Source organism: Mesorhizobium australicum, assembly GCF_900177325.1.
Taxonomy (GTDB): domain Bacteria; phylum Pseudomonadota; class Alphaproteobacteria; order Rhizobiales; family Rhizobiaceae; genus Mesorhizobium_A; species Mesorhizobium_A australicum_A.
Map to the genome: position 1 here is coordinate 1,845,636 of NZ_FXBL01000004.1, position 111,199 is coordinate 1,956,834.

Genomic DNA, 111,199 nt, shown 5'->3' on the forward strand with positions numbered 1-111,199 from the left:
GATATCGCGCGATCCAGGCATGCTCGAAATAGGTTTCGTTGAGGGGGCCGGGCGACAGGATGCCGGCGCGGCCGGTCCGGTCGTCGCCGAGCGAGAGCAGCGTGTCGCGGAACTGGCGAAAGAAGCCGGCGAGCCGGTGCACGTTCATGTCGCCGAACACGTCGGACAGCGCGCGCGTCGTCGCGACCCGGTTCTCCAGCGCGAAGCCGGCGCCGGATGGCGCCTGGGTGCGGTCGCCCAGCACCCACCAGCGCCCGTCCGGTCCCCGCCCCAGTTCGAAGGCGCAGAAATGCAGGAAATGGCCGCCGACCGGCTCAATGCCGACCAGCGGGCGCAGGAATTCCGGGTTGCCGGCGACCAGCGCCGGCGGGATCAGCCCGCGCCCCACCAGCAGGTTCGCACCGTAGATGTCGGCGACGATGCGTTCGAGCAGTTCGGCGCGCTCCTCCAGCCCGGCGGAGATCTCGTCCCATTCGGTCTGCGAGATGATGAGCGGCAGGTGAGCGAGCGGCCATTCGCGCTCCCGCGCGCCTTGGCCCTCGTAGACCCGGTAGTAGACGCCGGCGTCGCGCAGATACTGGTCGGCGCGGGCGAAGCGTTCCGAGCGTTCCTTGTAGGGGATGTCGGACAGCGCCGAGATCAGCATATCCCAGCCGGGCCTGACCTCGCCGGATGCGTCGAGCATCTCGTCGGTCACGCCGGGGATCGGCCTGTATCCCGACAGGAGGCTGCGGCCGGGTTTGGCCGCAGCATCCCGTTTCTGTTCGCTGGCGATCACCTGAGCACCGGACGCCGCAGGTCGAGCGTCATCGGGAAGTCGAGATTGGGCAGCTCCGCCGGCGGCACGAAGACCGAGGGCGTATGCCCGCGCGGCTCGAAGCGGGCAAGCCGCCTCGCCTCGGCCTCGTTGGCGTTGACCGGGAAGGTCTCGTAATTGCGGCCGCCTGGATGCGCGACATGGTAGACGCAGCCGCCGATCGAGCGGTTCGACCACGTGTCATAAATGTCGAAGACGAGCGGCGTGTTGACCGGCAGTACCGGATGCAGGCCCGACGCCGGCTGCCAAGCCTTGTAGCGAACGCCGGCGACCGCGGTCTCGCGGCTGTCGGTCTGCGTCATCGGCACGACGCGGCCGTTGCACAGCACCTTGTGGCGCTCGGGATTGAGCCCGTCGGTGCGCACCTGCAGCCGCTCGACCGAGGAATCGACGAAGCGGACGGTTCCGCCGATCGCGCCTTGTTCGCCCATGACGTGCCAGGGTTCAAGCGCCTGCCTGAGCTCCAGCTTGACGCCCTCGTACTGGACCTCGCCGCAGAACGGGAAGCGGAACTCGAGCTGCGCCTCGAACCATTCCGGCGCGAAGTCGAAGCCGTGGGTGCGCAGGTCCTGCAGCACGTCCTGGAAATCCTGCCAGACATGCCAAGGCAGCATGAAGCGGTCGTGCAACGAGGTGCCCCAGCGCACGAAGCGGCCATCGGCGGGGCCGGCCCAGAAGCGTGCGATCAGCGCTCGGATCAGCAGTTGCTGCGCGAGGCTCATGCGAGCATTGGGTGGCATCTCGAAGCCGCGGAACTCGACCAGGCCGAGCCGGCCGGTCGGGCCGTCCGGCGAGAACAGCTTGTCGATGCAGATCTCGGAACGGTGCGTGTTGCCGGTGACGTCGACCAGAAGATTGCGGAACAGCCGGTCGACCAGCCAGGGCAGGGGAGGTGGGCCGTTCGCCGGATGCGGCACCTGCGCCATCGCGATTTCCAGCTCATAGAGCGAATCGTGGCGCGCCTCGTCGACGCGCGGCGCCTGGCTGGTCGGCCCGATGAACAGGCCGGAGAACAGGTAGGAAAGCGAGGGATGCCGCTGCCAGTGCAGCACGAGGCTTTTCAGCAGGTCCGGCCGGCGCAGGAAGGGGCTGTCGGTCGGCGTCGCGCCGCCGACCACGACATGGTTGCCGCCGCCGGTGCCGGTGTGGCGGCCGTCGATCATGAACTTGTCGGCGCCGAGCCGGCTCTGGCGGGCCTCCTCATAGACCGCCTCAGTTGTCGTGACGCAGTCTTTCCAGCTCGCGGCGGGATGGATGTTGACTTCGACGACGCCGGGGTCGGGCGCGACGCGGATGACGTTGAGGCGCGGGTCGTGCGGCGGGGCGTAGCCCTCGATATGGATCGGAAGACCGATCCGCTTCGCCGCCTCCTCGGCCGCCGCGACGAGCTCCAGATAGTCTTCCAGAGCCTCGGTGGGCGGCATGAACACGCAGAGCCGGCCGTCGCGTAGCTCGGTCGAGAGCGCCGTGCGGACGGCTCCGCCGATCTCGGTCAGTGTCTGCTCGACACGGTCCTGCTGCTCGGTCGCCGCCGTGAAGGAAGCTGCCGTCTGGCGCTGCGCCATCTCGTCGGCGCCGTCCGCGGCGGGGGAGGCGGGCAGGATTTCCGCACGCGGCGGCAGCGCGCCGCGCGGCACGGTCGGATCGACCGGCACGATATAGGGAAACTGCGCCGGCGGCACGTAGGGCAGCGAGCCGAGCGGCAGGCGGTAGCCGACGGGCGAGTCGCCCGGCACCAGGAACAGCCTGCCCCGCCGCGTCTTCCACTTCTCGCTGCGCCAGCGCGGGCCGGTCGCCGTCGCGGCCGCGTTCCATCGCTGCACCGGCAGCACATAGCCGCTCGGATTGGTCAGCCCGCGCTCGAACACGCGGGCCATGCGGCTGCGTTCCTCCGGGTCGGCGAGCTTCGAGTTGGACGGATCGACATTGTCGGGCAGCTTGCCTTCCTTGAGCACCCATTCGCCGGGGTCCTCATAGGCTTCCGCCACCATGCCCCGCTCGACGCCGAGTTCGGAGGCGATCTCGCCGAGCAGGCGGCCGGCATCTTCCGGCTTCGCAGCGGTCTTTTCGCCTTCCTTCGCGATCAGCTTCTCGTCGGCCCAGACCGGCTCGCCGTCATGGCGCCAGTAGAGCGAGAAGGTCCAGCGCGGCAGCGTCTCGCCCGGATACCACTTGCCCTGGCCGTAATGCAGGAAGCCGGTCGGCGCGAAGCGCTCGCGCAGCCGGCGGATCAGCGCGTCGGCCTTCTCCCGCTTGGTGGGGCCGACGGCCGCGGTGTTCCACTCGGCCGATTCGAAGTCGTCGATCGACACGAAGGTCGGCTCGCCGCCCATGGTAAGCCTTGCGTCCTGCTCCTTCAGGATCGCGTCGACCTTGTCGCCCAGCGCATCGAGCCGGGCCCAGGATTCATCTGAGAACGGCTTGGTGATGCGCGGATGCTCCGACACGCGGTCAACGCGCATGGCGAAGTCGAAACCCACCTTGGCATCGCCGAAATAGCCGCCAGAGATGGGTGCCGCATTGCGGTAGTGCGGCGTGGCCGCCAGCGGCACGTGGCTCTCGCCGGTGAGCAGGCCGGATGTCGGGTCGAAGCCGATCCAGCCCGCACCGGGCAGGTAGACCTCGCACCATGCATGCAGGTCGGTAAAGTCGACCGAGGTGCCGGCCGGGCCGTCGAGCGCGACGAGGTCGGGCTTGAGCTGGATCAGATAACCGGAGACGAAACGGGCGGCGAAACCGAGGTTGCGCAGGATCTGGACCAGCAGCCAGCTCGAATCGCGGCAGGAGCCCGTGCGGAATCCAAGCGTCTCTTCCGGCGTCAGTACGCCCGTCTCCATGCGGATGATGTAGCCGATCTGCTGCTGCACCTTCGCGTTGAGCGCGACGAGGAAGTTGACCGTGTTCGTTTCAGAACGATCGATTCCCGTTAGGAACTCCTGCAGCAACGGCCCGACCGGTTCGGGCTTGCGGTAAATTGCCAAGTCCTCGCGGATCTCTTCCGGATAGTCGAACGGCCAGGTCTCCGCGCTCTCCTCGACGAAGAAGTCGAACGGATTGTAGACCGTCATGTCCGCGACGAGGTCGACCTCTATCTTGAATTCGGTGACCGGCTCCGGAAAGACGAAACGCGCCAGGAAGTTGCCGTAGGGGTCCTGCTGGACGTTGACGAAGTGGTTGGACGGGCTGACCTTCAGCGAGTGGCTCAGCACCTTGGTCCGCGAATGCGGCGCCGGCTGGAGGCGGATCACCTGGGGCCCGAGCACGACCGGCTTGTCATATGTGTAGTGCGTCAGGTGGTAGATCGCCGCGTGGATCGCCATGGTGCCTCTTTTGGGTGCCCGTTACCCACTCTATCCACAATTTCGCGGCTGCCGCCACCTCCATATTGCACTGCGGAACGGCGCGCGCTGCCCCCCGTTGGCCTTTTGCCGGCGTCCGCTATATGACGCCTCGCAAGAAAGGGGTGTGCGATGCGACTGGGCGGGAGGCTGGCGGCGGCCATCGAGGTTCTGGAAGACATGGAGCGGCGGCATCGTCCCTCGGCCGACGCGCTGAAGGACTGGGGCCTGTCGCACCGATTCGCGGGCGCGGGCGACCGCGCGGCGATCGGCAACATAGTCTATGACGCGCTGCGCCGCCGGCGCTCCGCCGGATGGCTGCTGGGCGATGCCGCGCCGCGCGCCTGGGCGTTCGGCGGATTGATTCTCGAAACGGGCCGGACAGCTGCCGGGATAAACGCGTCGCTCGACGGAGATCGCTTCGCGCCGTCGCCGCTGACGGAGGCCGAGATGGCCGCCATCGCCGCGCGCGACCTGGCGGACGCGCCCGAAGTCGTCCGCGCCGACGTGCCCGACTGGTGCGTGCCGCTGCTGGAGACAGCTTTTGGCGAGGACTGGGTCGAGGAGGCGCGGGCGCTTGCCGCCCGCCCGCCGCTCGACATGCGCGCCAACACGCTGCTTGCCACGCGCGACAAGGTGATCGGCGAGCTCGCAGGCGCCGCGCCCGCGGCGATCGCGCCCGACGGCATCCGCATTCCGCCGATCGAGGGCGACGGCCGGCACCCGAACGTCCAGGTCGAGCCTGCGTTCCAGAAGGGCTGGTTCGAGATCCAGGACGAAGGCTCGCAGATCGCCGCCCGGCTCACTGGTGCGGCGCCCGGCATGCAGGTGCTGGACCTGTGCGCCGGGGCCGGCGGCAAGACGCTGGCGCTGGCGGCGATGATGGACAATCGCGGCCAGATTTTCGCGCATGATTCGGAGAAGGCGCGGCTGGCGCCGATCTTCGACCGCCTGAAGCGCGCGGAATGCCGCAACGTGCAGGTGATCGCCAATTCGACCGGCCTCGCGGATCTCGAAGGCCGCATGGACCTGGTGCTGATCGACGCGCCCTGCACCGGCTCAGGCACCTGGCGCCGCCGGCCCGACGCCAAATGGCGGCTGACCGAGCGCCAGCTCGACGTGCGCATCGCGGAGCAGCGGTCGATCCTCGACAATGCCGCCCGCTACGTGAAACCGGGCGGATCGATCGCCTATGTCACCTGCTCGGTCTTTCCGTCCGAAAACCAGGATCAGGTGACGGCTTTCCTCGACCGGCATCCAGGCTTCGAGGCCGCCGATCATGCCGCCCTCTGGGCGGGCATGTTTCCGAAGCATGCCGACAAGACGCGGACGGGCGAGCACGGCGTGGTGCTTACCCCCTTGCGCAGCGGCACCGACGGCTTCTTCTTCGCCTCGATGCGGCGGGCCTGACGCCGGGATCGCCTTCGCCTCGCACGGCGATGATCTGCTTCGCTGGCTCAACCGATCGCTGCTGCGCTGCAGCATTGAGCAATTGCGGTGCGGGCCGGCCTTTGCGATAAGGCAGGCTCGCGGAGGACAGAGCGTGAAGGCGAACACACAGATCGATGCCGACTACGAGGAGCGCGTGCGCTCGAGCTTTGCGCGCCAGGTCGTGATGTCGACCATCGGCGCCGAGCTGACCAGCGTGACGCCCGGTACGGTCGAGATCGAGATGCCCTATTCCACGGCGCTGACCCAGCAGCACGGCTTCCTGCATGCCGGCATCATCTCGACGGCGCTGGATTCGGCCTGCGGCTATGCGGCCTATTCGCTGATGCCACCGGAGGCGGCGGTGCTGACCATCGAGTTCAAGCTCAACATGCTCTCACCCGGCAAGGGAGAGCGCTTCCTGTTCCGCGGCTCGGTCACCAAGCCCGGCCGCACGATCATCGTCGCCGACGGCCAGGCCTATGCCTATGCAACGGATGGCGAGGCGCGGCTGATCGCAACCATGACCGCGACGATGATGACCATCACCGGCCGCGAGGGCCTGGCGGGGTGAGGCGCAGTCCGCGTAGCGGACCAGAAGGCCCCTGACGGGCTTTTCGAGCGGCGAACGCCCGAGGTGGGGCCGAGGATAGGGACAAGGAATCTCGTGACCGTTTCTCTTGCCGACATAGCGGGACGACAAGTCCTGTTTGTGATGGCGGCGGAGGCCGAATACGGCCCGCATCTGAAGGCACGCTTCACGCCGCTGATGACCGGCGTCGGCCCGGTCGAGGCGGCGATCGTGCTCACCGCGACCTTGGCGAGCCACGCCTCGCAAGGCGCGCTGCCAGACCTCGTCGTTTCCCTCGGCTCCGCCGGCAGCCGGTCGCTGGAACAGACGGGAATCTACCAGGCCACCGCTGTATCCTATCGCGACATGGACGCCTCGCCGCTCGGCTTCGAGAAGGGCGCCACGCCCTTCCTCGATCTCCCCGCGGTCGTGCCCTTGCCGCTGCGCATTCCCGGCATCGCCGGGGCGACGCTGTCGACAGGCGCGAATATCGTCTCCGGCGCTGCCTATGACGGCATCGGCGCCGACATGGTCGACATGGAGACCTTCGCGGTGCTGCGCGCCTGCCACCGCTTCGGCGTGCCGCTCGTGGCGCTGCGTGGCATTTCCGACGGCGCGGCCGACCTGCGCCATGTCGGCGACTGGACCGAATATCTGCATGTCATCGACGAGAAGCTGGCGGCGGCGGTGGATCGGCTCGCGGAGGCGATCGCGGCGGGGCTTCTGCCGCGCGTCGCCTCAGTCTAGTCCCAGGCGTTCGACCAACCTGTTGATCGGCAGCATCAGGACATAGGCCAGCGAAGCGTATTCGGGGTCAACGAGATAGGCGAAGGCGACGCTCGCGCATGCGGCGACTATCACGGAAATGGCGCTCGACATGTCCAGCTTGGCTTTGCTGGTGTCGGCATTGTCGAACAGGGCGGCATGCCGCTTAAGGTAAAGATTGCGCAGGATCACGACCGTCTCCACCGCGATCAGGTTCACCGCATAGATGACATGCGACTGCGGATTCTCGTTGTGCTCGCCGATCAGCGACGAGGTAAAGGGAATCACGCTGGTCAGGAGCAGCCATGCGATCATGATGTGGAACAGGCTTAAGTTCATCGATTCCAGGCCCTTGGTGGCCTGCATCTGGCCTCGCCAGAATTGTGCGAGCAGCAGGAAACTTACGACCCAGGAGATGATCTTTGGCGTTAGCTCGCCGATAGCCGCAAACAGATCCCCGGTCGTGTCCTCCGGCAACCTGAGCTCGAGCACAAGCAGCGTCATAGTGATCGCGATGACGGCATCGACGAGTGCGTCGAGCCGATGCTTCGACATGAGATGATCGACCATCGACTCCCTCCTGGCAGCCGAGCTTCATCCTTTGGCGCTTGCGGTCAAGCGCCTCGTTTGCGCGTTCCGGCGCTTTCGACCGTTGCTCCTTGCGCCCGACTCGGCTAAGGGCCCGCGATGACAGCCCATACCGACTCCATTCTCATTATCGACTTCGGCAGCCAGGTCACGCAGCTGATCGCGAGGCGGGTGCGCGAGGCGGGTGTCTACTGCGAGATACACCCTTTCCAGAACGCTGAGGCTGCGTTCGAGAAGCTGCAGCCGAAGGGCGTCATCTTCTCCGGCGGCCCGGCCTCGGTGACCACCGAGGGCAGCCCGCGCGCGCCACAGGCCGTGTTTGACGCCGGCGTGCCGATCCTCGGCATCTGCTACGGCCAGCAGACGCTTGCGACACAGCTCGGCGGCACGGTGGAGGGCGGGCATGCCGCCGAGTTCGGCCGGGCGGACGTCGAGATCAAGAAGGCGAGCCCGCTGTTCGACGGCTTCTGGCAGGTCGGCGGCCGCTATCCGGTGTGGATGAGCCACGGCGACCGGGTCACCAAGCTGCCCGACGGCTTCGAGGTGATCGCCACGTCCGAGAACGCGCCCTTCGCCATCGCGGCGGACGAGAAGCGGCATTACTATTCCACCATGTTCCACCCCGAAGTGGTCCACACGCCCGACGGCGCGAAGCTGCTGTCGAACTTCGTGCATAAGATCGTCGGGCTGAAGTCGGACTGGACGATGTCGGCCTACCGCGCCGAGATGATCCGCAAGATCCGCGACCAGGTCGGCACCGAGCGCGTGATCTGCGGCCTGTCCGGCGGTGTCGATTCCTCGGTCGCCGCGGTGCTGATCCACGAGGCGATCGGCGACCAGCTGACCTGCATCTATGTCGACCACGGTCTGATGCGCCTGGGAGAGAGCGAGCAGGTAGTCGGCATGTTCCGCGACCACTACAACATCCCGCTCGTCCATGTGGACGCGTCCGACCTCTTCCTTACCCAGCTCGCCGGCGTCAGCGACCCTGAGGTGAAGCGCAAGACGATCGGCCGCCTGTTCATCGAGGTGTTCGAGGCCGAGGCCGGCAAGATCGCCGCAGACGGCAAGGGCGCGCCGAAGTTCCTCGCACAGGGCACCCTCTATCCCGACGTGATCGAGAGCGTCTCGTTCTCCGGCGGCCCCTCGGTGACGATCAAGAGCCATCACAATGTCGGCGGCCTGCCCGAGCGGATGAACATGCAGCTCGTGGAGCCCTTGCGCGAACTGTTCAAGGACGAGGTACGGGCGCTCGGCCGCGAACTCGGCTTGCCGGAGAGCTTCATCGGCCGTCATCCCTTCCCGGGCCCCGGCCTCGCCATCCGCTGCCCCGGCGGCGTGACGCGCGAAAAGCTCGACATCCTGCGCAAGGCCGACGCGATCTACCTGGAGGAAATCCGCAAGGCCGGCCTCTACGACACGATCTGGCAGGCCTTCGCGGTGCTGCTGCCGGTGCAGACCGTCGGCGTGATGGGCGACTACCGCACCTACGATTTCGTCTGCGCACTCCGCGCCGTCACCTCCGTCGACGGCATGACGGCCGATTTCTATCCCTACGACATGAATTTCCTCGGCCGCACGGCGACGCGCATCATCAACGAGGTGCGAGGGATCAACCGCGTCGTCTACGACGTGACGAGCAAGCCGCCCGGGACGATCGAGTGGGAATGATTTTAGTCCATCCGGGCGTATCCGACGGTATCCGATAATACGACATAACTCTCTGAAATAAAAATAGAATTATTCAGCTTCGTTCGAGGACTATCGGCTGGGAGGGATCGCAGCTGACGGACTCCCTGACGGTGCGTCTCCCCATTGCCAAATCCAGTTTCGTTCGATACCGTCAGGGTCTGAGCACCATCTGACGGTCTTTTTTTCTGTCTAACTTGCTGTAATAAAAAGAGATAGCGGCTCGATGGTGCCCGAAAATGGCCTGACGGTCTTTTTTGGAGGCGACAGTCCCGATGTTGACCGATGCAGCCCTTAAGCACCTGAAACCAAAAGACAAAATCTATAAGGTCACGGACCGGGACGGGATGTATGTGCTCGTGACGCCGTCGGGGACCCTCACTTTTCGCCTGGATTACCGTATGAATGGACGGCGCGAGACCGTCACCTTCGGCAAGTACGGGCCGGCTGGACTGTCGCTCGCTCGGGCGCGAGAGCTGTGCATCGACGCCAAGCGGGCAATTAGCGAGGGACGATCGCCCGCGATTGAAAAGCAGCGGGAGAAACGCCGTCTCCTGGAAGCGAAGAGCTTTGGCGAGTTCGGCGAGAAATGGCTGACCACAGCGCAGATGGCGGACAGCACACGCGCAATGCGCCGATCGATCTTCGAACGCGAGCTGCTCCCGCGGTGGCGCAACAGGCTCCTGACCGAGATCACGCCGGACGACCTGCGGGCACATTGCGGTGCCATCGTTGACCGCGGCGCACCGGCGACAGCGATCCACGTTCGCGACATCCTCAAACAGATCTACGGCTTCGCGATTCTGCACGGGGAGAAGGTCGCCAATCCGGCCGACGACGTGGGGCCGGCATCGATCGCGACATTCGTACCAAAAGATCGATCGCTCTCGCCGACCGAGATCAGGGTCATGCTCAAGCTGCTGGAAAAGGTGGCGACTTTGCCGACCATCAGGCTCGGCATGCGCCTCTATCTCCAGACCATGGTGCGCAAAAGCGAACTCCAGGATGCGACTTGGGACGAGATTGATTTTCAAAACGCGGTCTGGACGATTCCGAAGGAGCGGATGAAGCGCTCCAAGGCACACAATGTCTATCTGTCGCGCCAGGTACTGGACATCATGATCGCGTTGAAGACCTGCGCTGGCAATTCCAAGTACCTGCTCCCGTCACGCTATGACGCGGATGCGCCAATGTCGCGGGCGACGTTCAATCGCGTCACCTACGCGGTCGTCGAGCAAGCAAAGAAGGAGGGGCTGCCGCTGGAGCCGTTCACAGTGCACGACCTGCGAAGGACGGGCTCCACGCTGCTCAACGAACTGGGCTTCAACAGCGACTGGATAGAGAAGTGCTTGGCGCACGAGGATGGCCGATCCTCACGCGGCATTTACAACAAGGCGGAGTACGAAGTGCAGCGCCGCCATATGATGCAGGAATGGTCGGACATCGTCGAAGCCTGGGTCGAAGGAAAGAAGCGCATGCCGGTACTCATCCCGCCTTCGATGCCGCTGTTCGCGCCTGACCCGGCTCTCGAACAGGGCGAGTCCGCCGTTGCCTGACGTCGGGCGACTGCGCTCGGGCGATGGGCGCCGATCTGCGCGTGGCCAACCAGGTTTCGACCTCCGCCAGATCCCAGACGACGCAGCGGGGTGAAAGAGCGAAGCGTCGGGGAAACTCTCCGCGCTGCTCCATTTCGTAGATTGTGCTGTCGGCAAGGGGCACGATTTCACGAAGTTGCTGTCGACGTATGGTCCGCTTGATTGGAGTGTCATTTCGGTGAGCCATCATCGTCTCCTCAACTCGTCTACTTGCGGAAATGAACGCGATAGGCCCCGAAAGGGAAGTGAGGAAATTTAGATGTCGGACAGCAGGATACTGTGGCGTACAAGCACCAAGCTGCGAAGCTGCCACTGTGGATCGACCGCGCCGCCAATAGTCTCGTCGGCTCATTCGCCAACGGCATCCGCAAGGACATAGCCGCCGTTCACACCGCCATCTCCTCGCCGTGGTCGAACAGTCCAACCGAAGGTCAGGACGCGGCTCAAGCTGGTCAGACGACAGATGTACGGACGCGCCAAGCTCGATTTGCTCGAGGTCCGACTTATCGGCGCCGCCTGATCCCAACAGCACACCAGAAATGCGACAGGCCCCTTATTCCACGCCGGAACACAGTCACCAAGCCAGCCAGCAATAGCCAGCGTTGCTTCAACGACACGGTTTCGAGCTTCAGCGCGTACTGGGCGATCGCAACGCTTGTGAAGCACCCAAGCGCACAGACAATAGCCAAGGACCGCATCGAAGGTCGTACCGGCGGAGAGGGTAAAGTGCCTCATACTGCACCAGTTCCAACCTGCTCACGAACTTCCCCTCTTCAAGCTTCCCTAAATAGAAGCGTTTGGCAGTGGGTTCTCAGCCGATGGCTCCCTTACGTAATAAGCGGGCCGCTCAAGATTGGGTTGAACGTAAACCTGAGTTCCCTTCTGCAGGCATGTTGGAAAAGCAAGCTTGTTGTGTATAAACCACTCGTCCTTTCGGATATCAAATACAGCAATATTGGTTTCCAGGTCGAAAACCTTATCCTCTCTGAGCATGAATACGGGGAGGTGTGACACCGCGTCATAGACATACAGGATCATCTCGCAATCGCCCGCTCTTGAGAAGTGCGCTTGAGTTGCGAAACCTGAGCGGTTTGGCCGCAGGCAAGGCCCTCAGCTCTCTTTGCGAGCAGAAGCGCCAATAGATCGAGCAACTTCAAGATTGAGGGATTCTCGTTCGCTCCGACATCGGCCTGTTTGAGAGTCTGGGTGGCCCGCTGCACCCACAGCCGCGCCGCCCGGACATTTTCCGGTGACTGCATGTGATCTAATGAACGCAGCGAATTGATAAGCATGTACAATGCGGTAACGCAGGCGTTCTGTCGAATGACTGGACCTATCATCAGTATCGATCCCGAGTACATAGATGATTACTACACTTCTTACTTAGAAAGGAACAGACTCGCGACCTCGCCAACAGAAGCGCGATCCCAAAAGAATTAACAATCGCTTAACGAGCTTCAGTGCAGCGTTCTGCGGCGACACCGATTCTTACGAATTGATCTTCACAAAATGGGCTTCACCCAGTCACAGTCGTGGATGTAGCAACGTCGTTCGACCCTGGGCTTTGAACGGGCGTGAAGCAGGCAATGAGATTGAGCGCGATAGCGAAGTCGCGCGTCTCCTAGGCAGTGTAGACGCTGCCATTGTCTGTCAGCCATTCGAACGGCGCCGTAGCCTGGGCGGTGCAACGCGGGGGCGTATCCGCCAGACCCCGTGGCTTTGATGTTCGAAGTCTGTCGCTGCTGACCTAAGGCTTAAGCATCATGAAGGATTTCCGAATGGGTCCATCTTAAGCGCAAGTCGCACGAGCTCCCGCAGCTTTTCCGTCAGTATCAATGCAGACCGCGGCTTGAGGTCGCCTTGAACGTCCGAGACCACGTATCGCGCCCGCACATAGTCATTGCGCTCGGCGAGCTCGGCCAACCGCCTCAGGGTATCAGGTTTGACAGCGAGGCCGCCCGCCTGTGCGGCGATCGCCATTTCATGGAGGTCGTGCCCCATGTCGCGCAGCACGACGATCGTCGCGCCGTTCGACCGCAGGAAGCACTTCAGATACAGCTCACAGGCGTGGAAACATAGCAGCCGGACCGGTCCGCCGATCCTGATCCTGGGCACTGCCGCCACCGCTTGCGCAGAATGCAGATAGGCATCTGCCAGAAGGAAGATGCCGAAGGGTGTTGCCCCTCGGATTCCGGGATCATATGCGGGAACGACGCCAGCCTGCCGCCCTGGCATCCGCTTCGCTGCAAAACCAGCGCTCGCCGCGCATTGGGCTCACCCGTGTATCGGAATAGTAGGATTGGCCGGGCACATGATAAATGCGTTCGCCGCCGATCGCGATGTTGCCCTTGATGTTGCATCCCGCAGCTAGGCCAAACCGGCCCGCCAGTTGGACGGGCCCGACGAACATCGCCGCGGCGCCCAGGCCCGCCACGGCGGCGGCTATAGCAACCCGTGGCAGCCACGCGGGGTTCTCGTGGTGTCGGTGGACAGCCTTGGGCTGCGTGCCGCCTCGATGTCGCCGGAAGTCGATTACGTTGCCCATGCCGCGCTCCTGGAGGGCATTGGGAACAGACCGATGCCCAACCGTCAATCGGAGGGAATAAAAGGGGGTAAACAAGCTCTGAGTTACCACCGGATCAAAATCTGGGCCGGCGCAACAGCAGCCCGACGAGGCAACCGGCCAACAGGATGGGATTAACCCTTCTGCTTGGATACTGAACCCGAAGAGGTCGATGGCTATCTTGTCCATGCTGAGCCTCCTTGAATGGAATGTGGCATTTTAAGGCGGTCACGAGGGGTGTAGCGTTTTCCGGGGATGGAGCGGGCGAGAAGGCGCCTGCTGCGACCAGCAAGAATGGCGGAAAGCTCGGCTCGGATCACGGAATTGCATGCGTTATGGCTGGCTCGAACTCAGATTCTATTCGCGTGATCCCGCCGCTTCGCCATTGCTGGCGTTGTCTTGTTGATGGCAAGGGGTGCCCTGTACATCTGCCACGTGGCGAGCGTGGGGAGAAAGGGCAAAGGAAGAAGCGGCGAACGCGGGCCGTTTCGCCGCCCGGGAGCCCTTCCGTTGGCCGGGCGAAAGGCACGCCCTAACGTTAGCAATGCGAATTGACCGCCATCTGTTTATGGTCCGCGTGATCTTCACCGTACCGACCGCGGCTAGGCTGGCCAGACTTTCATCGCCAACCGTTTGAAATCCGACACCGCCATGGCACCGCGCTCATTGCGGGAGATCGAGCCGGGTTCGGCAAGCCGAGCAATCACCGCAAGGAAGGGAGCTTCCCATATCTCGACCGGATCGAGTGTGCTGCTGTCGAGCAAGACCAACGTCACCGTATCGCAAGGTCCTTCGGGCTTGATCTGCCCCATGCGCTGCGATTTGCGGCTGAGGGGCCATAGGCGCGGCCCTTGATCTGGATGCGCACGTCGCTGGCCGGTATCCGTCGGATGCCATCGTATCCCTTGGTGCGCGGCGGGGTGAGTTCCAGCCCCATGGTCGTCGCGGCGACGTACTCTGCGACCTCGCCGGTCACGCCCAGCGGCTTGCCGGCAGCGGGTAGTATTCCGCAGCGAGTGGCTTCACAGCTCCCAGGATCTCGCGCACGCGTACCGCTTCGTTCGACATTTCCATGGTCGGAGCATGGGACGCCGCCGTGCAGATCGCAAGCATTCCTACCCGGTGGCCTCGGGGCCTTCATCGTGCCGGGCGGCATCCCCTTCGCGGCTACTCACCGGCAAACGAGCGTGTCGATTGCGGGCAGGTCTCTCCTTTGCGCGATAAGGGGCACGATCTGCGGACCTTCGGGGCAGTCCTGTCGGGGAGGCGCGAGGCCTTGCAACGGCATTCACCGTCTTTGTGCTTCAACCTCGGGATAGAACCCCCAAGCTGTCCGATTAGGCGTTCGAGGCCGACGGCTTGTTATCGCGTCGAGCGTCCATCGGCACCGCTTCCTTATTGCCCTCAAGTCCTAGTCGCTTGAGGAAAAGGTGGCTCGGGAAATCTGCACAGTCAGGACAAATGGATTTATGCGCGAGATCGGCATGATGCCGTGAACAGGAGACCATGAGCAGACGGCCACGCTGGAACCACAGACCGGCCTTCAAGGCGAAAGTGGCGCTTGCCGCGATTAGGGGCGAGAAGATGTTCGCCGAACTGGCCGGGCAGTTTGACGTCCACGCCAATTAGATCATGTCCTGGCCCACGCAGCTTCTGGAAAGGGCAGCCGAAGTCTTCGGTGGCCGCCGCGGCTTTGCGCTCGGCGCCGAGCGCTGGAAAGCCGTCGTCTCGGTGCTCGACGCGTCGGTTTGCGACATGCCGCATATGAGGAAGCTGCTCAACGAGCCCGGCATATTCTCCGTCTACGAGCCAACGTGAGCGTCTGCAGTTTCGAGAATGTGTCGACGCGACATGCGGTCGAGAGTTTCGACTGCGGGGAAGAGGCGCTCGACCGGCTTCTGACTCGTTTCGCCTTCGCCAACAGCTAAGACAACGCTTCACAGACGATTTCGCGCTGGCCGATGACGCGATCGTACGCCGGCCGTCGGCGAGGTGCGGGACGACGAAGCCCCGGAGCGTCTGCCCAAGGGTCTCGCCGTCATTCCGTGCCGATCAGATTGCTTGCCCGCCTTGCCGCTCATCGCCAATGGCAGGGGTGTCGGTGCTGGCCTGCCGCGCGATGCCGTCCTGCGCACGCATCAGGCCGCCTAGTTTGCCGGCATCCGGGGCTCGCAGTTCATGCCAAGGGCGATGCGGGGCGCGTCTTCTATAGCCGCCTCGATACGTGGAATCGCTTACCGATCCGCTGCATTTCTTCAAGCTGATCAAGGATGTGCGCGGCTAGTAGCCTCCCTTTCCGAACATCACTGGTTTGTGATCGAGTCCGCGACGATGTGCGGCGACGGATTGAATCCGAAAAGGGGCTGCCGCGCTAACCGACGGCACCCGGCCACCGGATACCCGACAGGCCGGAGATATTCCAGTTTCTCGCAATTGCCTGAACGGCGATATTGCGTCCCGACAGATAGCCGTCTATCGGAACGACGCCCTACCGACTGTATCTTTATCTCAAGGGACGACGGGAGTTCTTGCTGTGAACGAGCACATGGAGCGTGACCAGATAACTTCGCTCACCGCCGACATCGTGTCGGCTTACGTTTCCAACAATCCCGTGCCTGCTGGAGAGCTGGCCAACCTTATTGGCAATGTCCACAAATCGCTGGTCGCCGTGTCCGCGGGCGCACAGGACGCACCCGCCGAACCGCAAAAGCCGGCCGTCCCGGTGAAGAAGTCCGTCCATGACGACTACATCGTCTGCCTGGAGGACGGGAAGAAATTCAAGTCGCTGAAGCGCCACCTCAACGTCCACTACGGCATGACCCCGGACGAGTATCGCGTCAAATGGGGCCTGCCGACCGACTACCCAATGGTGGCGCCCAACTATGCCGCGCAGCGCTCGGAACTGGCAAAGAAGCTCGGCCTCGGACGCAAGAAATCCGTGCCCGCGCCGACACCGGCGAAGCGCGGCCGCAAGAAGGCCATCGCAGGCGCCTGACCGAGATCTTCGCCCGCATTCCGTTCCGATCATGATCTTTGCCCGTCCTGCCGCTCTCCGCCAGCGACAGGACAAGGATCATCGGCGCCGGGCTCATCGTGCATAATGCTGTCCTGCGCATGCTCCAGGCCGCCAATATTCGGCACGTCCGCTCGCGGGCCACGCGAAGGAAGACACGGCGCGTTCGTTCTGTTGTCGTCGACGTCACCTAAGTCGCCCACCGACCCGCTACATCTTCTTCGCTCTGATCAAGGTTCCGTGTAGCCTTTGGCATTCGCCCGTCGATGCGGGTTCCTCCGGAAGCCGTCGCTCTGATCGCGCTGGTCATTCTCCTGTCGCCGTTCTGATCTGAGCCCCACCATCAGGGGCCTTCTTCGGGCTGTGCTGGCAGGGCGCTTTCGCCCTCGCAACGGCATACGCCGTCTTTCCGCGTTGCCCGCCCCTTCGGGGTGCAAGGGCGCTCTCCCCCTGCCTTTCCGGACGCCATCAGGCCGCGGTGGTCGCGGCCGACAAGCGAAAGGAGAACAATCATGGCCCGCGCCCAGCAGAAATTCGACGTCCATCAGGAGATCACGAACCGCATCGTAGCCGCGCTCGAAACCGCCGGCGAATTCCAGCTTCCCTGGATCCGCAACAAGGGCGGCTCGGTGAAGCGCCCCGTCAACATCGCCAGCGCAAAAGCCTACAACGGCGTCAACATCGTCTCGCTGTGGGTGAGCGCGCAGGCGAGCGACTACCCCTCAAATCTCTGGGGCACCTACCTCCAGTGGCAGGAGCGTGGCTGCCAGGTCCGCCGCGGCGAGAAATCGTCGCTGGTTGTCGTCTACAAGAAGCTGGAATTCGTCGAGACTAACGAGAAGACCGGCGAGAGCGTGAACGCCGAGCGGCTGATGGCGCGGGCGAGCTTCGTGTTCAACGCGGCGCAGATCGACGGTTTCAACACCGCCTCGACCGAGCCGCTTCCCGACGAACCCACCTTCGATCCGATCGCGCGGGCCGAAGCCTTCGCCAGGGCCACGGGCGCGAAGATCGAGGAGGGCGGCGACCGCGCCTGTTATATCCCCTCACTTGACATCATCCGCATGCCGGCCCGGAAGCGCTTCACCGGCACTGAGACCACGACACCTGCGGAAGGGTACTACTCGACCCTCTGTCACGAACTGGTTCACTATTCGGGCGCGAAGCACCGGCTCGACCGCGATCTGACCGGCCGCTTTGGCACCGAGAGCTATGCCGTCGAGGAGCTCGTCGCCGAACTCGGCGCGGCGTTCCTGTGTGGCGACCTCGGCATCACGCCCGAACCCCGCGTCGACCATGCCCAATACATCGCGAGCTGGCTCAAAACCCTCAAGGACGACAAGAAGGCCGTGTTCACCGCGGCGTCGAAGGCGTCGGAAGCCGCGAACTGGCTCCTTGCCCAGGGTGGATGATACCAGCGGGAAAGATCATTCGCCGTCTATTACGTTCGCGCGCAGAATTGTTCGCGCCGGATGGGATTTCATATTGCCAACCCGTTTCTGCCGCTTCAGGATTTGCGCTGAGAAAGCCCGCCACTTTCGGCTACCGCAACCGTTGGCCCAAAAGCGCGCCGGTCGCCTGCATTCTGAAAGAGCATGTCGTTGTGAATAACGGCGAATTCCTGAGCGAGGTCGCCCGGACCATCCGCTGGATCGAAACCCTCCCAAGCCAGGACCAGACCTATTCCCTGGCGTATAAGCTCGTCGCGGAACGTCCTGGCGCGTTCGCCGAAGCCGTCTTGCAGGGGCTTTCCGAACGCCGGCGCCGCAATCTTCGCCTGGCCGTCACGCTCGCCGGCGTTCCGCGCCTTCGGTTGACGGTGGCATCGGCAGGAAGTCGCTGAACCAGCCGGCGATCCCGGAACTACGGATCATCTTTTCAAGCGCTGCCGGTTTGACCGACTGCTCGCCGAACCAGGGATATTTGTCGGCGTCGAAGCAGTCGCCGAGCCAGCCCAGCAGCCGCCGGTGGCGGGCCGACTTCTGCAGTTCCGGGTGTATCGCGATCCAGATCGGGACCTTGAGCGCGAACCCCACATCGACATGTTCAAGCCTCGCTCCGACGAGGCGGGCATAGTTGGGCAACGCGCCGATCCCGCCGCCACGCGCGACGGCCCAATAGTGCGCCGACGAGAAGTTGGTTTTCAGGAGCGCGATGCGCTCCTGTGAAGCTGGCCCGAAGATCTGGTCGAGCGGATATTGTCGGAGCTGTTCGGTCTCCTGTTCGATGATCCGGTGTGACGCCCGCATTCCCCGCTGAGGGCAGGTCGCATCAGGGAGTTTCTGCTCGCCACGAGCGTAACGTAAAATTCCCTGCCGAGCCGGTTAATTGATTTGAAATATAGATCTGACAGTTTGAAGACAACTCGCCGAGGGAAACAGCAATCGGCGAATCCTTTGAGCTCGACCGGTCCCTAAAACCGCGTCGGGCTTTTCTTTGCAGGACGCTGGATTTGGCTGATCGAGAGGTGAACAGAGGTAGGGCGCAAACAAGATTGCGCTGGATAGATGTTACGATCATCGCGTTTATGATCTGCGGCGCGGCGCTGCCTGTGATAGCTACGCTTTCCACCATATCTTCGATCGGGTCTGCGAGGAGAACGGCATCGAGAACAGGCTGACCAAGATCAAGCATCCCTGGACGAACGGACAGGTGGAACGGATGAACCGGACCATCAAGGAGGCCACCGTCAAACGCTTCCACTACGACGACCACGGCCAGTTGCGTCGGCATCCTCAGGACTTCATCGACGTGTACAACTTCGGCCGCAGGCTCAAGACCCTAAACGGCCTCACGCTATGCGAGCCCATCTGCAAACGATGGACTTCAGAGCCCGATCGATTCATCATCGATCCAATCCATCAAATGCCGGGACTGAACACTTAGAGCGCCTGATCGCGAGGGCATGACGCTGATTGAGCGACAGAACGCTTTCAAACTTGTGCGCGACCAGGCCGCAGATCACGAGGAGCGCCACGTTGGCAAGGCTTGGTTCCCGCGCAGCGGATTGAAGGTCAACCATCGCAATCTGACCTCGGCGATAATCGACAGCCGCGATTTCCCGATCGCGAAGAGGCGCGCCGACCAGGAGGTGCTCCTGCCGCCCGGACCGAAGATCGTCGTGACCGGCGGGCTCGACTTCGATGACCACCTGCTGATCTGGGCCAGACTCGACCAGGTCCATGCGAAGCACCCCGACATGGTGCTCATTCACGGTAGGTCGCCGAACGGCACCGAGAAGATCGCATCCCTTTGGGCGAGAAATCGCAATGTCCCGCAGATCGGCTTTGCGTCCAACTGGACCAAGTACAGCCGCGCCGCACCATTCAAGCGCAACGACCAGATGCTGGAAATCCTGCCAAAGGGCGTGACGCACTTCCCTGGTACCGGCATCAACGACAACCTCGCCGACAAGGCCAGGAAGCTCGGCATTCCGGTCTGGCGTGTCGGCTGTGTGTGAGCGCCGCCTATCTGCGCCAGTCAATGGCCATGAAGAAGCTTCATCAGGCGACCAGAAAGGAAGTGCGCTCCATTTCTTCACTCCTCGATCATCTCGCGTCGACATGCCGACCATCGAGGGACGCCCCCAGCCACCGCGTCTTGGCCGGCGCCGAGATCGGCCCGGTCGGGCTAGCGTGGTAGCGAGACGCGCGGCTGGTCTGGACCACTTCGTCGTGCAGAAGGCCTTCCAACGGCGTCTCGAAAATATTGCGAAACACAATATAATAGCAATATAGATTGACAAGACAGGAGGCTTGTGGTGTATGCCCTCGCCGGCTTCCAGCGCGCCAACGCCCGGCCGGCTGAAGTTCAAACGAGGGAGGAGTGATATGAGCGTCTCGATCGTGACAAGGATAGCGTTGCTCGGGATGGCGGCGGCCGCACTCATGGTTGGAAGCGGCGCTGGCGGCGCCTATGCCGAAACGACCAAAGAGCGCGTCCTGCGGGAAGGCAGGATCGTCATTGGTATTCACAACCGCTCGCCTTGGGGCTTTCGCGACGACAAGACCGGCGAACCAACGGGATGGCATCCTGATATCCTAAAAGCCGCATTCGCCGACCTGGGCGTCAAGAACCTCGAATTCCAGGTAACCGAGTTTGGAGCCCTGATCCCGGGCCTCCTCGCGGGCCGCTTCGACGCCGTGGCATCGGGTCTCGCGATCACACCTGAGCGCTGCAAGCAGGTGGCCTTCGGCGCGCCGGACCTGCAGGCCCCGGACGCGGCGATCGTGCTGGCCGGCAATCCGAAGGAGATTCACGGCTATGCTGACATCGCCGCCCATGAAGAGATCATCATGGGCGCCGGACGCGGCAGCGTTGTCACCACCAACGCCAAGGCGGCCGGTGTGCCCGAGAGCCGCATGCTTTTGTTTCCGGATATCGAGTCGAATCTCTCCGCCCTGCGTGCCGGCCGCATAGACACCGCCCTTATGGCGTCGCCGACGGTCATCGGCCTTTTGGCGGGGAAGGGCGCAGAGGGGCTCGAACGTGCAGCGCCGTTCGACGTCGGACAAGCGCATACCAACTTCGCGGCGATCGCCTTCCGAAAGGAAGATGTCGATCTGCGCGCCGTCTACGATGAACAGCTTGCCAAGCTGAAACCCACCGAGACGTTCGCCGCCATCATGAAAAAATACGGCTTCGGCGCTCCGGAAGCCGTTCCTCCCGGTGTCACCACCGCCGACCTCTGCAACAGACAGCCATAGGCATGCAGATGAGCCTGTTCGACATCTGGCTGGGCATCCTGGAAGGGCTTGGTACCACCGCCGCGGTCACTGCCTATGGCCTGGTCTTCGCCGTCCCATTTGCGCTGGCGTTTGGCGTCGCTCAATATCTTACGCGCGGCGTCGCCCGACTGCTGGTCACGGTCGTCATCGAGTTCTGGCGCAGCTCCGCCGTCATCATCCTGCTGTTCGTCTTCTACTACGCGCTGCCTGTCGTCGGCGTCACCTTGTCGGCCCTGACGGTCAGCGCCATGGTTCTTGGTCTCAACGCCGGCGGCTATGCCAGCCAGGCGGTGCGCGCCGGTCTCCAGGCGCTCCCGTCGGGCCAGAGGGAGGCCGGCGCAGCCCTTGGCCTGTCGCGTCCGGCAATCCTTCTACTGATAGAATTGCCGCAGGCTCTGGTCGCGATGAGTCCGACCTTCGTCAACACGCTGATCCAGCTGGTGAAGGCGACGGCTCTGGTATCGCTCGTGACGCTGACCGACATGACCTTCCGTGCCAAGGAAATCGCGCAGGTCGAGAACAATCCTGTTGCGATCTACACGGCACTGCTCCTCGCCTTCTTCGTCGTTTGCTATCCGATCACGCTTGCCGGACGCTGGCTGGAGGCGCGGATTGTTTCACCAGGGAGCCGCGCCAATGGGATTTGATCTGGCTTTCGCCGTGTCCAGCCTGCCACGGATTCTAAGCGCGGCCGGAACGACCCTTGGTGTCGCGCTCGTCAGTTGCGTAGGGGCCGCTGCAATCGGCTTCTTCTTTGAGATGGTGCGCCGCGCCGGTGGGATTGCCGGCATCGCGATCGGCTTCGTGATCGACTTCATCCGGTCGACGCCTGTGCTGGCCTGGCTCTACTTTCTCTATTTCGTTCTACCCTTCTACGGCGTCCGCCTCGGCTCGATGACAGTCGGTATCCTAGGCCTCAGCCTCTATTACAGCGGCTATCTGGCCGAGGTTTTCAAAGCGGGGATCGACGCCATCCCGAAGGGTCAGCAGGAAGCGGCCCGGGCGCTGTCCTTGGGCCGGCGCGATACCGTCATCTATGTGATTGCGCCCCAAATGCTGCGCAACATTGCCGCCCCACTGGGCAACTACTTCGTCTCGATCCTCAAGGCGACGCCGTATCTGGCGGTACTGGCTGTTCCCGAAATGCTCGGACGCGCTTTCGACATCGCTTCCGAAACCTATCGCTACGCTGAGCCGCTGAGCGTGGCCGCGCTGATCTTCCTGGCGCTCGCCCTGGTCATTTCCCATGGCGTCAAGCGGCTGGAGCGGCGGCTGCTTGCAGTCGGCACACGATAGATCACGAAAACTCAGGTCAAGCCATGCTCGCACATTCGGAAATCATCGTCGGCATCGAGGGCCTCAACAAATGGTTTGGCGCGCTCCACGTGCTGAACGACATCGATCTCGACGTGGCAAGCGGCGCGCGCGTCGTCGTGTGCGGCCCGTCAGGCTCGGGGAAATCGACCCTCATCCGCTGTATCAACGGTCTCGAGAGCTACCAGGAGGGGACACTTCGCCTCGCGGGAACGACGCTCGGCCTTAATGGCCGTGAGACGGCCGCCGCGCGCCGCCAGACCGGCATGGTGTTCCAGAGTTTCAACCTGTTTCCGCACCTGACCGTGCTGTCCAACTGCACGCTGGCCCTACGCCGTGTCACCGGCAGAAGCCGCAGCGAGGCCGAGGACATCGCCATGGCGCATCTGGAAAAGGTCAGGATTCCGGAGAAAGCCATGTCATATCCCGCGCAACTCTCGGGAGGTCAGCAGCAGCGTGTGGCGATCGCGCGCGCGCTCTGCCTCAATCCCCGCATCATGCTCTTTGACGAACCGACATCGGCGCTCGATCCGGAAATGATCAAGGAGGTGCTGGACGTCATTGTCGCACTTGCCCGCGACGGCATGACGATGGTCTGCGTCACCCATGAGATGGGCTTCGCCCGTGAAGTGGCCGACCAGGTCGTCTTCATGGACGGCGGGCGTATCCTCGACCGCGCGCCGGCGCGCGACTTCTTCGGCGCATCCGGGCATCCCCGCTCGCGCCTGTTCCTGGAAACGATCCTGAAGCATTGAGGAAGCGTCGATGACGGGGTACACACAGGTTTGGTCGCCGCTCGACTTCGAGGCGGATGGAAAACAATGTGATTGGCTGCGCGCACCCTATTCGACGGACCTGTCGGGCTATGGCGTGGTGCCGATCCCCATCGTGTGCATCAGGAACGGCAAGGGTCCCACGGCCCTTCTCATGGCTGGCAGCCATGGCGACGAATATGAAGGACAGGTCGCGCTTGCCGCCCTGGCTCGTGAAGTCGACCCGGCCGATGTGAGGGGCCGGATCATCATCCTGCCCGCACTCAACGCGCCCGCCGTCGAGGCCGGTCGGCGCGTCTCGCCGCTTGACGAGGGCAACCTCAACAGATCCTTCCCGGGAGATTCGGTTGGTGGACCGACTGCGATGATTGCGCATTACGTCACCACGGTTCTCCTCCCCATGGCGGACCTTGCCATCGACCTCCACGCAGGCGGACGATCATGTGACTACCTGCCATGCGCCCTGATCAGAAGCGGAGGAACCGAGAAGGAGCAACGCGAGCTTGCCGACCTCGCGGCCGCATTCGGCGCCCCGGTCACTTCCATCAGCGACGGTTCCGGAGGCGGCGGCAGGACCACGTTCTCGGCAGTCGGCCAAGGTCGTGGGGTGCCTGTCCTCACTGCCGAGCTCGGCGGCCGCGCAGCCCTGTCGCGCGAGGGGCTGGCCATCGCCGAACGGGGACTGCGGCGGGTCCTGAAGCGGTATGGTATACTGCCTGACATCGAGACCGACGCTGCTACGCCGACTCGTTTCATGCGGGTCCGGGGTCGCGGGGCTTTCGTCTACGCCGTGCGCAAGGGTTTGTTTGAACCGGCGGTCGATCTTGGCGCGGTCGTGCAAGCTTGTGAGCTTGCGGGTGTCATCCATGCCGTCGATCGGCCATGGCAGACGCCGGAGCCGGTCGCGTTCACCGAGCACGGGATGGTTGCCTGCCGCCGCGCGCCCACGCTCACCGTGCCGGGCGATTGCCTTTACAAGCTCCTCGTCGACGTCGATCCCTGCTGATCAATGCAAAGGCGCTGGATCGGAGCAATCATGATTCTTTGACGCCCAAACCGGCCCTCGACAATCTGTCCCGTGGGCGTCAGTCCGCAGGCAAGGTTCAGGTGGAGCGCCGCGAGATTGTCGACGTTCACGCTCGACATGACATGTGTGATGGCCGGCCGCTCTCGTGCGATCCATTGTGCGGCGAGGCGGATGGCGGCCTTTCCGTAGCCGCGGCCCTGGAGGTGCCTGTCGATCCGCAGGTTGTTCAACGTCATGCAGCCTTTTTCCGCCCAGGCGGGCAGGGCTGCCTCTTCGCGTGCGACGATGAATCCCACGACCCTGTCGCCATCGACAACCGCAAAGGCATGCTGGCGGGGCGGCGAGGCTCGCAGTTGATCGAAGACATCGCTGATGGGTCCGCCGGAATAGGACTCCGTGTCAGGATCAACGGTGATGCCGGCGACAAGAGTTTGATCATCGAGACTGATCGGGCGCAACGAGACTGCCATCTGACCCACCTCCAAGCGACAAGCCGATGCCAGTCTGGCATCCCCTCTTGCTGGCCGGATTGACGGAATCCCGGGATGGACTTGCCGGGCTACCAATCGGGCGCGAATGCGTAGCCAGCCGACCGGACAGTGCGGATGACATCATGGCCGATGACCGCGGTCAGGCGCTTCCGTAGTCTTGCGACGTGCACATCGACGCCGCGGATATCCGTTTCCCCGGCATGGTCCGGCCATGCGGCCTTGATCAGGCTTTCGCGACTGAGCACGGCTCCCGGTCTTGCCATCAGGCTGCGCAGCAGATTGAATTCTATCGGCGGCACAGCGATATCTTGACCCCTGTACAGGATGCGGTGGGAGCGCCGCTCCAGCACGAAGTCGCCGTGTACGAGATCGCCGGCCTCGCTTTCGACAGAGGTCTTTGCCGCAGCCGCTCTGCTCTGCAGCCAGGTAAGGAGCTTCTCGGGCGGGAAGGGGCGAGAGAAGATTTCGTCCGCACCGGCCTTAATAAGGTCGAGATGAAGGCCGCTGGCGCCGGGTGCGACGAGCCCGACGACTGCGGCTGTCCTTGTCTCCAAACTGCCTTTGAAACTGGCACAGAGTCTGGCCACCGTACGGTCGCCAGGCTGGCAGTCCATGACCACGGCAAGTGGAACAGCCTCGCCCCGCGGCAGCTCATTTTCGGCCGAAAGCAGTTGGCTGTCGAAGCCGGCGACGCCGAGTATATGGCCGAACACCAGGAAAAAATCCGGGTCCTTCGAATAGATCAGGACTCGTGGCCTCATGAGTGGATCGATCTGCAGCGTTGCCGTCTGCAAGCTGACTACCGTGCCAATAGCCGCAGTGACAATACGGTCACCTGCGATCACTACAATTTCAGGCGGTCAGGGCGAGGCCGCAGCGTCGGACAGGATCGGTCCGTGGATGTCGTAGGCGCGGCGTGTACTTGCGATCGCTTCCGGCGTGACGTCGATCAACAGTGCGACGATGTCTCCATCCTCGTGCTGCAGGACATCGCCCAGTTCGGCGACGCTCCATCCAAGGGCGCGCAGGCGCTTCGGCCAGAACGCTTCACATACGACGCTGATCTGCCGAATCCCGAGTCTGAGCGCAACCTCCAGCAAGCCGCACAATACGACGCCCGCGACGGGAGACGGTCCGCCGCGACCGCGCAGGGCGGGACTGATGAAAAAGCGCGTCCATTCAAAGATGTCCGGCGCCCGCGGTGGCCCGTCGGACGCGAGCCCCGGAAACACGTCGCCGAGCAGATGTGGCTGTAGCGTCGGAACCAGGCGCGACCCGCCAACGATCTTGCCGAGGCTATCGAGCGCCAGCAGGTAGATGGCATGCTCGGTGTCGAACGCATCCATTTCGATATTGATGGGTCGTGCCACCGCGCGCCATTGCCGCCGTTTCACGTAGATGTCGTAGCGAATCCGAAAATAGCGCTCCAGCACAACCCTGTACTGTTTTCTGTTGGCCCAAGTGACAACCGCAATTCGAACCATGACGCCTCCAGGCGTCGGGAGTAGGTCACCGTCCCCTGGATTCCTTATGCCGGAATTCCGGTATTGCTAAATCTGAATTTCGTGCCTGCGCAATGCCTTCACGATGGCATGGGCGACGTTGATGGCATCGAGCTTGTCGCGAATGTTGCGATGGTGGCTCTCCACCGTGTTTGTCGTCACCCCGAGGATGCAGGAAATGTCCTCAGTCGATTTGCCTTGGGCGCTCCATTGCAGAAGTTCGCGCTCCCGCGGCGTCAACGGCGCTGTACCCTCCTCGCCGCGTTTTGTCTCCAGGCCGCTCAGCTTGCGAAACGTGTGGACGCAGAGCGCCTCGATCAGAGGCATGGCTTCCGGCGGGACCTCGAGGCGATCGCTTGCCGCCGTCACCACGGCTGGGCCGGCAAGCGGGACATGGATGGGAACGCAGAGCCCGTCCTTCATGCCGAATTCGGCCGCTTCGTTCATGACAAGGCGCCCGCGGGCCTTTAGGCTGTCCGGTTGCAATTGATGCCAAAGGAAGGGCTCCGCAGTGAGGCGGCTGCGCGCTGCGCACGGATCGTTGAGGAAGTGACTTTCGGATTCGTAGCGCAGGAACCATTCGCGTGGCCATCCGTCACATAGGATCGCGCGATGCCATTCGCTGTCGTGCGGAACTGGCAGTCCTGTTATGAGAAAGCTGTTCAGGCCGTAGGTTTCGAGAACAACGCGGAATACCTGGAGAACCCTGTCAGACGAGCGCGCGGAATCGATGTCCGAAATCGTCGCGAGAAGCTCCAAGACGGCCGCGTTGTTCATCGATAGACCTCATCGGGTCCTGCAATGTCGGCTTCAACTTAAGGGCGAGTAGTAAGCCGATTCAACGCCTAGGGCGTCGAATGTCTATCAAAGGAGTCAGAGTCGACTCCCTATTTGCAATTTGTCCTCTTTTGCGACGGCGCGTCTTGACTAGGCACGTTCATCGCTGGTCTGGCGTTTCGCTGAACGGCGCTCGCGACTGTCCGGACCGTTCGCCGTTATCAGTTCCTGTGGTTCGACGCCCAATGCGTCAGCGAGAATCTCCAGCGTGTCCAAGGTGGCGTTGCGCCGCCCCGCTTCCACGCTGCTGATATAGGCCCGCGTGCGCCCCGAGGCGAAAGACAACTGTTCCTGCGAGAGCTTTCTTTCCCTGCGGAGCCGCTGCACGTTCAGGCCAAACACAGCGCGGAGTTTCATCCCGCAAAAGTGCAAAGACGCGCACTATGGTGCGACACACTCTAGTGAACATTCGGCATTGACAGGGGCACCATCGCCTGTTTGAAACGGCTGGCGATCGAACGACGCTGCACAGAGGAAAAGCGATGCCTGGCCAGCTACTTGGCAAGCTTGCAGGAGAAGCGTCGCAAGCTCTTGAAGGTCGACCAACGCCGGGGAGCCATCAGCCCGACGGGCGCGTGGTGGCTGGTGCGTCCAACATTGTCGGGTTCACCTGCATCCGATGTGGCGCTGCCTATCCAGCTACCATCGAGATCGACTCCAGAGGCTGTCCGGTTTGCCATGAAACCGCTCCAGCCAATCTCAAGCCAGTCTATGTGAGGCCCGCCGACCTTGGGACAAGCGCAGCCAATGCGCCGCGATCCTTGTGGCGGTACGCCTATGCCCTGCCATGCGCGGTCGCGGATTCCGTCTCGCTTGGGGAAGGTCAGACGCCCTTGATTGACGCGACCCGGCTCGGCGATATGTTGGGTGTTCCGAACCTCGCCATCAAGGACGAGGGCCGAAACCCGACCTGGTCGCACAAAGACCGATTCTCGACTGTGGCGGTGTCGGTCGCGCGGGCACAGGGCGCAACCGTGGTGGCAACGGCCTCGTCCGGCAATGCCGGAGCGTCACTCGCCGCCTACGCCGCACGCGCTGGGCTGCACTGTGTCGTTACGACCTTTGCCGGGACGGCCGGTGCGATGCTGGCGCAGATCAGAAAATACGGCGCAACAGTTCTGCCGCTCGTCAACAAGAGGGATCGCTGGACCTTGCTTGCCGAAGCAGCGTCACGTCATGGCTGGTTCGTCGCATCGCCCTATCGCGCTCCTGTCGTCGGAAGCCACGCCCTTGGCATCGAGGGTTACAAGACCATCGCCTATGAAATCGTCGAGCAGTCGGGTGGCGTCGCCCCCGACTGGTGTGCGCTGCCTGTCTGCTACGGTGATGCACTGTCCGGCGTCTGGGCGGGCTTCCAGGAGCTGTTTACGCAGGGCGCAATCCCGCGACTGCCCAGGATGGTGGCAGCGGAGGTGCACGGATCTCTGGCTCGTGCGCTTGTCGCCGGTAGTGACAGGCTCGAAGAACGCAGCATGGCCTTTGAAAGCCTTGCCGTCTCGATCGGGGCGCCAGGCAGCACCTATCAGGCGCTGAAGGCACTGCGCGAGTCTTCCGGTCGCGCCGTTCCGGTAGACAATGTTGGGCTGGTTGCGATGCAGGAGCGCTTGGCGCGCAGCGAGGGGATCTTCGCCGAACTGGCGTCGGTCACGCCACTTCTTGCGATTGCAGGATTGCGCAGAGAGAGCGTTATTGCCCCCGAAGATCGAGTGGTGGCGGTCATTACCGCGAGCGGATTGAAGGATCTCGATCGATCGGTCGCCCAGCCCACGGATAACCCGATCTTTCAGTCGGCGGACGAAGCCTGGGAATGGCTTGGACGCAAAGACGGTAGGCTGATGGCTGAGCAGGCAGAGACAGTGCCCGGCCATCAGCGAGAAAGTCCTTCATCTGTGGATTGAGCAAGGAGGACCTGGTTGAGGCTGCGTCTCGCCCAAGGGAACCACGTCCAATCCGCCTCGGACGCGGGCTCGACGGCCCTGAGCAGTCTGGGTTCGGACGGCGGCTTGCATGGCCAGCCAGGCAAGGAGGCAAGCCAGGCATCATCATAGACCGTTTCAGTGTAACGGTGACCCTCGTCCGGCATGATGATCGCGACACGGGCGCCGGGTCGGCTGCTTGCGGCCCAACTGCCGACAAGGGCGGCAGCGGCGCTGGTTGGGCCTTGAAAGATGCCGTGCGCTCGCAGCAGGCGATGAGCCTCACAAAAGGCCGGATATGCGCCGACCCAGTGGATTTCGTCGACGAGGTCGTGGCGGAGATTGCCGGGGATCAGGCTGTTGCCGAGACCGCGCAATAGCCGCTTGCCGGCGGGCTGTCCGAACAGAATGCTGCGGTGGGTATCGACGGCTATAATGACGAGATGCGGAAAGACCGTGCGCAGAAACGTCCCCGTGCCGCACAGCGAACCACCGCTCCCGACGCAGCCGACGAGACAATCGATCTTGCCGAACGTCTGGACCAGAAGTTCGGCCAGCCGCGCATAGGCGAGCGCGTTTGCTGGATTGTCATATTGGCGTGGCCAGAAACAATCCGGTTCTTCGCGCCGAATACGCTCAAGCCGCTGCAGACGCCGAAGCTGATCGCCATTGCCGTCAGGATCTTCGGTAATGATCATCGTTGCGCCGATCCCTTCCAGGCGCGCCCGATACTTCGCGTCGATGAGGGTTGAAGCAGTGACCAGGGTGAGCCGGTATCCCCGGGCAGCCGCCAGCAGCGCGAGAGCCATGCCGAATGTGCCAGACGTCGTCTCGACGATCCGCGCTCCGGTCTGGAGCGCGCCGTCGGCTGCAGCACGATCCAGAATGTATCGCGCGGGCATGAGCTTCATCAGCGGGAAGGCTGCCGCGACCAGATTGGGAGACAGCACGGCCATGCGAGGGGTCTCGAGCGCGCGGAAATAGTCGGCTTCCAGATCTACCATCTTGCGCCGTCTTCGTTGATCTGGTGAATCTCGACGTCGCAAAAGCCGGACCGCTGTGCTGACGCCGCCGCGCGGCCTGCGCGATGCCGCAAATCCTTGCCGGCGCGGTCGAAGAGGATGCCGAGCAATGAGCCGCTATGCGCCACCTGGACGCCGCAGGCGCCGGCATCCTCGGCGATCTCGATGACCCGGTCGAAGTGCCGCTTTGGAAGGTGCCGCTGACTGATCCGCGCGCTGACGGTCGCCGCGCGCCCAAGGCAGTCCGGATCCTGATAGCGGACGGCTCTGGAAATCAGCGCGCGTAGGACACGGAATTGTTGGATCTCCGTACTGTCGTAACGTGCCGGCGGCAGCTTGAGCGTATCGATCGGCCGGCCGCCGCTTGCCTTGAAGCCGACGAGAAGCAGTGGCGGCAACGAGCCGCCGAAATGCTCCAAGACGACGCCCTCCCGCTGGGCGAAGAGGACGGCGTTTTCATCGAAGGCAATGGCGTCGCTGGCCTGTTCGGCAGCGACCGCGAGTTGGCCGATGCGGGAGGGCCGCAGTTTGGCGTTGTGGGCCGCCGCGACAGCGCGAATGGCGGCGACGACATCGGCGGTCGACGAACCGTATCCATGTCCGACCGGAATGCCGCTCTCGATGCGAAGGACACCTCCTTCGGCGATGTCGAGACGGTCGAGTGTCAGGCGGGCAGCCAGCCCCGCCTTGGTCTTATCATCCGGATGCGCGGTAATGGTGCTTGTACCCGTGAGCGTAAATGTCGCCTTCGATGTCAGCCTTGCGAGCGGGAGGGTGACCAGGCCACGATGGAGTTGCCCGTTCCGGTCCTCGAAGACCCCTTGCAGCAGTTCTCCATGATGACCGATTGCCGTCCCGACACCGCTCTGCAGCGACGGTTCATCAACACGCAACGATCTGCCGACTCCAGCCACGATCCAATCCCAGCGATCCAGGTCTGGGGCAATAGTGGCGTCAGCAACGCCGATCCGCCGTCCTCATATTCCGGGATTGACCCAAGTATCCGATGTCTCGGTCGGCATGTCGTGGCTCCCTCGTCTGGTTCTCTGACCGAGCTGTTACAGCGGGCTGTGGAGTTGCCGCCGGGCTGCGTGTCCGCTCGGCAGTGCCTGGCCGAACCGGTGGCCACGTCGGTATCCTTCGTGGGACTTTAGGACATGGAGCGCGGGTGAAATCGGCCCGGCGGATGATCATGTCGCTCTCGCCAATCTGGATGCCAAGACCGCAATTGCCTTTGGAGGGCCGCCGGATGATGGCGACCGAAGGGAGGGGAGGCTCGAGGATTGGGGTGCGCTTCTTCGAAGCATGCACAGAACGAAGTCGTGACGTCGGACGAAATTGTCGGCCCTTGGTCCGGCGATCGGTGCTGCTGACTAGGCCTGGTACGGGTCAGGGGTCATTCGTCTCCTGCGAGACCGTCATATGCCTCGAGCAGGGCATCGACGATCGCTTGACCAAGCGCCCGAGCAGTTTCGCCGATCTGAGCTTCGTCTCCGTTACGGGCGGCGGTGGCTAGGTCCGAACCCTGATCAGCTAGGATCGCATTGACCCGATCAATCGCCCATCGCGCGAAATCATCTCGGCCGTCGACAATCCTGGGTTCCATGAAAACATGCTCCCGCGTTTGCGATTCCTTTGATCGATCTCGGGCGCGCGGTAGGTATTGCGTCGCGCAAACATGCTCTCAGACCCTGCTGAACAGGCCGTTGCGTTTCACCCGATCGAGAAGACCTTCAACGTGAGGCAGCCATCGAGTCGCGCCACGTATCCGCTTTTCCAGCCTTTCCAACTGGCCCGACGTTCGAACCAGATTCATGCGGTCCACGGATCGAATAGTTCGTTTGCCAAGCCTTCGAAGTCCTTCGTGTTCCGCGTTGCCAGGGTGAGATTGTGTACGATCGCGGTGGCAGCGATCAATCCGTCCATCGACGACAGGCCGCGGCCGCTTCGCTTGGCGAGGCCCATCAGATCACCCCAGGCAAGCGCAACATGTTCATCGACTGGAAGAACGCGATGTTCGAAGCGTTGGGGCAAATCGTCTGCGTGCCATGCGGCCAGAGCCTCGCGTTTCCGACCAGGGTCCATGAGGGCGACGCCGCGGTGAATCTCGGCGATCGATACGACGCTTATGAACGAGCGATCCTCATCTAGTCTGTCCAGCCATTCCAGAACACTCGTATCCGGCGCCGGCCGCGTCACGTTGGACAGGACGTTGGTGTCGAGCAGGAGCCTCACCGGGGCAGATCGTGCGGTTCGTCTCGGAGCCGACCAAGATCCAACTCGGCGCCGCGCAGCGGCGATTCCAGCAGAAACTCCGCCAGAGTGCCTTTACGCGCCGTCTTACGCTGCCATTCCTCGGCCGATACGACGACGACGCTCGGCTTGCCGTTGCGCGTGATCGTCTGCGGCGCCGATTGCGCGCGTTCGATGACCTCCGAAAGGCGTGCCTTTGCGCGAGCGACGGTCCAACTCGGGTCGTCTCTGGATGCTGACAGCACGCTGGCCTCCAAGCCCATGTTGACTAACGTGCTATAGGGGCGAGCTGGCCGATTCAACAGGGCAAAGGGTGGGTGCTTTCAGGACTCTGGGCCTTGGAGAGGTAGACCCGGAATCGGTCGCGCCCGCGCTTATGTCCGCGCGTCATCTCTGCCGAGGCGTGACAGGCTGCTTCTGGACCCAGGCGGCAAACGCCGTGCTTGACAAGGCGCGCAACCTCCTGGTCACTCAGCCATTCGCCTTGCTCCTGCGGTTAGGGGGGCGAAACAACTTCCCATGCATGATCTGGCTAAGTCTCAGCCTGATCTCAAGCGCGACGACAGGGCAGGCGGTATCAGAGGAACCACTGCCGACCCCACTTCCCGCTAGCTGGTTTTGCCGCGCAGCGACAATGGCCTTTTCCGCAAACTCGAGCCCGCCATCGAAGGCCATCACCTTGCGAAGCCGCACCGGTGAGGGCTGGGAATAGCACGGAAGATGCGGATGGTGTCGCGACCGTGCGCGACGCTTCCTTTGGTGCACCCGGGCGCAGTCCGAATGTCGACTGGTTGACGTCATAGCTCCTGGATGCATCGACAAGCGCGAAACGAAGCGGCTTCCGATTGGCCTGATCTGGCAAAAGGCCGGCTGCGCCTCGATCGCCTATGACGCAACAGCGTCGTCCAAACTTTCATCCCCTGGCGGCCGGGCCGCCATTCCTCGCGAAGCAAGAAAGTTCCGTCTCAGCTGTCCAGCCCTTCGGGTGCGCCGTCGCTCGCCTTCCACCGGACGATGGCCATCGAAGCCGCATGGTGCGGCTCGAGAGCACCAAGGAGAAATGACATGGCAACCATCGGCATCTTTCGGAAGTCGGGCGAAGAATTCACCGGTGAAATCGTCACCCTGACGGTCCACGCCAAGAACGTCCGCATCACCCCTGAAACCCGCTCCACCGGCGACAACGCGCCGAGCCACCGGGTCTTCGTCGGGAAGGCGGAAATTGGCGCCGCCTGGGCAAAGCGCTCCAACGAGGGCCGCGACTATCTCGGCCTGAAACTCGACGATCCGAGCTTTACCGCTCCGCTCTTCGCCAATCTCCTCGATGACGAGAAGGGCGACGGCTACAGCCTCATCTGGTCCCGCCCCAGCCGCCGAAGCGGGGAGTAACGACCCAACCCGCTCTCGCCCGACCCCGTCGGGCGAGAGCCATCGACCGGACCTAGGTTCGATCGGATCGCCGAGCCAGGCGCACGCCGACACCGCCACCGTTTTCCGCGATGAACTCTATCCCGGCGGTCTCCAGCGACCGAATTAGCGCTTGCAGTGTTGTGGCGCGGGGAACCGTCTGTCCGCTTTCGATTCGCGCCAAAGTTCGAATCGTAACACCTGACGCAGCTGCCAAGTCGTCGCGGGTCCAATTGATAAGCGCACGGGCCGCTCGCAGCTGTTCGGGCATAATGTCCCTTTTCATGACATTTCTTCTTGATAAAGTCACAAAAAGTGACATAAGATCGTCAATGCAAATTCGGCTGCACAAAATGGCTTCAACATCCTGTGCAGCCTGACCACGTCTAAGCTGTCTGGAGCTCGGATCATGGCTGATTCCGACATTACCACGACTTTGCCTTTCGTCACGCGTGCGCGGACGCGAAGCCAATGACGGCCGACTCTGCGGATTTGCACGCCCGAGCGGAGAGCGCAGATCCCTCGTTACAGGCCGCGCTTGCCTGGACGGAAGCTCATTCCCAGACGATGCAGCATTGCATGAGGCAGCAGAGGCTCGAGGCCCGCCTGGGCCGATCGGGTCACCGCAGCGTGATTGCCCGCCGAGCCTATGACGAAGCGATAGCGGCCGAGCAGCTTGCAGCCGAAACAGAAGCGGCGCACTTGAACAATATTGCCCGAACACCTGCCAGCTCGCTTACCGGCATAGCCGCCAAGCTCGCCGTCATCGTGCGGGAGGCGGAAGACAATACGGACCTGTCGGAATTTCCCGTTGTGCATGTCCGGTCTGCACTGGACGACCTCCGGCGGTTGATGGATCAGGCGACATCGGATCAGTTGCCGGTTCTAGCCCCGGGTATGACGCCTGACGGTCGGCTTGTGCCGGCGTCGCCATCGCTCGCCGCATGGTGCGCGTTTCAAGCCTGGAGCCAAGCCGACGAGAAGCGCTATCGCATCTGGATGACGGCTTTCCGGGCTCTGATCGACCTTTAGGTTCCACACCGTTGGCCAGCCGTCCAGGCTTTGCCGCGTCCACCTATTTGCAGTCAATCGCGGTATTCCGGCATACCGCGCAGTCCGCTACCGACCTATCACTTCTTCAGAGATATGGGATCGGAAGCGATGAAGCCGGATACGTCGAAATGGGACAACCCGTCGGCCTACGACTTCATCAAGGATTCTGCTGCCGACAGCATCGCCTGGGAGTTTCTTCGGCGTAACAAGCGATATCAGAAGGATTACCGGGACATGCAGATGGCCGCCGCGAAGGATATGCCGTCAAATGCCCTGGATCGCTGGGGCCTCAGCTTTCGCGGCAAGACCTGATCAAGCCGCCAGCCAACAGCCGATCTTCTGGACGCCTGAGACGGATCCCGGCGTCATTAACCTCGTGCAAACCCCTAAACCGCTGACCGCTGCTGCGGCGAGTGGCATCGACGTCCCTTTCGTAGCGCTACGACGAAATGGGATGGGCTTGCATACGCGCGTTCCGTTGCCGGGCGGCAGCCAGCTGATGCTTGTCCACGGCACCCACCCTGATCGCCCGCTGGCCGTCATTATCCCGCTCGACAGCGCGGCGCGTGATCGGCTCTCCGCCGTCGAGCGCTTCGTCCGGTCACAAAGCGGCCACAGCGTCCGGGACACGCGGCTCACCGCCGCGCAGCGCCGCCGCCTCGCGCAGATGCTGCGCGCGCTGGACGGGCGCAGGGAAGGGGCCTCCTACCTGCAACTGGCCATCGCGCTTTTCGGCCGGCGGCTCATCGACCCGGCCAATTGGCAGGAATCGTCATTCCGTTACACGACGCTGCGCCTCGTCCGTGACGGTCTGATGATGGTCGACGGCGGCTATCGACAGCTGCTCCGGGCGCGTCGCTCCACTTGACCCGGATCAGGTGCAAAATCACCGGTCGCGATTTCGCACCTGATCAGGGGGCCTTCGCTCCTCCATCGTCGCCGCGTGTCGCCGTTGACTGGCGATCACACACTGGAGAAGCCGATGAAACCCGACGACGCCGTCCTGCCACCACGCTATCTGCGCACCCCCGAGGCGGCCCGTTTCCTTGGCCTGTCCGCTCGCACCCTGGAGAAGCACCGAAGTTACGGAACCGGTCCCGCCTACCGCAAACTCGGCGGACGCGTCGTCTACGCGCTGGAGGATATCCAGGCGTGGGCGGCGCGGGGCACCAAGACCTCGACCTCCGATCCGAACGGATCGGTCCTGCCGGCCAAACGCCATCCCCCCCGGCTCATCCCCTATGCCGGCCACGAAAAGCGCTGATAGGTGGCAGCGATGCAACACGATCCCTTGTCCGAGCGTGTGCAGCTCGAGCCCTTTCAAGCGCTTCCCGGCGGTTTCGTGCCGCGCGATGCGCAGGACCTGATGGCCTATCCATTTTTCTCACTGTCGAAATCACACCGTACGTCGCCGATCGACTTCTCCGCCGGCACCATCTCGATCCGTGTCGAAGCCGTTCCCGATCATGGCATGGCGACGATCTGGGACGCCGACATCCTGATCTGGGCCGCCAGCCAGATCGTAGAGGCGCGCGACCAGGGCCTGCGCACCTCGCGCCTGATGGCAGCAACACCCTACGAGATCCTCACCTTCATCGGCCGCGGCACGTCGCTTCGCGACTATCTTCGCCTCAAGGCGGCTCTTGACCGATTACAGTCGACGACTGTCGCGACGACGATCCGCCAGCCGGAAGGACGCCGCCATCGCTTCTCCTGGATCAACGAGTGGCAGGAGCGAACAGACCGGCTCAACAAGCCGGCGGGCATAGAACTGATCCTGCCGGACTGGTTCTACCGCGCCGTCATGGACGACGCGCTCGTACTGACCATCGATCGAGCCTATTTCGGCCTGACCGGCGGCATCGACCGATGGCTCTACCGTCTGGTCCGCAAGCATGGCGGACGCCAGCGTGCCGGCTGGCGCTTCGACTTCCGCCATCTCCATCTCAAGTCCGGCAGTCTGTCGCCGTTCAGACGCTTCGCGTTTGAGCTTCGGGACATCATCTGCCGCCAGCCGCTCCCCGGCTACACGCTGTTCACTGAAGTTGAAATCAGCGGCCGCGTTCTGCTCGCCTTCGAGCCAGTTGCACGGCCTGTGGACCGGCTCGTGCCATCGGGAACCCGCCCCATCGTGCCATCGGGAACGGCGGCCTCGTGCTATCGGGAACAGGCCAAGCCGCTAAGCCGTCGCGATCACACGAGAATCTCCGCGCCTAACTTGGAATCTAACACCGAGTCTAACCTCTTTTCGCGCGCTGGCGTCGGGCACAAGCAAAGCCAGTTCGATGTCCGCTTGCCTGCCTCGCCGAGGCAAGGACCGCGCAAGGCGGACCAGTCATGAGGGTTTTCGGTAAGGCAACAGGCCGGGTCGCCGATGGCGACCTCACCACCGTTGAGCTGACCTGGGTGGAGAAGCGGGTCGAACATCGCATCCGCTTCGGTCGACCTTTGCGCATCCACACCATCGACCGGCGACGGCGTGTCGTCAGCTTCGCGCCGGATCGCGTCTTTGCCTTTGTCCGCTGGTCAGCGAACGACTTCGGAACGATCGTCTCTCGTATCGACATCGTGCGAACTGTCACCGTTGGCGAAGCCTATCAGACGCTGCCCTTCGTGCGGCCGGGCGGCGAGGTTCTGCTCAAGGTCCATGGTTGGCCGAAGGTCGAGCGTGTTCTCCAGCTCATCGACGCCATCGAACGTATCGGCATCGATCCGGAAGCGGTGTCGCCCGATCACTGGCATCACGTCCACAACCGATTGACCGCCGGACAGGAACCGCGCGGCTACACGCTCGATCATCACCGCGCCTTCCTCGCGCGCCGGAGGGCCGAACCATGAGCCGCGCCAAACTGTTCCTCGCGACAGCACTCGCGGCTCTAGGCGTCGGCGTTCCAGGCCTCAGGCCAATGCCGACCAAGTGGATCTGGAATGCGTCGGCAAGCGCGCCGGTCGGCCTCTACACGATCGATCTCGACGGACCGTTCGAAATCACCGATCTTGTCGCCATCAACCCTTCCGAACCGCTTGCGAGCCTCTTCGCCGAGCGTGGCTATCTGCCGAGGGGCACGCTGCTGATAAAGCGCATCCTAGCCGTTTCAGGCCAGATCGTCTGCCGCGCGAACCTCACCATCACGGTGGATGGCATCGAGGTTGGTGCTGCGCTCGAACGCGACCGGGCCGGCCGCGATCTTCCCGCCTGGCAGGGCTGCCGCCGCGTCCAACGCGGGGAAGTCTTCGTCATGAACTGGCAGGTCCCAGACAGCCTCGACGGCCGCTACTTCGGCTTGACTTTGACCGACCAGATCATCGGCCGCGCCCTTCCGCTGTGGACCGACGAGGACGCAACCGGCCGCTTCCGATGGTGGGCGCCAACACGCTGACCGCTCTCCCGTCGGCGGGAGCGGTGCCCGTCAACGGTTTTGCCAACATCGCCGCTGAGGAGAAAGTCATGCCGCAGATTGGACAATTCACCCGTGAACAAACCGGCTTCGTCGGGCGCATCCAAACTCTGACGCTGTTCCGTGCCATCGCGGTCATTCCGGCCGATCCGTCCGAAGCAGAGAATGCGCCGGACTATCGTGTTCATGCGCGCGACGACGGCAGCGACGAAATCGGTCCGGCGATCGGCGCGGGTTGGAAACGTACCGGCGAACGCGCCGGGGAATATGTCGCGTTGCTAGTCGACGATCCGGCTTTATCGCAGCCGATCCGCGCATACCTGTTTCGCGACGACGAGGCCGGCCATGGCTGGTCGTTGCACTGGTCTCGCCCCCGCGATCGCGCCGAGAAGGATTGAGCGATGAGTGCCGGGCGCCACTCGACGTTCCGTCCGCCTGCGTTCGGGCTGCACAGAACCGTTCGCAGCACGGCTCTCCTTCTCCTTTCCGGCCTGTCCCTGGCGAGCGTCATGCCGGCGAGCATGATGGCACAGGACGCGCCGTTCGCCCGACCGTCGCAACGCGATCCTTATGCCGGTCACGTCGCCGAGGCATCGCGGCGCTTCGGCATTCCGATTGCTTGGATCAAGGCGGTAATGCGCGCCGAAAGCGCCGGTGACCGCCGCGCAATATCCTTTGCCGGGGCGATGGGCCTGATGCAGATCATGCCCGCGACGTGGACCGACCTGCGCACTCGCCATGGCCTCGGCCGTGATCCCTATGACCCGCGCGATAACATTCTCGCGGGTACGGCTTATCTGCGCGAGATGCTTGACCGGTACGGAACTGTCGGCGGCATGCTCGCCGCCTACAATGCCGGCCCGGCGCGCTATGACGAATACGTCATGACCGGCCGCCCGCTGCCGGCAGAGACGCGCGCCTACGTCGCTTCGTTCGCACCGCGCATCGACGGTTCCGGCGACACGAATTCAGCAGCCATGGTCGAGGTCTACCGATCGGACTGGACACGTTCGCCGCTGTTCTTCGCACAGTTCGCGCCCGTCTCCGCAACCGCTTTCGTGTCGGCCGATCGATCGCTCGATGGCCGCCCGGTTGCGACCACTGTGCGTACTGTCTCCGTGAGCGCGCCGCAACCGAACGGCCTGTTCGTGGCGCGCGCCGCAGCCGGAGAGCCGCGATGACGGCGCGCAACAGCTTTCGCATCCTGTCGCGCTCCAGCGTATCGGAGAGGGCGAAGAGGCGGGAGACAGGGAACACGACCGGGGGAGGGCAGGATAAAGGGGCGCGATGTGCGCTGCGGTTGGGGGATGGAATTTCAACGACTTGCAGGTCATTTGCGCGATGTGCGCTTGCAGCGCTTACATCGCGCAAGCTGCACTTGTGCACTGTTCTCAGCACCTTGGCGCGATGTGCGGGGTCTCGGCTATGAGCGACGAACGCGAGTTCCGCGCCCGCCCTGGCCGCATCCGATCGAGCAAGGCGCAGCGCGCGCGGCCCTTCATTGCCCAGGCACTCGCCGCCGCGCAGAAGGCCGGCGGCTCGGTGTCCCGTCAGGGCAGGATAGGTCCTGGCAACCGCTCGCGTTTCGGCCGCGGACAACGGGCTTCCGTTCAGGCCAACCGGCTACTCACGGCGCGCTCGCGCGGTGCGGTGATCAAGGCCCGCGTCGTGCGCATGAACCTGCGCGGCGGCAATCTGCCCAACCACCTGTCCTATCTCCGCCGCGAGGGCGTGACCCGGGATGGGGAGAAGGCGAGGCTCTTCGGTCCGGGCGTCGAGGATGCAGACGCCGAGGATTTCGCCGAGCGCTGCAAGGACGACCGTCATCATTTCCGCTTCATCGTCTCGCCCGACGACGCGCTGGAGATGGCCGACCTCAAATCCTTCACCCGCGATCTCGTCGGTCAAATGGAGAAGGACCTCGGCACCAGGCTGGACTGGGTTGCGGTCGATCACTGGAACACCGAGCATCCGCATGTCCACCTGATCGTACGCGGTGTGCGCGACGACGGCCAGAACCTGGTGATTTCGCGCGACTACATCAAGGAGGGTATGCGCGATCGTGCGCGCGACCTCATCACCCAGGAGCTCGGCCCGCGCACTGACAAGGACATCCGCCGCGCGCTCGAACGCCAGATCGAGGCCGAACGCTGGACCAGTCTCGACCGGCAGCTCAAACGCGACGGCCTGAAAAGCGGCATCATCGATCTTGCCCCCCGCGCCGGCGAACAGCCCGACGACTATCATGCGCTCAAGATCGGGCGGTTGCGCACCCTCGAGATCTTCGGTGTCGCCCATCAGGTCGGCCACAGCCAATGGTTCCTGTCTGATGATGCGGAAGCCACGATGCGACAGATGGGCGAGCGCGGCGACGTCATCAAGCGAATCCACCGTGCGCTCGCCGAGCGCGGCATCGAGCGCGGCGCCGCGAGCTTCGTGCTGGCGGGCGAGCGGATAAACCAGGCCGTCATCGGGCGCTTGGTCGATCGTGGGCTCGACGACGAGTTGGATGGAACGGCCTATGTGGTGATCGACGGTGTCGACGGCCGCACCCACCACATCAAGCTCCCAGACCTCGACGCGGCTGGCGACAGCGCGCCGGGCTCGATCGTCGAGCTGCGGAAGTTCGAAGACACGCAAGGCCGGCAAAGAGTAGCGATCGCCGTGCGCTCGGACCTACCGATCGAGAACCAGATCTCGGCAACCGGGGCGACATGGCTCGACCGTCAGGCCGTCTCCCGCGATCCGGCGGCGCTCGGCGAGGGCGGCTTCGGCCGGGAGGTGCGGGAGGCGCTCGACCGCCGCGCCGAGCATCTGGCCGAGAAAGGCCTCGCCCAGCGCCAGGGCAGCCGGGTCATCTTCGAACAACGGCTTCTCGACACGCTGCGCCGCCGTGAGATCGAGGCAGTCGGCGAGAAGCTGGCATCCGAACTCGGCCGGCCCTTCAATAAGGCGGCAACGGGAGACGTCGTTGCCGGCACATATCGCCAGCGCTTCGCTATGGCGTCGGGTCGCTTCGCCATGATCGACGATGGGCTCGGCTTCCAGCTCGTCCCATGGACGCCTTCGCTCGACAGGAAACTCGGGCAGCATATCTCGGGCGTCGCCCGCGGCGACACAGGTGTCGATTGGAGCTTCGGCCGGAAGCGAGGTCTCGGACGATAATAGTTATTCGCCGCAGGCCCAAAGCGGCCGGTTGGTGCGTGATGGATATGCGGCAGCTTGGCGCCTCCATGTCAACCATTCCGGATACCGTTGACGCCGCCTAGACGCAATCAATCCTAACCCTTGTGGTCCAGTCCAGGCGGCTACGTCACCAGGTCTCGTGATCGCGTGCGAAGACTTGAAACCGGGCGAAATCGACGGTTCCGCTGAACTTCGCATAGCTCATTTGACCGGCGAGCGCCTCTGCCCGCCCGATGTCGGAAAGTTGCGCCCGCGCTAGCTCAATCGCAATCCACGCGGCAAGCAGCATGGTCACCGCGTAGAGCACGACTGAAAATCCCAACTCGAACAATTCGGCACGGGTTGGCGCGGCTGCGTCCGTGCGGTCCACAAGCGAGACGACCTTCGGTTCCGCCAACCCGCTCGGCCCGGGTGCGAACGCCATCGACGAAGGCGAAATCGGCGCCCTCGTTGAGATTGCTTTTCGCGTGGTCTAGGGCGGCGGCCGGTCCCCTCGGGCTGGAGCGCGTCGGTGCGGCCGATGAAGACGTGGTCCGAGCCGATTTCTTGGTGCGCGGCGACGGCAGCGGCAATGAGATGTCTGGCCACGCGCCGGGACAACCCGGCCATCTGCCCGCACCGCTTCGGGCTTCGTCGTGTCGCGGCTGCCGACAAGAACGCGCAAGTCATCTTCGCGAAACTGACGGTGGGAACGTATTACCGGGCGGCCTGGCGGGCGTCCGGAGAGGTGTTGAACGATCGGAGAAGTGTTCCCGCCGACGTGATCCGGGCGTGAGGGACCTGGTTTTCATAATGCCTTATGTAGCCGCCCAGATGCTGAGGCTCACGCCGCGCGGATTACCCATTTGAGCGCGCCGACATTCTTGGCGATGCCGGATAGATATTGGCACCCAAGTCCGCCGGGAACTTGCTCGAATCGCTTGTCCCGGGAGAGCAGTCGATAGATGTAGAACGTCGCGTCCGAGATGCCCCCTGGCGGTGTATCTCCGCGACCGTCGTGCCTTCCTCGGCATGTCACAGGATTAAGGCGATCTGCGCCTCCGTAAACTTGGAACTCTTCACGGAATCCTCCTTCTCCTGATACCGGGATCATACGTGGAAAATTCCAGCTCAGAACGGTCCGAAAATCGGGGCAGGTCAAGATGGTGTTGTCGCTGATCGGCATGCCGAGCCGTTGCATCAAGCGCTCGCCAGGACGGCCGCCAGTGCTATGGCCGAGCAGGCCGACAATCTCTCGACCCTTTTCGTCCGGCGCACATAAGGAGTAGCGATCATCGGCAACTGGTCAGTAGACGTTTCTCGCCCACATTTTCGATATGAGCATCGCCAGCGGCTCAGCAGGAGCTTCATCGTCACTGGCCTGCCCTAGTCTCAAAGATACTGACCAGCCATACCGACCTCGCCTGTCGTCGACCGCAATCGGGACGAGGCTGTGTGAAAACCCCTGATTATGCTATGATTTGGCACTTCTTCGGAGGTGCCAGATGGGACGTTTTGTCGAGGCTGCCGACCGTCATCCACCGAGCTTTCTGCCGGCGTGTCTTGAGGACTATGTCGACCCAGACAACCCGGTCCGCGTGATCGACGCCTTCGTCGACGAGCTCGACCTGGCCGAACACGGCTTTGCCCGCGTCCAGCCGGCCTCGACTGAAAGGCCCGGCTACGGTCCGGGCACGATGCTCAAGCTCTATGTCTATGGATACCTGCATCAGCTGACCTCGAGCCGGAAGCTTAAACGCGAGGCGGGCCGCAACATCGAACTGATGTGGCTGACCGGAAGGCTGGCACCCGACTTCAAGACCATCGCCGACTTCCGCCATGACAATGCCAGTGCGATACAGATCGCGTGCCAGCGCTTCGTTACCATCTGCCGCGTCCTCGGCCTGGTCGGCGGCGGCGTGGTCGCCATCGACGGGTCACGCCTGCGCGCGGTGAACACGCACGAGAAGAACTACACCAAAGGCAAGCTGGCGCGCCGGAAGGCCCATATCGAGGAAAGCATCGCGCGCTATCTCGCCGAGCTTGAGGATGCCGACTGTGCAGAGACCGGTCCGGCTACGCCGCGGATCGAGCACCTGACCGAGCGACTGGCTTCGCTGCGCGGGCGCCTCGGGGAACTTGAGGAGATTGGCCGGCAATTGGAGGCCTCTCCCGACCAGCAGGTCTCGCTCACCGATCCGGATGCCCGACGCGATGGCGGTCCGCCGCTGCACCGTCGAGCACGTCTTCGGCACCATCAAGTGCTGGATGGGCGCCACCCACTTCCGAACGCGCGGCCTCAGGAACGTCTCCACCGAAGCCAGCCTGGCGATCCTGGCCTACAACATCAAGCGCACAATCGCCGTTGCCGGCGTTGCCTCGACCCTCAAAGCGATAACGGGCTGAGTGGAGCTAACACGCTCCATCGCAAGCCGTCCTCGGCCACGAGACGTAACGAGTTCTCACACAGCCCCGGGACAAATGCAGATCGCGATTCCGACAGCTGAATTACTCACCCGTCACCGACGGTGCGCGCGAAACCCAGAATCCTGACCCCTGGGCCAAGCGACTATTTCAATTTCGTTCGCATGCCTTCCCACAGCGACACCGTCGCTAAGAGCGCTTGAACTACACAATGTGAGGGAGAACGAATTTTTCTGCTCATTGCACAAGACTGGACCTATCGACTTGACAATGCTACTCAGCAATTTAGTCTAGACAAGACAATGGTTTGAAGGCGGATTCAATGACCTTAGCGGTTCTTGGCATTAGTGGATTCCGCATATGCGGCGACAGTTCGTCGCGCCACCGCAGCCGGTGTATGAACCTGGTCCATTCACACCCAGATCGCCATGGTATTATGAACGGGATGCGGCATCTGGTGAAGGTGATTTGACACATGCCACGTATCCGAAACACGTTGCTTTCTTTCTGCGCCAACCCTTTCGTTCCCTTCGATGACGCGTTCGGCATGGGGTCTTGGTCATGACAGGGCATCGGCCCGTGTCTCGCCGGGCGCGTGTCCTTGTAGGTCAGGGATCTGGTCGCTCACGCTGTCTGAAACAGTCATCTATGTGAAGAGCTTTTTCCGAGTTCGATCAGAGTTCGATTGAATTTCAGTCGCGGTTTTTTCGCAGTGACGATGTAGTACGAACTGCTCCCGGTTGTTCACCGGGAGTGCGGTAGCCGTCGCGAGCTATCGGATTGAATCTAACACTTGGTGCTCGCGCTTGACGGCGGTGAACAGCGTCGTGGAGCCGTTGCACTTGTAGTCATGAGTCATCGTGCCAGCATGGCCCTTCTTTAGCTGCAGCCCGGGTTGGGTATGATCGAGCGCCAGCATCTGGCTCCTGTCATCAACCGAAAGCACAATGGCGTGGGCAGGCGGATCTATGTAAAGCCCGACTACATCGCGCAGCTTGGCGACGAACTTGGGATCGGTGGAGAGCTTGAACTACTGCATCCGATGCGGCTAGAGTTCGTGCGCCCACCAGATGTGCTGGACCGAGCTGACGCGGATCCCCGACGCTTCGGCCATCATCGCACCGGTTCAGTGGGTCGCTTCGACCGGCGGATGCCCGAGACAGCTGTGTGTTGTCAAGCAACAGTCCGGCGAAGCCTTCCTCTATGAAGCGTTCCTGCCAGCGCCAGACGCAGGTCTTGGACTCTCCGGTCCGACGCATTGTCTCATTGGTGCCCACTCCCTTAGCGGTCAACAGGACAATCTCGGCCCGCCAGGCGTGCTTCCGGGCCACTTTGCGGTCCGCATCAAGGCTTGCAGCTGGCGTCGGTCGGCTAGCGAGAAGGTGACAGAAATCTAGTCAGCATCCGTCAAATTCGCACATGCCAAAGCCAACTGGAATTCCCACAGAGGTATAATCGTTCGGTTTTATCCACAAGTTCGTGAAAGCAATTGCCGACTAAGTTGGTACGTTTTGGAGCGTTATCGGAGTTTTGCATGGCTTTAGGAGTCTCGAGAGGCGCTAAATGGACTTTCCGCAGCCCAAGAGAGCGGCTTTTTTGTTGATGCAATGAAATCAATGACTTAGGTGATGGTAGATTTGCAGCTCTGGAAATCGCGACGGCCCCTCAAAAGGGTCTTGTGAAGTGCACTCGATCCGGCGGCTGCGGCGTATCGCAAAGACGCCGAACGATGCCGCAATCCACCGCAGCGCCACGGCACCTCACGCGGTCCCTGGCGCAGTCCCTTATAGGTACCTTCAGCATGGGGTGCGGTTCGAAATTAAGCTGGTGGCTCGGACGCCCAGGGCCAATTTCGCCAGCCGGTTATTTTGCAAACGACAGGCGCCGGCCAAAAACGTCAACGACCCAGTTCGCGAAAACCCGGGTGACAAATTGGAGCGAGGTGGCCGGCCTAAGGCTGGCTCTCCGTCCTGTGCCGGCGCTCGGCTCCGGCTTTCCACCACGAGATATAAAGGCGGCCGAACTTGAACACAGGTATCTTCCGGTCCCGTTCGAGCGTGCGCAGATGCTGTTCGGTTCTTAGTTTCAGTTTGCCATTTGGCAGTTGGATAGAAAAACGCATTGTCACAAAATCCCATACCCTGAATTCAGTGTAGCAGATTGAGTCATTGTTGTCGATTCAGGGGTGCTATCCGGAAATCAACTTCGCTAGAATTGGCAAGTTGGGACCGATTGGAAACGTGGCTATCGCTTTCATAATGAAACCGGAAATCCAGTACAGGAAGTTCTTTTGCAACGGGAATTACAGCGCGTTTTGAACACCATTCCGTATCCGAAACATCGCGTTCATTCACTGTTTCTCATGCCGCCAATCTCGTTTCTCAGGCCAGGGGATGAGAGCTGACCGGGTCGAGCGAAATGAGGCAGGGCGTCATCAGGACGGTGTTGATCGTCTTGTTCTGGGCGGAATTGGTGCTTGTGCTTTATGGCGTCACCATTGGTATCGAATTGCAGCGGGAGATCCTCAGCATCACGAATATCAACAGCGGCTGGCTTCATGTTGTGGCCTTTCTGGTAATGGCGCTGACCGCGTTCCTTATTTGGGATCGGACGTTTCTGATCGTGGCAGCGCTTGTGCTGCTCGCCGTTCTCATAGAGGCGGCACAACTGGTCATTCACGGCCGCACGGCATCCGTTCTGGATGGCGTGGCGTCGTCGGCGGGTATCGTCTTCGGCTCGGTCTACTGGCTCCTCTATCGGCGCTTATGGCCGAGCGCGGGTGACCCGAATGTGTATGGCGATGGCGGTGGTCAAACCCCCGCGATTACCAGTCCACGGGACACCGAGTGAAAGACTTTGGCAGATGGCGTGTCATGCGTGTGACCTACGCGTGCTGGGATCTTCTTTTATTCCCCGCGAAATGAAGCTTTTGCAGAAAAGTTGGGAACGATGAATTCCGAAGCCGCAATCAAAACCCACGTAAAATCTCCGAGCACCAAGGCGCGGACAAAGCCGGCGCCTTATTGGTTGAGCCAGCTGTTACGTCTGAGGTTCCAGTTGATCGGGCTTTTGACCGTGGCGGCGCTCCTGCCTGCGTTTGTCAGGGGAGGCTACACGTTTGCCGGAATGGCAGCTGGAAACAATCTGCAAACTTTGACTGGCGTAGCGGCGGCGTCCGTGCTCGGTTGGTTTCTGCACAGACGTCTCAGCGATTTTCCGGGCACGCTTTCCACAAGCTATATTGGCTCGGCTTTCGCTGGGTCTTTTGGCGTTACCGTACTGATCTATTTTCTGTTCCGGATCGACTATAGCCGCTCGATCTTCGTCGTCGGATTTGCGGTAAGCATTGTCTGGATGTATCTGGTCTGCATCCTTGAGAACAGGTACAAGAGATTCAAGCTTGGATTCATCCCCCTTGGCGCAACCGGCAATCTGGATGACCTTGACGGCGTGGTATGGCACCGAATTGAAAATCCGGCTGGAGCGCTCGACGGTCTGGACGGCATCGTGGTCGATCTCAGGGCAGACCTCGATGATGTGTGGGAGAGGTTCATTGCGGATGCCGCTCTACACGGAGTTCCGGTCCACCATGTCAAACAGATACGCGAATCCCTGACGGGCCGACTGGAAATCGAGCATCTGTCGGAAAACACTCTCGGTTCGCTGAACCCCAACCAGGTCTATCTGAAGGTGAAGCACGCTGCGGATTGGATTGCTTCCGCATTGGTACTGGTAGTGATTTGGCCGTTGCTGCTAATTGTCGCGGTTGCGATCCGTATCGACTCCCCAGGTCCGGCACTGTTTATTCAGGAAAGGCGTGGATATCGCGGCATAAACATCAAGGTGATTAAGTTCAGGACTATGCGCGTCGGTGAGATCGATCCTACCGACCGTGAGTCCGCCAAGACGGTCGTGGCCGATCCGCGCGTCACACGAATTGGCCGCTTTCTGCGCGTTGCACGCATCGACGAACTTCCACAACTGTTCAACATATTGCGTGGTGAGATGAGCCTTATTGGCCCGCGGCCCGAAGCTCTGCCGCTTTCGCAGTGGTATGAATCGGAGCTACCCTTCTATCGCTACCGCCATATCGTCAGACCCGGAATCAGCGGTTGGGCGCAGGTCAACCAAGGCCATGTCACGGAAGTCGACGAGGTTCTGGACAAGCTTCACTATGATTTTTACTATATAAAGAATTTCTCGCTTTGGCTCGATCTGCTCATTATACTGAAGACCGTGCGGACCGTGATTGGCGGTATTGGTGCCCGCTGAGACCATGTAGTTGCCCCATCCTATTCGTCATGGCGACTGGGACGAGCAAAATTACTGTGGACGTGATCGCGCCCGCCTATTGGGGTTCAACTGGCCATCACCGAAAGTAGCCGCCGGTCCTATACCAGCGCCAGGCATCAGCAATCATTTGTTGGAGTGTCGAGCGCTCGGGCGTCCAGCCCAGCTCCTCAGCCGCCCGCCGGCTGCCAGACACCAAAGCGGCGGCGTCGCCCGCGCGTCGCGGGCCGTAGTTATGAGGGACGTCATGTCCTGTTGCGGCTTTGCCCTCGGCGATGACCTCTTTGACAGAGAAGCCGGTGCCTGTTCCCAAGTTGAACGCCCGGCTGCCTTTGCCCTCTTGCAGCCATTCCAGACCTTTGATGTGGGCATCGACCAGATCCATCACATGCACATAGTCGCGCACGCATGTTCCATCCGGCGTGGGATAATCCGTGCCGTGGATGGTCAATGCCTCACGCGCACCAGCGGCGACCTCGATCATCACTGGGATCAGATGGGTTTCTGGCTGGTGGCATTCGCCGATTTCTGCGTCAACGTCCGCGCCGGCAACGTTGAAGTACCGAAACACCACCGTTCTCAGCGCATGGCTCACGCCAAAGTCGCGCAGGATTTCCTCCACAGCCCGCTTTGACGCCCCGTAGGCACTGAGTGGCATCTGCGCGCTCTGCTCATCCAGCACAACGCCGTCTTGGTCGCCATAGATCGCGCAAGTCGACGAAAACACCATTTGTTTGCAGCCGGACTCTACCATTGCCTCAACTAGGTTGAGCGATCCAAGCACGTTGTTGCGCCAGTAGCGCCCCGGCTCTCTCGTTGACTCGCCCACCTGGCTCAGCGCTGCGAAATGCATCACAGCAACGGGTTCATACTCTGCGAAGGCAGCGTCCAGTGTGCCACGATCCAATAGATCGCCCCGAATGAATGGACCGAATTTCACCGCACTGGTCCAGCCCGTCACAAGATTGTCGAAGCTCACCGGAACGTAGCCTTTCTGCAACAGAAGTTTGCAAGCATGTGAACCGATGTAGCCCGCACCGCCAGTGACCAAAACATGCTTCATGCATACCGCCCCTTCAAATGATAGACTAATACCTGCGGCTTGTTTCATATCGACCGCATTTAGTCCGCTCCTCCCGCAACGCGGGTCTGGCCGCCCCTGATTTCCACGAAGACCAAGACACCCCGGTCCAGCGCCATCTTATCCACGTCCGCCTCGAAAGTCGCAAACGGCCCCTTTGTCTGCATCACCTGATCGCCAGATATAAGAAGCTTCCGAGGCAAAGAGGCACTGCCGCCTGCTTCCTTGCCGAATTTCACCAGCCGCGCAATCTCTTTTGGTCGATTTTGACGTTACGCCCAAGGCCTCTCGCCACATCAAAGGCCACGAAAATGTAGTCCGGAAAAAGCGGGCGCATGGCGGTGACAACTTGAGGCTGCCCTGGCATGCTTCCCCATCGGCATAAAAGTCGTGAAGCCCTTCCGCCTGAGGTTCCGGTCGGCGATAGGGGTGCAGTTCGGCTTTGGCTGGCTGAGCCAGGAACTATCTTCTCTCGTGATCGTGGAATGCTATTTTGAACCTCTGAACAGCCTCGCGTGCCTCACATCGCTCAAGTCGAACGGATGCGAGCGAGGTTCCTCAAGAAGGCAAGTGACCTGCATCCGGATTTCCGGACCGTTCTGAGCTGGAATTTTCCACTTATGATCCCGGTATCGGGAGAAGGAGGATTCCGTGAAGAGGTCGAAGTTTACGGAGGCGCAGATCCCTTTCATTCTGCGCCAGGCTGAGGAAGGCACGGCGGTCGCTGAGGTGTGTCGCAAGCCGGGCATTTCGGACGCCAATCTATTACTGGAAGAAGCGCCACGGCGGCCTGACGCCGTCCGAGGTCAAGCGGATGCGCCAGTTGGAAGACGAGAACAACCGGCTGAAGAAGATCGTCGCCGACCTGACGCTGGGCGACGCCATGTTGCAGGAATGTCGTGTGCCGAAATGTATGGTCCGCTTCGTCCTTGCAAGGCTTTTGGGGGTCTCGTGGGGAGCACAGGACGCTGCGTCGCCTGGGCGGCGTCGATCGCGCACAGGAACGACATCGGCGGCAAGACGCCGGGTTCGATGGAGGTCGACGTCTCGGAGATCTTCCAGGAGGGGCTCAGGCTGTCGGCCGTGCCCCTGATGCAGGACGGCAGGCCGATCGGCGCGGTGTTCGATATCTGCTTAAATGTATCCGGCCTCTCGCGAGTGGGCTGCTATTGCAGCCACGCCAAGATGAGATTCGCGCGCACAGTTCCTGTATAACTTGATCGTGCCTGAGCACGCTTTCGGCAGGAAAGCTTACAGTGCGCCGATCAACTGTTTCGTCATCGGCTCCTCGAACCTCTCAGTCTGTCGACCGAGAACTCACGCTGTCGCGGGGTCACGACGTTCGTAGATCGCTCCCGGCCGATTGATGATTACCCACGCGCGCGAGCGACCTTGGCCGCCGGCGCGACGGCGACCTTGTTGACGTGCATTCGCTTCTGCAATCCGTCGATCCAAGCACCAAGGCGGTCTCGGCTTCGATCGAGGTGCATGACACATGATAGAGCACCGTGGATCAGCAGGCGCCGAAGATAGTGATTGCCACGTCGACTGATACCCAGAAGGGTGGGCTTCCCACCGGTCGAATGCTGGCGCGGAACGAGCCCCAGCCATGCAGCCATGTCGCGGGCCGATCGGAACTGCCGACCATCTCCGGCTGAGGCAAGAATCGACGTAGCCACAAGCGGCCCGACGCCCGGTACTGTCATCAAACGGCGGGATCGTTCGTCCTGGGCTGCAGTGGCTTCGATCTCCCGGGTCACAGAAGCGATACGCTCTTCGAGGCGACGTAAGTCGTCGAGCAGATCTGCCAGGAGCCGTCGCATCATCGGCGTCAGATCGTTCTCCTCGTTGCTCAGCACGCGCGGTATGTCAGCCTTGAACTTGCCGATGCCCTGGTGGATCGCGACGCCAAACTCGATGCACATCGCCCGCATCTAACAGACCAACCGGGTTCGGTTGGCGACCATGCGGTCACGGATTCGGTGAAGTGCCTGCAGCTCGGCCTGAGCGGCAGACTTGATCTCGACGAAGCGCATCGTCGGCCGCGTTACCGCCTCCGCGATTGCCGCGGCGTCGATGACGTCGTTCTTGTTCGACTTCACGTAAGGCTTTACGAACTGCGCAGGGATGATGCGAACTCGGTGTCCGAACGCCTGCAGATGGCGTGCCAGCCACTGCGATCCCGGACAGGCCTCCATGCCGATCAGCGCCGGCGCTGCAACTCTGAAGAACTGCAAGAGAGTGTCTCTCCGGAGCTTCCAGTTGCCGATGATTGCGCCGTCTGCATCGGCGCCTGCAATGTGGAAGACGTTCTTGCCGAGATCGATACCGCAGACCGCGGCGTTCGTGGGTTTGCGATGGGTCATGATCACTCCTCCTGTCTGCATCGCTATCGTCGCACTGGCGGACGGAGCGGACCATCCTATTAGCTATGAGGCCTGCCCGTCGGCGGCGGCTTGTGGATGAGGTCCGGGCGGATTGGAAGTTGTCTATCCGCCGGGCCTGTGCGACGTTCCGGATCGATACGTCGCTCTATCACTACAAGTCGAAGCGCGGCGAGCAGGCCGACCTCAAAGCCAGGATCAGCGAGATCGCCCAGACGCGGGTGCGTTATGGCTATCGGCGCGTACATGTCCTGCTGCGTCGCGAGGGCTGGGTGGTCAATCCGAAACGGATCTATCGCCTTTACAAGGAGATGGGCCTTCAGCTGCGGAACACTGAAGCGGACAGGCAATCGATCCAGTGAATCGATTGCCCGCCGAAGGCCAAGCGCCGGGTGAAGGCGAAGCTGCGAGAGGACCGGACCGATGCGACACAGGGCAACCAGGTCTAGGCGATGGACTTCGTCCATGCCAACTGGCGACGGGCCGCAAGATCCGTGTGCTCACCGTCGTCGACACCGTTTCGCGTTTCTCGCCAGTGGTCGATCCACGGTTCAGCTAGGCTCAGGACCTATTAATTTGGTTTGAGATGTGATTCACGGCTTCCGACAGGAGGCCTGGTGATGGGTGATTTGTTTCTGCTGAGCGAGCGCCAGATGGCGCGGATTTCGCCCTTCTTCCCGCTGTCGCACGGGGTGCCGCGTGTCGATGACCGCCGGGTGGTGAGCGGCATCGTCTACGTGATCCGCAACGGACTGCAGTGGAAGGACGCGCCGGCTGGCTACGGGCCGCACAAGACGCTCTACAACCGCTTCATCCGCTGGAGTTGGCTCGGCGTCTTTGACCGCATCTTCGCCGGCCTCGCCGGCGAAGGGCCTAGGCCCGAGCGCATCATGATCGACGCGACGCATCTTAAAGCCCACCGCACGGCTGCGAGCCTGCATAAAAAGGGGATGTTCCCCGTCGTATCGGGCGAACAAAAGGCGGGCTGAACTCGAAGCTTCACACGGTTTGCGACGGTGAAGGCCGGCCAATCATCCTGCTCCTGTCGGAAGGCCAGATGAGCGACCACAAAGGCGCCCGTCTCGTCCTTGGCGCATTGCCGCCGGCCGATCGCGGCTATGACCGCGCCTGGTTCCGCGAGGAACTCGAAGCACGAGGAATCGAACCGTGCATCCCGTCGAGCCGAAGCCGCAAAGTCCCGTACGCCTACGACACCGCGCTCTACCGCCAGCGCCACAAGGTCGAGAACCTATTCGCCAAGCTCAAGGACTGGCGGCGCATCGCAACCCGCTACGACCGATGCGCCCACACCCTCTTCTCGCCATCTGCATCGAAGCCGCCGTCATCTTCTGGCTTTGATCAATGAGTCCTGACCCTAGAGCGGCGAGGATGTGGTCAAGACCTTGGAACTTGCCTGTAAGACGATCGGCTATCCGACCGCGACCAAGGTCGACCAGGGCTCCGAGTTCACCTCCCGCGACCTCGACGTGCGGGCATACCAGAAGGGTGTCGAGCTCGACTTCTCGCGGCCGAGAAAGCCCACGTACCATGCATTCATCGAGTTGTTCAACGGCAAGTTCCGGGCAGAGTGTCTCAACGCCCACTGGTTCCTGAGCCTTGACGACGCCCGGGCAAGATGGAGGAATGGCGTTACAACGCGGTCCGACCCCACAGCGCGATCGGCAACAAACCGCCGGTATCGCTCATGAAAGGCTCCTCGGCGGCCGCGCCACCATGAGCTCCCACCTCGGAAGTTTCTGCTGGGGCGATTCAAAGACGGGGAGCAGCTCAGTGTCGGACTTGTCATTCAGGCAAGAACTTGAATATTGACGCTTCGACGCACGGCGCACTTGGCGCAGCCTGAGATTGATGGGCGCGCCTCCCGTTAGTTCCGTTGTTGATGCGGTGGACGGCTCTCCTCCTCCCTGCGGTATGATCGCGGGATCAGAGCTGGAGGAGCACCACGACGAGCAACATCACGGCAATCGGTCTGGATATCGCGAAGTCCGTATTTCAGGTTCACGCAGTGGATTCGGCCGGCGAGGTTGTCGTTCGCCGGAGGTTGACGCAAGGGCGTGTCCTCGCCTTCTTCGAGAGCCTGCCGCGATGCCTGGTCGGGATCGAGGCCTGCAGTTCCTCGCATTATTGGGCTCGCGAGCTGATCGCACTCGGCCATGATGTGCGGCTGCTGCCGGCATAGTACGTAAAGCCCTATCTGAAGCGACAAAAGAATGATGCAGCGGACGCAGAGGCAATCTGCGAGGTCGTGACCCGACCCACCATGCGCTTTGTGCCGGTGAATTCGCCCGAGCAGCAAAGCGTGATGATGCTGCACCGGGTCCGGTTGATGCTCGTGCAGCTGATGGCCCGGCGAACGACCAAGGTTGCAGCCGTTGCGCTCGCCAACAAGACCGCTCGGATGGTCTGGGCATTGATGACAGGCGGCGAGCGATACAGGGAGCCGATCATAGCATAGAACAAGACAAGGCGAGCGATCGCCGACGAGGTTAAAAAGGGCGGACAGAGCTGATGCACAAAGCTGGTTGATACCGCCGGATCAGGAAAACCGACTGGGGCCGTGCACTTCGAGTGCGGGCTGTCGATCGGGACCTGAGACGCGCGAATGGCATTATGGCCAGCGGCACATGAAAGGCCGCACCCACAGGCCGGCTACATGGCCGCACCAACCAGCAGATGCAAAAGGCTCCAAAATCCCTTGCAACGGAGAGCCGTCCATACACGGCTCCATTAGCACACAGCTTTCTGCGGTTCTTGACGAAGTAGTCGTCCACGAGCTCCTGGTGCCACCCATTCTGCGACTTGTAAGGGTGCACGGCGTCTGCTATCGCTCGAAACTGAACGATGCTAAGTATCCTTCACATCGATTTGCGCAAGCCAAGGTGTTCTGCGAGATTTGGAAATGAGCAAGCGTAATATGATTCAGGAGGACACGCATTTCCGCGTGCTTCGCCACCTGCAGGACAACCCTGAAATGTCACAACGGGAACTGGCGGAAGCTGTAGGGGTCAGCGTTGGTGGGATGCACTACGTTCTAAACGCACTGATCGAAAAGGGTTTCGTGAAACTTGGGAATTTTACTGCAGCAGAGGACAAGCGGCGGTATGCTTACTTGCTAACGCCCCAAGGCATTAGAGAAAAATCACTAATTACTGGCAGATTCCTTAAACGGAAATTTACGGAATACGAGGCACTGAAGGCAGAGATTGAGACGCTTCGCCACGAGCTTGGCGACGAGGTCATGCCCGAAGTTGCAGGCAAGAAATATTGATCGCCTGTTATCAGCGGAGGTTATTCCATGAATGACGGTCGAAAGCGACTTTCGATCCCTGTGGAAGGGCCGACTTTGCGGCTGAGGCTGATCGATCCGGGCGACGCTGCTTATTTGCATGGCCTGCGCACTGATCCCGCCTATAGCCGGCACCTGTCCACAGTCGAGGGGACGGTCCTGGATCAGCAGCGATGGATCGAGGCTTACAAGCATCGAGAGGCGGCCGGGCAAGAGCTCTATTTCATCATCGAACGACACGACGACACACGGTGCGGCACGGTACGGCTTTATGACATCGGGATAGAGCGCTTCACCTGGGGAAGTTGGATCCTCGACCAAAACAAGCCGCAAAAGGCGGCGGTGGAAAGTGCGTTGCTATCGTTTGGTGTGGGATTCGACGTGCTGGGTATCAGCTTGGCGCAGTTGAAAGTGCACGACCAGAACCAGCACGCGATCAGCTTCTACCGGCGCTTTGGCATGACAGAAATCTTACACTTCGGATCCGAAATACATTTCGACTATCCGCGCACCCGGTTTGAGGCGGACCGGGCCACCTATCTGGCAATCCTTCAAAACGAGCCCCGAGCATGACCGGATTTCCGACCGACGGCATTATTCCCGAAACCGCCCGAATCGACCCGACTGTCATGATCGGGCCGCGTGTAGTCCTCGCAGGTGATGGGATCGAGCTGCGTGCGGGTGTTAGGTTGGATGCCGCATGCGTTATCGGCGAAGGAATAACTGTTGGACAAGGCGCTTGGGTTCGAGCAGGCGCCGTGGTGCTGCGCTCGGTCCCCCCAAACGCGATCGTCGAGGGTAATCCGGCTCAGGTCGTAGGCTATCTCGATGGCGCCATTTCCGACCGGCGCCCGGACCCACGTCATGTCGATAGAGACATTTACAATCACCGTTCAAGACCGGCCAGCGTGCCGCTCGAAGTCGGGGACTGCGCGCTTTACTTGATGCGCAGGATCGAAGACGCCCGTGGCGCCGTAACCGTCGGCGAGATACGCAAAGAGATGCCGTTTTCTCCGGCGCGTTATTTCGCCGTTTTTAATGTGCCATCGGTCGAATTGCGGGGAGAGCACGCTCACAAGAAGTGTCAGCAGTTTCTGATATGCTTGCACGGTTCCTGTCGCGTTCTTCTGGATGACGGAAGTCATCGTTGCGAGGTAACGCTTGACCGGCCAGATATGGGCGTGTTCATGCCAGAGATGATCTGGGGCACACAGTATCGCTACAGCCCGGATGCCGTGCTTCTCGTATTCGCATCCCGGCCCTACGAGACCGATGATTACCTACGCACCTACGATGAATTTCTAGCCGCTCGGCTAGGGGCCAAGTGATGAGGACCCCCTTTTTGGACGTTGGTGCCGCCTACCATGAGTTGAAGGTTGAGATCGACGCCGCAGTAGGACGTGTGCTTGAGAGTGGCTGTTATATTCTTGGTGCGGAGGTCGAGGCATTTGAGGCCGAGTGGGCCGCCTATTGCGGCGCGCGACATGCCGTTGGTTTGGCAAACGGGCTTGACGCGCTCATTCTTGCGCTTCGCGCGCTAGAGATTGGACCGGGCGACGAGGTGATCGTGCCCTCCAACACCTATATCGCCACTTGGCTTGCAGTGTCGGCCGTCGGCGCCCGGCCAGTGCCAGTCGAGCCAGACCCCGCGACCTACAACATTGACCCAAAATTGATCGAGGCGGCGATCACGCCGGCGACGAAGGCGCTGCTGCCGGTGCACCTCTATGGCCAGCCTGCTGACATGGACCCGATCCTCGCTTTCGCGCGATCACGGGGGCTGCGCGTATTGGAAGATGCGGCACAGGCGCACGGCGCGGGCTACAAGGGGCAGCGCATTGGCGCTCACAGTGATGTGGTGTGTTGGAGCTTCTATCCAGGCAAGAACCTCGGCGCTCTTGGGGACGGCGGTGCGATAACGACCAACCAGGCCGATCTAGCAGAGCGGATCAGTGTTCTGCGAAATTACGGCAGCAGGGTGAAATATGTCAACGACGAGCAGGGGGTGAACTCGCGCCTTGATCCGATCCAAGCAGCTGTCCTGCGCGCAAAGCTTCAGCATCTGGATGCTTGGACGGTGCGCCGCCGCACCATCGCAGCGTTCTACAATGAGCGTCTGAAGGATATTGGCCTAATCCTTCCCTATGTGCCTAAATGGGCGGATCCTGTTTGGCACCTATATGTCGTCAGATCGGAGAACCGCGAAAGGCTCCAGAACCGCCTAACGCGAGAGGGGGTGGGAACCCTTATCCACTACCCGATTCCGCCTCATATGCAGGCGGCCTATGCAGCACTTGGCCATTCGCCTAACACATTCCCGCTTGCGCGGACGCTCGCGAACGAGGTTCTGAGCTTGCCGATGGGGCCCCATCTAGACCTGAAGCAAGCTGAAACCGTGTGCAAGGCAGTTTCAGGCGTGGCTTGATCGCATATCAGAGTTTGCCGTGAGCATACTGACGAAAGAGATGTATCTGTCGCTGGCCGTGATGTGGGCAGCCCATTCCGTCAACAGCATCATTTCGCTAGTGCGAATGAAGCTGATAGCGCTGCTCGTTGGTCCCGCAGGCATCGGGGTTCTAGGCCTCTTCCAGAGTTTCCAATCGACAGCGACAACACTCGCTGGGCTTGGCCTGACCACGAGCAGTGTCCGCGAACTGGCTGGTGCGCGATCGGATGAGCATGTATTCTCAGTAGTTCAGTCAGCACTGTTCGTGGGCCTGTTTCTTCAGGGAAGCATTGCCATGCTTGCGGTTTGGTTACTGCGTTCTCAGATCGCGATATGGATATTCAACGATCCGTCTTTCGACTTCGAAATCGGAGTCCTCGGGATCACGATCCTGCTGACGATGATCGGATCCTCGCAAGTAACACTTCTACAGGGACTGCGCCGGGTCAAGGATCTTGGAAAGATCATGACAATTAGCGCGCTGATCAGCACTGTTGTTGGTGTCACTGTCATCTGGTGGATCGGAGACCGCGGGATCGTCTGGTTCATGCTGACCCAATCGGTGATCGTGATCGTGGTCGCTCATGCCTACGTCCGAAGACTCGGAAACACCGGACGCCCGAAATTGGATCTGCGAGCGCGTATAAGGCGCTGGTCCCAAATGGTCCATTTGGGAATACCGTTCATGCTGGGTGCTTTGGTTGCTGCGTTTTCGCTACTGACGGTTCGAGCTGCGCTTGTCGAGAGCGCGGGGCTGGATGTTGCCGGGTATTTTTCCGCGTCTTGGTCGATTTCTCTTTTGTATGTCAATTTTATCTTGCAGGCGATGAATACCGACTACTTCCCACGACTGAGCGAAACCGATGCCGATCACAGGAAGACCTCGGAACTGATCAATACCCAGATTCTGGTCAACCTGTCCATCGGCGGCCCGATTATCTTGGTGACAATTGTCTCGGCACCCTGGTTGATCAGGTTGCTTTATTCCGCTTCTTTCGCGCCGACAGCTGAACTCCTTCAGTGGCAAGCGCTCGGCAACGCGCTCAAGCTTTTCAGCTTGCCGCTCAGTTATGTTCTAGTGGCGCGTGGCCACTCCATAGTGTTCTTCCTAGCTGAGGTTTTCTGGAACGGATTGTTCATCGGCATCATCGTCGGAGGGTTCGAGAGCCTTGGGTTGACGATTGTCGGGGTCGCTTATCTCGTGGCCTATGCCATTTTTCTTGCTCTCCACGTTCTATACCTGAGAGCCAAGCTGCAGCTGTTGGTTTCGCAGGATGCTGTGCTGATCGGCGCAACAGTGTTCGTTGCTGCCGCGATCGTGATGTTTCTGTCGCGCAATTTCGGCGTCTACGGTCTCGGCTTTGGCGTGGTTTTCTCGCTGGCTGGCAGCGCGTTCGGAATTCGGGTTGCTTTTGCGAGGATGGCGCGTGCGAACACCCCAGTGCCAGCACGTATCAGACGTATATACGCGATGATCGGTTGGCATCTGCCGGCGTCAAGCTCGGCCACTGATGGAAATGAACCGATCGTCATCAGACCCAGGCCACTGTGATGACAAAGGTCACTCCGAAAAATGGTGCGGGCAACAAGTCGCAACCGATTCATGACTTAAATTTCGAGAATAGTTCCGTAATATTGTCTCAGCTGCCCCCCCCGCCGCCGCCGATGCCTACGGAAGGCTTACCGTTTCCGCGGATCAATCTGAGCGAAGTGACGGACTTCTACGAAAATCTAGTCTCACGTGCGTTGGCGCTGGTCGACAAAGGTAGGATGTCAGAGACCCTAGCCATGATCGCTGAGGCAGCGAAGATCGCCTACCTGATCAATTGGCGCTTTCAAGACGCGCGCCTTGAGGGTGCCCTCGAACGCGTCAGCGCCTCGTTGCTTCCAACCGAGAACTGTCCGCCATCTAGCGGCGAACGGATTGTCTTCTTCGACAGCTGGGGAATGGATGTTCGTGGTCTAAGCCTTCAATATGTGCGTGCTCTGAACGCGGTCGGAGCCAAGATTCTTTTCATCTGTGAGAGCCGCAACGACGCGGGGTCGGTAGGCCTGCGCGATGAACTGTCTAGCGCCCCAGAGACGCAATCACTTTACCTTAACGGAGTGACTGACGAGATAGAAAAGGCACGGCGAATCCATAAGTCAATATCCGGCTTCGGTCCGAGCCGGATCATGATGCACATGAACCCTTGGGCGGTGGGCGCGATTACCGCGTTCCACGCCTTTCCAGGGGTGCCAAAATACCAGATTAATCTGACAGACCACGCCTTTTGGCTCGGCACCGGCTGCACTGACTATTCGGTGGAGTTTCGCGACTACGGTCTGATGATTAGCCAGAATAAGCGCGGTATTCCCGCAGCCCGGACTATCCTGAACCCCTATTACCCGATCGTCGAGGACAGCCATATCGGTTCGGTTCCCGAACGGGGAGACGACGACGTTGTCATCTTCACCGGCGGTGCATTCTACAAGATGTATGGGCGTGAAGGGTATTTCTTTGACCTGATTTCGAGCCTACTTGACGATTATGAGAACGTAGTGGTGTGGATTGCCGGCAATGGACGGACGACATTGCTGGAACAGTGCTTGCGCCGCCATCTCGAGACCGGGCGGGTTAAGTTGATCGGAAACCGCAAAGATATCAACGCGGTATTCAGGGCGACCGACATTTACCTCTCAACCTATCCGTTTTGTGGTGCGCTGATGGCGCAGCTCGCGGCCGCAAACGACGTTCCGATCCTGTCGTTCACCAGCCCCGATTTGGTCACCAACAATCTTGAAGACATCGTCGGTACGGATGGCGTTCCCCAGATCACTTTCACCGATGTCGGCAAGTTCCGGCAGGCGGCTGCCGAGCTGATCACGGACGTAAACAAGCGGACATCTGCCGCCTCGGCGGCCAAGGCAGCTATGCACAATCGGGCCACTTTTGAAAGGCGCATGGTTGAAATCCTGTCGCGCACCGAAGATCGCCCACGAACTGCGTCGAATCTGATGCAGATAGACTATAATGCCTTTACAAGCCTTTACTTGGAGATCGAAAACCATTTTCAGGACGAGCTTGCAAAACGGCTCTTGCGGAACTCGACGCTTCATTCGGCACTTAAGTTTCCCCTGTTGACTGCTAAAGCGGCCATTCAGGTCGCGTCTTTCTCACTGTTAAAGCGAGCGAACAAAGCGTGACCGCTAGCGGCAAAACTTGCGAGGCAAATTGAAATGGGCAGGAGACTGATCCATTTTGTAGCGCAGGTCGCGCTCGTGCTTTTTTTTCCAGTCTTGTCACATAAGGGGATCTTCTGGCGATATAAGGTTATGGGTCTAGCTTTTACTGCCCGCAATCGCGGAAAATTCAAACGCATGGACAAAGACGTGTTTCTTTCCAGCGACCTCATCCTTAGGGGGCCGGAATTCATCGAGATTGGTCGTGGTGCGAGTGTCGGTCCGAGATGTTCTCTAACCGTCTGGGATGTCGGGATGAATAGTGGCCGAGTTTGCCTGAAAATCGGCGACGACACCTCAATCGGGGAAGGGGCGCATATCACCGCAGCCAACAGCATCCAGATCGGCAACAATGTCCTGTTCGGTAAACACATCACTGTCTCGGACAACAATCACGGTGATACCACGCTTGCCGCGGTCGAGGTGCCTCCCCCTCAGCGCCCCCTAGTGAGTAAGGGGCCGGTGGTAATCGAAGACAACGTGTGGATTGGCGACAAGGCGACCATTCTTGCAGGCGTGACAATTGGTCGAGGCGCTATCGTCGCCGCCAATTCGGTCGTGACTCACGACGTTCCGGTCGCCTGCGTCGTTGCCGGCGTGCCGGCCAGATTGGTGAAGAGAATGGAATGAGCGAAGGCCTTAGCCCAGCCTCGATTCAGCCCGCTATATTGAAGCCGTTGAAAGAATGAAAACACCGCAATGAGTTCTTCTTCCCAATCGATCTTTCAACCTGACACAGACCGGTGCATCTTTACTATCTGCACTAAGAGTTACATCGGTCTTGCGAATGCTCTCGGGGCGTCATTACATGCGCGAGGCGTTGCAGCCGACTACGTGATCGTCATTGTCGATCACAACATCACCGACGTGTCTAGCCCATTTGGAAGGCTGGTGCCCGCCACCGAGATCTGTGGTTACGACACGGCGCGATGGGCTGAGCGCGCATTCAAGTATGACCTCGTCGAACTCTGCACGTCGATCAAGGCGCGATGTTTCCAGGCGCTGTTCGAGGCCGGATATGATAAGGTCATCTACTTCGATCCAGACATCATCGTGTTTGATGATCTGCATACCGTGTTCACCGGCCTAGAGGATCACGATGTCGTCGTCACACCGCATCGGCTGGCTTACGACAGTGACATGCCCGCCCGCGGAGGTGTGTTCAACATCGGCTTTCTCGCCGCACGCAGGAGCCTAGCGAGCGACCGGGTGTTAGCTTGGTGGGACGCGCGCCTTGAGAACCGGTCGCTGAGCGATCCGATACGTGGCTTTTTCACCGACCAGAAATGGCTGGACCACCTGCCGGTTCTGCTGCGCGACGGGCGACTGATGGTGTCTGGGCATCCCGGCATGAACTTGGCGCCATGGAACTTCGGCGAACGCACCCTTGATCGCCGGGGCGAAGGTTGGGTCGTGTCGTTGCGTGGGCATGAGGCAGAACCAAAGCCACTTAGCTTCGTTCATTTCTCAGCCTTCAATTACCGGATGCTTGCACAGGGATTGGTCGACCCGAGCACCGCCGAAGCAGTGGCGCAAGTGCCGAAATTTGCTGAAATATCTGAGGTTCTCGCGAGTTATCTAAGGCAGGGTCGATTTCTCGATTATTCGTCAATTCCTTATGAATTCTCGACTTTTTCGGACGGTCGACCGATCTTGCAAGGTCATCGACGGATTTTCCAGAGACTGCAGGAGCGAGGCGAGAGCTTGCCCGAGCCCTTTTCGACCCAAGGTTTGTTTTACCTGATATTGCAGCGTAGTGGTCTGCTGGCAAGGAAAAGCGCGGGGGGCACAGAGAAGATCCGGGGGAAAGAGCTGGAACGAAAAATCGATCGCGCAGCCTCGCTTCTTGATTCAGTCTCACGGCTAGCCTTGCGCATGGTCGGCTATCCGCGGTTCTCACAATTGAGCAAACTTCTGGTCCGATATTTCCACACGAACAATCATGCACGGCTTCTCCAGTATCGCGGTGAAAAGATTGATGTCGAGTATTTCTAGTTCGGGGGAGAACCGGAGCTCTTCAGTGGTGCCTGGCGTAAGAATGCCCCTTGCCGGCTCAGCAAGCTTTGGAGCGTTTCTTGACGACATCGCCTGTCTTGGAGTCGACATGGCGGAGCCCGCTCCTAATGGGATGATGTATGGCGTGTTCCGAGCCCGCTCAAACGATCGTTACTGGCTCGCGCCGCTTTCACCGCGGGGCGCGACACGGGCGGGGCTCGAGATGTTTCAGCCTGTCACCAGCGTCGCGACGCTGGCGAAGCAAGCGGCACTCTTGTCGATTGGGCTGCGTGTAGATTCGTTCTGGGCGCGGCAGCGTATCCGCCTTTCTGGCCTGCCGCGACTAAACGTCATTTTCTGCAAACCCGTGGCGGCAGTCGCATATTTCACCGGCACAGAAGGCCCTCATCGCAAGACCGCGATTCAGTTCATGACGCACGCGGGGGATATTTTGGGCTACGGCAAACTCACCCGAAGCGACGAGGTCGCCCACTATCTTGTCGCCGAGGCGTCCACTCTCGACCGCGTGGCCCAGATGAGGCTGAAGAGTGCGGGCATACCGCGTAAGCTCGGACAGGGAGTGCTGGGCGGGGCGACGTGGATTGTCACGGACAGCCGAAGAGGACGGGCTACGAGGGTCGATTGCAGCTTAGGTGCCGCACATGTTGACTTCCTGAGAGAACTTGCCGTGGGGACGGGGCGATCTGGGAGCACGGAGATCGTGGCGGCCCTTCTGGATCGTGCCTCCGCCCAGGCCGATGCGACATGGTCGCGTCGTTTCCTGCGCGGCAGCGCCCTGGCGAGAGCCTGGCGGGACGGCATCGAGACGTGCTTCGCGCATGGTGACTTTACCCCTTGGAACTGCTTCATCGATGCGGAGGGGCTCTATGTCTTCGACTGGGAATACGCCTGTGAGGGCTATCCGGTTGGTTTCGACTTGGTTCGCTTTCTGCTTGCTCACCCAGCTCAGGTTGAGCCTCGGGAAGAGAACGAAGCGGTCCTCGCGCAACTGGTAGGGGTGCATTTCGCGGGGGACATGGCGCGCGCTGAGCGACATTATCTTCTGTCATTGTTGGTCCACGCGGCATTCTATCAGGAACGCCAGCTGCGTGTCGGTGCTCCGTCTGATCGGTGGAGCGATGCCGATCGCTATGCTCGCCTTGTCGACGCCGCGACACTTGCGGAGGTACGGCAATGATCCGGTCGACGAGTTCCACCGCAATGAATCGCCAACAAAGCACCAGAGCTAAGCAACCGATGGGAATTCTGGTGTCCGCCTATTCTTGCGAGACCGGCAGGGGCAGCGAGGGTGAGATCGGCTGGCGCTTCGTGACCCACCTTGCCCGCGATCACGAAGTCTGGGTCATAACCCGTGCCAATCTACGCGCCGTTCACGCGAGGACCTTTGAGACGGAGCCACGGCCGAAAAGCTTGCACTTCATCTATTTCGATCTGCCGTGGATATTCCGCTTCTACAAGAGAGGCAAACGGTTCTTTCTCGTTTACTATTATTTCTGGCAGATCGGTGTAGGCTTGCGGGCACGGCGTCTGATGCGGGAGCAGCGCTTCGACGTCCTGCATCATCTGATTGGCGGCATGGACTGGATGCCCGCCGGAATCTCGCTGGCGCCTGGTCCATTCGTCTGGGGGCCAGTAGGCAGCGAAAATACCCATCCGCTAATCTTTGCCGACCTGCCGCTCGCGTCGCGTGTCAAGGACCGGAGCCGGCGGGCGATTCGGTGGGTTCTGCGCGGTTTCGACCCGTTCCTGCGATTCACCGCAAGTCGTGCAAGTGTGATCCTGAGCCAAACGCCAGAGACCATGCCGCGTCGTTACAAGCAGCGGATGCGACCGTTCGAGCAAACCGGTATCGCCGACCTCCCGAGCCTGGCGCGACCCAAGAGCGATTTCGAGCGCGGCGAGCGTTTGCAGATCGTATTCGCGGGTGAACTGAAAGACTGGAAAGGGGCATGGTTTGCCTGTGCCGCCGCTCTCAAGTTCTTCGAGAACGACGCGCATTCGGATCTGATCGTTGTTGGTGATGGTCCATTGCGCGCGGATCTCGAGTCGATGGCTCTCCGCCACCCGCAGGGACATAGGGTCCGTTTCCTCGGCGAGATCGCCATGGATCAACTTATCGAAGTCTTACGTTCGGGCGATGTGTTCCTCTACCCCTCCTTCCACCACGGAATGGCGACAGTGGTGCTGCAGGCGATGTTAACGGGCCTTCCGGTAGTCTGCATCGAAGGCGATGCGATCGGGCGGGCTATTAAGCAGGAGGCCGGCATCACGGTGACGCTAAGCCCCGACAGCGATCCGGTGGACGGTATCGTTTCGGCCCTCTCCGAGCTTGCCAAGGACGACGCCCGCCGACAGCGGCTCGCCAAGTCGGCACAGACCATCGCCCGCGAGCGCTTTTCCTACGAAACCCTCTCGGCCGCATTATCGAAAATCTACAAGGAGATCGTGTCCGTCGATGTCGTGCGCGCGCGATAACTCTCGGCGGAAGCCTGCAAAACCAAGTGATAGAGCAATCCTATCGCGAGTATCAATGGTCGTCGGTGGAGCAAGACATACGCCTGCTGGTGCAGACATACGGGAACGTCGAGGTCCTCATGATCCAGGACGAATTGATAGATCGGACTCCGGCAAACTGTCAGGAACAGCAGTGTTGATATACGGATCACCTTCGCCGAATCTGCTAAAGGCGCGCCGAAGGAAGAACGTTTGAAGCAACAACTCGACGAAATTCAGATCCTGCGCGCAGTGGCCGCGCTGGCGGTTCTCGTGTTCCACACCGAGCGAGAGATTGCCATGCTGGACCCCGTCGGAGTCATCTGGTTCCTCCGTAATGCCGCCTGGCTCGGGCAGTTCGGGGTCGATATCTTTTTCGTGATCAGTGGCTTCATCATGTTCTATGTTCATAGGACAGATTTTGGGCACCCTAAACTGATTGGCCAATTCTTTTTGCGTCGAGTGATCCGTATCGTGCCGTCGTATTGGCTACTCACGGCGATCTCTGTGCTCGGGCTGATCTTGATCCCCGCGGCTTTCAACTCAAGGGTGTTGGACTGGCCGTGGATCGTCGCCTCGTTTCTGTTCGTTCCTTGGACGGGGCCCAATGGTGTCGTCGCCCCCGTTGTCGGCCCCGGATGGACGCTCAACTATGAAATGTTCTTCTACCTCGTGTTTGGCGCGTTGCTGGCTTTTCCGAAACGTGCGGCGCTGCTGACGATGGCAGCTCTTCTTTCGGGATTCGCGTTTTTGGGCGTATTGCTCGACCCTGCGGCGCCGGTTCCGGCCTTGATCACCAGCACCCTACTTCTCGAGTTCTTGCTGGGCGTCGGGATCAGCTGGTTGCTCTTTCACGGGGTCTTTTTGCCGCTACGCTTCCGGTTAGGCATCCTCGTGGTTTCGATCCTGATCCTGATGATTGCGATTGTGGTCTATCGCGCGGGGCTTCTCGACACGATCTGGCGGCTAGGATTTTTTGGCTTGCCCGCTGCGGGAATCGTGGTGGCGGTGTTGCTACGCAGCACCACGGTTGATGCCGCGCCTCGGCGAGGATCCCTCTGGCGGTTGCTCCTGGCGATCGGCGATTCCTCCTACGCCTTGTATCTGACACACGTCTTCACACTGCGGATTGGCGGGCTTGTCTTGGAAGGATTTCTTCCACAGTTGCCTGCCAGCATGGACTTCCTGGTGCTGACCGGGCTGGCGATCTTAGTTGGGCATCTGTTCTTCGTGATGTTTGATCAGCCCGTATATGCGTGGCTAAAACGCCGGTTGCCACTGCATCGCCCCGCGACGGTCGTGCCATGAAGGTGGAATCGTATGCCGTGCAGGTAGACGCTGGAACCATTTCGCTTGAAGAGAATGGGAGAGGTCCGGAAAAATTGCGACGATCCACGCTTTCGCGTGGGCTGAGTCGAAGAAAATCCCCTGTGAAAGGGGCAAATTGAGTGGCGGCCTGCCGATTCGTAGATCAATCCGGACTGGGGCAATATGAAGTTTGACCTTCACGAAGAGAGTGCGTCTGGTTAACCGGGGTGGACGCTTCTGACGGGGTTGTTACGAGCAGGAAAGTGGAAGATATGATCTCGACGAACCCGCAGAGCATTAAGTATAACCTGCAGACAGAAAAATTTATCGGAACGCTTGAAACGATACAATTGCTTAGATTTATTGCGGCTGCACTTGTTTTATTTACGCACATAAGCTTCTACGTTCATCAAAGAGCCGATAAAAGCTTTGAGATTTGGCACGATGGGACACAAGGGGTTGGGTTATTTTTTGTGATCTCGGGTTTCATCATGACCGTGACAACACATCATTCCTATGCCAGCGATGGGGCCGCTTGGAAGTTCACGGTATCGCGACTCATTCGCATCGTTCCGCTCTACTGGGCCGTGAATGCCGCGAAGCTGCTGGGACTGGTCGTCGTTCCTGAAATGATCGTCGCGAATCCCGACGTAAAGAACGTGATTCTCTCATTGTTGTTCCTGCCGAGCAGGAACACAGCGGGGCAGGTCGAGGCCTTCTACGGAGTGGGTTGGACGTTGAACTTCGAAATGATGTTCTACGCTCTCTTCGCACTTGCGCTGGTCCTGCGTCTTCGCCCTTCACTCATGGTGATACCGATACTTCTGATTGCTGTACTCCTTTCGTTTGCAAAAAATGACAGCTGGCCCGCAGCCGCCTTCCTACTGGACTGGCGTCTACTCTATTTCGTCTGGGGCATTTTGATTGGTCAATGGTATGTTGCAGGGCGAACCCTCCCAGTCGCGGTCGCGATAGGCCTTATCATCTTCGGTTTTATGTCAATGTTCTTTCCGCTGGGCGTATATGAAATCCTGTTGATGCCACAACTGCATATTGCCGCTCTCATTATGGGATTCGTCGCCCTTGAGAGAAGGATAAGTCATAAAATCCCGAGATTCGTGTCCTTTCTGGGCGACACATCATACTCTCTTTACTTAACGCATCCTATGATTGGCGTTCTCGCAGTTCTCGCACTCCACCGTTTTGCTGGCGAGATGCCGAGCTGGATGCTGTTCGTCCTTGCATCCGCAATCTGTATCGCACTCTCGGCCCTGACCTTTGTTATCTTCGAGCGTCCGGTCACGCAGCTGCTGCGCAAGCGTTTCATGCCCCGATGAAAGGTGAAGCGAGTGGGCTGGTGTAGTAGGTTGGATACACACACACACACACACGACTTATTCCCTCTGAGCAAACAAGCGCCGTTGCGAGGCCATGAAGATAACGATCCAAAACGTCCTAGTGTTTGTCGTGGTGAGTTACGCGATCGTACTGGCTCCGTTCCTCGACGCCGGATTCCGCAACTATCTAGTATTGCTGGCCGCCTTTGCCGGGGCGTTTTCACTTTTCGTTTTTCACGTTCAAGTGGCTCATGTGCAGCTGTGGAGCTTGGTCGTGATCGGCTACATGTGTCTCGTCGCGCTGGCAAACAGCGGGCTCCCGGGGCTTGGTTCGGTAGCACTGACATTTGCCTACCTGATGGGCCAGTTTACAGTCGCCTCGATCGCGAAAAGGTCTTGGTTCGATGCACGATTCGCGGCGACCCTGCTCGGCAGGATCGTGATAGCCTATGCCATCGTATCCGTCCTTCAGATGATTGCGTCGTTCACTGGCCTGTCGGTGCCAAATCTAATAGCAAGCAAAGGCTTGTGGAGCTACAACTCACTCGCTTATGAGCCGTCACATCTTGGTCGTGCGATCGGCATTACGATGCTGGCCTACCTGATCGTTGTTCGCGGGGAGTCCGGCGGTCGCCTTTCCTTCAGATCCGGGTCCATGAACAGAAAGGTCCTCATCGCCTTCTTTGTCACGATGTTGCTAAGCGGCAGCGCGGTAGCTGCGATTGCCATCCCGATAGCATTGATCTTCGCGTTGAGACCGCGGTGGTCGGTCCCGCTGATGGTCATCACGTTCCTGGTTTGGCCGTCGCTGACGTACATCGACTATGAACCGTTGCAACGCGCAATCCGGTTGATCAGCAACTTAGACACCCTTGATATCGAAAGACTTGCCGAGGCCGATGGCAGCGGTGCCGCTAGGTTGATACCCTTTCTTATCTACCTGGATCTTGCTGACCCCTGGACATGGACATTCTGGTTTGGCTATGGCGCCCAGGGCGCAGCGAGTGTCTTTGTCGACCGCGTTAAGGGGATCGCCGACTACGAAGGCGGCGTCTCGTTCTTGCCTGGGTTCCTCGTGACATACGGCTTGGTTGGGTCCGCATTTTTTCTATGGGTCCTTTTAATAAGCGCTTGGAATAGCACTACTTTTCCAATTATCGTCTTCTGGTTCGTTTTCTTTACAAGCGTTCCGTGGAATATTCAGTTGTTCTGGTATGGACTCATCGTCCTTATTTTGGTCAATGAAGCAATCTCCAAACGAAACAGATATCTGCTTGGTGGTGAGCGGCGTGATCTCAAGAGGAGGCCAAACTGGGTTCGCCTGAAGATCGATCCCGTTTCCGATTCAAGAGGTACAAGAAAGCGATGAAATCCAGTTCTGCGTTGGGGGCACAATCTTTGACAACGGTGAACGAATTGAACCCACACAGCAGAATCACCGGGTATGCCCGCAATTACACTCCGTTATTCCGGAAAATGGCGTGGTGGCCAAAAGAAAGACAGAGTGCGACAGGCATGGAACGTGCAATTATGGGCATGCCTATCTTTAGAACCGCGGCCCGTTCTTTTTGGATCGACTTATTGGAGCTTTGTGATGATGCTGAGAGGGTTTGCGTCCATGAACCCGCAACGAAGCGGGAAGGCTGAAAAGGAAATGTCTAGCGTTTCTTCATCATTGCTATCCGGTCGTCCGGAAGAGCGTCGTAAGAAGAGCGCATTCCGCCGCATCGAATGTAAGTATTCGTAAAGTAGCCGTCTGCTATACCTTCTACTGGCTGTTGTATTTTTATTGATGGCAATAATCGAAGGCATTTGAAAATATCTGAGATGGAGACTTATTGGGGTAGAAACCAAACTATGAATATCACCGACGAAACCGTGAACCGGCCCGCCATATCCATTATCGTGTGTGCCTACAACGAACAAAAGCACATTCGCGAGACTCTCGATAGCCTAATCGGCCAGACCTATAGCAACCTCGAGATTCTTGTTATCGATGATGCCTCAACCGATTTGACGCCGCAGATTTGTCGCGACTACACAACACGCGATGCCCGGGTGCGCGTCATCACCCACTCCGAAAACCGCGGCCTCGCTCATGGACGAAAGACCGGCGTAGCTGAAGCCCGCCATGAACTCCTGACCTTCATCGACGCGGATGATATTGCCATGCCCGACATGATCGAACGGCTTGTGGCGGTCCTGCTAGCGGACGGTGATTGTTTGGGCGTATCAGCCTACCGCATATATTTCGACGACGAGCGCGACCTCGGCGTGCAGAAGATCGGCCCGACCAGCCGAGATGACTACCGACGGCTCTATGACGGACGGAAGCTTATCTTTCTCTCCTACCCCAACCTTGTGAGAAAGGCAGATGTGCTGGCGGTTGGGGGCTACCGTGTTAACATAATGCCAAACAACGACGGCATTCGATTTGAGGACTTTTGTGAGGACCTTGATTTGTGGTGCCGGATGTCGGACCTGAGCGCCGACGGTCGCTTTTTTATTACTTTGGAGGAGCCATTATCACGCTACCGCAAACCCGCTGGTTCGATGTCGACGGCGAACGTGAAAATCATGCAGGATAAGATGCGCTGGATCAAAGATTGCCTGCGCCGCCGTCGGGCCGCACAGCCAGAGCGATGCCTAGCCGATTTTCTCGCCTCGCGAACGGCGTTTGATCGATTTTCCGACTGGCGTGCCGACACCGCCGCAGGGTTCTATAAGAAGGCGGGGTTTGCCTATTCTAAGCGTAATTATCTGAAATTCGCATGGTATGTTGCGTTAACAGCTACGATGTCTCCTAAGTTGATCCTTCAGAAGCTAGCCACGCAGAGTGCGAATTTATGATGGATGTATCAACGGGTAGCCCAGAAATCTTAGAAGGGAACGCTCTGCGCCGACTGTTTTCGGGGCTCGATAAGAACAAGATCCGCTATGCCGTGCTGCGCAACCACGAACAGTTGCCGGATCGAGTCGGATCGCGAGATATCGACCTGCTTGTGCATCCAGACGACCGATCCGCTGCCAGAAGGGTGACCGTAGCCGTTGGGAAAGAACTCGAATTGAAGCTATCGGATGTGTTCGATGACGATATGTTTTCATCGATCTGGTTATTTCGCAGGGCCGGCCACGGTGCCCCCTTTGCCCTGAGCGTCGACTTTTTTCCGGGTCGCAGGGTTTACGGGGTTGAACTCTATTCCGTTCAGGATGCGCTTTCCAACCTCCGCCTTCACCGTGGCATCCCTGTGGTCCGTGAGCCCTTCGTTTTTCTCGACAAATGGCTTTATCACCTCGTGGTCGGCAGGTCCACGCCGGCTAGATACGATGAGTTGTTCGCAAGCATAGTAGTCCGGCATCACGACGAACTCTTGGCTTATATTGAAACCTTCCTTGGCCGGGAGGAGGCTGAGGCGGCATTGAGTGTCGTTCGCGCCGGTCAGTCTTCGACCCTTCCGGCGCGATCCGCACGCGAGCGTCTAAGGATGCTGCGTGCACGCCTTAATGTCAGAAGCCTCAAGAGCCTTTCCGGTCCGCTTTGGTTCCTGGCGTACCGCCTGCGAGATCAATTCAAGCTGCGCGGGTTGTTTGTTTCGATAAGCGGGCCGGACGGATCCGGCAAGACGACGGTGATCCGCGAAGTTGCCGCTCAGCTCGAAACGATTTTCGGTGCAGGCGAAGTAAGAAATGCTCACTTCCGCCCGACAGTGCTCCCTCGTATCGCTAAAGTAGCCAAGAAGGCGCGCGCGATAAATACTGTGGACGAGAACTACGAACAGCCCCACCGCGCCAAGCCCTCTGGTGTGATCGGGTCTGCAATGCGACTGATCTATTATTGGTTTGACTACCTCGGCGGCTATTTTCGGCACATTCTTCCTGTACTGAAGCGTCGCGAGGTGATGCTGTTCGACCGCTACTACTTCGACATGATCGCGGATCCTTCCCGAAGCCGGATTGCGTTGCCAAAGCGGCTCATGCGGGTCTTGGGGCGCCTCTTACCGCTGCCGGACTACGCTTTTTTCATCCGAGTCGACCCTGAAGAGATCCGGCGCCGCAAGCAGGAACTCACAATCGAGCGGATCGTCGAGCTGAACGGGCAATACGAAGACCTCGTCAGGCGCGGCTGGTTGATCCCGATCGAAAACAATGGCTCCCCCGAAGAAGCGGCAGCTGCGATCGTCGATTGCATTATTGCCGATCGACATGCGAAAGCAATCCGGGCGCTTCGGTGATCGTATTTTGCCACCTACTCAACGACCGTTCGGGCAGCCCAACAGTGCTGCGCGCCACGCTCGAGGCGCTGGGCGCTCGTGAGAGCGGACTGCTGTTCGTAGGCTCGCAAGGGTGCGGCGTTCTGGATCAGGCCGGGGTGTCGACGCGACGCTATTGGTATCGCCGAAGCCGCTACCGAATCGTGACGCTGTTCACCTATTTCGCCAGCCAGCTGGCGCTTTACCGCGCGCTGAGCCTGTCGCGCGACATTCCCAGCGATGCCACGATCTTCGTGAACACACTGCTGCCCTTCGCTGCTATGCTTTGGGGAAAGAGGACCGGGCGGCGGGTGATCGTGCACGTACACGAGATCTCGATTACACCGGGTCCACTGCGCTGCTTTCTGACGCGTTGTGCGGGGCGCTGCGCAAGCCTGCTGCTTTATGTGTCGAATGATCACCGTGCGCGCCTACCCATCGACGGACCGCGGGCGCTGATCCTGCCTAACCCGGTCAGCCCGGAAATCGCGGTGCGCGCTCGTGATCATGCGCCCGGACGTGCCGGCGGGGACTTCCGGGTGCTGATGCTGGCCTCACTGCGCGGCTACAAAGGCGTCGAGGAGTTCATGGCACTGGCGGCGGCGCTGAGGGAACGCGCTGATATTTCCTTCGACCTTGTTCTGAACGCAGGAACAGAAGAGGTGTCAGCCTTCACCGCGCGCCACCCCGACACAGTAAATGTCACGATTCATCCCAGAACCGACGACCCCACGAGCTTTTATGCCCGTGCCGACCTGGTGCTAAACCTCTCAAGGGTGGATCAATGGATTGAGACGTTCGGTTTGACGATAGTTGAGGCCATGACCTTCGGTATTCCGGTCATCGCCCCACCCGTAGGCGGCCCGGCAGAGATTGTGACCAACGGGGACCAGGGCTATTGTATCGACTCACGAGACGGCCTAGCCCTGCGTGCGGCCATCACCGGCTTGGCTGATAATTCCGAAACCTATGCGGCTATGTCGCGGGCGGCACGGGTTCGCGCGCGCGATTTCACTTTCGACGTCTACGCGACCGCCCTGCGCGCTGCCCTGGACTGGACCGAAGGGGCACAGGGCAAATCATGAAGATTGCGTTGCTGGGCACGGTTGGCGTGCCGGGCCGCTACGGCGGCTTCGAAACCCTTGCCGAGAACTTCGTCCATTACCACGCGGACAGCGGGCGCGACGCCACGCTTACGGTGTGGTGTTCGTCTAGAGGCAAGGTGGACCGCCCTACCCGGTTCAAAAGCGCGGCGCTGCGTTATATCGGTCTGGAGGCGAACGGAATGCAGAGTATCCTGTATGACGCACTGAGCCTGCTGGATGCCGTGCGGACCCGGCATGACCGTATCGTCCTGCTGGGGGTCTCCGGCGCAATGATGCTGCCACTGATCCGGCTGATCAGCCGAGCCCGGATTGTTACCAATATCGACGGGATTGAATGGAAGCGCGAAAAGTGGAACGGCCCTGTCCGTGCTTTCTTGCGAGCGTCGGAGTGGGCGGCAGTGAGATTCTCGCACGCCGTGATCGCCGACAACCAAGCCATCGCCGACCACGTGCGCGCGGCCTATGGCAGCAATTCTTATGTCATTGCCTATGGCGGCGACCAAGCGGTGGCCGATGGGGCCGTGGGCGAGGCCCCCGCGGGCCTGCCTGAACGCTACGCTCTAGCCCTCTGCCGGATTGAGCCGGAAAATAACGTGCGCATGATACTTGAGGCATTCGCTGGAATCGATGAACCGCTGGTCTTCGTCGGAAACTGGGACAGCAGCGCCTATGGCCGCAACCTTAGGGCGCGCTACTCCAACCGCGCAAAGCTGCACCTGCTGGACCCGGTCTACGAGCCCGGCGCACTGCATTCGCTCCGCGCGAGGGCTTCAGTCTATGTGCATGGCCATTCCGCGGGGGGCACCAACCCTTCGCTGGTCGAGATGATGCATTTCGGAGTGCCTGTGCTGGCGCATGGCTGCGCCTTCAACCGGCACAGCACTGAGGGCAAGGCACGCTATTTCGAAACGTCTGAAGAACTTGTGGCGCAGGCGCGGGGCCTTGCCCCTGAAGATGCCGCCGAGATCGGGGCAGCCATGCAGGATATAGCGGCACGTCGCTACACATGGGATAAAATTGGGAAAGCCTATTTCGAGCTGTTGGATCGCGTGTGAGCTGACGTAGGAGACCAGCTCGACGATGCTCTAGCGCAAAACAGAAAGATGATCACGACATGAAGATAGAGGACACAAATCTGGTAGGGGTGAAGATCCTGACTCCAGTTCGTCATAGCGATCCCCGAGGATTTTTCAGCGAGAGCTGGAGCAAGGCAAGAATGGAAGCCGCTGGCCTTCGTTATGACTTTGTACAAGACAATCATTCTATGTCCGTTCATGTTGGCACCGTGCGCGGGCTGCATTTTCAGTCGCCGCCGCATGCTCAGGCCAAGTTGGTCCGCTGCGGCAAGGGTCGGCTGTTTGACGTCGCGGTGGATATCCGCAAAGGATCGCCCACCTTCGGTCAGTGGGTGGGTGTCGATCTGAGTTTCGAAAATGGTAAGCAGTTGCTGATCCCCGCCGGGTTTCTACACGGGTTCATTACGCGAGAACCGTCAACAGAGATCATCTACAAATGTTCAGATTACTTCGCGCCGGAAAGTGATGGCGCGGTGCGTTTCGACGATCCCGACCTTAGCATCGACTGGGGGCTTAAGGAGGATGCGTATCTGTCCGAAAAGGATGCCAGGGCCGCGTTTCTGAAGGACTTCAACTCACCGTTCATCTGGGAAGGCGACGCGTGAAGATCCTTTTGGCAGGCGGCGCGGGCTTTATCGGGTCCGCAGTAGTGCGGCTGGCTGTGACTCGGGGCTATCAGGCGGGGAATGTCGGCGCGTTAACCTATGCTGCTTGCCTCGCCAATGTGGCTTGCCTGACAGATAGCCGGCTTTACGCCTTCGAGCAGGCGGATATCCGCGACCGCGCGGCGCTGGAGCTCATCATTGCTGCCCATCAACCCGATATCGTGATGCAGCTGGCGGCCGAATCCCATGTCAACCGCTCGATTGACGGACCCGCCGATTTTATCGAGACCAATATCATGGGCACCTTCAATATGCCGGAAGCGGCGCGCAAATGCTGGGGCGCGCGAGGCACTTCAGAGGGTCTCCGCTTTCACCACATCTCGACCGACGAGGTCCTCGGCTCATTGCCCGCCGACCCCGCGCTGAAGTTCACGGAAGCCACGCCATACGATCCGCGCAGCCGCTATTCCGCCTCTAAGGCCAGCTCGGATCGCCTAGTGCGCGCCTGGTTCGAGACTTATGGCTTGCCGGTAGTACTGAGCAACTGTTCAAACAATTGCGGGCCCTATCATTTTCCGGAGAAACTGATCCCGGTGGTGATCCTGAACGGACTGGCCGGCAAGCCGCTGCCGATCTATGGCGATGGTAGCAACATCCGCGACTGGTTCTATGTGGAGGATCACGCCGATGCGCTGCTGCTGGTGGCCCAGAAAGGCCAGATTGCGCGCAGTGACAACATCGGTGGTGAGAACGAACGCAGCAACCTAGAGTTGGTGCAAACGATCTGCAGCATCCTCGACCGGCTGCAGCCCCGCAACAGCGGCCGCTATGCCGAGCTGATCACCTTTGTGACCGATCGCCCCGGCCATGACGCCCACTATGCGATTGACCCGAGCCGCATCAGGTCTGAGCTTGGCTGGACGCCCTCTGTCACCGTGGAAGAGGGAATGGAGCATACCGTGCGCTGGTATATTGAGAACGAGGATTGGTGGCGTCCGCTGCTCTCGCGGCAGGGGGTGGGGATGAGGTTGGGCCAAAGTACCTCTGCTTGAACCGAATCAAGATGGGGTGAACGCAACAACTGTCTTTCGAGTTAGGAATAACGAATGTTGATTGCAAACATTGAAAGCGTCGCACGCTTCCTTCGCTGTTACCTGCACATCTTTCTTAGAATCATGAGAAAAAAGCCGATAAGATATATACGAATAACACCTTGGTTTTCTTTTTTAAAATATGTAGTATTATTTGATATGAAGAATCTCACGTTTTTTAATCTTCATATTCGCTCAAGAACAGAGAGTATTGTAGTTGATCAGATACTTGTAGAGCGATGCTATGACACTAGTGAAATGCGGAGGCACGGTGAAATCGTTCGCAGATATGATGAAATAGTTCAATCGGGAAAATTACCATTTATTCTTGACTGTGGAGGAAATATTGGGATATCGGCGCGATGGTTCAGCGAACAGTTCACAGAAGCAAAAATTGCTTGCGTCGAGCCTAGCTTTAAGAATATTGCTTTAGCTAACCTTAATGCACCAAATGCAGATATGATTCAGGGCGCGGTTGGGTCAGATGCCGGAATTTGTGAGATTTCCAACCCCGACGCTAATTCCTGGGCATTTCAGGTGAGTATAGGGTACGGAAGTATTCCCGTTCTTTCCGTCGAGGACGTGCTGAGGCGGTATCCAAAAGAAGAATTCACACCATTTATTATAAAGATAGACATAGAAGGTTTCGAGGAGGATCTCTTTTCAAGAAATACTGAGTGGATCACTGATTTCTTCGTGATTATTGTCGAGTTGCATGATTGGTTGTTACCCAATAAGGCAACGTCTCAAAATTTTCTAAAGTCGATTTCTCAAGAGAGGCGTGACTTCATACTAAGTGGCGAGAATATTTTTAGCATTCAATGTGCCCGGCAGATGGCGATAAATCGATGATTCAGCATAAGGCAGGTTCCATGCTGGTCTTTGGCCGAAGCGGTCAGGTCGCAACAGAACTGCAGCGACTAAACGATGTAGTGGCGCTGGGACGCGATCAGGTTGATCTCTTGTATCCGGCCGCCTGTGCTGCGGTCGTGCGCGCCCACCGCCCCCGAGCCGTGATCAATGCCGCTGCCTATACCGGCGTCGATGCCGCAGAGGAGGACGAAGCGATGGCCACAGTGATCAACGCCAACGCCCCCGCGGCTATGGCTCGGGCCTGCGCGGCGCTGGATGTCCCTTTCGTGCATATCTCGACCGACTATGTATTTGCCGGCACTGGCAGTCAGTCTTGGACGCCTGATGACAGCGTCGACCCCCAAAACGCATATGGCCGCAGCAAGCTGGCGGGCGAAGAGGCGATCCGTGCGGTGGGTGGCCGCTATGCCATCATGTGCACCTCTTGGGTGTTTTGCGCCCATGGCGGCAATTTCGTCAAGACCATGCTGAGCTTGTCGGAAAGCGGCGCCAGCTTACGCGTGGTGGACGACCAGATCGGTGCCCCACCCCCGTCCGCGCGGTTGCCGCAGCCTGCCTCAACATCGCCGATCAACTGGGCCAAAGCCCCACTAAATCGGGCACATATCACTTCAGCGGAGCGCCCGATACCAACTCGTGCGATTCCGCCCGCGCGATCCTTGCCATGGCCAAGCGCGCCACCATCGTCCAGCAGATTGCCACCGCTGACTATCCCACGCCAGCCGCGCGGCCGCTGAATTCGCGGCTGGATTGTCGCCAGACCGAACAGGCCTTTGGGTTAGCCCGCCCCGATTGGCGCAAAGCGCTGACCGACGTCATTCACGAGTTGGAGCAGCAGATATGTGCACTCGAAAATGAATAATCTTGGCAGGTGGGTTGGGCACGCGGCTTCACCCGATCGCCATGGGTATCTCGAAACAGCTTTTGTCGATCTACGACAATCCGATGGTCTATTACCCGCTGACGGTGCTAATGCTGGCGGGCATCCGCAATATCTTGATAATCACCACCCCGCATGACCAAGAGCAATTCCAGCGCGCGCTTGGCGATGGGTAACCGCTGTTCTCAGGCCACGGCCTTGAGTGGCGCGGGGGCATAGGCCCAGGGCAGCAGGTCGTCGAGCTGGCTTTGCGGATGGCCTGCAACGATGAGGGTGATGACGTCGGCGAGGTAGGCGTACGGGTCGACACTGTTGAGTTTCGCGGTTTCTACGAGCGAGGCGATGGTCGCCCAGTGCTCGCCACCGCCGTCGGAACCGGCGAAGAGCGCATTCTTCCGATTGAGGGCGATTGGCCTGATCGAGCGTTCGACGACGTTGGAGTCGATCTCGACGCGGCCGTCGTCGAGGAAGCGACCAAGTCCGGCCCAGCGCGAGAGCGGGTAGCGGATTGCTTCGGCGAGCTTGCTCTTCTGGCTGATCAGGGCGAGCTTCTCGCGCAGCCATGGCTGGAGGGTATCGATGACGGGGCGGCTTCTTTCCTGGCGGGCGGTGCGCCGCTCTTCGGGCGAGCGTCCCCGTATCTCGCTCTCGATCTTGTAGAGTTCGGCGATGCGCTGGAGCGCCTCCGTGGCGATCGGCGCAGGTCCGGACTGGGCCAGTTCGTAGAAGCGTCGACGGACATGCGCCCAGCAGAACGCCAGGCTCACGGCATTGCGCTCGGCCAACGCCCGGTATCCGGCGTAGCCGTCGACTTGCAGGATTCCGACGAAGCCCTGAAGGTGCCGCAGTGGCTGTTCGGCCTTGCGGTCGGGCGCATAGAGATAGGCGACGCCAGGTGGAGCGATCCCGCCCCAGGGGCGATCGTCGCGGGCGTAAGCGAACAGCTGGCCCGTCTTGGTTCGGCCGCGCCCGGGATCGAGCACCGGCGCCGTGGTCTCGTCGGCGAAGAGCTTGCCGGACGCCTTCAGCCGCTCGAACAGCCGCTCGTGGACCGGCCGGAGCAGGAAGGCTGCCTTGCCGACCCAGTCGGCGAGCGTCGATCGATCCAGGTTCACGCCTTGGCGGGCATAGATCTGCGCCTGGCGATACAGCGGAAGGTGGTCGGCGTACTTGCCGACCAGAACATGGGCGACGGTCGCCTCGGTCGGGATGCCGCCTTCGACGAGCCGCGATGGAGCCGCCGCTTGCACAACGACCTCCTCGCAGCTCCGGCAGGCGTATTTCGGCCGGCACGTGACGATTACACGGAACTGGGCCGGCACGATGTCGAGGCGCTCGGAGCGATCCTCGCCCATGACGTGCAGCATGCCCTTGCAGCACGGGCAGATCTTGTCGGGAATGTCGATGACCTGCTCGATACGCGGCAGGTGCGCGGGCAGTGCACCGCGGTTGGTGCGGCGCTTGCTGGCGCGAGCCTCGCGCTTGGCAGGATCGGCGGTGTCCTCCGCGGCGAAGCCCTCCGCCTCGACCTGCTCGGCCTCTTCCAGGCCCAGCAGCAGCTGCTCGACGGGCAGGCTCTCTGCCCTGCGGCCGAAGCGGTGGCGCTGCAGTTCCTTGATGATCTGGCGCAGCCGCTCGTTCTCGGCGCGCTCCGCCGCGAGCATCGCTTGAAGCGCGATCGGATCGTTGGTCTGAGGCTCGGCCGGGTTGCTCACAAGGCCGATTCAATCATGCATTCCAATGCTTTGCCAGCGTCTCTAGCCGCCCATGGAATCAACTTGCCGCGACCGGCGCGCGCGTCTCACGGGCGTCATGCACGCGCCGCCAATCCAACCCTTCCAGGAGCGCCTGCAATTGCGCCGCCGACAACCTCACCACGCCGTCGGTGATGGCAGGCCAGCAGAACTTCCCGTCCTCCAGACGCTTCGCCAGCAGGCACACGCCGGTGCCGTCGAAGTACACCAGCTTGACCCGATCGGCGCGCTTGGCCCTGAAGACGTAGACCGCGCCAGAGAACGGATCGGCGCCCATCGTCTCGCGTACCAGCGCCGCCAGGCCCTCGGCCCCCTTGCGGAAGTCCACCGGCTTCGTCGCGACCATCACCTTGACCGCACCCGTCGGCCCGATCACGACGGCGCCTTCAGCGCACGGATCACCGCCGCCACCGTCCTGGCGTCGGCGCCACGACCGATCCGCATGGCGACGCCGTCAATCTCCAGCTCGATCACGCCGGCTTCTCGCGCGGCCTTCCGCTTGCGCGTCGATCTCGCGCGCTTCCCCGCCGGTTCGGGCTCCGGTGCCGCCGCGACCACTGCTGGAACAAACAATGGCTCCGGTGCCGGCGCACTCCCCAACGGCACCCGCGCGGACCGGCGCCAGGCGAACAGCTGCTGCGGGGACAATGCATAGCGCCGGGCCACCGCGCTCACGGTCTCGCCGGCATCGTAGCTTTCCGCCACGATCCGCGCCTTCTCCTCCGGCAACCATTCGCGCCGCCGTCCAGAACCCGTGAATATCTCAAGCCGTCGAACCGGCTCCTCGTCCCTGGACTTAAGCGTAAGCTCTGAAATCGTCATGTGTCGAAGCCCTCAAAGGCTCCGAGCATCGTGGCTCATGACCACGCGCGAAAGGTGGTGCCGCAACAGCGCTCACGGCGATGGCAGCCAATGGGGCGTTTCACTCAGCTACGTGATCCAGCCCAACCCCGACGGGCTAGCGCAAGCGTTCATCTCGGGTGAAGATTTCCTTGATGGGGCGCATCGGTGATGGTGCTGGGCGACAACGTTTTTTTTTGGCCACGGTTTGTCTGACCTCTTGCAAGACGCCGTGCGGATGAAGACCGGCGCCACCGTCTTTGGCTATCGCATGGCCGACCCGGAGCGCTATGGCGTGGTGGATTTTAATGCCGATGGCACAGTGCGGTCGATCGTTGAGAAACCCTCGGTGCCGCGCTCGAATTACGCGGTCACCGGGCTTTACTTCCTCGACGGAACCGCGCCCGAACGCGCCAAAAAGGTGCAGCCAACGGTCCGCGGCGAGCTGGAGATTACCAGCCTGCTGGAAAGCTATCTGTCTGACGGCACCCTCTCAGTAGTGAAAATGGGCCGCGGCTATGCATGGCCGGACACCGGCACCCACGTCAGCCTGCTGGATGCGGGCAACTTCGCACCCTGACCGAACGCCAGGGCCAGCAAGTGGGTTCCCCAGACGAGGTCGCTTTCATTATGGGCGGGATCACCAACGAGCAGCTCAATTCCCGTGCAAACCAGTTCGGCAAGAATGACTACGGGACATATCTGAAAGGCACAGGACGCCGCCGTCACTCACAATCGATTCATCGATCAAAGGACGTGCTCTAGCGTCGCCAACGGATGACAGTTCAGCGACTGGTCAACCAAAATTCCACAGCGATCTTACTCATCGCCAAAATTTATCTTCCCTACTATCGAGGCAGCTAACAGGCGACTACCCAAAATGTTCAGGTGATTGTCATCTCTATAGAGTACCGCATTCCCCCGCGTCATACTGCATACTTCGCCGGAACAAAGCTCTCGCCCAATCGAGATGTATTGAATACTGAATTCTCCTGCCAGTTCCTTGAGAATTGTTTCATAGACCGTCTCCTGTTAAATTAATTTATCTATTTTTATTTCACAAGTGTGGCTACGTCGATATATGCAATTATCCGGGCTCTTCGCGAACACTGGAACATCACCCAATAAAACTACACGATGACCGGCGAACTGCAGGAACTTTATTGTTTCGGAAAATCCCCGTCGGAAGTCTTCGGAATCTAATACTCTTCGATTGTATTGCATCGCGAGAAAGATCGTTTTTGAAGAGCTCGCGCTTCCCAGATACGAAAATACTTCCCGAAACACCTTCTCGTCGCGATAGGGCGGTGCGGCAAAGATAAAATATCCAACATTTATTCTTGGGCGCGCCTCCGCCAGCCCTAAGAACAAATGCTCCACATGTGAGTCCCCGAGCAAAATCCAGTCCAAGTCTCCTGCGCGAGATTGCCTGCAACGAACAATCCCTTGATATATTAGTGCGCTCGCACGTAGTTTCTCCGGTTCACAATCGATATATCTTTTACTCAAATATTCAAAAAAACTCTCATTTCCTGTATCACCGACAAATAAGGGATCAAATCGACTTCTAAAACCATCCTTCATATGGCCCAATGCACCAAATCCGATCAAGCCAATAGACATTATTGTTGAACCTAGAAAAATCATTCTTCGACTAAAAGCAGGGACTCTGCTTCTAAACGGCATCTCGACGGCATAGTATGTGAAAACCGCGAGCAGCACCGAAGTAAGTGTTGCGATGACCAATTGCGACTGTGTTATTTCAATCGATGAATACTGTCGCAAAAAAGCGAATATAGGATGGTGCCAAAGGTATAAACTGTATGATATAAGCCCAATACCGATACTTAATCGTGAAGACAAAATCGCATACAATATTGTATTTGGCAATGCAAATATTATTATAAGAACGGCTCCAAGAGTAGGAATAAGGGTATAAAGACTAGGAAACGGTGTCAGATTATCATAACGAATTACCGAATAGGCTATAAAAGAAAGGCCCAAGAGTGATAGAAAGTTGTTTGCCCATCCGGCCGTACTTGTATCTCGATCGTGCATGTAGAACGCTACGAACGCACCAATGAGTATCTCCCATGCCCGCGTGGAAAGCAGATAGAAGGTGGCGCCAGGGTATCTGGATGAGCCCCAGTGCGCCGCAACCAGACTCAGAACGAAAGTAGCCACGAGCATCCCGACAACTATTCGGGTGCCGCAGCGCCAAGCGACGATTAAGAAGACCGGAAAGATAATGTAGAACTGCTCTTCTACGGCCAAACTCCATGTATGTAAGAGTGGCTTCAATTCCGTAGCTGTGTCAAAGTATCCACTCTCGCGCCAAAACAAGATATTTGATGTAAACGACGCAACAGCCAATAAGCTCTGTGAAAAATCCTTCATGTCGTTAGGTGGCAAGAGAAGCCATGCAGTCGCGATGCAGAAAACATCGACACCGACAAAGCCCCCGTCAAAATAATCGGGAAGTATCCCCTTGACACAAGTAGAGGGTTCGTTCTATGAAGGGGCATGAGAAAGAGCAAATCCCCTGCCTTTTCGGTCCGCGACTTCTTCGCCCGGTTTCCCGATGATGAAGCCTGCCTCCAGCACATCATGGACGTGCGATTCGGCATGCGTCACGCCTGCCGCGAGTGCGGCGTTGAGGCGACCTTCCACCGTATGACTGACCGCCGCGCGTTCGCCTGCGCGGCTTGCGGCGACCATGTGTATCCGACCGCCGGCACCGTGTTAGAGGACACCCGCACGCCTCTCCAGTCGTGGTTCTATGCCATCTATCTGTTCGTCACGACGCGCCACGGCGTTTCGGGCAAGGAACTCCAGCGCCAGCTTGGCGTGACCTATAAGACGGCTTGGCGAATGGGCATGAAAATCCGCGAGCTGATCGGCTCGGGCGAGGACTTCGACATGCTCCAGGGTCACGTCGAAATGGACGAAGCGTATGTGGGCGGCAAGCGTCCCGGCAAGCGCGGTCGCGGCGCCGAAGGTAAGACGATCATCATGGGCATGAAGCAGCACGGCGGGCCGATCCGCACTGTTGTCATCCCGAACGTAAAGAAGCCGACCCTTCGCGGCGTAGTGCTTAAGAACGTGAAGCCGGGTTCGGTCGTCTCGACGGACGAACTGATGTCCTATGGCTTACTGACCGACGATGGTTACGTGCACGGCACCGTGACGCATTCTGAGAAGGTCTGGCGCGCTTACGATCTGCGCACAAAGCAGTTCCATTCGACCAATTCGGTGGAGACGTTCTGGGGGCTGTTCAAGCGTTCGATTTGCTCGACGCATATCAGCGTGTCCAGCAAATACATGGACCGCTACCTTGCGGAATTCACTTTCCGGTCGAACTATCGCGTGATGCAGAACGCGATGTTCGATCTGATTGTGTCTCGTGTTTGATCACCTTGGAGGCCGCACCTAAGAACGCGGCCTCATTTGCCGCGCCGATGCCCGCTTCCTCAGCCTGACGAATGAAGTCTTCCAAGCGGTTTTCTTTGATCGCCCGCGCCAAGGTCAGTTCCATCCTAGGTTCCCACTAACGGCCTGTTGACCTGCCACTGAACTGTCATCCAGTGGCGATTAGAGCCTCGGCCGTTTCTGTTACGCCGTAGGGCGCGGGTTGAGCAACCGGTGGAGACGCGAAGCCCTTATCGAGCGAAGCGTCGGAGGCGGTTGCGGCGAGGGTTCCGGCGAAGGCCGCCGGGGTCTGGTAGCCGAGCGAGGAGTGTGGCCTCGCGGTGTTGAAGTCCTGCCTCCATTCGGCGATGGCGCTGCGCGCATGGTCGATGCCGAAGAACAGGCTCTCGTTCAGCAGCTCGTCCCGCATCCGCCCGTTGAAGCTCTCGACATAGCCGTTCTGCATCGGCTTTCCCGGCGCGATGTAGTGCCACTCGACACGATGGTCCTTCGACCAGGCGAGGATGGCGTTCGAGGTGAACTCCGTGCCGTGGTCGGAAACGATCATGGCCGGCCTGCCGCGACGGCCGATCAGATCGGTCAGCTCACGTGCCACCCGACGACCGGAGATCGACGTGTCGGGGATCGCGGCCAGGCATTCGCGCGTCACGTCGTCGACGATGTTGAGCACGCGGAACCGCCGACCGCAGGCGAACTGGTCGTGCACGAAGTCCAACGACCAACGCGCATTCGGTCTCGCCTCGACCAGGATCGGCGCTCGCGTGCCCACCGCTCGTCGCCGCGCCCGGCGCTTGCGAACTGTCAGCCCTTCCTCCCGGTAGAGGCGATAGATCCGGTTGATCCCCGAAGGCTCACCCTCCCGCCGCAGCAGAATGAACAGGCGCCGATAGCCGAAACGCCGGCGTTCATTGGCGAGGTCACGCAGCTTGCCGCGCAACTCCGTCTCCGGCGGACGGCAGGACCGGTAGCGGATCATCTTGCGATCGGCACCGACGAAGGAACAGGCCCGCCGCTCCGACAGGCCCATGGCGGACCTCAGATGCGCGACGGCTTCGCGCTTGGCGGCGGGCCCTACCATTTTTTTGACAGCAGCTCGCGAAGGGCCGAGGCTTCCAGCATCTGGTCGGCGAGCAGCTTCTTCAGCTTCGCGTTCTCGTCTTCCAGGGCCTTCAGGCGTTTGGCGTCGGACACGTCCATGCCGCCATACTTCGCCTTCCAGTTATACAGCGTCGCCTCCGAAACCCCGTGCTTGCGGGCCAGGTCGCCCGCCTTCGCACCCGCCTCGTGCTCGCGCAGAACCGCGATGATCTGCTCTTCCGTAAACCGCTTCCGCTTCATCTGTCCGTCCTTCAATCGAGGCCGGACTCTAACTCCAGGTGGAGGAAAAACTCAGTGGCAGGTCACTGTTTACGGGGCATTGGTATCAGTCTAGAATCGCCTGAGGAGGCTTGCGAGTGACTAAGCCGCTTCGGCATGACGAGATACGTCTGATAATTAAGCCAGCCGATGCGCCGGCCGATTCCACGCGTCCTATTCCCGCGAGAGTCCTTCAGCGCACCTTTAGCACAGTTCTCCGATCGCTCAAAGTTGCGGACGCGGAACTCCACGATAAGGCTCACCGAAGCGAGTTTTTTATCTCGCATCTCGCTATGGGATCAAACGAGATTGGTGTGTTTGAGCAGCCGCGGTCTGCCTCACCCATGTCGTCGATCGACCTTTTCAGGCAGATTACGGGTTCAATCTATCGCAGTGAATTTGAACGCGCCGCTGAGAGTGAGAACGTTGCCAAAAGTGTTGTGGCGGTAGGTAAGGCGGTTGATATTGATTTCCCGGCTGTCGCTCTATTCCCGACGGACAGCATCCCTCTGGACGGTTTCTTTGCGAAACAGGCAGATCGCCTCAGGCAAACGATGACGACAAGTGGCCTCAAGAGCCTCTTTTTTGCCGGAAGTGCCATTGGGGCATTTGATGGCACGCTAGGGGAAATCGACTATCGCGGCCCAACGTGGACAGGGCATTTGGTTCTGCCTGGCGGTGGAGTCCAGATTGAATGCGTTTTCAACCGAAGCATGGGTGAGGACGCATTTAATCGGTATGGAAACAAGCGGGTATCGATAAGCGGTCGGGCAATCTACACCGGCGACAGTCAACTGCCGGAACGTATCGAAGTGAAGACAATCGAAGAGATACCACTGGCGCGAGAAGCCATCGACATACGGGGCAGTCTTTCGGGGAAACGTTATTTCGGCGTTCGGGGAAACAGTGACGGCAAAAATCTCCAGTAGCTCCAACCATTTCCTCGATACCAACGTGGTGTTGCGCCACGCCAACGACGATTCCGGCGAGTTCGCCACTGATATTGCCACGATCCTTTCGGAGTCAGCCGGCAAAGCCCCAACGCGCAAACTATGGGTAAGCCACGTTTTGTTCGGGGAACTTCGGGCGAAGAATTTTAAGCCCGGCAGATTCACAGACGTGAACGATCTAGCTCGATACATTCGTTCGATTGCTACGGTCGTGACCCCTGATCCGGCAACAATGCTGAGGGCTGCGCGGCTCCGCAATTTCGATTGGACAAGATCGCCCGCAAAGAAGGGCAAGCAGGAAAAGCCCCGGTGCATGACCCTCGGGGACGCCATCCATCTTGTGTCAGCGCTTTGGGTGAAGGAAGCCACCGAAGTTTCGGATCTAGAGTTTATGACGTTCGACAACAGCTCAAACAAGTCGGTAGAAACCGACATCGGGACAAAGGCGCTGCCGATCCTAAACCTTGAGGAATTCACTCACGGGATAAGCAGCGACCCCGACGTTTTCGCTCTTCTTCGATTACAGAGGCTTAGGCCCATTCTGAGACAAATGCCTTTTGATCTTGGCTAACTTGCTTCAAGGGGATACTTCCCAAATAATCAAAGCCTGCGTGGAAAAAAATAACAGAAACAACTGGGAAAGCTCGAAGTCCGTCAATTTCACTTCGATATTTCATGTAGATTTAAATCTCCATACCGTAGCTGTTTATTATTCTGTCTCGCATCCAAGCCTGCTCTGTAATCGTGTTAATGTGAGTTTCACTATAAGTAGTCTAACAATAGTCGTCCTGTAGTAGAATTATCCCCATGGCGTACATGAAAACGGTTGTTTCTTCGAAATGACCAACCCGTTAATATCGAAGTCACGGCATGCTTACAAAAAGACACACACGTTCCTTCACGCTACCTTATCATATTCGCTAGGCCACCAAGGTATTTCATATTCATTTTCACCTAAGACCCCAATCTCCTCCGGCTTGAGGGAGACGGCTGGAGGATTTTCCGGGCTGAAGCTCACGGCGAATGGGATGCGCCGGAGCCATTCATGAGCGATATTGGCGGCTTGTTGCCGATGGCGCTGTGAGGACGAACCTCGTTGTAGTCTCGACGCCAATGCTCCATCTTCCGACGGGCGTCGTCAAGCGTTAAGAGCCAGTGCGCGTTCAGACACTCCGCCCGGTACTTGCCGTTGAACGACTCGATGAAGGAGTTGTCGGTCGGCTTGCCTGCCCGATGATAGGCGCGCCGAACGTCGTCCGCGCCGACATGGCCAAGTTCCGCTTTGATGGCGTCAGCTCCCCATTTGCCGCTCTCGTTCAGCAATGTGAACGCCGTGGCTCGGAGGCCATGCGACGTGGCTTCGGCATTCAGATAACCAAGCCGCCTGAGCGCAGCGTCGGGTGCGTTTTCGCTAAACGGCCGTTCCGGTAACTGGATCGACGGGAACGCCAAACGCCGTTTGCCGGTGTGGTTTCGAAGCTCCCGCAGAACCTCAACAGCAGAGCCGGAAGCGGCTTCCTATGTTCCCGACGTATCTTCAATCGTGTAGTCGGGATCGTCCAGACGCGGTTGTCCAGATCGAACTCTGTCCATTCGGCTTGCCGCAGTTCGCCTGGCCGAGGATATCGAAGCGCCATGAGCTTCAGTGCGGCGCGGGTTTCCGCCGTGCCGTCATAGTCCCAAAGCGCCCTCAGTAGGCCGGCGCACTTTCGCCATTTGGTGATCGCCGCACGGTGCGTGACAATCGGAGTCATAAGCGCGCCACGTAAGCCGAACGTAGCATCGTTCGTTGCGCGCGAAGTCGAGATAACGCAGCGGAACACTTGGCCGATCACCGCACGCAGTCGGCGCGCCGTCTCGTAATTGCCGTCGCCTTCAACCTTTCGCAGTGGCACGAGGATTTCGGCGACGGTGATTTCGGCGATTGGTCGCTTTCCAAGCCTGGCGAGCGCGATTCCGTCCAGCCAACGCTTCTTTGTAAGTGTAGCCTCTGCCTTTCCTTCCCGTTCCACCTTGACCAAGTATTCGGCGGCGACGGCCTCGAAGGTGTCCGCAAGCATGGCCTTCTGTCTTGCCTACTCCTGTTTCGCCTCGACAGACGGATCGATCCCGCCGGCCAGCAGCCGCTTCGCTTGGGCGCGCCGTTCAAGGGCGTCGGAGAGTGAAACGGCAGGATATGCCCCCAGCGCCAGAAGCATCTGTTTGCCGCCATACCGATAGGCGAGACGCCATAGTCTGGAGCCTTGCGGCGTAATCAGCACACGCAGCCCGCTGCCGTCACTCACTTTTCGGGCGGTCGATTCGGACTTCAGACTGTGCACTGCGCGTCAGAGAGTGCATTGTTGGTATCCCGTGCTGGCCTCCGACCCCTCAAGGCCGGAATACCAACGATGATGCCAACACTTCGATCGGATACTAACACACCGCGCTGGACGTCACCGGACGATCAGACAACAAAAAGCCCGGAAATCCGGGCTTTCTTTGGTGTTTCTGAACTTCCTAGGACAGCCTGAAACGGGAATTTGGTGCCGAGGAGAGGACTCGCATTCGCAGCCACCCGCAAATCACCGCAAGAGTGAATCACGAAACGGCTGGAATGAGCAGGTTCTTCGAGGTGTCTGCCTGTCTCGATGGCAGCTATGGTCACAGTGTCGGATTTGCTGAGGTGATCGCCATTGTTATCAATCGCGCGATCGTCTGGGCGGATGGCACCTTTCGAAGTCGCCCGTCGGATGCGCGTTCGGCGCAGCGGCGGCGGGTCGCGCACTAGTCTAGAGCACGTCCCGTGATCAATGAATCGATTATGATATGACACGGTCGTTCTCCGATGATTCGCTTTTCCGCTTCGGCCGTCGAGTTCTACTTCATCGTCTCATACCCTAACGCAGTGATGCCGAATTTCGACTGGGTCTACCGGTCGAAACATGGCTCTTGGCAGAGCAAACCGAACTATGATGGGCGGTTGAACATGATGGCTTGTGGGTCTAGTGAAAACAGCATGCGGAACAACACTCTGATCACAGCCATCACCGCGACAATGCTTTTCGGGATCGCCATGACCTACATGGTGTCGCGGGCTAACCAGTACACTACGAAGACCACCCCGCCGATTCCATCAGAACCCCTGTACATCGAAGGGCGGCTTTCGATCGAATCCGTCGAGGACCTGAGCGTAGCCGGGCACCGGATACGCCTGTGCGGCGTTGCTTTCGTGCGCGCTGTGGAACTGCGCCCCCTAGTGCTTGAGGCCATGAAACGCGAATTCGAGGGAAAGACAGTCACGTGCAGGCAGGTCGGCGCAGGCACGCCTTGCGACGGACGAAGCGCTCCAAGTTTTCAGCGTTCATCGGTGATGCAGTGCTTCATTGGGGAAACTGACGTAGCCCAGGCTCTGGCCGAGCGAAAGCTATTATGTGACGTAGCCGCGCTCTCCGGCGGGCGCTATCCGGGTTGTTAAGAAAACTCGTGGACCGTTCAAGCTATCGTAGGACTTGGGTCGCCATTTGCTGCTCGACCCGATCTTACAACGCGCCGTCGTTGTTAGATCGAAACTTCATCAATCACACTTCGCCGAGGGCGCGGCGTCTGGCGAGCTTTTTCATCCGGGTTTGGATTTCGTCTTCAGCGGCATGTGCGGGATCGAACGGACGCCCGTGCCAGCGTTTGAGTTCGCGATGCTGCTCGTGCTTGGGATCGGCGACGGCATCGAGGAACAATTCGAAGCCGGGGATGCCGCCGACATCTTCGGGTGGGGCGCGGCCGGCACCGTCGATGTAGCGGGGATACTCGGCAGCGGGATCGGCGTCGCCGATTGCCTCGATCGTGATCGTGTGCCGCCAGTCGTCGCCGAAGTCGTAGGTGTAGGTCAGTTGCGTGATGCCGCGATCGACCAGCGTTCCGAGCCGCATGGTCTTCGCCGAGTAGGTTTTGTCGCGCAGGCTGTCCCATTCGGGATCGGGAATGGCGTAGCGCTTTCCGTGGGCCCGGAACTCGAACAGGTGATAATTGTCGAACGGCATGGCCGCCTGGATGACGTCGTGCAAGGCCTTGAGCGTTGTCGTCAGCGGCACCTCGGCGCGCCGCCAGATGGCGGGCTGCCAGTCATCGAGTTGGATCCTGATGCGGGCGATGCGATCGGCGTGGCTCATGCCGCCAGTCTTGCAGATTCCCCCTCCAGTTCCACGGCAGGAGATCGGTCAGTCGGTTCTGCGGCGCGGCGGCGATGCGGGCGAGCACATCTGCGAGCCAGGCCTGCGGGTCGACATCATTGAGCTTTGCCGTGCCGAGCAGGGTATACATGACTGCCGCGCGATCGGCGCCGCGCTGGGAGCCAGCGAAGAGCCACGACTTTCAGCCGAGAGCCAGGCCACGCAGCGCCCGCTCGGCAGCATTGTTGGTCCGGCAGATGCGCCCGTCTGCGAGGAAACGGCTGAACCCTTCCCAGCGCTTGAGCATGTAGTCGATCGCCTGGGCGACCGGGGCGTGGCGCGAGAGCCTGGCACGCTCGCCACGCATCCACTCTTCCAGATCGGCAACGAGCGGCGCGCTCCTTTCGGTCCTGACGGCGAGGCGCTGTTCGACGGCCAGTCCATTGATGTCGCGCTCGATGTCGAACAGCAGATCAATGCGTTTGACGGCCTCGAAGGCGATCGGCGAGATCGGCGGCGCGGCCTTACCCCGGCGTTGCGCCCGCTTGGCGGCCGTTCGCCGTTCGGTCAACTGCGGGACCTGGTTCGCAGGGTGCAGGCGGACTGCGCCGTCGACGTGGACACCAACAGCTACTCGGTGCCCTGGCGGCTGATTGGGGAGACGGTGCAGGTGACGATCTGTGCCGGCCGCATCGTCGTTCGCCATGCCGGCGAGGTCGTGGCCGACCACGCGGTCTGCTCCGGCCGCCGTCAGCGCATCACCGATCGCGCCCATCTCGCCGGTGTCGTGGGCGCCGACGGCCCCGTGCGGCGGACAACGCCGCCGCCGGCGCCGCCTCCTGCCTCGTTGCTGCGACCGCTTGCCGAATATGAGCTCGCCGCGGGAGGTGGCTGGTGATCGAAACCATCGACCACGACGCGCTGGTCGCCATGCTCGACCGGCTGAAGCTGACCGCAATCCGCGACCAGCTCGACACGCTGCTGGACGAGGCGGCCCGCTCGGACATGACATTGCGCGAGGCGCTCAGCTTCCTCGTCTCGCGCGAGATCGCCCGACGCGACGAGCGACGCACGAAATGGCGACCAAGCTCGCGCAGTTCCCGTTCGTGCGCGAGCTGGAGGGCTTCGAATGGACCGCACAGCCTTCAGTGGATCAGCGCCAGATCCGCGAACTGGCGACCTGTCGCTGGATCGCCCATGGCGACGCGCTTCTGTTCCTGGGACCGCCCGGAACCGGCAAGACGCATCTGGCGGTCAGTCTCGGACGCGAGGCGATCCGGCACAACTACAGCGTCCAGTTCGTCACGGCGGCGACCCTGGTGGCCACACTGGCCAAGGCCCATGGCGACGGCAGGCTCGACGAGCAGTTGACGATCTACGCCAGGCCCAGGCTGCTGATCATCGACGAACTCGGTTATCTACCGTTCGAACCCGACGCCGCGCATCTGTTCTTCCAACTGGTCAGTCGTCGCTACGAACGCGGTTCCATGCTGGTGACGTCGAACCGCTCCGTCGTCGAATGGGGAATGGTGTTCGGCGATCCCGTCGTCGCCACGGCGATCCTGGACCGGCTGCTCCACCACTGCAGCGTCATTACCATCCGCGGCGACAGCTATCGCCTACGCGAAAAGCGCCGTGCCGGCCTTCTGCAGAAGGTCGGCACGGCGCACGAACAGCAAACTGAAAACGCCAACCAATGAGGGGGTCAGTTCTTCATGTCGCCAAAGGGGTCAGTTCCCGGAGTCGCTTGACAGTGTGTCAGGCGACCTGAGAAATTGACCCCCTTCCGACACGAGGAACTGCCCCCCTCTTCGTGAAGAGGAGGGATGATGGAAACGTTCGAATCCGGCCACTCTGTCCCGCGTGGATCAATGACGCGGGGAGAGGAGATGCTGCAGCCCGAGGAGGTGGCGGCGATGATGCGGCTGCACGGACTTGGCTGGGGAGCCAAGCGGCTAGCGCGCGAGTTCGGCTGCGCACGCAACACGGTGCGACGATATCTTCGCCAGGGTGGTTCAGCGCCGTTTCGGCAGCCTGCGCGGCGTTCGGCGCTGGACGGGCTCGAGGATTGGCTGCGCGAGCGGTTCTTCCGGCACGGCGGCAATGCCGACGTCATCCGCCAGGAACTGGCGGCCGAGCATGGTGTGGTGCTCAGCCTTCGCCACGTCGAGCGGCGTGTCGCGGGCTGGCGGCGTGAGCTTAAGGCGCAGACCCGCGCGACGGTGCGGTTCGAGACGCCGCCTGGAAAGCAACTGCAGATCGACTTCGGCGAGGCGCGAGTGTGGATTGGCGAGGAGAAGCTGCGCGTGCATCTGTTCGTCGCCATGCTCGGCTTCTCGCGTCGGATGCACGTGCGGGCCTCGCTGCGGGAGCGGCAGGCGGACTGGTTCGAGGGAATGGAGAGCGCCTTCCTGCACTTCGGCGGCGTGCCCGTGGAGGTGCTTCTGGACAATGCCCGGGCGCTGGTCGAGCATCACGACGCGGTGACGCGGGAGGTTCGGTTCAGCGCCAAGCTTCACGCCTTCGCGCGGCACTGGGGCTTCCGGCCCCGCGCCTGCGCGCCGTATCGGGCCCGGACGAAGGGTAAGGACGAGCGCGGCGTCGGCTATGTGAAGAAGAACGCGGTGGCCGGCCGTCGCTTCGACAGCTGGGCAGCGTTCGAAGCGCATCTGGCCGCATGGTGTCGCGATGTCGCCGACCAGCGTGTTCACGGCACCACGGGCGAGCTGCCGGCCGTGCGCTTCGCGCACGAGGCGCCGGCGTTGCGCCCGCTTGGCGGCCGTTCGCCGTTCGGTCAACTGCGGGACCTGGTTCGCAGGGTGCAGGCGGACTGCGCCGTCGACGTGGACACCAACAGCTACTCGGTGCCCTGGCGGCTGATTGGGGAGACGGTGCAGGTGACGATCTGTGCCGGCCGCATCGTCGTTCGCCATGCCGGCGAGGTCGTGGCCGACCACGCGGTCTGCTCCGGCCGCCGTCAGCGCATCACCGATCGCGCCCATCTCGCCGGTGTCGTGGGCGCCGACGGCCCCGTGCGGCGGACAACGCCGCCGCCGGCGCCGCCTCCTGCCTCGTTGCTGCGACCGCTTGCCGAATATGAGCTCGCCGCGGGAGGTGGCTGGTGATCGAAACCATCGACCACGACGCGCTGGTCGCCATGCTCGACCGGCTGAAGCTGACCGCAATCCGCGACCAGCTCGACACGCTGCTGGACGAGGCGGCCCGCTCGGACATGACATTGCGCGAGGCGCTCAGCTTCCTCGTCTCGCGCGAGATCGCCCGACGCGACGAGCGACGCACGAAATGGCGACCAAGCTCGCGCAGTTCCCGTTCGTGCGCGAGCTGGAGGGCTTCGAATGGACCGCACAGCCTTCAGTGGATCAGCGCCAGATCCGCGAACTGGCGACCTGTCGCTGGATCGCCCATGGCGACGCGCTTCTGTTCCTGGGACCGCCCGGAACCGGCAAGACGCATCTGGCGGTCAGTCTCGGACGCGAGGCGATCCGGCACAACTACAGCGTCCAGTTCGTCACGGCGGCGACCCTGGTGGCCACACTGGCCAAGGCCCATGGCGACGGCAGGCTCGACGAGCAGTTGACGATCTACGCCAGGCCCAGGCTGCTGATCATCGACGAACTCGGTTATCTACCGTTCGAACCCGACGCCGCGCATCTGTTCTTCCAACTGGTCAGTCGTCGCTACGAACGCGGTTCCATGCTGGTGACGTCGAACCGCTCCGTCGTCGAATGGGGAATGGTGTTCGGCGATCCCGTCGTCGCCACGGCGATCCTGGACCGGCTGCTCCACCACTGCAGCGTCATTACCATCCGCGGCGACAGCTATCGCCTACGCGAAAAGCGCCGTGCCGGCCTTCTGCAGAAGGTCGGCACGGCGCACGAACAGCAAACTGAAAACGCCAACCAATGAGGGGGTCAGTTCTTCATGTCGCCAAAGGGGTCAGTTCCCGGAGTCGCTTGACAGTGCGCGGCGGCGAGGTCGGAAGGGAGCGATTCAGCAGCGGACACAGGGCGATGGAATCACATCCACCGCCATGTGCAAGGCTAAAGTCTTCAGCCAGTCGCCGTCGGCCGCCAAGTCTTCTGCGGCATGCGCCAGTCGATGCCTTCGAGCAGATAGCCGAGCTGCGCCGACGTGATCGTGACCGCGCCGTCGGCCGGCGACGGCCAGATGAAGCGGCCGCGCTCGAGCTTCTTCGAGAACAGACAGGCGCCCTGGCCGTCGTGCCACAGAACCTTGATCAGATCGCCGCGGCGACCGCGGAAGACGAACAGGTGACCATTGTGCGGATCACGCTTCAGCGTCTCCTGCACCACCAGAGCCAGGCCCGGAAACCCTTTCCTCATGTCGGTGTGACCTGTCGCCAGCCACACCCGCACGCCGCTCGGAACCGGGATCATCGCGACCCGAGTGCGTCCAGAACGCGCCGCAGCGCTTCCGCATCCACGTCACGGTCGACGCGGACGCGGCGCCCGCCGCCAAGCTCGATCTCGATGACGCCGCTCTTGCGGCGACGTCGGCCGGGAGACGCCGATGCCGCCGGCGCCTCAACCGCGGGCGGCAGGGTAGCAGCAGGAACGATCTCGACCGGAACCAATTGCGATGAACTGGCATCGACCCGATCACACAGCTCCTTGCGCCATCGAAAGAGCTGGCTGACGTGAATGCCCGCCGATCGCGCGACTTCCGACACCGATACGCCGGGCTCGAACGACGCCGCGACCAGGCGCTCCTTCTCCTCCCGCGACCACCGCCGGCGCCTCTCAACCGACGTGATCACCTCCACCCGCGGCATCGTCATAGGGCTACTCCTAGGATTATCCCTAGGACTTCCGACGTTCGCCCTCAGCCCACAAGGCGGCCCTCACCGGAGGGATACCGTAAACACAACGCGCTGGTGAGTTGGGTGACGAGCCTGAGTTGCAGTCGCGGATCTTTCACGCCCGTTGCAGCCAGCAGCTGCGCGGGCGAGGTGGCAAGCGTTAGTTTGGCTTTCTCGGTCTTGGCGGCCATTCCGCGCCCCTGTCCTGGTCAGACCCAAGGTGCCGGTCTCGCAACTCGCCAATTCGTGGCGCGCCTAACGTGCTGGCGACTATGCGGTCGTAGTGCCTCTCCGCCAAGTCCGTTTCTCTAGTGTACATGGGATTGCTATTCGGTTCTCCCCTTTACCCCACCCCCCACCTCCTTCGGTGTGCGCAGAAGTGCGATAATACCGATAACCCCAGATACATCCGTGTAGGTGGAAGCACGACAATTGGCGGTCTTGAGGAAAGCGGAAGCGCCTGATCCTCACGCGGACGGCTCGACGGCAACGGCAATCCGGCGCTTGCCATGCTTGATCTTGACATAGCGCGTGGCCGAGTCAGGCCGAGGCTGCAGGGCCCGGTGGAACAGGACCGCATTTAGAAACACGAACGTTGCTCCTACCGCAGCTGTTCGCAAAGGGTAGTCGACGGTCGAATGCAGCAGGATGAACAGAATACCAAGGAAGGCCGCCTTCTGAAACTGATTGTGTCGAATTCGAAGCACTTGGACCGAAACGAGGACGACATAGGCGATAACGAGCACTATCGCCGGCAGGCCGCCTTCGAAGGCCAATTCCAAGTAGTCATTGTGGGCGTGATTGGCATAGGCTCGTCCGAGCGAAGCCGGGTCTTCGAAGAGCTGATAGGCCCGGCTGAAATTCCCGTAACCCACACCGAACAGCCAATTCTCCCAAATTCCATTCATCGTGCCGTGGGCGAAGTCCCAGCGCGCATCGTCCTCCATCGCGCTGTTTCGTTGCTCGAACTGCGCCCAGGCGCCGAATCCGAAGATCCCCAAAGTCGCGACAAGCAACCCAATGCCGGCCACTGAGAAGCGCGACCGGGCATTGATAAAGACACCCGAGAGGATAATGGCTGCCAGGCCGATCGCCGCACCAGCGCGAGAGCCCGCCGCCAAGAGTACGAGCAAAACCACCAGCATCCCTAGGAGCGACCAGAGCCGCATGCCGCGGAAGGTGCCCACATAGACGAGAAACGGGATCGCCACATAGAGAAGCGACACGAAATGGTTCCGGTTGGCAAAGGTGCCGGCCGTGATCGTGTATGGCAAAACCCCTTCGATGCTGACCCGATCTGTGCCGGCATACTGGATTGCGCCGGCGAGCGCCTGGCAGGCAATTCCGGCAATCAGGAAGGGCAGAAGGGCATGAACCTGCTCGCCCGGAAGCCGGGAGATGGCGAGCATCAGAAAGACGAGTGCGCTCGCATAGGTGAGGTTGTCCACGGTGCGACCCACCCCAAGCGTAATCAGGTCGAAACCTGCTCCCGCTTCTGTTCGGCCTTGCGAAAAGGCTTCGCTGCGAACCAGATCCAACAGACCAGCTGGCAGGGGAATGAGCTGGATGAGGATGGCCGCCAGTATGGAGGCGCAATAGGCGAGCACCTTTCTGTCGATCGGTTCACCCGCCGAGGCGGATAGTATTGGTGCCGCGACAAGAATTGTAAGCGTCTGAAGGAGCGCGTCGGTCCACATTCCGCTCGCTGCGCTTCCCCCCAGAAGGAGCGAGCAGACGAGGATAGAGCCAAGAAGGTATTTGCGCCATTCAGCTCCGATTTTGATCAACGGAAGCCCTCGTAACCGAGACATCGTGGAACACGACCTCGCCCGAATAGCGATAAGACCAGCTTTCGGCGACCAGGCCAGTTGCAAGCCTGATCGACTGTGCGGGGCAATCAGCCACCTCGAAGTCGGATTCGAGCGAGCTTTCGCGGTAGTTGCCTTCTGGCACCGTCAGGCGCACGAGCTCGCGGTTTGGAGCGCCGCAACTCACGATCAGGAATAGTTCCCGCGGCATTTTAAGGTTGAAGGCGGAGGCATTCACCGTGAGCCGGTATCGGCCTTGAGGCAGGACCAACGTCTGCATCAGAACGACCTCGCGGGCGGGTTTGTCGAGGAAGCGCAGGATTGCCCCATTGTAGGGGGGAGGCGCATCTGAGAACCTGATATCGGCTTCCGGTGTGTTGCGATACGTCCAGGCAAAGATCTGTGGCTCTTGGGCCCGAGAAAAGCCCGAATTGTGCACAAACCCCGTCAGGTCTCTTTCCGCCTCGTTCAGTGACATCAAAAACAGTCTGTAGGCATCCGCGTAGTTGCCCTGACGCCAGTATCCATTGATGACGGCTGCCTTCTCGGAAGACGAGGCTGGCACCTGTGCTTGGGAGAGATCGAGCAAGAGCCGGTGGGCGAGGGGACGAAATTCATCGTGTTCTGCCAGATAATTCATCAGCCGCCCACGCCAAGGAAGCCCTTCTCCCGCAAGTTCGAGAAGGGTTGAATAGGCTTCCTCTTCCGTGATGAGGGTGCCGATGACAGGAGCCAACTCATTGAATCGTTCGGGCCATCGCCGGAACAGCGCGTCGGCCGTCCGAACAGCCTTTCCGTAAGAACCTCGTTCTACGGAAATGCGGATCACATTCAGAAGTGCATGAAACTCGGTTCGGGAGATCTTGTGCGCGGTATCGAAAAGCAAATTCGCCTTGACTTCGTCTCCCTTGCGCTTTTCCAGCTCGGCAAGGCTGCTGAAGAAGCGTGCATCGATAGGATCGAGAGCAAGCCCCATTCTGGCCTCACCTTCTACATCTGCGACTTGCTTGTTCCCGTTCAACGCATCGCCAATCAGGGCAACGCGGGCCTCAGTATTGAGGGGAAATATTGAAAGAGCTTGTTCGGGATTGATTGTTTCAAAATGCCGGCTTAAGGCGCCGAGCAACACGGTTGAAAGCAGCGCGCATGCGCATGCCCAGACCGATAGCCGCCGTATCCAGGTCAGGGTTTCGCTTGTCCTCTCCACCGCTTTGACCCTCCAGCTTTGGCGTCTCATTGCCGTAGGCATAGTAGCTATAATTCATGTACTTGTAGGCGTAGTTGTAGTCGAACTTCCCTATGCTGAACTTCGACAGACTAGCGCCCACCACATGAGTTCCCGCGGCCCGTAGCCGCTTCAGCGCGTTCTTGACGGAGTTACGAGATACTTGATTGGAGGAAACAACCAGAAGCGCGGCCTGCGTTAGCCTGCCAAGCAGCGGCGCATCCGACAAGCCGACCACCGGCGGGGCGTCAACGAGAACCAGGTCGAACCGCGTCGACATAGAATTTAGAAGCATTGCCATCCTGGCGGAGGACAAGAGGTCCGCCGGGTTCGGCGGAATCGTACCGGACGACATGATCCAGACATTGCTGCCGGGGGCGGTTTGGCGAAGAATTCTCGGAAGATCTTCCCGGCTTGCGCTGTTCGTCAGGAGGTTGCTCAAACCCAGCGTGTTGTTCGTCTTGAAGAGCCGATGCATGTTCGGCTTGCGCAGATCGGCATCGATTACCAGAACTTTCTGGCCGAGGGCCGCAAAATCCTCCGCAAGCTTGTAAACCGTCGTAGATTTGCCCTCGGAAGGTTCAGCGCTCGTAATCATCAAGGTCTTGGGCATGCCCTCGGCTCCGGAAAACTGCAGCGAGGTTCGAAGTGAGCGGTAGGCTTCCGAAAGGGCGGATTGTGGATCCGCCAGATCGGCCTGCAAACTCTTGTCGTCCACCAGGGGGACGACTCCCATGACAGGGAGGCCAAGGCCCTTCTCGACTTGGTCGGGATTGACGAAGGTGTTGTTGAGGAGTTCCAGCAGATAGATGACCGCCGCGCTGATCATCATTCCAAGTGCCAGTGCAATCGCGAGATTGAGGGTTAGGCGAGGCGAAAAGGGAGAGCGCGGCGTAACGGCGTTATCGACCAGAGTGGCCGTTTGTGTCCGAAGCTCTGAACCGACGCCGGCCTCGTTCAGCTTCGAGATCAGGCTGTCGTATTGAGAACGGTTCGAATCGACCTCTCGCCGCAGGATAGTATACTGGATATTCTTGTCCTGGAAAGCGATCTGCTGCTTCTCGAGTTCTGCAATCTTCTCGCGAAGGTCGTTCTCCCTTGAAACGGCTTCTTCAAAGCGTATCTTCACGCCTTCGGCAATGATCGTGACACCATCATCATACTGCTTCGACAGCTCGTCGATTTGTGCCCGGAGTTGCACCATCTCCGGGAAGCCCGGCTTGAAGGTTGGGAGCTTTTGCTGATACTCGCCCCGCAATTTGGCGATTTCGCCCCTTAGATTCTGCAGACCTTCGCTTGACAACACGTCCTGGAGACTGGCCGCCCGCCCGGCATCGATCTGCTGAACAAGCAGCCCGTAGTTGAGCCGATCCTCGACCGCTTTGGACAGCGACGTATTGATCTGTTCAATGCTGGCGGCAATCAGCGAGCGCTCGCTGCCGGTAACCGTGATTCCCTGCTCCTTTGCGTATTGTACAAGCGCGCGTTCGGATTCCTGCAGGCGCTCCTTCACCTGAAGCACCTGCTCCTGGATGAATTGGCGCGCAAGACCGGACGTCTCGCTGGTGTTGTCGACACGCTGATCGATATAGCTCTGAGCGACTTGGTTTGCGATTTTGCTGGCGTAATCCGGGCTCTGATTTCGAAATGTGATCGAGATGAGGCTGGTATTCGTGACCAGTTCGACAGAAAGCCCATCGAGGACGCGTCCGACGGCGATCCGCTCGCGATCTTCCGGAGGAATATTTTCCAGGCTTGGCGTGCTGCTCAGCCCGAAAGCGCGATTGAAGATATTGGCCACGGAGAAATCGGGCGCAGGAAAAAGGAAATCCGCCCTTTCGCTCAAACCGAGCTCATAGACAACACGCTGGGCAAGCGACCGGCTTCTCAGCCGTTCGCGGGCGGTCAGAAAGGCGCGAACATCGCTCGTCTCCGATATGACCTCGAGATCCTGTATGACGCGCGCAGAAGGGCTCATGACCTCGAGTTGCGCAGTCGCCTGGTATTTCGGCGTCTGCATCAAGGTAATGACGACACCGGACACCAATCCCATTGCCAGCAGAAAGGTGATCAGCCAGCGATACTGGACAACGTAGATCAGAAGATGGAGGGGGTTGAAGCCATTCTCGTGTTCCTGGTCGAACGGTCCGTAGCCTTGCGGATGCCCATAGAAGGAATCGCGCATCGGGTCCATCGGAAGCCCGCCATTGGGGGTCCATCCGGCTGCTGGCATGGGGTTCGTTCGATCGAGCACCCGTGTTCGTTCCCTCTCCTAGCCTATTGACGGGATCTAGAGACCCATTGCGGTGAGCCGACCGACAGATGTCGCAACGCCAAGGGCTTCCTTCAGATTCTGAAACGCCACACGCGAAGAGGATGGGAACACCACCACAACGTCTCCCCCGTACAGATTAGGTGCGTTGCGCCGCCCGCTCTTTATCGCAGACACGTCGTAATTTGCTACAAGTTTCTGGGATCCCGCTTGCCGAAAGACATAGACCTTCTTTTCATCTGCGACGGGACTGAAACCGCCGGCAAGCGCGACCGCGTCAAGCAGCGAGGCGGACGGCGGCAGCGGGAATACGCCGGCACGACGGACCTCCCCATCCACAGTCACCCGATTGGCCGCCGATTCCTTTACGAGAACGGAGACCTGCGGCGACTGCAGGAAGTCGCGGCCATAGGCAATCTTGACGTCGTTTTCAAACGTTCGAACAGACTTGCCTGCTGCCGGAATAACGCCGATCAGGGGCAGCGACACGCGGCCGACACTATCGACCTGAGCGGTGCGTGAGAGGTCGGGAACCTGAAAGACAGAGACTTCCAAAATGTCTCCCGGTGCGATCGGTCTCTCCGTTCCGCCGGCAGTATCTTCGGGGACAGGCAATTCCGAGACGACCCTAAGGTCCCTGTCTCCCGAAGCTGGTGGGGCGGCGGCCGGCTTCGACCCGACGCCCGCGAGGGAGCCTTCAGACGACGACATGCAGCCAGCTGCCAAAAGCAGCAGCAGGAGGGTGGCGAAAGCCAAGGCGCGGTGCGAAAAGCCGTTCACGCTTCGCGCCTCCTCAAAAGACGTCCAACCAGACCGGAAATACCGGAAGCAGCTTCCCGGTCATTGTTAGAAATCTCTTTGTCGGCGCCAACAGCAGTCAACGGGCGATCCATCACGATCATTGCCGGCCTGTCAAAGACCATGCGCCGCGCCTCGTCAGCTCCAAGCCGTTGTTCAACAAGCTGACGCGCCTTAGATAGAATCGGTGGCCGACTCTTTGTGTTGTGGCTGTCTGTGGCCAAAATATCGACTCGTCCCTCATCAAGCATGCGCTCGGCGAAATAGCGTGCTGACTTGCCAAAATTCCCCGTCAACGATGCAGCCGTTACCTGCATAAGACACCCGCGCGCATTAATTCTGGCAATCACGTCGAAATGGGAGTGAATCCAGGATAGGCGTTCAGGATGTGTCAATATCGGACAGAACCCGGCCGCAATAAGGCGAACGACAAGTTCCTCCAGTCGAGGCGGAACAACATGATGTGGTGGTTCAAATAGGAAATAGCGTGAATTGTTAAGAGTGGGAATTTGTTTCTCCGAGATCTTTGTGACCAGATCGGGAGCGGCGTGGACGTCGGCGCCTACAATCAAATTCAGCGCGATATTTTCGTGCTTCAGAGCCTCACTCAGTAACTTGACCGCTGTCGTTATCTTATCATGGCCATTGTCATAGAGGCCCGGCACGATGTGCGGCGTGCAGGCCATCACTTGGATTCCGTCATTGACGGCCAAGCGCGCCATGGAAATGGACTCCGCCAAGCTGGCTGACCCGTCGTCTATTCCCGGCAAGATATGTGAGTGCAGATCGATCATAGCCCTCTCCTAGACAGATGAGGGCAATCATCCAAACATTCGCCACCAATCACAGTTCTGCGGATCGGCGCATATAAGTTCCAGCTACGGACTGACAGGAACATCATCGCGGCGGTCTAATACTACATCGCCGAGAATAGCCCCCGCTGCAAGCGTCCCGAAAATCGCCAGCGGAGCTTTTGAACCTAAAACGCCGGCGGGCTGGACAGAGGCATCCGTCACAGCGACGCAAAGAGCGCCATCAACTGGCTGCAGTGTCATCTCCGTCTGAGCGACGAGACTGAGTGCGCAAGTCCCGATTGAGAGGGAAGCCGAGCTTTGCGGGCCAACCGATAACTGATCACCCATTCGAAGAGGTACCCCAGACGCAGCTCTCTGAGGGCCGCCAGAACCGGTCAGCACCACAGTGCCAGAAACGTCCGTGAGTCGGCCAATTGGACCCGCCGCCGGGAGCGCGGCCCCGGGAACCACGCATTCGCAATTGGCACCTTGAGCCATCGCGCCGGAACCTGCCGAGAGAATCATCGTCCCAAAGAGGGCCACACTTCCGACGACACCAAGGAGGTTGGACTGACGCATGATGTTACCTCATTAGAACGGGGATCAAGGACTAACAGGATTGTCGCTTCCGAGCGACAGGATAATAGCCGCCCCTCCTGCCAGAGCCACGCCACCTAGGATCAGGGGCCCGGCCTGGCCGAAGATCGGGGCGCCGGCGTCGCTGACCGCAACACAGATGTTGCCGTTGACCGGCGACATGGTCATTTCTGTCTTGGCGGTCAACCTTTGAGAGCAGCTGCCGACCACGAAGGCCGCCGAACTCGCTGGACCAACCGTCAGCGTATCGCCAAGCCGAAGCGGCGCGCCTGCAACAGCTCGTCCCGGGCCGGCAGGGCCGGACAGCGTTACATTGTTGCCCGAAATATCCACCACCCGCCCCACAGGAGTTCCAGGGGACGACGCCTGCGGCACGAGACAGGTGCAATCGGCGATCTGAGCCTGGGCAAAGCCACCTGTAAACGCGACAGCAAGCGAAAAGATTGCCGCCAGTCCGCCTCTAAAGCAGTAAGTTACCCCAATCATTAGACGCCTTCTTCTATCCCCAACACCTAATATAAGTTTTACCTCATTCGCAGCTGCAGCACAAGCACGCATCCTGCCTTCGAGGTCCATGTTTGCAGAATCGTTAGCAAATCACACGCGGCCGGAAATCGTTCGTTCTTATTTCCGCGCTTTGCCCGAGAGATTTGGGGAGGGTGGAATGTAAGAATTGGGATTCGGTCCGATTCTTAACAAATCCCTCCCCGGGAGAAGGCCCCCAACTGTGCCTCATAGCGGACCTTCCTTTGCGCTCGGATGCGGAGGAACTTCAATTGTCACTGGCAAGGCGGTGCTGGCGTTCATGCCGATTGTCGTTTCAACCAGGAGTGGGAAGAAGATGAACTCATGGCCTGAGATCCCGCCTTAAATTGACATCCCAACTGAGCGCCTGCTCAGGCCGCTGCGAGGTCCTTTGCGGCAATGGTCGCGGCAACCTCGCCATTCATAATCGATAGCAGCACCCGGGCGCGACCTGGCCCATCAAGGCGATCGAGCCTTCCGATCAGGTTGGCGAAGGGGCCCGACACCACCCGCACGGCATCCCCAACGCGCAGCTTCGAACTGAAATCGAGGATGCCGTCTGCGTTTGTCATGTCTATTAGCTGTTCAACCAGACCGGCTGGGCACGGGGCTGGCCTCTCGCCAATCATAACGATCGACCGGACCCCCATGGTACCGTTCACGCTACGCCACCGGTCTCGTGTAAGATCGAGGCGAACAAACATGTAGCCGGGGAAAAAGGAGCCTCGGCGCACGGTCAGCCGGCGCGCGTGACGAACTGTAAAAAGCTGGCGGGCAACGAACGGTTTGAAGCCCTGCCGAAGCAGATTTGCCTCGGCGATGTCCTCGCGACCTGGCTGATGGCTCACAGCAAACCATTGTGCTCCCGCCCTAATGTTCGAAGGTGTAGGGCTCATGAGGCGCACACCATTCGGCCGCCGGCACTTGGAAGTGTCAGCTTGAACATCAAAGCAGGAATAGGGCGATCATGCCCGCGGGACCTCGCCGACCTCCTCTCAGAATCTTGAAAGACTGGTCGCCATGATTGCTCATGTGCAGCCCCCGCATCGCTCGGGCAGCAACGCCCCAGTTGAATCGACGTGTTGCTTTCTTTGAGCAGTATCGAAAAAGCTAACTTAGTCCGTGATTTAGGTAGGAATTCCAGATGGATGGCACGACCTTTGAGATCGCCCCTCGGACTGACATAGCTTGCCAAGCCATAACGGTTTGATCCGCACGGCTCGCAGCATGGGTCACGCCGGACTAAGGCCTGACCCTCCAAGCTTTGTTGCACGCTCATTGTCATATCGCGTCCCCCGACACGGTCCCTCAAGGAAATTGCACGAATGCATAAGCCTGCGCTTCACCCGTTTGGGGTAGTGCCGATACATTCACTCCGAAATATGAACATCGGGTCGTCCTAAAAAATTAGCTATAGCACTAGATTTAGGCAATACAGCTAAGCTTGAAAATTTAGATTCATTGCGCTCACATGGAACCGTGGAGCGGTTCGAACCATTGGCAGTGAAGCCGTTCCAACGCTATTGGGGAAAAGCGGTGCAAGACCAGGAAAGATTTACCGACAAGATCTACGAAGCGGCGCTAATACCAGAACTGTGGCCGAGCGTTCTGGACGAGCTCGCCAAGCTTGCGGGTGGCATCGGAACGATCCTGTTTGCGAGCACAGGAAACTCGACCCGCTGGATCTCCTCTGAAAGCACTCACCAGGTGATGGAGAAATTCGTCGCCGATGGCTGGATGGATCGAAACACGCGCGCCGCCCGCTTGCTGAACTACGATTTCCAAGGTTTCGTGACCGACCTAGACGTCTATACGCGCGAGGAACTCGAGCAAGACCCCGTCTATCGCGAGGCTTTGCGGCCGGTGGGGCTGGGCTGGGGTGCAGCGACTGCGATACCAGCGCCCAGCGGCGAATTGCTCGTGTTCAGCATCGAGCGCAAGTTTTCAGATGGTCCGGTTGAACGTCACCGATTGGCCGCACTGGACGCCGCACGACCGCACTTGGCGCGAGCCGCGCTCCTGTCGTCTCGCTTGGTGTTTGAGCGTGCGAAACTGATCGTGGAAACGTTGAATATGCTTGGTCTTCCTGCGGCCGTTATCGACAGTTCCCGCAGAGTCATCGCTCATAACGACATGTTCCTAACGATGGCGCCGCAGATTCAGATTAGCGCCAGGAATGTCGTATCCGTAACCGATTTGAAAGCCCGTTCCTTGTTCGAAGAAGCGGTCAAGACATTTTCCCTCCGGACTTCGAGCGGATGTTCGCTGCCGCTTTCGGCCATCGATTCGAGTCCGCCTGCAGTTCTTCACGTTCTTCCTCTGCGCGGTGATGCGCGCGACGTATTTTCAGGCGCGACCGGCCTGCTACTGATCAACCCGATCGACACTCGGGCCGTGCCCTCCGTCAAGCTTCTGCAGGGCCTCTTCGATCTGAGCCCTGGAGAAGCCCGTGTCGCCAAAGCCATACTGGCAGGGGGAGGGGTCAAATCCGCCGCGGGGCAACTCGGAATCTCCGATCAGACAGTTAGAACTCATCTAAAGGCAATCTTCGCAAAGACCGGGCAGAATTCCCAGGCTTCATTATTGGCACTGTTAAGTGGTTCGGCGAAATATGAACCGACGCCGGGCAAAATAAGAGACACTAAGTAATTGAACCGCCCCTGGTGGTTCGAAGGCCGTGGCGTTTGCGTCACGCGGCCATGGCCGGTTCATCTAGCGTGGCGTAGGAGCGTTCGCTGGTTTCCGCCGGGGAGATGTTGCGGACTGGCTCCGGTAGCCGGCGATTGTTCAAGCAGTCCAGGGTGGCGAACTCGACGGCCCGAATGAGCGCCATGGTCCGTGTCGGTGGATCACCGCGGCCTTTCTTCTGGCGAGGGTTGATAGCTTTGGCGAGAGCGTTGTCATTGCTGTCACAGACGTCGCCTACTGAAAGTCTAACCCCGGCCTCTCCCGGGGCGGTCGGCCCCGTTTGACCCATTGTCAATTGCTGTGCGGCACCACCTTTTTCGACGGCACGAAGTGAATAGACCTCGACCCACGTGGCCTGCACCGGTCATTTCCCGACGCACCACGCCACGGTGCGACGAGAGCGAAAATGAACTTGAGGTCTGTTCCTGACCCGCCTGACGTCCAGACCGAAGGAGAACAACATGTCGGGCACCAAAATCCTCTGGGGCCAGATCATCGTGGTCGGCCTGATCGTGCTGTCCGCGATTTGGGCCGCCACGCAATGGACAGCTTGGCGGCTCGGTTTCCAGGCCCAGCTTGGCACGCCCTGGTTCGATCTCGCCGGCTGGCCAGTCTATCATCCGCCAGCGTTCTTCCTGTGGTGGTTTTCCTACGACGCCTATGCGCGTTCGATTTTCCACGAGGGCGCTGTCGTTGCCGCATCGGGCGGCTTCGTCAGCATCGCTGTCGCGATCCTGATGTCGGTGCTGCGGGCACGCGAGACCGATGACGTTGAGACCTACGGCTCGGCCCGCTGGGCGACCCCGCTCGAGATAAGGCAGGTCGGCCTTCTCGGACCGGACGGCGTGGTGCTCGGCCGATATGGGCCCGACTATCTCCGGCACAACGGTCCCGAGCATGTGCTGTGCTTCGCGCCGACCAGAAGCGGCAAAGGCGTCGGTCTCGTCATCCCGTCGCTGTTGACCTGGCCCGGTTCGGCGATCGTCCACGACATCAAGGGCGAGAACTGGCAACTCACCGCCGGCCTACGCGCGCGGCACGGCCGCGTTCTGTTGTTCGATCCCACCAATGCCGGCTCCTCGGCCTACAATCCGTTGTTTGAGGTCAGGCGTGGAGAATGGGAGGTGAGAGACGTCCAGAATATCGCCGACATCCTCGTCGACCCGGAAGGGAGCCTGGAACGCCGCAACCACTGGGAAAAGACCTCGCACGCTCTGCTGGTCGGCGTCATTCTCCACGTCCTCTATGCTGAGCGCGATAAGACGCTCGCCGGCGTCGCCAACTTCCTGTCTGATCCAGCCCGCTCGATCGAGGCCACGCTTGCCGCGATGATGAAGACAAAGCATCTGGGCGAGGCGGGGCCGCATCCTGTCGTCGCCTCGGCGGCCCGCGAGCTGATCAACAAATCGGATAATGAGCGATCGGGCGTATTGTCGACCGCCATGAGCTTTTTGGGGCTCTATCGCGACCCCGTCGTGGCGAAGGTGACGTCTCGCTGCGACTGGCGAATTGCCGACATCGTTGGTGGCGAACGACCTGCAACGCTTTATCTCGTCGTACCGCCCTCGGACATAAACCGCACCAAGCCGCTGGTCCGGCTCCTGCTCAACCAGATCGGCCGGCGCCTGACAGAGGATCTTGATGCCAAGACCGAACGGCATCGGCTGCTCTTGATGCTCGACGAGTTTCCGGCGCTCGGCCGCCTCGATTTCTTCGAGTCGGCTCTCGCCTTCATGGCAGGCTACGGGCTGAAGAGCTTTCTCATCGCCCAGAGCCTCAACCAGATCGAAAAGGCCTACGGTCCGAACAACTCGATCCTCGACAACTGCCATGTCCGGGTCTCGTTCGCGACGAACGACGAACGTACCGCAAAGAGGATATCCGATGCGCTCGGCACCGCGACAGAGATGAGGGCAATGAAGAACTACGCCGGGCACAGGCTCGCGCCATGGCTCGGGCATTTGATGATCTCGCGCCAGGAGACAGCGCGACCGCTGCTCACGCCCGGCGAGGTGATGCAGCTGCCGCCAAGCGACGAGATCGTCATGGCAGCCGGCATCCCTCCTATCCGGGCGCGCAAGGCGCGCTACTACGAGGATGCCCGCCTTACTGAACGTATTCTGACGCCTCCAACCATCCAACCTGGGCATAGCGTCGAGGCCGATGACTGGAGCGTTCTCGCGCCGCCACCGCGCCCCGACCTCGTCGCGGGAGACCTTCCATCAACGCTCGCGGCTGATAACGAGGACCTAACGGAGTCGGAGTGGCGCCGGCAGCCTGAACTCAGCAGCAAGATCGCCGCTCAGTCACCCCCGGTCGGCGAGGACGAGTTCGATCCGGAGCGTGACGCCAACGACGAAGCGGCGGTGTTCGCCCGTACTCTCAACCGCGCCATGCAGAAGGTGGCGCGCCAGGCCGACCTCGATCCTAGCGACGGCATGCTGTGAGGCGCGCCATGTCCAGGATCGGCAAGAAGCAGCGCCTCTCAATCTATCTGGATCCACCGGTGATGAAGGCCCTGGTCGAGCACGCCGCACGGCGCAATCTCTCGCGCTCGCTCGTGGCCGAGGCTGCGATTGCCTCCTTCCTGTCGCCCGATGCCGCCGAGCGGGAGGAAGCGGCCATGACCAGGCGGCTCGATCAGATCGACCGGCGCCTCAACCGCCTCGAACGCGATCTCGGCATCTCCGTCGAGACCCTCGCCGTCTTCGTGCGGTTCTGGCTGACGACAACGCCGCAACTCCCCGAGCCCGCGCAGGCCGCCGCCCGGGCACAGTTCGGCAAGCGCTACGATGCTTTCGTGGCTGCGCTCGGGCGGCGGCTCGCGCAGGGTCCAAAACTGCGCAGCGAAATCCCCGAAGACGTTTTTTCCACCTCCGATTAGGCTTCGGACGGCACGGGATGGGCTGGCGCCGCCAGGGCGCTTCCGCCGTTCCCCGGTAATACTGCGCCAGACTACGACGACCCCTTGAGGCTCGTTGCCGCCGGCCCATTCCTGCCTTTTCTACTCATCCCCGATCCAGGGCCGCGCATCGTGCGCGCCCGCAGCGGAGCGGGGACGACGTGGCAGTTTCGTTCAGACCATCGGTGGCGGTCGAACGCGGAACGCGCATGCTGCGCACCGCTCTGGGTCCCGCCGTCGTCCGCTTCCTGGACGACCCCGCGATCGTCGAGGTGATGCTCAACCCCGACGGGCGGCTCTGGATCGACCGACTGGCCGAAGGTCTCGCCGATACGGGCGAACGGCTCGCTCCGGCCGATGGCGAGCGCATCATTCGCCTCGTCGCGCACCATGTCGGCGCCGAGGTCCATGCCGGCGCGCCGCGCGTCTCGGCCGAGCTGCCCGCAACAGGGGAGCGCTTCGAGGGTCTATTGCCGCCCGTCGTGGCCGCCCCGGCCTTCGCGATCCGCAAGCCGGCGGTCGCGGTGTTCACGCTTGCGGACTACGTGGCCGCCGGCATCATGTCCGCCGCCCAGGCCGACGTGCTGCGCCAAGCCGTCGCGGAGCGGCAGAATATCCTCGTCGCCGGCGGCACCTCGACTGGAAAGACGACGCTGACCAATGCGCTTCTGGCTGAGGTCGCCAGGACCGGCGATCGCGTCGTGCTGATCGAGGATACGCGGGAGCTGCAGTGCCCCGCGCCCAATCTCGTGGCGCTGCGGACCAAGGACGGCATCGTCTCCCTCTCCGACCTCGTGCGCTCTTCTTTGCGGCTCAGGCCCGACCGGATACCGATCGGCGAGGTCCGCGGCGCCGAGGCGCTCGACCTGCTCAAGGCATGGTCGACCGGCCATCCCGGCGGCATCGGCACCATCCATGCGGGCACGGCCATCGGCGCACTGCGCCGCCTCGAACAGCTCATCCAGGAAGCCGTGGTCACCGTGCCGCGCGCGCTGATCGCCGAGACCATAGACGTCATTGCCGTGCTCACCGGCCGCGGGTCTGCGCGCCGCCTCTCCGAGCTCGCCCTTGTCACCGGGATCGGCCCGACCGGCGACTACGACCTCTTCCGCGCCATCCCGACCCCCGAACCCACCGGAGCCTCGCAATGACATCGATGACCCTTCGCGCCCGAGCACGCTTTGCGGCAACCGTGCTCGCCACCTCGTTCAGCCTCGCCATGACCCAGACCGTCTATGCCGCCGGTTCTTCTATGCCTTGGGAGGAGCCGCTGCAGCAGATCCTCGAATCCATCGAAGGCCCGGTCGCCAAGATCATCGCGGTGATCATCATCATCGTCACTGGCCTCACGCTTGCTTTTGGCGACACCTCGGGCGGCTTCCGGCGCCTGGTGCAGATCGTTTTCGGTCTGTCGATCGCCTTCGCAGCGTCGAGCTTCTTCCTCTCCTTCTTCAGCTTCGGCGGCGGAGCCATGATCTGATGGAAGACGTCCCCGGATTCACCGCTCCCGTCCATCGCGCGCTGACCGAGCCGATCCTGCTCGGTGGTGCGCCGCGCTCAGTCGCGATCCTCAACGGAACCCTCGCGGCAGCGCTCGGCCTTGGCCTGCGCCTTTGGCTGGTTGGCGTCCTGCTTTGGGCCATCGGGCACCTCGCCGCCGTCTGGGCGGCACGGCGCGATCCGCTCTTCGTCGAGGTCGTGCGCCGGCATCTGCGAATCCCCGCTCATCTCGGCCTGTGAGGTGGAACGATGATGAACCTTGCCGAATACCGCCGCACCGGAGCCCGGCTCGCCGACTATCTCCCCTGGGCCGCGCTCGTCGGCGAAGGCGTCGTCCTCAACAAGGATGGCAGCTTCCAGCGCTCGGCCAGGTTCCGCGGCCCCGATCTCGACAGTTCCGTGCCAGCCGAACTCGTCGGCGTCGCCGGACGCCTCAACAACGCCTTCCGTCGCCTCGGCTCGGGCTGGAGCATCTTCGTCGAGGCGCAGCGCCACGAGGCTGCGACCTATCCGACAAACACGTTCCCCGATGCCGCCTCCGCGCTGGTCGATGCCGAGCGCAAGGCCGATTTCGAGGAAGCCGGTACTCATTTCGAGTCGAGCTATTTCCTGACCATCGTCTATCTGCCGCCGGCCGAGGATTCGACTCGCGCCGAGTCCTGGCTCTACGAGGGCCGCGAGCAGACCGGGGTGAACCCCTGGGAGATCGTGCGCGGCTTCGTCGACCGGACCGATCGGGTGCTGGCGCTGCTCGACGGCTTCATGCCCGAATGCCGCTGGCTCGATGACGCCGAGACGCTGACCTACCTGCACTCGACCATCTCGACCAAGCGCCACCGCGTCCGCGTCCCAGAAACCCCGATGTATCTCGACGCCCTGCTGGCCGACCAGCCTCTGGCTGGCGGGCTGGAACCGCGCCTGGGCGACACGCACCTGCGCATCCTCACCATTGTCGGCTTTCCGGCGACGACCACGCCCGGCATCCTCGATGAGCTTAACCGCCTGGCCTTCCCGTACAGGTGGAGCACACGCGCCATCCTGCTCGACAAGACCGACGCCACGCGGCTGGTGACGAAGATCCGCCGCCAGTGGTTCGCCAAGCGCAAGTCCATCGCGGCGATCGTCAAGGAGGTCTTGACCAACGAGGCGTCCGTCCTGGTCGACACCGACGCGGCTAACAAGGCGGCCGACGCGGACTTCGCCCTCCAGGAGCTTGGCGCCGACTATGCCGCCGAAGCCTTTGCGACTGCGACGATCACAGTCTGGGACGCGGACGCGCGCATCGCCGACGAGAAGGTGAGGCTGGCCGAGAAGGTCATCCAGGGCCGCGAC

General features: G+C 60.5%; 105 protein-coding genes and 23 pseudogenes (2 of these 128 only partly in view). 80 read left to right on the forward strand and 48 right to left on the reverse strand.

From position 1 onward, the window contains the following. Positions 1–778, reverse strand: the 5' portion of a protein-coding gene (locus B9Z03_RS11330) for a circularly permuted type 2 ATP-grasp protein (protein WP_244561717.1). It extends 1,631 nt beyond the left edge of the window; the window shows 778 of its 2,409 coding nt (coding positions 1–778); the start codon lies at positions 776–778; the stop codon falls past the left edge of the window. Then, the gene (locus B9Z03_RS11335) at positions 775–4,137 is read right to left on the reverse strand and encodes a transglutaminase family protein (protein WP_085464311.1); all 3,363 of its coding nucleotides are present in this window, start codon (positions 4,135–4,137) and stop codon (positions 775–777) included. The genes B9Z03_RS11330 and B9Z03_RS11335 overlap by 4 nt, the downstream gene beginning before the upstream one ends. A 150-nt stretch (positions 4,138–4,287) precedes the next feature. Between B9Z03_RS11335 and B9Z03_RS11340 the strand changes: the two genes are divergently transcribed. The 3 genes from B9Z03_RS11340 to B9Z03_RS11350 all read left to right on the forward strand — a co-directional run bounded on the left by B9Z03_RS11340 (position 4,288) and on the right by B9Z03_RS11350 (position 6,901). Further along, the gene (locus B9Z03_RS11340; RefSeq protein ID WP_085464312.1) at positions 4,288–5,565 is read left to right on the forward strand and encodes an RsmB/NOP family class I SAM-dependent RNA methyltransferase; all 1,278 of its coding nucleotides are present in this window, start codon (positions 4,288–4,290) and stop codon (positions 5,563–5,565) included. 205 nt (positions 5,566–5,770) lie between these two features. Next, the gene (locus B9Z03_RS11345) at positions 5,771–6,157 is read left to right on the forward strand and encodes a PaaI family thioesterase (protein WP_085467608.1); all 387 of its coding nucleotides are present in this window, start codon (positions 5,771–5,773) and stop codon (positions 6,155–6,157) included. 93 nt (positions 6,158–6,250) lie between these two features. After that, the gene (locus B9Z03_RS11350) at positions 6,251–6,901 is read left to right on the forward strand and encodes a 5'-methylthioadenosine/S-adenosylhomocysteine nucleosidase (protein ID WP_085464313.1); all 651 of its coding nucleotides are present in this window, start codon (positions 6,251–6,253) and stop codon (positions 6,899–6,901) included. On the opposite strand, the gene B9Z03_RS11355 is transcribed toward B9Z03_RS11350, so the two are convergent. Then, a complete protein-coding gene (locus B9Z03_RS11355; RefSeq protein WP_085464314.1) occupies positions 6,893–7,489 on the reverse strand; it encodes a TMEM175 family protein in 597 nt (198 codons plus the stop codon). The two genes, B9Z03_RS11350 and B9Z03_RS11355, sit on opposite strands and share 9 nt — an antisense overlap. Positions 7,490–7,606: 117 nt before the next feature. On the opposite strand from B9Z03_RS11355, the gene guaA reads away from it, so the two are divergent. Next, a complete protein-coding gene (guaA, locus tag B9Z03_RS11360; protein ID WP_085464315.1) occupies positions 7,607–9,178 on the forward strand; it encodes a glutamine-hydrolyzing GMP synthase in 1,572 nt (523 codons plus the stop codon). Positions 9,179–9,471: 293 nt separating this feature from the next. Continuing rightward, entirely contained in the window at positions 9,472–10,752 is a 1,281-nt protein-coding gene (locus B9Z03_RS11365; protein WP_085464316.1) for a tyrosine-type recombinase/integrase, read from the forward strand. Here B9Z03_RS11365 and B9Z03_RS11370 read toward each other — a convergent pair. Continuing rightward, positions 10,682–10,978 (reverse strand): helix-turn-helix transcriptional regulator, encoded by a 297-nt coding sequence (locus B9Z03_RS11370; protein ID WP_085467609.1) that lies wholly within the window; start codon positions 10,976–10,978, stop codon positions 10,682–10,684. The genes B9Z03_RS11365 and B9Z03_RS11370 overlap by 71 nt on opposite strands. A gap of 119 nt (positions 10,979–11,097) precedes the next feature. On the opposite strand from B9Z03_RS11370, the pseudogene B9Z03_RS11375 reads away from it, so the two are divergent. Next, positions 11,098–11,311 (forward strand): annotated as a pseudogene (locus B9Z03_RS11375) (ISL3 family transposase); the annotation flags it as partial. 514 nt (positions 11,312–11,825) lie between these two features. Here B9Z03_RS11375 and B9Z03_RS11385 read toward each other — a convergent pair. The 5 genes from B9Z03_RS11385 to B9Z03_RS30015 all read right to left on the reverse strand — a co-directional run bounded on the left by B9Z03_RS11385 (position 11,826) and on the right by B9Z03_RS30015 (position 14,330). Then, a complete protein-coding gene (locus tag B9Z03_RS11385; RefSeq protein ID WP_176247491.1) occupies positions 11,826–12,131 on the reverse strand; it encodes a hypothetical protein in 306 nt (101 codons plus the stop codon). A gap of 421 nt (positions 12,132–12,552) precedes the next feature. Further along, complete coding sequence (locus B9Z03_RS11390; protein ID WP_176247492.1) at positions 12,553–13,026, reverse strand: HEPN domain-containing protein; 474 nt, start codon at positions 13,024–13,026, stop codon at positions 12,553–12,555. Then, on the reverse strand, positions 12,989–13,543 hold the full coding sequence (locus B9Z03_RS30490; protein WP_348529009.1) for a sunset domain-containing protein: 555 nt from the start codon (positions 13,541–13,543) through the stop codon (positions 12,989–12,991). The genes B9Z03_RS11390 and B9Z03_RS30490 overlap by 38 nt, the downstream gene beginning before the upstream one ends. A gap of 413 nt (positions 13,544–13,956) precedes the next feature. After that, on the reverse strand, positions 13,957–14,118 hold the full coding sequence (locus B9Z03_RS30010; RefSeq protein WP_210191363.1) for a hypothetical protein: 162 nt from the start codon (positions 14,116–14,118) through the stop codon (positions 13,957–13,959). An 8-nt stretch (positions 14,119–14,126) separates the two neighbouring features. Next, the gene (locus B9Z03_RS30015) at positions 14,127–14,330 is read right to left on the reverse strand and encodes a hypothetical protein (RefSeq protein WP_210191364.1); all 204 of its coding nucleotides are present in this window, start codon (positions 14,328–14,330) and stop codon (positions 14,127–14,129) included. A 530-nt stretch (positions 14,331–14,860) separates the two neighbouring features. On the opposite strand from B9Z03_RS30015, the pseudogene B9Z03_RS11405 reads away from it, so the two are divergent. From B9Z03_RS11405 to B9Z03_RS29370, 5 genes and pseudogenes are all read left to right on the forward strand, one after another. Then, positions 14,861–14,980 (forward strand): annotated as a pseudogene (locus B9Z03_RS11405) (IS3 family transposase); the annotation flags it as partial. Between the two features lie 6 nt (positions 14,981–14,986). Continuing rightward, positions 14,987–15,172 carry a type II toxin-antitoxin system TacA family antitoxin gene (locus tag B9Z03_RS11410; protein WP_085464320.1) on the forward strand — a complete coding sequence of 62 codons (186 nt, stop codon included), beginning with the start codon at positions 14,987–14,989 and terminating at the stop codon, positions 15,170–15,172. Between the two features lie 727 nt (positions 15,173–15,899). After that, positions 15,900–16,349 carry a Ros/MucR family transcriptional regulator gene (locus B9Z03_RS11420; protein WP_085464321.1) on the forward strand — a complete coding sequence of 150 codons (450 nt, stop codon included), beginning with the start codon at positions 15,900–15,902 and terminating at the stop codon, positions 16,347–16,349. Between the two features lie 530 nt (positions 16,350–16,879). Further along, on the forward strand, positions 16,880–17,779 hold the full coding sequence (locus B9Z03_RS11425) for an ArdC family protein (RefSeq protein ID WP_085464322.1): 900 nt from the start codon (positions 16,880–16,882) through the stop codon (positions 17,777–17,779). Between the two features lie 47 nt (positions 17,780–17,826). Further along, on the forward strand, positions 17,827–18,210 hold the full coding sequence (locus tag B9Z03_RS29370; RefSeq protein ID WP_139832232.1) for a hypothetical protein: 384 nt from the start codon (positions 17,827–17,829) through the stop codon (positions 18,208–18,210). Here B9Z03_RS29370 and B9Z03_RS11430 read toward each other — a convergent pair. Next, positions 18,152–18,616 (reverse strand): hypothetical protein, encoded by a 465-nt coding sequence (locus tag B9Z03_RS11430; protein WP_085464323.1) that lies wholly within the window; start codon positions 18,614–18,616, stop codon positions 18,152–18,154. The genes B9Z03_RS29370 and B9Z03_RS11430 overlap by 59 nt on opposite strands. A gap of 304 nt (positions 18,617–18,920) precedes the next feature. Between B9Z03_RS11430 and B9Z03_RS11435 the strand changes: the two are divergent. The 7 genes and pseudogenes from B9Z03_RS11435 to B9Z03_RS11465 form a co-directional block, all read left to right on the forward strand. Next, positions 18,921–19,253 (forward strand): annotated as a pseudogene (locus B9Z03_RS11435) (integrase core domain-containing protein); the annotation flags it as partial. Between the two features lie 13 nt (positions 19,254–19,266). Continuing rightward, positions 19,267–19,827: pseudogene (locus tag B9Z03_RS11440) on the forward strand (DUF2493 domain-containing protein); the annotation flags it as partial. Positions 19,828–20,197: 370 nt separating this feature from the next. Next, on the forward strand, positions 20,198–21,073 hold the full coding sequence (gene ehuB / locus B9Z03_RS11445; RefSeq protein ID WP_085464324.1) for an ectoine/hydroxyectoine ABC transporter substrate-binding protein EhuB: 876 nt from the start codon (positions 20,198–20,200) through the stop codon (positions 21,071–21,073). 8 nt (positions 21,074–21,081) lie between these two features. After that, on the forward strand, positions 21,082–21,741 hold the full coding sequence (locus B9Z03_RS11450) for an amino acid ABC transporter permease (protein ID WP_085467611.1): 660 nt from the start codon (positions 21,082–21,084) through the stop codon (positions 21,739–21,741). Beyond that, complete coding sequence (ehuD, locus tag B9Z03_RS11455) at positions 21,731–22,390, forward strand: ectoine/hydroxyectoine ABC transporter permease subunit EhuD (protein ID WP_085464325.1); 660 nt, start codon at positions 21,731–21,733, stop codon at positions 22,388–22,390. Before B9Z03_RS11450 ends, ehuD begins: the two co-directional genes overlap by 11 nt. A gap of 23 nt (positions 22,391–22,413) precedes the next feature. Next, entirely contained in the window at positions 22,414–23,163 is a 750-nt protein-coding gene (locus B9Z03_RS11460) for an amino acid ABC transporter ATP-binding protein (RefSeq protein ID WP_085464326.1), read from the forward strand. Between the two features lie 10 nt (positions 23,164–23,173). Then, complete coding sequence (locus B9Z03_RS11465; RefSeq protein ID WP_085464327.1) at positions 23,174–24,187, forward strand: succinylglutamate desuccinylase/aspartoacylase family protein; 1,014 nt, start codon at positions 23,174–23,176, stop codon at positions 24,185–24,187. On the opposite strand, the gene B9Z03_RS11470 is transcribed toward B9Z03_RS11465, so the two are convergent. The 5 genes from B9Z03_RS11470 to B9Z03_RS11490 all read right to left on the reverse strand — a co-directional run bounded on the left by B9Z03_RS11470 (position 24,154) and on the right by B9Z03_RS11490 (position 27,395). Then, positions 24,154–24,678: a GNAT family N-acetyltransferase gene (locus B9Z03_RS11470; protein WP_085464328.1), complete on the reverse strand. Its 525-nt coding sequence runs from the start codon at positions 24,676–24,678 to the stop codon at positions 24,154–24,156. The genes B9Z03_RS11465 and B9Z03_RS11470 overlap by 34 nt on opposite strands. An 89-nt stretch (positions 24,679–24,767) precedes the next feature. Continuing rightward, positions 24,768–25,544 carry a winged helix-turn-helix transcriptional regulator gene (locus B9Z03_RS11475; RefSeq protein ID WP_244561718.1) on the reverse strand — a complete coding sequence of 259 codons (777 nt, stop codon included), beginning with the start codon at positions 25,542–25,544 and terminating at the stop codon, positions 24,768–24,770. A 15-nt stretch (positions 25,545–25,559) separates the two neighbouring features. After that, positions 25,560–26,183 (reverse strand): acyl-homoserine-lactone synthase, encoded by a 624-nt coding sequence (locus tag B9Z03_RS11480; protein ID WP_085464329.1) that lies wholly within the window; start codon positions 26,181–26,183, stop codon positions 25,560–25,562. Positions 26,184–26,249: 66 nt separating this feature from the next. Continuing rightward, on the reverse strand, positions 26,250–26,978 hold the full coding sequence (locus tag B9Z03_RS11485) for a LuxR family transcriptional regulator (protein WP_085464330.1): 729 nt from the start codon (positions 26,976–26,978) through the stop codon (positions 26,250–26,252). Between the two features lie 150 nt (positions 26,979–27,128). Next, a complete protein-coding gene (locus B9Z03_RS11490; RefSeq protein WP_085464331.1) occupies positions 27,129–27,395 on the reverse strand; it encodes a helix-turn-helix domain-containing protein in 267 nt (88 codons plus the stop codon). A 125-nt stretch (positions 27,396–27,520) separates the two neighbouring features. On the opposite strand from B9Z03_RS11490, the gene B9Z03_RS11495 reads away from it, so the two are divergent. After that, complete coding sequence (locus tag B9Z03_RS11495) at positions 27,521–28,936, forward strand: threonine synthase (protein ID WP_085464332.1); 1,416 nt, start codon at positions 27,521–27,523, stop codon at positions 28,934–28,936. On the opposite strand, the gene B9Z03_RS11500 is transcribed toward B9Z03_RS11495, so the two are convergent. From B9Z03_RS11500 to B9Z03_RS11520, 5 genes are all read right to left on the reverse strand, one after another. Beyond that, positions 28,906–29,958 carry a PLP-dependent cysteine synthase family protein gene (locus tag B9Z03_RS11500; protein WP_085464333.1) on the reverse strand — a complete coding sequence of 351 codons (1,053 nt, stop codon included), beginning with the start codon at positions 29,956–29,958 and terminating at the stop codon, positions 28,906–28,908. The two genes, B9Z03_RS11495 and B9Z03_RS11500, sit on opposite strands and share 31 nt — an antisense overlap. Then, positions 29,952–30,890 (reverse strand): GHMP family kinase ATP-binding protein, encoded by a 939-nt coding sequence (locus B9Z03_RS11505; protein ID WP_085464334.1) that lies wholly within the window; start codon positions 30,888–30,890, stop codon positions 29,952–29,954. The genes B9Z03_RS11500 and B9Z03_RS11505 overlap by 7 nt, the downstream gene beginning before the upstream one ends. A 482-nt stretch (positions 30,891–31,372) precedes the next feature. Beyond that, the gene (locus tag B9Z03_RS11510; protein ID WP_085464335.1) at positions 31,373–31,582 is read right to left on the reverse strand and encodes a hypothetical protein; all 210 of its coding nucleotides are present in this window, start codon (positions 31,580–31,582) and stop codon (positions 31,373–31,375) included. Between the two features lie 206 nt (positions 31,583–31,788). Then, positions 31,789–32,211 carry a type II toxin-antitoxin system VapC family toxin gene (locus tag B9Z03_RS11515; protein WP_085464336.1) on the reverse strand — a complete coding sequence of 141 codons (423 nt, stop codon included), beginning with the start codon at positions 32,209–32,211 and terminating at the stop codon, positions 31,789–31,791. Further along, positions 32,208–32,492 (reverse strand): type II toxin-antitoxin system Phd/YefM family antitoxin, encoded by a 285-nt coding sequence (locus B9Z03_RS11520; protein WP_085464337.1) that lies wholly within the window; start codon positions 32,490–32,492, stop codon positions 32,208–32,210. The genes B9Z03_RS11515 and B9Z03_RS11520 overlap by 4 nt, the downstream gene beginning before the upstream one ends. 802 nt (positions 32,493–33,294) lie before the next feature. Between B9Z03_RS11520 and B9Z03_RS11530 the strand changes: the two genes are divergently transcribed. Beyond that, complete coding sequence (locus B9Z03_RS11530) at positions 33,295–33,618, forward strand: DUF736 domain-containing protein (RefSeq protein ID WP_085464339.1); 324 nt, start codon at positions 33,295–33,297, stop codon at positions 33,616–33,618. A 52-nt stretch (positions 33,619–33,670) separates the two neighbouring features. Here the strand turns inward: B9Z03_RS11530 and B9Z03_RS11535 are convergent, their stop codons facing one another. Beyond that, positions 33,671–33,958: a helix-turn-helix transcriptional regulator gene (locus B9Z03_RS11535; protein WP_348529010.1), complete on the reverse strand. Its 288-nt coding sequence runs from the start codon at positions 33,956–33,958 to the stop codon at positions 33,671–33,673. A 149-nt stretch (positions 33,959–34,107) separates the two neighbouring features. Here B9Z03_RS11535 and B9Z03_RS11540 point away from each other — a divergent pair, with 149 nt between their 5' ends. The 10 genes from B9Z03_RS11540 (at position 34,108) to B9Z03_RS11585 (ending at position 41,252) form a co-directional block, all read left to right on the forward strand. Continuing rightward, on the forward strand, positions 34,108–34,668 hold the full coding sequence (locus tag B9Z03_RS11540) for a hypothetical protein (RefSeq protein WP_085464340.1): 561 nt from the start codon (positions 34,108–34,110) through the stop codon (positions 34,666–34,668). Between the two features lie 129 nt (positions 34,669–34,797). Further along, positions 34,798–35,001 carry a transcriptional regulator domain-containing protein gene (locus tag B9Z03_RS11545; protein ID WP_085464341.1) on the forward strand — a complete coding sequence of 68 codons (204 nt, stop codon included), beginning with the start codon at positions 34,798–34,800 and terminating at the stop codon, positions 34,999–35,001. Then, entirely contained in the window at positions 34,958–35,557 is a 600-nt protein-coding gene (locus B9Z03_RS11550; protein ID WP_244561719.1) for a DUF2285 domain-containing protein, read from the forward strand. Before B9Z03_RS11545 ends, B9Z03_RS11550 begins: the two co-directional genes overlap by 44 nt. Positions 35,558–35,671: 114 nt before the next feature. Then, positions 35,672–35,953 (forward strand): helix-turn-helix transcriptional regulator, encoded by a 282-nt coding sequence (locus tag B9Z03_RS11555; RefSeq protein WP_085464342.1) that lies wholly within the window; start codon positions 35,672–35,674, stop codon positions 35,951–35,953. Positions 35,954–35,965: 12 nt separating this feature from the next. Next, complete coding sequence (locus B9Z03_RS11560; protein WP_139832233.1) at positions 35,966–37,030, forward strand: replication initiator protein A; 1,065 nt, start codon at positions 35,966–35,968, stop codon at positions 37,028–37,030. After that, positions 37,027–37,527, forward strand: coding sequence for a DUF2840 domain-containing protein (locus B9Z03_RS11565; protein ID WP_085464344.1), 501 nt, complete (start codon positions 37,027–37,029; stop codon positions 37,525–37,527). Before B9Z03_RS11560 ends, B9Z03_RS11565 begins: the two co-directional genes overlap by 4 nt. After that, positions 37,524–38,069: a S26 family signal peptidase gene (locus tag B9Z03_RS11570; RefSeq protein WP_085464345.1), complete on the forward strand. Its 546-nt coding sequence runs from the start codon at positions 37,524–37,526 to the stop codon at positions 38,067–38,069. Before B9Z03_RS11565 ends, B9Z03_RS11570 begins: the two co-directional genes overlap by 4 nt. A 68-nt stretch (positions 38,070–38,137) precedes the next feature. After that, positions 38,138–38,485 (forward strand): DUF736 domain-containing protein, encoded by a 348-nt coding sequence (locus B9Z03_RS11575; RefSeq protein WP_085467615.1) that lies wholly within the window; start codon positions 38,138–38,140, stop codon positions 38,483–38,485. A gap of 3 nt (positions 38,486–38,488) precedes the next feature. Continuing rightward, positions 38,489–39,268, forward strand: coding sequence for a lytic transglycosylase domain-containing protein (locus tag B9Z03_RS11580; RefSeq protein WP_085464346.1), 780 nt, complete (start codon positions 38,489–38,491; stop codon positions 39,266–39,268). Between the two features lie 244 nt (positions 39,269–39,512). Next, the gene (locus tag B9Z03_RS11585) at positions 39,513–41,252 is read left to right on the forward strand and encodes a relaxase/mobilization nuclease domain-containing protein (protein ID WP_085464347.1); all 1,740 of its coding nucleotides are present in this window, start codon (positions 39,513–39,515) and stop codon (positions 41,250–41,252) included. A 148-nt stretch (positions 41,253–41,400) separates the two neighbouring features. Here the strand turns inward: B9Z03_RS11585 and B9Z03_RS11590 are convergent, their stop codons facing one another. Further along, the gene (locus B9Z03_RS11590) at positions 41,401–41,697 is read right to left on the reverse strand and encodes a hypothetical protein (RefSeq protein WP_085464348.1); all 297 of its coding nucleotides are present in this window, start codon (positions 41,695–41,697) and stop codon (positions 41,401–41,403) included. Between the two features lie 96 nt (positions 41,698–41,793). Here B9Z03_RS11590 and B9Z03_RS11595 point away from each other — a divergent pair, with 96 nt between their 5' ends. Next, positions 41,794–42,048 (forward strand): hypothetical protein, encoded by a 255-nt coding sequence (locus B9Z03_RS11595; RefSeq protein WP_085464349.1) that lies wholly within the window; start codon positions 41,794–41,796, stop codon positions 42,046–42,048. Positions 42,049–42,411: 363 nt separating this feature from the next. Here B9Z03_RS11595 and B9Z03_RS29375 read toward each other — a convergent pair. Continuing rightward, a pseudogene (locus B9Z03_RS29375) lies at positions 42,412–42,697 on the reverse strand (ISL3 family transposase); the annotation flags it as partial. Between the two features lie 60 nt (positions 42,698–42,757). Between B9Z03_RS29375 and B9Z03_RS11600 the strand changes: the two are divergent. Next, positions 42,758–43,658: pseudogene (locus tag B9Z03_RS11600) on the forward strand (transposase). An 826-nt stretch (positions 43,659–44,484) separates the two neighbouring features. On the opposite strand, the pseudogene B9Z03_RS30240 reads toward B9Z03_RS11600, so the two are convergent. Next, a pseudogene (locus B9Z03_RS30240) lies at positions 44,485–45,069 on the reverse strand (helix-turn-helix domain-containing protein); the annotation flags it as partial. 1,025 nt (positions 45,070–46,094) lie between these two features. On the opposite strand from B9Z03_RS30240, the gene B9Z03_RS11605 reads away from it, so the two are divergent. Further along, positions 46,095–46,526 carry a VanZ family protein gene (locus B9Z03_RS11605; protein WP_085464350.1) on the forward strand — a complete coding sequence of 144 codons (432 nt, stop codon included), beginning with the start codon at positions 46,095–46,097 and terminating at the stop codon, positions 46,524–46,526. 99 nt (positions 46,527–46,625) lie between these two features. After that, positions 46,626–47,948 carry a sugar transferase gene (locus B9Z03_RS11610; RefSeq protein ID WP_085464351.1) on the forward strand — a complete coding sequence of 441 codons (1,323 nt, stop codon included), beginning with the start codon at positions 46,626–46,628 and terminating at the stop codon, positions 47,946–47,948. A 97-nt stretch (positions 47,949–48,045) separates the two neighbouring features. Here the strand turns inward: B9Z03_RS11610 and galE are convergent, their stop codons facing one another. After that, on the reverse strand, positions 48,046–49,029 hold the full coding sequence (galE, locus tag B9Z03_RS11615; protein WP_085464352.1) for a UDP-glucose 4-epimerase GalE: 984 nt from the start codon (positions 49,027–49,029) through the stop codon (positions 48,046–48,048). Between the two features lie 669 nt (positions 49,030–49,698). Here galE and B9Z03_RS30245 point away from each other — a divergent pair. Beyond that, positions 49,699–49,942: pseudogene (locus tag B9Z03_RS30245) on the forward strand (transposase); the annotation flags it as partial. 56 nt (positions 49,943–49,998) lie between these two features. Further along, positions 49,999–50,262: a hydantoinase B/oxoprolinase family protein gene (locus B9Z03_RS30250; protein WP_244561720.1), complete on the forward strand. Its 264-nt coding sequence runs from the start codon at positions 49,999–50,001 to the stop codon at positions 50,260–50,262. Positions 50,263–50,364: 102 nt separating this feature from the next. On the opposite strand, the pseudogene B9Z03_RS30630 reads toward B9Z03_RS30250, so the two are convergent. Continuing rightward, positions 50,365–51,413, reverse strand: a pseudogene (locus B9Z03_RS30630) (IS110 family transposase). A 62-nt stretch (positions 51,414–51,475) separates the two neighbouring features. On the opposite strand from B9Z03_RS30630, the pseudogene B9Z03_RS30255 reads away from it, so the two are divergent. The 26 genes and pseudogenes from B9Z03_RS30255 to B9Z03_RS11755 form a co-directional block, all read left to right on the forward strand. Then, a pseudogene (locus B9Z03_RS30255) lies at positions 51,476–51,987 on the forward strand (IS3 family transposase); the annotation flags it as partial. Between the two features lie 64 nt (positions 51,988–52,051). After that, a pseudogene (locus B9Z03_RS11635) lies at positions 52,052–52,790 on the forward strand (IS5 family transposase). 23 nt (positions 52,791–52,813) lie between these two features. Next, positions 52,814–53,169 (forward strand): annotated as a pseudogene (locus tag B9Z03_RS11640) (integrase core domain-containing protein); the annotation flags it as partial. Between the two features lie 237 nt (positions 53,170–53,406). After that, positions 53,407–53,790 (forward strand): annotated as a pseudogene (locus B9Z03_RS11645) (IS110 family transposase); the annotation flags it as partial. Between the two features lie 561 nt (positions 53,791–54,351). Then, positions 54,352–54,720, forward strand: a complete 369-nt coding sequence (locus tag B9Z03_RS11650) for a MarR family EPS-associated transcriptional regulator (protein WP_210191367.1) — start codon at positions 54,352–54,354, stop codon at positions 54,718–54,720. Between the two features lie 27 nt (positions 54,721–54,747). Beyond that, positions 54,748–55,311, forward strand: a complete 564-nt coding sequence (locus tag B9Z03_RS11655; protein WP_085464355.1) for a GNAT family N-acetyltransferase — start codon at positions 54,748–54,750, stop codon at positions 55,309–55,311. Further along, entirely contained in the window at positions 55,308–56,066 is a 759-nt protein-coding gene (locus tag B9Z03_RS11660) for a WxcM-like domain-containing protein (protein ID WP_085464356.1), read from the forward strand. Before B9Z03_RS11655 ends, B9Z03_RS11660 begins: the two co-directional genes overlap by 4 nt. Continuing rightward, positions 56,066–57,163 (forward strand): DegT/DnrJ/EryC1/StrS family aminotransferase, encoded by a 1,098-nt coding sequence (locus B9Z03_RS11665; RefSeq protein ID WP_085464357.1) that lies wholly within the window; start codon positions 56,066–56,068, stop codon positions 57,161–57,163. The genes B9Z03_RS11660 and B9Z03_RS11665 overlap by 1 nt, the downstream gene beginning before the upstream one ends. A 19-nt stretch (positions 57,164–57,182) precedes the next feature. Beyond that, positions 57,183–58,736 carry an oligosaccharide flippase family protein gene (locus B9Z03_RS11670; RefSeq protein ID WP_139832235.1) on the forward strand — a complete coding sequence of 518 codons (1,554 nt, stop codon included), beginning with the start codon at positions 57,183–57,185 and terminating at the stop codon, positions 58,734–58,736. After that, on the forward strand, positions 58,736–60,370 hold the full coding sequence (locus B9Z03_RS11675) for a glycosyltransferase family protein (protein WP_139832236.1): 1,635 nt from the start codon (positions 58,736–58,738) through the stop codon (positions 60,368–60,370). The genes B9Z03_RS11670 and B9Z03_RS11675 overlap by 1 nt, the downstream gene beginning before the upstream one ends. A gap of 33 nt (positions 60,371–60,403) precedes the next feature. Further along, positions 60,404–61,036, forward strand: a complete 633-nt coding sequence (locus tag B9Z03_RS11680) for an acyltransferase (RefSeq protein WP_085464360.1) — start codon at positions 60,404–60,406, stop codon at positions 61,034–61,036. A 69-nt stretch (positions 61,037–61,105) separates the two neighbouring features. Further along, complete coding sequence (locus B9Z03_RS11685; RefSeq protein WP_085464361.1) at positions 61,106–62,401, forward strand: glycosyltransferase family protein; 1,296 nt, start codon at positions 61,106–61,108, stop codon at positions 62,399–62,401. Between the two features lie 109 nt (positions 62,402–62,510). Continuing rightward, positions 62,511–63,599 (forward strand): phosphotransferase family protein, encoded by a 1,089-nt coding sequence (locus tag B9Z03_RS11690; protein ID WP_176247493.1) that lies wholly within the window; start codon positions 62,511–62,513, stop codon positions 63,597–63,599. Beyond that, positions 63,596–64,897 carry a glycosyltransferase family 4 protein gene (locus tag B9Z03_RS11695; protein WP_085464363.1) on the forward strand — a complete coding sequence of 434 codons (1,302 nt, stop codon included), beginning with the start codon at positions 63,596–63,598 and terminating at the stop codon, positions 64,895–64,897. The genes B9Z03_RS11690 and B9Z03_RS11695 overlap by 4 nt, the downstream gene beginning before the upstream one ends. Before the next feature lie 231 nt (positions 64,898–65,128). Then, entirely contained in the window at positions 65,129–66,223 is a 1,095-nt protein-coding gene (locus tag B9Z03_RS11700) for an acyltransferase family protein (protein ID WP_176247494.1), read from the forward strand. A gap of 272 nt (positions 66,224–66,495) precedes the next feature. Further along, positions 66,496–67,560 (forward strand): acyltransferase family protein, encoded by a 1,065-nt coding sequence (locus B9Z03_RS11705; protein ID WP_085464365.1) that lies wholly within the window; start codon positions 66,496–66,498, stop codon positions 67,558–67,560. A 94-nt stretch (positions 67,561–67,654) separates the two neighbouring features. Next, entirely contained in the window at positions 67,655–68,929 is a 1,275-nt protein-coding gene (locus tag B9Z03_RS11710) for a hypothetical protein (protein ID WP_085464366.1), read from the forward strand. 488 nt (positions 68,930–69,417) lie between these two features. Further along, positions 69,418–70,410, forward strand: a complete 993-nt coding sequence (locus B9Z03_RS11715) for a glycosyltransferase family 2 protein (protein WP_176247496.1) — start codon at positions 69,418–69,420, stop codon at positions 70,408–70,410. After that, the gene (locus B9Z03_RS11720; RefSeq protein WP_176247497.1) at positions 70,410–71,792 is read left to right on the forward strand and encodes a hypothetical protein; all 1,383 of its coding nucleotides are present in this window, start codon (positions 70,410–70,412) and stop codon (positions 71,790–71,792) included. The genes B9Z03_RS11715 and B9Z03_RS11720 overlap by 1 nt, the downstream gene beginning before the upstream one ends. Further along, positions 71,789–72,895, forward strand: a complete 1,107-nt coding sequence (locus tag B9Z03_RS11725) for a glycosyltransferase family 4 protein (RefSeq protein ID WP_210191368.1) — start codon at positions 71,789–71,791, stop codon at positions 72,893–72,895. The genes B9Z03_RS11720 and B9Z03_RS11725 overlap by 4 nt, the downstream gene beginning before the upstream one ends. Next, positions 72,892–73,971, forward strand: coding sequence for a DUF1972 domain-containing protein (locus tag B9Z03_RS11730; protein WP_210191369.1), 1,080 nt, complete (start codon positions 72,892–72,894; stop codon positions 73,969–73,971). Before B9Z03_RS11725 ends, B9Z03_RS11730 begins: the two co-directional genes overlap by 4 nt. A gap of 59 nt (positions 73,972–74,030) precedes the next feature. After that, positions 74,031–74,597 carry a dTDP-4-dehydrorhamnose 3,5-epimerase gene (gene rfbC, locus B9Z03_RS11735; RefSeq protein ID WP_085464371.1) on the forward strand — a complete coding sequence of 189 codons (567 nt, stop codon included), beginning with the start codon at positions 74,031–74,033 and terminating at the stop codon, positions 74,595–74,597. After that, positions 74,594–75,649: a dTDP-glucose 4,6-dehydratase gene (gene rfbB, locus B9Z03_RS11740; RefSeq protein ID WP_085464372.1), complete on the forward strand. Its 1,056-nt coding sequence runs from the start codon at positions 74,594–74,596 to the stop codon at positions 75,647–75,649. Before rfbC ends, rfbB begins: the two co-directional genes overlap by 4 nt. Positions 75,650–75,703: 54 nt before the next feature. Beyond that, on the forward strand, positions 75,704–76,540 hold the full coding sequence (locus B9Z03_RS11745; RefSeq protein WP_085464373.1) for an FkbM family methyltransferase: 837 nt from the start codon (positions 75,704–75,706) through the stop codon (positions 76,538–76,540). Between the two features lie 20 nt (positions 76,541–76,560). Beyond that, a pseudogene (gene rfbD, locus B9Z03_RS11750) lies at positions 76,561–77,423 on the forward strand (dTDP-4-dehydrorhamnose reductase). Further along, positions 77,420–77,614, forward strand: a pseudogene (locus tag B9Z03_RS11755) (sugar phosphate nucleotidyltransferase); the annotation flags it as partial. The pseudogenes rfbD and B9Z03_RS11755, both read left to right, overlap by 4 nt. Positions 77,615–77,626: 12 nt before the next feature. Here the strand turns inward: B9Z03_RS11755 and tnpC are convergent. From tnpC to tnpA (B9Z03_RS11770), 3 genes are all read right to left on the reverse strand, one after another. Further along, the gene (tnpC, locus tag B9Z03_RS11760; protein ID WP_139832461.1) at positions 77,627–79,105 is read right to left on the reverse strand and encodes an IS66 family transposase; all 1,479 of its coding nucleotides are present in this window, start codon (positions 79,103–79,105) and stop codon (positions 77,627–77,629) included. Positions 79,106–79,214: 109 nt separating this feature from the next. Continuing rightward, the gene (tnpB, locus tag B9Z03_RS11765; protein ID WP_224690299.1) at positions 79,215–79,541 is read right to left on the reverse strand and encodes an IS66 family insertion sequence element accessory protein TnpB; all 327 of its coding nucleotides are present in this window, start codon (positions 79,539–79,541) and stop codon (positions 79,215–79,217) included. Positions 79,542–79,567: 26 nt separating this feature from the next. Beyond that, the gene (gene tnpA / locus B9Z03_RS11770; protein WP_085464376.1) at positions 79,568–80,017 is read right to left on the reverse strand and encodes an IS66-like element accessory protein TnpA; all 450 of its coding nucleotides are present in this window, start codon (positions 80,015–80,017) and stop codon (positions 79,568–79,570) included. Between the two features lie 37 nt (positions 80,018–80,054). On the opposite strand from tnpA (B9Z03_RS11770), the gene B9Z03_RS30505 reads away from it, so the two are divergent. Both B9Z03_RS30505 and B9Z03_RS30260 read left to right on the forward strand, forming a co-directional pair. After that, positions 80,055–80,207 (forward strand): sugar phosphate nucleotidyltransferase, encoded by a 153-nt coding sequence (locus B9Z03_RS30505; protein WP_348529013.1) that lies wholly within the window; start codon positions 80,055–80,057, stop codon positions 80,205–80,207. A gap of 66 nt (positions 80,208–80,273) precedes the next feature. After that, positions 80,274–80,615: a sugar phosphate nucleotidyltransferase gene (locus tag B9Z03_RS30260; RefSeq protein WP_244561721.1), complete on the forward strand. Its 342-nt coding sequence runs from the start codon at positions 80,274–80,276 to the stop codon at positions 80,613–80,615. A 239-nt stretch (positions 80,616–80,854) separates the two neighbouring features. On the opposite strand, the pseudogene B9Z03_RS11780 reads toward B9Z03_RS30260, so the two are convergent. Beyond that, positions 80,855–82,432, reverse strand: a pseudogene (locus B9Z03_RS11780) (acyltransferase family protein). 126 nt (positions 82,433–82,558) lie between these two features. Between B9Z03_RS11780 and B9Z03_RS11785 the strand changes: the two are divergent. Next, positions 82,559–83,446: an IS1595 family transposase gene (locus tag B9Z03_RS11785; protein ID WP_085464378.1), complete on the forward strand. Its 888-nt coding sequence runs from the start codon at positions 82,559–82,561 to the stop codon at positions 83,444–83,446. A gap of 166 nt (positions 83,447–83,612) precedes the next feature. Here B9Z03_RS11785 and B9Z03_RS11790 read toward each other — a convergent pair whose 3' ends face one another. Both B9Z03_RS11790 and B9Z03_RS30265 read right to left on the reverse strand, forming a co-directional pair. Next, positions 83,613–84,683, reverse strand: a complete 1,071-nt coding sequence (locus tag B9Z03_RS11790) for an IS3 family transposase (protein ID WP_244561880.1) — start codon at positions 84,681–84,683, stop codon at positions 83,613–83,615. Beyond that, positions 84,650–84,802: pseudogene (locus tag B9Z03_RS30265) on the reverse strand (transposase); the annotation flags it as partial. The pseudogene B9Z03_RS30265 and the gene B9Z03_RS11790, both read right to left, overlap by 34 nt. Before the next feature lie 116 nt (positions 84,803–84,918). Between B9Z03_RS30265 and B9Z03_RS11795 the strand changes: the two are divergent. Beyond that, on the forward strand, positions 84,919–85,749 hold the full coding sequence (locus B9Z03_RS11795; protein WP_085464379.1) for a hypothetical protein: 831 nt from the start codon (positions 84,919–84,921) through the stop codon (positions 85,747–85,749). Beyond that, positions 85,727–86,341, forward strand: coding sequence for a hypothetical protein (locus B9Z03_RS29385; protein ID WP_139832238.1), 615 nt, complete (start codon positions 85,727–85,729; stop codon positions 86,339–86,341). The genes B9Z03_RS11795 and B9Z03_RS29385 overlap by 23 nt, the downstream gene beginning before the upstream one ends. Before the next feature lie 443 nt (positions 86,342–86,784). Here the strand turns inward: B9Z03_RS29385 and B9Z03_RS29810 are convergent. From B9Z03_RS29810 to B9Z03_RS30275, 3 genes and pseudogenes are all read right to left on the reverse strand, one after another. Beyond that, positions 86,785–87,009: pseudogene (locus B9Z03_RS29810) on the reverse strand (integrase core domain-containing protein); the annotation flags it as partial. A 128-nt stretch (positions 87,010–87,137) separates the two neighbouring features. After that, positions 87,138–87,830: a tyrosine-type recombinase/integrase gene (locus B9Z03_RS30270; protein WP_244561722.1), complete on the reverse strand. Its 693-nt coding sequence runs from the start codon at positions 87,828–87,830 to the stop codon at positions 87,138–87,140. A gap of 15 nt (positions 87,831–87,845) precedes the next feature. Then, positions 87,846–88,091, reverse strand: a complete 246-nt coding sequence (locus B9Z03_RS30275; protein WP_244561723.1) for an Arm DNA-binding domain-containing protein — start codon at positions 88,089–88,091, stop codon at positions 87,846–87,848. Positions 88,092–88,366: 275 nt separating this feature from the next. Here B9Z03_RS30275 and B9Z03_RS29815 point away from each other — a divergent pair, with 275 nt between their 5' ends. Continuing rightward, positions 88,367–88,540 carry a hypothetical protein gene (locus tag B9Z03_RS29815; protein WP_176247498.1) on the forward strand — a complete coding sequence of 58 codons (174 nt, stop codon included), beginning with the start codon at positions 88,367–88,369 and terminating at the stop codon, positions 88,538–88,540. Positions 88,541–88,597: 57 nt separating this feature from the next. After that, entirely contained in the window at positions 88,598–89,227 is a 630-nt protein-coding gene (locus tag B9Z03_RS11810) for a hypothetical protein (protein WP_085464381.1), read from the forward strand. 103 nt (positions 89,228–89,330) lie between these two features. On the opposite strand, the gene B9Z03_RS11815 is transcribed toward B9Z03_RS11810, so the two are convergent. Beyond that, positions 89,331–89,918, reverse strand: coding sequence for a plasmid pRiA4b ORF-3 family protein (locus B9Z03_RS11815; RefSeq protein ID WP_085464382.1), 588 nt, complete (start codon positions 89,916–89,918; stop codon positions 89,331–89,333). Continuing rightward, positions 89,872–90,453: pseudogene (locus B9Z03_RS11820) on the reverse strand (IS66 family transposase); the annotation flags it as partial. The pseudogene B9Z03_RS11820 and the gene B9Z03_RS11815, both read right to left, overlap by 47 nt. Between B9Z03_RS11820 and B9Z03_RS11825 the strand changes: the two are divergent. From B9Z03_RS11825 to istB (B9Z03_RS11840), 4 genes and pseudogenes are all read left to right on the forward strand, one after another. Next, positions 90,454–90,816 (forward strand): annotated as a pseudogene (locus B9Z03_RS11825) (Mu transposase domain-containing protein); the annotation flags it as partial. After that, positions 90,816–91,618, forward strand: a pseudogene (istB, locus tag B9Z03_RS11830) (IS21-like element helper ATPase IstB). The pseudogenes B9Z03_RS11825 and istB (B9Z03_RS11830), both read left to right, overlap by 1 nt. A gap of 171 nt (positions 91,619–91,789) precedes the next feature. After that, on the forward strand, positions 91,790–93,043 hold the full coding sequence (istA, locus tag B9Z03_RS11835) for an IS21 family transposase (RefSeq protein WP_432417032.1): 1,254 nt from the start codon (positions 91,790–91,792) through the stop codon (positions 93,041–93,043). Continuing rightward, positions 93,043–93,845 (forward strand): annotated as a pseudogene (gene istB / locus B9Z03_RS11840) (IS21-like element helper ATPase IstB). Before istA ends, istB (B9Z03_RS11840) begins: the two are co-directional and overlap by 1 nt. A gap of 143 nt (positions 93,846–93,988) precedes the next feature. Here istB (B9Z03_RS11840) and tnpB (B9Z03_RS11845) read toward each other — a convergent pair. From tnpB (B9Z03_RS11845) to nusG, 10 genes are all read right to left on the reverse strand, one after another. Next, entirely contained in the window at positions 93,989–94,336 is a 348-nt protein-coding gene (gene tnpB, locus B9Z03_RS11845) for an IS66 family insertion sequence element accessory protein TnpB (RefSeq protein WP_085464384.1), read from the reverse strand. After that, a complete protein-coding gene (gene tnpA / locus B9Z03_RS11850) occupies positions 94,333–94,737 on the reverse strand; it encodes an IS66-like element accessory protein TnpA (RefSeq protein WP_085464385.1) in 405 nt (134 codons plus the stop codon). The genes tnpB (B9Z03_RS11845) and tnpA (B9Z03_RS11850) overlap by 4 nt, the downstream gene beginning before the upstream one ends. Before the next feature lie 44 nt (positions 94,738–94,781). Further along, positions 94,782–94,949 (reverse strand): hypothetical protein, encoded by a 168-nt coding sequence (locus B9Z03_RS29820; RefSeq protein WP_176247499.1) that lies wholly within the window; start codon positions 94,947–94,949, stop codon positions 94,782–94,784. Positions 94,950–95,225: 276 nt separating this feature from the next. Then, the gene (locus tag B9Z03_RS11855) at positions 95,226–96,545 is read right to left on the reverse strand and encodes an O-antigen ligase family protein (RefSeq protein WP_176247500.1); all 1,320 of its coding nucleotides are present in this window, start codon (positions 96,543–96,545) and stop codon (positions 95,226–95,228) included. Next, positions 96,526–97,695 (reverse strand): tetratricopeptide repeat protein, encoded by a 1,170-nt coding sequence (locus tag B9Z03_RS11860; RefSeq protein WP_139832239.1) that lies wholly within the window; start codon positions 97,693–97,695, stop codon positions 96,526–96,528. The genes B9Z03_RS11855 and B9Z03_RS11860 overlap by 20 nt, the downstream gene beginning before the upstream one ends. After that, positions 97,664–99,985, reverse strand: a complete 2,322-nt coding sequence (locus B9Z03_RS11865; protein ID WP_244561724.1) for a GumC family protein — start codon at positions 99,983–99,985, stop codon at positions 97,664–97,666. Before B9Z03_RS11865 ends, B9Z03_RS11860 begins: the two co-directional genes overlap by 32 nt. Positions 99,986–100,081: 96 nt before the next feature. Then, positions 100,082–100,843 (reverse strand): polysaccharide biosynthesis/export family protein, encoded by a 762-nt coding sequence (locus B9Z03_RS11870; RefSeq protein ID WP_244561725.1) that lies wholly within the window; start codon positions 100,841–100,843, stop codon positions 100,082–100,084. Beyond that, positions 100,840–101,655: a tyrosine-protein phosphatase gene (locus tag B9Z03_RS11875; protein WP_085464389.1), complete on the reverse strand. Its 816-nt coding sequence runs from the start codon at positions 101,653–101,655 to the stop codon at positions 100,840–100,842. Before B9Z03_RS11875 ends, B9Z03_RS11870 begins: the two co-directional genes overlap by 4 nt. 603 nt (positions 101,656–102,258) lie before the next feature. Further along, positions 102,259–102,738, reverse strand: a complete 480-nt coding sequence (locus B9Z03_RS29390) for a FecR family protein (protein ID WP_139832240.1) — start codon at positions 102,736–102,738, stop codon at positions 102,259–102,261. 410 nt (positions 102,739–103,148) lie between these two features. Then, the gene (gene nusG, locus B9Z03_RS11880; RefSeq protein WP_176247501.1) at positions 103,149–103,625 is read right to left on the reverse strand and encodes a transcription termination/antitermination protein NusG; all 477 of its coding nucleotides are present in this window, start codon (positions 103,623–103,625) and stop codon (positions 103,149–103,151) included. 655 nt (positions 103,626–104,280) lie between these two features. Here nusG and B9Z03_RS11885 point away from each other — a divergent pair. After that, positions 104,281–105,426, forward strand: a complete 1,146-nt coding sequence (locus B9Z03_RS11885; protein ID WP_244561903.1) for a helix-turn-helix transcriptional regulator — start codon at positions 104,281–104,283, stop codon at positions 105,424–105,426. A gap of 40 nt (positions 105,427–105,466) precedes the next feature. Here B9Z03_RS11885 and B9Z03_RS29395 read toward each other — a convergent pair. Then, a pseudogene (locus B9Z03_RS29395) lies at positions 105,467–105,724 on the reverse strand (IS3 family transposase); the annotation flags it as partial. Positions 105,725–105,926: 202 nt separating this feature from the next. On the opposite strand from B9Z03_RS29395, the gene B9Z03_RS11890 reads away from it, so the two are divergent. The 6 genes from B9Z03_RS11890 to trbE form a co-directional block, all read left to right on the forward strand. After that, a complete protein-coding gene (locus B9Z03_RS11890; RefSeq protein ID WP_085464392.1) occupies positions 105,927–107,912 on the forward strand; it encodes a conjugal transfer protein TraG in 1,986 nt (661 codons plus the stop codon). Positions 107,913–107,920: 8 nt separating this feature from the next. Continuing rightward, the gene (locus B9Z03_RS11895) at positions 107,921–108,349 is read left to right on the forward strand and encodes a ribbon-helix-helix protein, CopG family (RefSeq protein WP_085464393.1); all 429 of its coding nucleotides are present in this window, start codon (positions 107,921–107,923) and stop codon (positions 108,347–108,349) included. Between the two features lie 227 nt (positions 108,350–108,576). Next, a complete protein-coding gene (gene trbB / locus B9Z03_RS11900) occupies positions 108,577–109,518 on the forward strand; it encodes a P-type conjugative transfer ATPase TrbB (RefSeq protein ID WP_432416995.1) in 942 nt (313 codons plus the stop codon). Next, positions 109,515–109,847 carry a TrbC/VirB2 family type IV secretion system protein gene (locus B9Z03_RS11905; protein WP_085464395.1) on the forward strand — a complete coding sequence of 111 codons (333 nt, stop codon included), beginning with the start codon at positions 109,515–109,517 and terminating at the stop codon, positions 109,845–109,847. The genes trbB and B9Z03_RS11905 overlap by 4 nt, the downstream gene beginning before the upstream one ends. After that, positions 109,847–110,107 carry a VirB3 family type IV secretion system protein gene (locus B9Z03_RS11910; RefSeq protein WP_085464396.1) on the forward strand — a complete coding sequence of 87 codons (261 nt, stop codon included), beginning with the start codon at positions 109,847–109,849 and terminating at the stop codon, positions 110,105–110,107. The genes B9Z03_RS11905 and B9Z03_RS11910 overlap by 1 nt, the downstream gene beginning before the upstream one ends. A 9-nt stretch (positions 110,108–110,116) precedes the next feature. Beyond that, positions 110,117–111,199 carry the 5' portion of a conjugal transfer protein TrbE gene (trbE, locus tag B9Z03_RS11915; protein WP_085464397.1) on the forward strand. Its footprint extends 1,392 nt past the window's final position, so the window shows 1,083 of its 2,475 coding nt (coding positions 1–1,083); its start codon is at positions 110,117–110,119; its stop codon lies off the right edge, out of view.

What these genes read in the sequence shown, in the direction of transcription:
- B9Z03_RS11335 (WP_085464311.1), bottom strand. Translation starts at nt 4,137, where the DNA reads ATGGCGATCCACGCGGCGATCTACCACCTGACGCACTACACATATGAC.
- B9Z03_RS11340 (WP_085464312.1), top strand. Translation starts at nt 4,288, where the DNA reads ATGCGACTGGGCGGGAGGCTGGCGGCGGCCATCGAGGTTCTGGAAGAC.
- B9Z03_RS11345 (WP_085467608.1), top strand. Translation starts at nt 5,771, where the DNA reads ATGTCGACCATCGGCGCCGAGCTGACCAGCGTGACGCCCGGTACGGTC.
- B9Z03_RS11355 (WP_085464314.1), bottom strand. Translation starts at nt 7,489, where the DNA reads ATGGTCGATCATCTCATGTCGAAGCATCGGCTCGACGCACTCGTCGAT.
- guaA (WP_085464315.1), top strand. Translation starts at nt 7,607, where the DNA reads ATGACAGCCCATACCGACTCCATTCTCATTATCGACTTCGGCAGCCAG.
- B9Z03_RS11365 (WP_085464316.1), top strand. Translation starts at nt 9,472, where the DNA reads ATGTTGACCGATGCAGCCCTTAAGCACCTGAAACCAAAAGACAAAATC.
- B9Z03_RS11370 (WP_085467609.1), bottom strand. Translation starts at nt 10,978, where the DNA reads ATGGCTCACCGAAATGACACTCCAATCAAGCGGACCATACGTCGACAG.
- B9Z03_RS11385 (WP_176247491.1), bottom strand. Translation starts at nt 12,131, where the DNA reads ATGATAGGTCCAGTCATTCGACAGAACGCCTGCGTTACCGCATTGTAC.
- B9Z03_RS11390 (WP_176247492.1), bottom strand. Translation starts at nt 13,026, where the DNA reads ATGCCAGGGCGGCAGGCTGGCGTCGTTCCCGCATATGATCCCGGAATC.
- B9Z03_RS30490 (WP_348529009.1), bottom strand. Translation starts at nt 13,543, where the DNA reads ATGGACAAGATAGCCATCGACCTCTTCGGGTTCAGTATCCAAGCAGAA.
- B9Z03_RS11410 (WP_085464320.1), top strand. Translation starts at nt 14,987, where the DNA reads ATGTCCTGGCCCACGCAGCTTCTGGAAAGGGCAGCCGAAGTCTTCGGT.
- B9Z03_RS11420 (WP_085464321.1), top strand. Translation starts at nt 15,900, where the DNA reads ATGGAGCGTGACCAGATAACTTCGCTCACCGCCGACATCGTGTCGGCT.
- B9Z03_RS11425 (WP_085464322.1), top strand. Translation starts at nt 16,880, where the DNA reads ATGGCCCGCGCCCAGCAGAAATTCGACGTCCATCAGGAGATCACGAAC.
- B9Z03_RS11430 (WP_085464323.1), bottom strand. Translation starts at nt 18,616, where the DNA reads ATGCGGGCGTCACACCGGATCATCGAACAGGAGACCGAACAGCTCCGA.
- ehuB (WP_085464324.1), top strand. Translation starts at nt 20,198, where the DNA reads ATGAGCGTCTCGATCGTGACAAGGATAGCGTTGCTCGGGATGGCGGCG.
- B9Z03_RS11450 (WP_085467611.1), top strand. Translation starts at nt 21,082, where the DNA reads ATGAGCCTGTTCGACATCTGGCTGGGCATCCTGGAAGGGCTTGGTACC.
- ehuD (WP_085464325.1), top strand. Translation starts at nt 21,731, where the DNA reads ATGGGATTTGATCTGGCTTTCGCCGTGTCCAGCCTGCCACGGATTCTA.
- B9Z03_RS11460 (WP_085464326.1), top strand. Translation starts at nt 22,414, where the DNA reads ATGCTCGCACATTCGGAAATCATCGTCGGCATCGAGGGCCTCAACAAA.
- B9Z03_RS11465 (WP_085464327.1), top strand. Translation starts at nt 23,174, where the DNA reads ATGACGGGGTACACACAGGTTTGGTCGCCGCTCGACTTCGAGGCGGAT.
- B9Z03_RS11470 (WP_085464328.1), bottom strand. Translation starts at nt 24,678, where the DNA reads ATGGCAGTCTCGTTGCGCCCGATCAGTCTCGATGATCAAACTCTTGTC.
- B9Z03_RS11480 (WP_085464329.1), bottom strand. Translation starts at nt 26,183, where the DNA reads ATGGTTCGAATTGCGGTTGTCACTTGGGCCAACAGAAAACAGTACAGG.
- B9Z03_RS11485 (WP_085464330.1), bottom strand. Translation starts at nt 26,978, where the DNA reads ATGAACAACGCGGCCGTCTTGGAGCTTCTCGCGACGATTTCGGACATC.
- B9Z03_RS11490 (WP_085464331.1), bottom strand. Translation starts at nt 27,395, where the DNA reads ATGAAACTCCGCGCTGTGTTTGGCCTGAACGTGCAGCGGCTCCGCAGG.
- B9Z03_RS11495 (WP_085464332.1), top strand. Translation starts at nt 27,521, where the DNA reads ATGCCTGGCCAGCTACTTGGCAAGCTTGCAGGAGAAGCGTCGCAAGCT.
- B9Z03_RS11500 (WP_085464333.1), bottom strand. Translation starts at nt 29,958, where the DNA reads ATGGTAGATCTGGAAGCCGACTATTTCCGCGCGCTCGAGACCCCTCGC.
- B9Z03_RS11510 (WP_085464335.1), bottom strand. Translation starts at nt 31,582, where the DNA reads ATGGAACCCAGGATTGTCGACGGCCGAGATGATTTCGCGCGATGGGCG.
- B9Z03_RS11520 (WP_085464337.1), bottom strand. Translation starts at nt 32,492, where the DNA reads ATGGGCTTGGAGGCCAGCGTGCTGTCAGCATCCAGAGACGACCCGAGT.
- B9Z03_RS11530 (WP_085464339.1), top strand. Translation starts at nt 33,295, where the DNA reads ATGGCAACCATCGGCATCTTTCGGAAGTCGGGCGAAGAATTCACCGGT.
- B9Z03_RS11535 (WP_348529010.1), bottom strand. Translation starts at nt 33,958, where the DNA reads ATGTCACTTTTTGTGACTTTATCAAGAAGAAATGTCATGAAAAGGGAC.
- B9Z03_RS11540 (WP_085464340.1), top strand. Translation starts at nt 34,108, where the DNA reads ATGACGGCCGACTCTGCGGATTTGCACGCCCGAGCGGAGAGCGCAGAT.
- B9Z03_RS11545 (WP_085464341.1), top strand. Translation starts at nt 34,798, where the DNA reads ATGAAGCCGGATACGTCGAAATGGGACAACCCGTCGGCCTACGACTTC.
- B9Z03_RS11550 (WP_244561719.1), top strand. Translation starts at nt 34,958, where the DNA reads ATGCCCTGGATCGCTGGGGCCTCAGCTTTCGCGGCAAGACCTGATCAA.
- B9Z03_RS11555 (WP_085464342.1), top strand. Translation starts at nt 35,672, where the DNA reads ATGAAACCCGACGACGCCGTCCTGCCACCACGCTATCTGCGCACCCCC.
- B9Z03_RS11560 (WP_139832233.1), top strand. Translation starts at nt 35,966, where the DNA reads ATGCAACACGATCCCTTGTCCGAGCGTGTGCAGCTCGAGCCCTTTCAA.
- B9Z03_RS11565 (WP_085464344.1), top strand. Translation starts at nt 37,027, where the DNA reads ATGAGGGTTTTCGGTAAGGCAACAGGCCGGGTCGCCGATGGCGACCTC.
- B9Z03_RS11570 (WP_085464345.1), top strand. Translation starts at nt 37,524, where the DNA reads ATGAGCCGCGCCAAACTGTTCCTCGCGACAGCACTCGCGGCTCTAGGC.
- B9Z03_RS11575 (WP_085467615.1), top strand. Translation starts at nt 38,138, where the DNA reads ATGCCGCAGATTGGACAATTCACCCGTGAACAAACCGGCTTCGTCGGG.
- B9Z03_RS11580 (WP_085464346.1), top strand. Translation starts at nt 38,489, where the DNA reads ATGAGTGCCGGGCGCCACTCGACGTTCCGTCCGCCTGCGTTCGGGCTG.
- B9Z03_RS11585 (WP_085464347.1), top strand. Translation starts at nt 39,513, where the DNA reads ATGAGCGACGAACGCGAGTTCCGCGCCCGCCCTGGCCGCATCCGATCG.
- B9Z03_RS11590 (WP_085464348.1), bottom strand. Translation starts at nt 41,697, where the DNA reads ATGGCGTTCGCACCCGGGCCGAGCGGGTTGGCGGAACCGAAGGTCGTC.
- B9Z03_RS11595 (WP_085464349.1), top strand. Translation starts at nt 41,794, where the DNA reads ATGAAGACGTGGTCCGAGCCGATTTCTTGGTGCGCGGCGACGGCAGCG.
- B9Z03_RS11605 (WP_085464350.1), top strand. Translation starts at nt 46,095, where the DNA reads ATGAGGCAGGGCGTCATCAGGACGGTGTTGATCGTCTTGTTCTGGGCG.
- B9Z03_RS11610 (WP_085464351.1), top strand. Translation starts at nt 46,626, where the DNA reads ATGAATTCCGAAGCCGCAATCAAAACCCACGTAAAATCTCCGAGCACC.
- galE (WP_085464352.1), bottom strand. Translation starts at nt 49,029, where the DNA reads ATGAAGCATGTTTTGGTCACTGGCGGTGCGGGCTACATCGGTTCACAT.
- B9Z03_RS11650 (WP_210191367.1), top strand. Translation starts at nt 54,352, where the DNA reads ATGAGCAAGCGTAATATGATTCAGGAGGACACGCATTTCCGCGTGCTT.
- B9Z03_RS11655 (WP_085464355.1), top strand. Translation starts at nt 54,748, where the DNA reads ATGAATGACGGTCGAAAGCGACTTTCGATCCCTGTGGAAGGGCCGACT.
- B9Z03_RS11660 (WP_085464356.1), top strand. Translation starts at nt 55,308, where the DNA reads ATGACCGGATTTCCGACCGACGGCATTATTCCCGAAACCGCCCGAATC.
- B9Z03_RS11665 (WP_085464357.1), top strand. Translation starts at nt 56,066, where the DNA reads ATGAGGACCCCCTTTTTGGACGTTGGTGCCGCCTACCATGAGTTGAAG.
- B9Z03_RS11675 (WP_139832236.1), top strand. Translation starts at nt 58,736, where the DNA reads ATGACAAAGGTCACTCCGAAAAATGGTGCGGGCAACAAGTCGCAACCG.
- B9Z03_RS11680 (WP_085464360.1), top strand. Translation starts at nt 60,404, where the DNA reads ATGGGCAGGAGACTGATCCATTTTGTAGCGCAGGTCGCGCTCGTGCTT.
- B9Z03_RS11685 (WP_085464361.1), top strand. Translation starts at nt 61,106, where the DNA reads ATGAGTTCTTCTTCCCAATCGATCTTTCAACCTGACACAGACCGGTGC.
- B9Z03_RS11690 (WP_176247493.1), top strand. Translation starts at nt 62,511, where the DNA reads ATGGCGGAGCCCGCTCCTAATGGGATGATGTATGGCGTGTTCCGAGCC.
- B9Z03_RS11695 (WP_085464363.1), top strand. Translation starts at nt 63,596, where the DNA reads ATGATCCGGTCGACGAGTTCCACCGCAATGAATCGCCAACAAAGCACC.
- B9Z03_RS11705 (WP_085464365.1), top strand. Translation starts at nt 66,496, where the DNA reads ATGATCTCGACGAACCCGCAGAGCATTAAGTATAACCTGCAGACAGAA.
- B9Z03_RS11710 (WP_085464366.1), top strand. Translation starts at nt 67,655, where the DNA reads ATGAAGATAACGATCCAAAACGTCCTAGTGTTTGTCGTGGTGAGTTAC.
- B9Z03_RS11715 (WP_176247496.1), top strand. Translation starts at nt 69,418, where the DNA reads ATGAATATCACCGACGAAACCGTGAACCGGCCCGCCATATCCATTATC.
- B9Z03_RS11720 (WP_176247497.1), top strand. Translation starts at nt 70,410, where the DNA reads ATGGATGTATCAACGGGTAGCCCAGAAATCTTAGAAGGGAACGCTCTG.
- B9Z03_RS11730 (WP_210191369.1), top strand. Translation starts at nt 72,892, where the DNA reads ATGAAGATTGCGTTGCTGGGCACGGTTGGCGTGCCGGGCCGCTACGGC.
- rfbC (WP_085464371.1), top strand. Translation starts at nt 74,031, where the DNA reads ATGAAGATAGAGGACACAAATCTGGTAGGGGTGAAGATCCTGACTCCA.
- B9Z03_RS11745 (WP_085464373.1), top strand. Translation starts at nt 75,704, where the DNA reads ATGTTGATTGCAAACATTGAAAGCGTCGCACGCTTCCTTCGCTGTTAC.
- tnpC (WP_139832461.1), bottom strand. Translation starts at nt 79,105, where the DNA reads ATGCTCGCGGCGGAGCGCGCCGAGAACGAGCGGCTGCGCCAGATCATC.
- tnpB (WP_224690299.1), bottom strand. Translation starts at nt 79,541, where the DNA reads ATGGTCGCGACGAAGCCGGTGGACTTCCGCAAGGGGGCCGAGGGCCTG.
- tnpA (WP_085464376.1), bottom strand. Translation starts at nt 80,017, where the DNA reads ATGACGATTTCAGAGCTTACGCTTAAGTCCAGGGACGAGGAGCCGGTT.
- B9Z03_RS30505 (WP_348529013.1), top strand. Translation starts at nt 80,055, where the DNA reads ATGACCACGCGCGAAAGGTGGTGCCGCAACAGCGCTCACGGCGATGGC.
- B9Z03_RS30260 (WP_244561721.1), top strand. Translation starts at nt 80,274, where the DNA reads ATGAAGACCGGCGCCACCGTCTTTGGCTATCGCATGGCCGACCCGGAG.
- B9Z03_RS11785 (WP_085464378.1), top strand. Translation starts at nt 82,559, where the DNA reads ATGAGAAAGAGCAAATCCCCTGCCTTTTCGGTCCGCGACTTCTTCGCC.
- B9Z03_RS30270 (WP_244561722.1), bottom strand. Translation starts at nt 87,830, where the DNA reads ATGCTTGCGGACACCTTCGAGGCCGTCGCCGCCGAATACTTGGTCAAG.
- B9Z03_RS29815 (WP_176247498.1), top strand. Translation starts at nt 88,367, where the DNA reads ATGAGCAGGTTCTTCGAGGTGTCTGCCTGTCTCGATGGCAGCTATGGT.
- B9Z03_RS11810 (WP_085464381.1), top strand. Translation starts at nt 88,598, where the DNA reads ATGATTCGCTTTTCCGCTTCGGCCGTCGAGTTCTACTTCATCGTCTCA.
- B9Z03_RS11815 (WP_085464382.1), bottom strand. Translation starts at nt 89,918, where the DNA reads ATGAGCCACGCCGATCGCATCGCCCGCATCAGGATCCAACTCGATGAC.
- istA (WP_432417032.1), top strand. Translation starts at nt 91,790, where the DNA reads ATGACGCGGGGAGAGGAGATGCTGCAGCCCGAGGAGGTGGCGGCGATG.
- tnpB (WP_085464384.1), bottom strand. Translation starts at nt 94,336, where the DNA reads ATGATCCCGGTTCCGAGCGGCGTGCGGGTGTGGCTGGCGACAGGTCAC.
- tnpA (WP_085464385.1), bottom strand. Translation starts at nt 94,737, where the DNA reads ATGACGATGCCGCGGGTGGAGGTGATCACGTCGGTTGAGAGGCGCCGG.
- B9Z03_RS29820 (WP_176247499.1), bottom strand. Translation starts at nt 94,949, where the DNA reads ATGGCCGCCAAGACCGAGAAAGCCAAACTAACGCTTGCCACCTCGCCC.
- B9Z03_RS11865 (WP_244561724.1), bottom strand. Translation starts at nt 99,985, where the DNA reads ATGGACCCGATGCGCGATTCCTTCTATGGGCATCCGCAAGGCTACGGA.
- B9Z03_RS11875 (WP_085464389.1), bottom strand. Translation starts at nt 101,655, where the DNA reads ATGATCGATCTGCACTCACATATCTTGCCGGGAATAGACGACGGGTCA.
- B9Z03_RS29390 (WP_139832240.1), bottom strand. Translation starts at nt 102,738, where the DNA reads ATGATTGGGGTAACTTACTGCTTTAGAGGCGGACTGGCGGCAATCTTT.
- B9Z03_RS11890 (WP_085464392.1), top strand. Translation starts at nt 105,927, where the DNA reads ATGTCGGGCACCAAAATCCTCTGGGGCCAGATCATCGTGGTCGGCCTG.
- B9Z03_RS11895 (WP_085464393.1), top strand. Translation starts at nt 107,921, where the DNA reads ATGTCCAGGATCGGCAAGAAGCAGCGCCTCTCAATCTATCTGGATCCA.
- trbB (WP_432416995.1), top strand. Translation starts at nt 108,577, where the DNA reads ATGCTGCGCACCGCTCTGGGTCCCGCCGTCGTCCGCTTCCTGGACGAC.
- B9Z03_RS11905 (WP_085464395.1), top strand. Translation starts at nt 109,515, where the DNA reads ATGACATCGATGACCCTTCGCGCCCGAGCACGCTTTGCGGCAACCGTG.
- B9Z03_RS11910 (WP_085464396.1), top strand. Translation starts at nt 109,847, where the DNA reads ATGGAAGACGTCCCCGGATTCACCGCTCCCGTCCATCGCGCGCTGACC.